The 100,206-nt window shown below is 43.6% G+C and carries 85 protein-coding genes, 1 tRNA gene and 1 riboswitch (1 of these 87 only partly in view); of the genes, 38 read left to right on the top strand and 48 right to left on the bottom strand.

All coding sequences use genetic code 11. The features are described from left to right. Positions 1–397: 397 nt before the first annotated feature. The 4 genes from modB to ABDW33_RS03650 all read left to right on the top strand — a co-directional run bounded on the left by modB (position 398) and on the right by ABDW33_RS03650 (position 4,280). A complete protein-coding gene (gene modB, locus ABDW33_RS03665; RefSeq protein ID WP_343688711.1) occupies positions 398–1,060 on the top strand; it encodes a molybdate ABC transporter permease subunit in 663 nt (220 codons plus the stop codon). A gap of 99 nt (positions 1,061–1,159) precedes the next feature. Then, a complete protein-coding gene (locus ABDW33_RS03660) occupies positions 1,160–1,945 on the top strand; it encodes an ABC transporter ATP-binding protein (protein WP_343688710.1) in 786 nt (261 codons plus the stop codon). 1,015 nt (positions 1,946–2,960) lie between these two features. After that, positions 2,961–3,746, top strand: a complete 786-nt coding sequence (locus tag ABDW33_RS03655) for a nucleotidyltransferase domain-containing protein (RefSeq protein WP_343688709.1) — start codon at positions 2,961–2,963, stop codon at positions 3,744–3,746. A 461-nt stretch (positions 3,747–4,207) separates the two neighbouring features. Then, a tRNA-Asp gene (locus ABDW33_RS03650) sits at positions 4,208–4,280 on the top strand. Between the two features lie 120 nt (positions 4,281–4,400). Here the strand turns inward: ABDW33_RS03650 and ABDW33_RS03645 are convergent. After that, the gene (locus tag ABDW33_RS03645; protein ID WP_343688708.1) at positions 4,401–5,180 is read right to left on the bottom strand and encodes a hypothetical protein; all 780 of its coding nucleotides are present in this window, start codon (positions 5,178–5,180) and stop codon (positions 4,401–4,403) included. Between the two features lie 29 nt (positions 5,181–5,209). Next, positions 5,210–5,812, bottom strand: coding sequence for a hypothetical protein (locus ABDW33_RS03640; RefSeq protein WP_343688707.1), 603 nt, complete (start codon positions 5,810–5,812; stop codon positions 5,210–5,212). A 257-nt stretch (positions 5,813–6,069) separates the two neighbouring features. Between ABDW33_RS03640 and ABDW33_RS03635 the strand changes: the two genes are divergently transcribed. Both ABDW33_RS03635 and ABDW33_RS03630 read left to right on the top strand, forming a co-directional pair. Continuing rightward, positions 6,070–6,561 carry a hypothetical protein gene (locus ABDW33_RS03635; protein WP_343688706.1) on the top strand — a complete coding sequence of 164 codons (492 nt, stop codon included), beginning with the start codon at positions 6,070–6,072 and terminating at the stop codon, positions 6,559–6,561. Beyond that, positions 6,548–7,147 (top strand): hypothetical protein, encoded by a 600-nt coding sequence (locus ABDW33_RS03630; RefSeq protein WP_343688705.1) that lies wholly within the window; start codon positions 6,548–6,550, stop codon positions 7,145–7,147. The genes ABDW33_RS03635 and ABDW33_RS03630 overlap by 14 nt, the downstream gene beginning before the upstream one ends. A 266-nt stretch (positions 7,148–7,413) precedes the next feature. Here the strand turns inward: ABDW33_RS03630 and ABDW33_RS03625 are convergent, their stop codons facing one another. Together ABDW33_RS03625 and ABDW33_RS03620 are read right to left on the bottom strand one after the other, a co-directional pair. Continuing rightward, entirely contained in the window at positions 7,414–8,148 is a 735-nt protein-coding gene (locus tag ABDW33_RS03625) for a DUF3307 domain-containing protein (protein ID WP_343688704.1), read from the bottom strand. A 1-nt stretch (position 8,149) separates the two neighbouring features. Beyond that, positions 8,150–8,770: a hypothetical protein gene (locus ABDW33_RS03620; RefSeq protein WP_343688703.1), complete on the bottom strand. Its 621-nt coding sequence runs from the start codon at positions 8,768–8,770 to the stop codon at positions 8,150–8,152. Positions 8,771–9,312: 542 nt separating this feature from the next. Between ABDW33_RS03620 and ABDW33_RS03615 the strand changes: the two genes are divergently transcribed. Beyond that, the gene (locus ABDW33_RS03615) at positions 9,313–11,616 is read left to right on the top strand and encodes a TonB-dependent receptor (protein ID WP_343688702.1); all 2,304 of its coding nucleotides are present in this window, start codon (positions 9,313–9,315) and stop codon (positions 11,614–11,616) included. Positions 11,617–11,877: 261 nt separating this feature from the next. Here ABDW33_RS03615 and ABDW33_RS03610 read toward each other — a convergent pair whose 3' ends face one another. After that, positions 11,878–12,240, bottom strand: a complete 363-nt coding sequence (locus ABDW33_RS03610; RefSeq protein WP_343688701.1) for a DoxX family protein — start codon at positions 12,238–12,240, stop codon at positions 11,878–11,880. A 131-nt stretch (positions 12,241–12,371) separates the two neighbouring features. Between ABDW33_RS03610 and ABDW33_RS03605 the strand changes: the two genes are divergently transcribed. From ABDW33_RS03605 to ABDW33_RS03575, 7 genes are all read left to right on the top strand, one after another. Continuing rightward, the gene (locus ABDW33_RS03605) at positions 12,372–12,737 is read left to right on the top strand and encodes a helix-turn-helix domain-containing protein (protein WP_343688700.1); all 366 of its coding nucleotides are present in this window, start codon (positions 12,372–12,374) and stop codon (positions 12,735–12,737) included. 613 nt (positions 12,738–13,350) lie between these two features. Further along, entirely contained in the window at positions 13,351–13,905 is a 555-nt protein-coding gene (locus ABDW33_RS03600) for a sigma-70 family RNA polymerase sigma factor (protein WP_343688699.1), read from the top strand. 68 nt (positions 13,906–13,973) lie between these two features. Further along, positions 13,974–15,023 carry a FecR domain-containing protein gene (locus ABDW33_RS03595; RefSeq protein WP_343688698.1) on the top strand — a complete coding sequence of 350 codons (1,050 nt, stop codon included), beginning with the start codon at positions 13,974–13,976 and terminating at the stop codon, positions 15,021–15,023. Positions 15,024–15,111: 88 nt separating this feature from the next. Then, a complete protein-coding gene (locus tag ABDW33_RS03590) occupies positions 15,112–18,270 on the top strand; it encodes a TonB-dependent receptor (RefSeq protein WP_343688697.1) in 3,159 nt (1,052 codons plus the stop codon). Between the two features lie 17 nt (positions 18,271–18,287). Next, complete coding sequence (locus ABDW33_RS03585) at positions 18,288–19,889, top strand: RagB/SusD family nutrient uptake outer membrane protein (RefSeq protein WP_343688696.1); 1,602 nt, start codon at positions 18,288–18,290, stop codon at positions 19,887–19,889. Positions 19,890–20,087: 198 nt separating this feature from the next. Then, positions 20,088–25,535 carry an Ig-like domain-containing protein gene (locus ABDW33_RS03580; protein ID WP_343688695.1) on the top strand — a complete coding sequence of 1,816 codons (5,448 nt, stop codon included), beginning with the start codon at positions 20,088–20,090 and terminating at the stop codon, positions 25,533–25,535. Positions 25,536–25,890: 355 nt separating this feature from the next. After that, a complete protein-coding gene (locus ABDW33_RS03575) occupies positions 25,891–26,577 on the top strand; it encodes a DUF6304 family protein (RefSeq protein ID WP_343688694.1) in 687 nt (228 codons plus the stop codon). 138 nt (positions 26,578–26,715) lie between these two features. Here ABDW33_RS03575 and ABDW33_RS03570 read toward each other — a convergent pair whose 3' ends face one another. Continuing rightward, entirely contained in the window at positions 26,716–27,183 is a 468-nt protein-coding gene (locus ABDW33_RS03570; protein WP_343688693.1) for a hypothetical protein, read from the bottom strand. 427 nt (positions 27,184–27,610) lie between these two features. Between ABDW33_RS03570 and ABDW33_RS03565 the strand changes: the two genes are divergently transcribed. After that, a complete protein-coding gene (locus ABDW33_RS03565; protein ID WP_343688692.1) occupies positions 27,611–28,987 on the top strand; it encodes a jacalin-like lectin in 1,377 nt (458 codons plus the stop codon). A 495-nt stretch (positions 28,988–29,482) separates the two neighbouring features. Here the strand turns inward: ABDW33_RS03565 and uvrA are convergent, their stop codons facing one another. Next, on the bottom strand, positions 29,483–32,002 hold the full coding sequence (gene uvrA / locus ABDW33_RS03560) for an excinuclease ABC subunit UvrA (RefSeq protein ID WP_343688691.1): 2,520 nt from the start codon (positions 32,000–32,002) through the stop codon (positions 29,483–29,485). 600 nt (positions 32,003–32,602) lie between these two features. On the opposite strand from uvrA, the gene ABDW33_RS03555 reads away from it, so the two are divergent. Further along, positions 32,603–32,956, top strand: a complete 354-nt coding sequence (locus ABDW33_RS03555) for a hypothetical protein (protein WP_343688690.1) — start codon at positions 32,603–32,605, stop codon at positions 32,954–32,956. Between the two features lie 201 nt (positions 32,957–33,157). Here the strand turns inward: ABDW33_RS03555 and ABDW33_RS03550 are convergent, their stop codons facing one another. After that, on the bottom strand, positions 33,158–33,580 hold the full coding sequence (locus ABDW33_RS03550) for a helix-turn-helix domain-containing protein (RefSeq protein WP_343688689.1): 423 nt from the start codon (positions 33,578–33,580) through the stop codon (positions 33,158–33,160). A gap of 132 nt (positions 33,581–33,712) precedes the next feature. On the opposite strand from ABDW33_RS03550, the gene ABDW33_RS03545 reads away from it, so the two are divergent. Then, entirely contained in the window at positions 33,713–34,837 is a 1,125-nt protein-coding gene (locus ABDW33_RS03545) for an alkene reductase (protein ID WP_343688688.1), read from the top strand. 604 nt (positions 34,838–35,441) lie between these two features. Continuing rightward, a complete protein-coding gene (locus ABDW33_RS03540; RefSeq protein WP_343688687.1) occupies positions 35,442–38,051 on the top strand; it encodes an alpha-L-rhamnosidase C-terminal domain-containing protein in 2,610 nt (869 codons plus the stop codon). Between the two features lie 461 nt (positions 38,052–38,512). Here the strand turns inward: ABDW33_RS03540 and ABDW33_RS03535 are convergent, their stop codons facing one another. Further along, positions 38,513–38,824, bottom strand: coding sequence for a hypothetical protein (locus ABDW33_RS03535; RefSeq protein WP_343688686.1), 312 nt, complete (start codon positions 38,822–38,824; stop codon positions 38,513–38,515). Positions 38,825–38,943: 119 nt separating this feature from the next. Then, positions 38,944–39,399 carry a hypothetical protein gene (locus tag ABDW33_RS03530; protein WP_343688685.1) on the bottom strand — a complete coding sequence of 152 codons (456 nt, stop codon included), beginning with the start codon at positions 39,397–39,399 and terminating at the stop codon, positions 38,944–38,946. 324 nt (positions 39,400–39,723) lie between these two features. Between ABDW33_RS03530 and ABDW33_RS03525 the strand changes: the two genes are divergently transcribed. Continuing rightward, a complete protein-coding gene (locus ABDW33_RS03525) occupies positions 39,724–41,004 on the top strand; it encodes a TCR/Tet family MFS transporter (protein ID WP_343688684.1) in 1,281 nt (426 codons plus the stop codon). Between the two features lie 193 nt (positions 41,005–41,197). On the opposite strand, the gene ABDW33_RS03520 is transcribed toward ABDW33_RS03525, so the two are convergent. From ABDW33_RS03520 to ABDW33_RS03495, 6 genes are all read right to left on the bottom strand, one after another. Continuing rightward, entirely contained in the window at positions 41,198–41,743 is a 546-nt protein-coding gene (locus tag ABDW33_RS03520) for a hypothetical protein (RefSeq protein WP_343688683.1), read from the bottom strand. Positions 41,744–42,035: 292 nt separating this feature from the next. Then, positions 42,036–44,498: a DUF4965 domain-containing protein gene (locus tag ABDW33_RS03515; RefSeq protein WP_343688682.1), complete on the bottom strand. Its 2,463-nt coding sequence runs from the start codon at positions 44,496–44,498 to the stop codon at positions 42,036–42,038. 313 nt (positions 44,499–44,811) lie between these two features. Next, a complete protein-coding gene (locus ABDW33_RS03510; RefSeq protein WP_343688681.1) occupies positions 44,812–45,918 on the bottom strand; it encodes a hypothetical protein in 1,107 nt (368 codons plus the stop codon). Between the two features lie 337 nt (positions 45,919–46,255). Next, positions 46,256–48,673 carry an ABC transporter permease gene (locus ABDW33_RS03505; protein WP_343688680.1) on the bottom strand — a complete coding sequence of 806 codons (2,418 nt, stop codon included), beginning with the start codon at positions 48,671–48,673 and terminating at the stop codon, positions 46,256–46,258. 213 nt (positions 48,674–48,886) lie between these two features. Continuing rightward, positions 48,887–49,573, bottom strand: coding sequence for a 2OG-Fe(II) oxygenase (locus ABDW33_RS03500; RefSeq protein WP_343688679.1), 687 nt, complete (start codon positions 49,571–49,573; stop codon positions 48,887–48,889). Between the two features lie 67 nt (positions 49,574–49,640). Then, positions 49,641–49,991 (bottom strand): helix-turn-helix domain-containing protein, encoded by a 351-nt coding sequence (locus tag ABDW33_RS03495; RefSeq protein ID WP_343688678.1) that lies wholly within the window; start codon positions 49,989–49,991, stop codon positions 49,641–49,643. A gap of 96 nt (positions 49,992–50,087) precedes the next feature. On the opposite strand from ABDW33_RS03495, the gene ABDW33_RS03490 reads away from it, so the two are divergent. Then, positions 50,088–50,840: a glucose 1-dehydrogenase gene (locus ABDW33_RS03490; protein WP_343688677.1), complete on the top strand. Its 753-nt coding sequence runs from the start codon at positions 50,088–50,090 to the stop codon at positions 50,838–50,840. Between the two features lie 38 nt (positions 50,841–50,878). On the opposite strand, the gene ABDW33_RS03485 is transcribed toward ABDW33_RS03490, so the two are convergent. The 3 genes from ABDW33_RS03485 to ABDW33_RS03475 all read right to left on the bottom strand — a co-directional run bounded on the left by ABDW33_RS03485 (position 50,879) and on the right by ABDW33_RS03475 (position 54,055). After that, positions 50,879–51,913, bottom strand: coding sequence for a DUF6340 family protein (locus tag ABDW33_RS03485; protein WP_343688676.1), 1,035 nt, complete (start codon positions 51,911–51,913; stop codon positions 50,879–50,881). 111 nt (positions 51,914–52,024) lie between these two features. Next, entirely contained in the window at positions 52,025–53,125 is a 1,101-nt protein-coding gene (locus tag ABDW33_RS03480; protein WP_343688675.1) for an FAD-dependent monooxygenase, read from the bottom strand. Positions 53,126–53,191: 66 nt separating this feature from the next. Beyond that, positions 53,192–54,055, bottom strand: coding sequence for a helix-turn-helix transcriptional regulator (locus ABDW33_RS03475; protein ID WP_343688674.1), 864 nt, complete (start codon positions 54,053–54,055; stop codon positions 53,192–53,194). 138 nt (positions 54,056–54,193) lie between these two features. On the opposite strand from ABDW33_RS03475, the gene ABDW33_RS03470 reads away from it, so the two are divergent. Together ABDW33_RS03470 and ABDW33_RS03465 are read left to right on the top strand one after the other, a co-directional pair. Continuing rightward, positions 54,194–55,168 carry an amidohydrolase family protein gene (locus ABDW33_RS03470; protein ID WP_343688673.1) on the top strand — a complete coding sequence of 325 codons (975 nt, stop codon included), beginning with the start codon at positions 54,194–54,196 and terminating at the stop codon, positions 55,166–55,168. A gap of 23 nt (positions 55,169–55,191) precedes the next feature. Then, entirely contained in the window at positions 55,192–56,043 is an 852-nt protein-coding gene (locus ABDW33_RS03465) for a helix-turn-helix transcriptional regulator (RefSeq protein ID WP_343688672.1), read from the top strand. Positions 56,044–56,069: 26 nt separating this feature from the next. Here the strand turns inward: ABDW33_RS03465 and ABDW33_RS03460 are convergent, their stop codons facing one another. After that, a complete protein-coding gene (locus ABDW33_RS03460; protein WP_343688671.1) occupies positions 56,070–56,444 on the bottom strand; it encodes a helix-turn-helix domain-containing protein in 375 nt (124 codons plus the stop codon). 86 nt (positions 56,445–56,530) lie between these two features. Between ABDW33_RS03460 and ABDW33_RS03455 the strand changes: the two genes are divergently transcribed. After that, positions 56,531–57,475 (top strand): NmrA/HSCARG family protein, encoded by a 945-nt coding sequence (locus tag ABDW33_RS03455; RefSeq protein WP_343688670.1) that lies wholly within the window; start codon positions 56,531–56,533, stop codon positions 57,473–57,475. Positions 57,476–57,584: 109 nt separating this feature from the next. Here ABDW33_RS03455 and ABDW33_RS03450 read toward each other — a convergent pair whose 3' ends face one another. After that, a complete protein-coding gene (locus ABDW33_RS03450; RefSeq protein ID WP_343688669.1) occupies positions 57,585–58,403 on the bottom strand; it encodes an enoyl-CoA hydratase/isomerase family protein in 819 nt (272 codons plus the stop codon). A gap of 63 nt (positions 58,404–58,466) precedes the next feature. Here ABDW33_RS03450 and ABDW33_RS03445 point away from each other — a divergent pair, with 63 nt between their 5' ends. The 4 genes from ABDW33_RS03445 to ABDW33_RS03430 all read left to right on the top strand — a co-directional run bounded on the left by ABDW33_RS03445 (position 58,467) and on the right by ABDW33_RS03430 (position 62,165). After that, positions 58,467–58,868, top strand: coding sequence for a helix-turn-helix domain-containing protein (locus tag ABDW33_RS03445; RefSeq protein WP_343688668.1), 402 nt, complete (start codon positions 58,467–58,469; stop codon positions 58,866–58,868). Positions 58,869–59,171: 303 nt separating this feature from the next. After that, positions 59,172–60,227: a hypothetical protein gene (locus ABDW33_RS03440; protein ID WP_343688667.1), complete on the top strand. Its 1,056-nt coding sequence runs from the start codon at positions 59,172–59,174 to the stop codon at positions 60,225–60,227. Then, positions 60,166–60,951, top strand: a complete 786-nt coding sequence (locus tag ABDW33_RS03435; RefSeq protein WP_343688666.1) for a zf-HC2 domain-containing protein — start codon at positions 60,166–60,168, stop codon at positions 60,949–60,951. The genes ABDW33_RS03440 and ABDW33_RS03435 overlap by 62 nt, the downstream gene beginning before the upstream one ends. A 221-nt stretch (positions 60,952–61,172) precedes the next feature. Continuing rightward, a complete protein-coding gene (locus ABDW33_RS03430) occupies positions 61,173–62,165 on the top strand; it encodes a hypothetical protein (RefSeq protein WP_343688665.1) in 993 nt (330 codons plus the stop codon). Positions 62,166–62,256: 91 nt separating this feature from the next. Here ABDW33_RS03430 and ABDW33_RS03425 read toward each other — a convergent pair whose 3' ends face one another. Both ABDW33_RS03425 and ABDW33_RS03420 read right to left on the bottom strand, forming a co-directional pair. Further along, positions 62,257–63,369 (bottom strand): PepSY-associated TM helix domain-containing protein, encoded by a 1,113-nt coding sequence (locus ABDW33_RS03425; RefSeq protein WP_343688664.1) that lies wholly within the window; start codon positions 63,367–63,369, stop codon positions 62,257–62,259. Further along, positions 63,369–65,840, bottom strand: a complete 2,472-nt coding sequence (locus tag ABDW33_RS03420) for a TonB-dependent siderophore receptor (RefSeq protein WP_343688663.1) — start codon at positions 65,838–65,840, stop codon at positions 63,369–63,371. The genes ABDW33_RS03425 and ABDW33_RS03420 overlap by 1 nt, the downstream gene beginning before the upstream one ends. Positions 65,841–66,043: 203 nt before the next feature. On the opposite strand from ABDW33_RS03420, the gene ABDW33_RS03415 reads away from it, so the two are divergent. The 3 genes from ABDW33_RS03415 to ABDW33_RS03405 all read left to right on the top strand — a co-directional run bounded on the left by ABDW33_RS03415 (position 66,044) and on the right by ABDW33_RS03405 (position 70,314). Further along, positions 66,044–67,066: an alpha/beta hydrolase gene (locus tag ABDW33_RS03415; protein ID WP_343688662.1), complete on the top strand. Its 1,023-nt coding sequence runs from the start codon at positions 66,044–66,046 to the stop codon at positions 67,064–67,066. 174 nt (positions 67,067–67,240) lie between these two features. After that, positions 67,241–69,403, top strand: a complete 2,163-nt coding sequence (locus tag ABDW33_RS03410; RefSeq protein ID WP_343688661.1) for a cellulase family glycosylhydrolase — start codon at positions 67,241–67,243, stop codon at positions 69,401–69,403. Between the two features lie 320 nt (positions 69,404–69,723). Further along, complete coding sequence (locus tag ABDW33_RS03405) at positions 69,724–70,314, top strand: phosphatase PAP2 family protein (protein WP_343688660.1); 591 nt, start codon at positions 69,724–69,726, stop codon at positions 70,312–70,314. On the opposite strand, the gene ABDW33_RS03400 is transcribed toward ABDW33_RS03405, so the two are convergent. Both ABDW33_RS03400 and ABDW33_RS03395 read right to left on the bottom strand, forming a co-directional pair. Further along, the gene (locus ABDW33_RS03400) at positions 70,311–70,697 is read right to left on the bottom strand and encodes a hypothetical protein (protein ID WP_343688659.1); all 387 of its coding nucleotides are present in this window, start codon (positions 70,695–70,697) and stop codon (positions 70,311–70,313) included. The genes ABDW33_RS03405 and ABDW33_RS03400 overlap by 4 nt on opposite strands. Before the next feature lie 313 nt (positions 70,698–71,010). After that, complete coding sequence (locus ABDW33_RS03395; protein WP_343688658.1) at positions 71,011–71,829, bottom strand: hypothetical protein; 819 nt, start codon at positions 71,827–71,829, stop codon at positions 71,011–71,013. Positions 71,830–71,907: 78 nt separating this feature from the next. Here ABDW33_RS03395 and ABDW33_RS03390 point away from each other — a divergent pair, with 78 nt between their 5' ends. After that, the gene (locus tag ABDW33_RS03390; protein WP_343688657.1) at positions 71,908–72,051 is read left to right on the top strand and encodes a hypothetical protein; all 144 of its coding nucleotides are present in this window, start codon (positions 71,908–71,910) and stop codon (positions 72,049–72,051) included. Here the strand turns inward: ABDW33_RS03390 and ABDW33_RS03385 are convergent. From ABDW33_RS03385 to thiM, 15 genes are all read right to left on the bottom strand, one after another. Then, positions 72,041–72,610 (bottom strand): hypothetical protein, encoded by a 570-nt coding sequence (locus tag ABDW33_RS03385; protein WP_343688656.1) that lies wholly within the window; start codon positions 72,608–72,610, stop codon positions 72,041–72,043. The genes ABDW33_RS03390 and ABDW33_RS03385 overlap by 11 nt on opposite strands. Further along, positions 72,601–73,491 carry a helix-turn-helix transcriptional regulator gene (locus ABDW33_RS03380; RefSeq protein ID WP_343688655.1) on the bottom strand — a complete coding sequence of 297 codons (891 nt, stop codon included), beginning with the start codon at positions 73,489–73,491 and terminating at the stop codon, positions 72,601–72,603. The genes ABDW33_RS03385 and ABDW33_RS03380 overlap by 10 nt, the downstream gene beginning before the upstream one ends. Then, complete coding sequence (locus ABDW33_RS03375) at positions 73,472–74,371, bottom strand: NAD-dependent epimerase/dehydratase family protein (protein ID WP_343688654.1); 900 nt, start codon at positions 74,369–74,371, stop codon at positions 73,472–73,474. The genes ABDW33_RS03380 and ABDW33_RS03375 overlap by 20 nt, the downstream gene beginning before the upstream one ends. Before the next feature lie 142 nt (positions 74,372–74,513). Beyond that, positions 74,514–75,401 carry a metallophosphoesterase gene (locus tag ABDW33_RS03370; RefSeq protein WP_343688653.1) on the bottom strand — a complete coding sequence of 296 codons (888 nt, stop codon included), beginning with the start codon at positions 75,399–75,401 and terminating at the stop codon, positions 74,514–74,516. Positions 75,402–75,442: 41 nt separating this feature from the next. After that, complete coding sequence (locus ABDW33_RS03365; protein WP_343688652.1) at positions 75,443–76,546, bottom strand: multiheme c-type cytochrome; 1,104 nt, start codon at positions 76,544–76,546, stop codon at positions 75,443–75,445. Positions 76,547–76,562: 16 nt separating this feature from the next. Then, positions 76,563–77,738: an NRAMP family divalent metal transporter gene (locus ABDW33_RS03360; RefSeq protein WP_343688651.1), complete on the bottom strand. Its 1,176-nt coding sequence runs from the start codon at positions 77,736–77,738 to the stop codon at positions 76,563–76,565. Beyond that, positions 77,735–78,472, bottom strand: coding sequence for a 5-oxoprolinase subunit PxpA (locus tag ABDW33_RS03355; protein ID WP_343688650.1), 738 nt, complete (start codon positions 78,470–78,472; stop codon positions 77,735–77,737). Before ABDW33_RS03355 ends, ABDW33_RS03360 begins: the two co-directional genes overlap by 4 nt. Before the next feature lie 2 nt (positions 78,473–78,474). Then, a complete protein-coding gene (locus ABDW33_RS03350; RefSeq protein ID WP_343688649.1) occupies positions 78,475–79,491 on the bottom strand; it encodes a biotin-dependent carboxyltransferase family protein in 1,017 nt (338 codons plus the stop codon). Further along, positions 79,492–80,193, bottom strand: a complete 702-nt coding sequence (gene pxpB / locus ABDW33_RS03345) for a 5-oxoprolinase subunit PxpB (RefSeq protein WP_343688648.1) — start codon at positions 80,191–80,193, stop codon at positions 79,492–79,494. It abuts the gene before it with no gap. A gap of 167 nt (positions 80,194–80,360) precedes the next feature. After that, the gene (locus ABDW33_RS03340; RefSeq protein WP_343688647.1) at positions 80,361–81,110 is read right to left on the bottom strand and encodes a patatin-like phospholipase family protein; all 750 of its coding nucleotides are present in this window, start codon (positions 81,108–81,110) and stop codon (positions 80,361–80,363) included. A 10-nt stretch (positions 81,111–81,120) separates the two neighbouring features. Next, positions 81,121–81,981, bottom strand: a complete 861-nt coding sequence (locus ABDW33_RS03335) for a CPBP family intramembrane glutamic endopeptidase (RefSeq protein WP_343688646.1) — start codon at positions 81,979–81,981, stop codon at positions 81,121–81,123. Between the two features lie 39 nt (positions 81,982–82,020). After that, the gene (locus ABDW33_RS03330; protein WP_343688645.1) at positions 82,021–82,665 is read right to left on the bottom strand and encodes a TenA family protein; all 645 of its coding nucleotides are present in this window, start codon (positions 82,663–82,665) and stop codon (positions 82,021–82,023) included. Next, positions 82,652–83,485, bottom strand: a complete 834-nt coding sequence (gene thiD, locus ABDW33_RS03325; RefSeq protein WP_343688644.1) for a bifunctional hydroxymethylpyrimidine kinase/phosphomethylpyrimidine kinase — start codon at positions 83,483–83,485, stop codon at positions 82,652–82,654. Before thiD ends, ABDW33_RS03330 begins: the two co-directional genes overlap by 14 nt. After that, entirely contained in the window at positions 83,482–84,108 is a 627-nt protein-coding gene (thiE, locus tag ABDW33_RS03320; RefSeq protein ID WP_343688643.1) for a thiamine phosphate synthase, read from the bottom strand. The genes thiD and thiE overlap by 4 nt, the downstream gene beginning before the upstream one ends. Beyond that, a complete protein-coding gene (gene thiM / locus ABDW33_RS03315; RefSeq protein WP_343688642.1) occupies positions 84,101–84,907 on the bottom strand; it encodes a hydroxyethylthiazole kinase in 807 nt (268 codons plus the stop codon). The genes thiE and thiM overlap by 8 nt, the downstream gene beginning before the upstream one ends. A 44-nt stretch (positions 84,908–84,951) precedes the next feature. Beyond that, positions 84,952–85,046, bottom strand: a riboswitch (TPP riboswitch). Positions 85,047–85,101: 55 nt separating this feature from the next. Here thiM and ABDW33_RS03310 point away from each other — a divergent pair. From ABDW33_RS03310 to ABDW33_RS03295, 4 genes are all read left to right on the top strand, one after another. Further along, the gene (locus ABDW33_RS03310) at positions 85,102–87,231 is read left to right on the top strand and encodes a GH92 family glycosyl hydrolase (RefSeq protein WP_343688641.1); all 2,130 of its coding nucleotides are present in this window, start codon (positions 85,102–85,104) and stop codon (positions 87,229–87,231) included. A gap of 124 nt (positions 87,232–87,355) precedes the next feature. Then, positions 87,356–87,934 (top strand): hypothetical protein, encoded by a 579-nt coding sequence (locus ABDW33_RS03305; RefSeq protein ID WP_343688640.1) that lies wholly within the window; start codon positions 87,356–87,358, stop codon positions 87,932–87,934. Positions 87,935–87,972: 38 nt separating this feature from the next. Then, entirely contained in the window at positions 87,973–88,833 is an 861-nt protein-coding gene (locus tag ABDW33_RS03300; RefSeq protein ID WP_343688639.1) for a hypothetical protein, read from the top strand. Positions 88,834–89,026: 193 nt separating this feature from the next. Continuing rightward, positions 89,027–89,986, top strand: a complete 960-nt coding sequence (locus ABDW33_RS03295) for a zinc metalloprotease (RefSeq protein ID WP_343688638.1) — start codon at positions 89,027–89,029, stop codon at positions 89,984–89,986. Positions 89,987–90,010: 24 nt separating this feature from the next. Here ABDW33_RS03295 and ABDW33_RS03290 read toward each other — a convergent pair whose 3' ends face one another. Both ABDW33_RS03290 and ABDW33_RS03285 read right to left on the bottom strand, forming a co-directional pair. Then, positions 90,011–90,709: a LytTR family DNA-binding domain-containing protein gene (locus ABDW33_RS03290; protein ID WP_343688637.1), complete on the bottom strand. Its 699-nt coding sequence runs from the start codon at positions 90,707–90,709 to the stop codon at positions 90,011–90,013. Next, positions 90,675–91,709, bottom strand: a complete 1,035-nt coding sequence (locus ABDW33_RS03285; protein ID WP_343688636.1) for a histidine kinase — start codon at positions 91,707–91,709, stop codon at positions 90,675–90,677. The genes ABDW33_RS03290 and ABDW33_RS03285 overlap by 35 nt, the downstream gene beginning before the upstream one ends. A gap of 186 nt (positions 91,710–91,895) precedes the next feature. Here ABDW33_RS03285 and ABDW33_RS03280 point away from each other — a divergent pair, with 186 nt between their 5' ends. Together ABDW33_RS03280 and ABDW33_RS03275 are read left to right on the top strand one after the other, a co-directional pair. After that, positions 91,896–94,004: an outer membrane beta-barrel family protein gene (locus ABDW33_RS03280; RefSeq protein ID WP_343688635.1), complete on the top strand. Its 2,109-nt coding sequence runs from the start codon at positions 91,896–91,898 to the stop codon at positions 94,002–94,004. Positions 94,005–94,024: 20 nt separating this feature from the next. Continuing rightward, positions 94,025–94,696, top strand: a complete 672-nt coding sequence (locus ABDW33_RS03275; RefSeq protein ID WP_343688634.1) for a hypothetical protein — start codon at positions 94,025–94,027, stop codon at positions 94,694–94,696. 119 nt (positions 94,697–94,815) lie between these two features. Here ABDW33_RS03275 and ABDW33_RS03270 read toward each other — a convergent pair whose 3' ends face one another. The 4 genes from ABDW33_RS03270 to ABDW33_RS03255 form a co-directional block, all read right to left on the bottom strand. Then, positions 94,816–95,358 (bottom strand): YbhB/YbcL family Raf kinase inhibitor-like protein, encoded by a 543-nt coding sequence (locus ABDW33_RS03270; protein ID WP_343688633.1) that lies wholly within the window; start codon positions 95,356–95,358, stop codon positions 94,816–94,818. Positions 95,359–95,433: 75 nt separating this feature from the next. Continuing rightward, positions 95,434–96,300: an AraC family transcriptional regulator gene (locus tag ABDW33_RS03265; protein ID WP_343688632.1), complete on the bottom strand. Its 867-nt coding sequence runs from the start codon at positions 96,298–96,300 to the stop codon at positions 95,434–95,436. A gap of 17 nt (positions 96,301–96,317) precedes the next feature. Beyond that, positions 96,318–96,995: a TIGR02117 family protein gene (locus ABDW33_RS03260; RefSeq protein ID WP_343688631.1), complete on the bottom strand. Its 678-nt coding sequence runs from the start codon at positions 96,993–96,995 to the stop codon at positions 96,318–96,320. A gap of 27 nt (positions 96,996–97,022) precedes the next feature. Continuing rightward, positions 97,023–97,865 (bottom strand): rhomboid family intramembrane serine protease, encoded by an 843-nt coding sequence (locus ABDW33_RS03255; RefSeq protein ID WP_343688630.1) that lies wholly within the window; start codon positions 97,863–97,865, stop codon positions 97,023–97,025. Between the two features lie 83 nt (positions 97,866–97,948). On the opposite strand from ABDW33_RS03255, the gene ABDW33_RS03250 reads away from it, so the two are divergent. After that, positions 97,949–98,464, top strand: coding sequence for a DinB family protein (locus ABDW33_RS03250; RefSeq protein WP_343688629.1), 516 nt, complete (start codon positions 97,949–97,951; stop codon positions 98,462–98,464). 96 nt (positions 98,465–98,560) lie between these two features. Here the strand turns inward: ABDW33_RS03250 and ABDW33_RS03245 are convergent, their stop codons facing one another. Continuing rightward, positions 98,561–99,613 (bottom strand): DUF5009 domain-containing protein, encoded by a 1,053-nt coding sequence (locus ABDW33_RS03245; RefSeq protein ID WP_343688628.1) that lies wholly within the window; start codon positions 99,611–99,613, stop codon positions 98,561–98,563. 1 nt (position 99,614) lies between these two features. Continuing rightward, positions 99,615–100,206: the 3' portion of a DUF4832 domain-containing protein gene (locus ABDW33_RS03240; protein WP_343688627.1), read on the bottom strand. The gene runs 926 nt beyond the window's last position; only the last 592 of its 1,518 coding nucleotides appear in the window; the start codon falls outside the window, past its right edge; it ends in the stop codon at positions 99,615–99,617.

Raw genomic sequence — 100,206 nt, 5'->3', positions numbered from 1 at the left:
TATTAACGGAAATGATTTTGCTTTATTGAGTGGGTAGCTTTTTGATGTATTGGGGTGTTCGTTATAATAACGGAAATGGTTTTGCTTTATTGAGTGGGTAGCTTTTTGATGTGTTGGGGAGTTCGTTATAATAACGGAAATGATTTTGCTTTATTGAGTGGGTAGCTTTTTGATGTGTTGGGGAGTTCGTTATAATAATGGAAATGATTTTGCTTTATTGAGTGGGTGTCTTTTATGGTTGATCAGGAGAGTTTTTTGCGATCTTTTACTTTATTCACCGGCAGATTTTGTAGTTGACCAGTCTATTTTTACGTTATAATACAGTGCCTCTTTTTGTTTTATTGACAGAGGAGCTTTTATGTTTTATTAGCAGATAATATTTACGTTTTATTGCACAATGATTGAGACTGCACCCATATTACTGACGTTACAGTTAGCCGTTTTGACCACGGTTATTCTATTTTTCATTGCTATTCCGGTCGCATGGTGGCTTTCGCAAAAACCTTCTGTCTTTAAAACGATCATGGAGGTATTGGTAAGTATGCCGTTGGTATTGCCCCCTTCTGTAATTGGGTTTTATTTATTGATGGCTTTCCGGCCGGAGGCTTTCTTAGCAAAATATATGCATCTCCGGCTGGCGTTTACATTTGAGGGATTGTTAATTGGCTCTTTGCTATATAGTTTGCCGTTTATGGTGCATCCATTGCAGTCGGGGTTAGCATCATTACCGGAGAGTCTGAAGGAGGCGTCTTATTCATTGGGGAAGTCTAAGTGGGTGACGTTGACAAAGGTGTTATTACCTAATATCAAGCCTTCATTGCTGACAGGCATTATCCTGACTTTTGCACATACGGTAGGAGAATTTGGAATTGTCCTGATGGTAGGTGGGAATATTCCCGGGAAGACGAGAACGGCAGCGATAGCTATTTATGATGAGAATGATTTATTTCATTATGATACGGCGAATAAATATGCGTTGGTATTGATTGGGATTTCTTTTATAGTGTTGTTTTCGATGTATTTTATTAACAGGAGGATCAGGCAGTCGAATTACTTCTAACTGAGCTGCCTATTATTTATCGGTTGGCAGATACGTCTTTCGCATGATTGACAGTTAGGGTAAGATGTAATCTATTTCAGTATTAGCATGAATTCTGGTATGGTCAGATTATCATTACAAAAACATTTACATACAGCGGATGGAGAGAGGATGCTTCATTTGGACCTGGCTTTGGAGAAAGGCGGATTTGTAAGTTTATATGGCGCTTCGGGTGCTGGTAAAACAAGTATCCTGCGAATGCTGGCGGGCTTTATGCAACCAGACAGCGGGGTTATCAACGTGAACGGGGTAACCTGGTTTGATAGTAGCCGGAAGATCAATGTAAGTCCGCAGCGAAGAAATGCAGGCATCGTATTCCAGGATTATGCGTTGTTTCCGAATATGAATGTAAGAGAGAATATTGCATTTGCACTGAAGAAGCAGGCATCTGAGGATATTGTAGATGAATTACTGGAAGTCACAGCGCTGAAGAAGCTGGCAGAGAGGAAACCGCAGGGCCTGTCTGGCGGGCAAAAGCAAAGGGTGGCATTGGCGAGGGCCATTGCACAGCAACCGGCGCTATTATTGCTGGATGAACCATTGTCAGCGATTGACAAGGAGTTACGCAGATCCCTGCAGGAGACTTTGCAGGAGGTGCATCAGCGGTATCATCTGACGACTTTGATGGTGAGTCATGATGTGGAGGAGATTGTAAAGTTGTCGGATAAGGTTGTGCATATTGAGAATGGAAAAGGGGTTGAATATGCAGATCCTGCATTATTTTTTGAGTTGCAGCATGGAGATGTGGTGGATGTAAAGGAATTGAATGGGAAGACATATGTGACGGTGGTAGTAGAGAATAATGGATTGACTGTGGGTGATAGAGTAAGGGTCGAAAGAAAGTAATATGTAATAGTTATCTTTTTGTTTGCTGTGTTAATCATATAATCCTTCCCGTTCAGGCGCATCGGTTCATGCAGTTTTAACCCAGTGGTTTCTTGGCTTTCTTCGTTGGTAAAGTCTTTTCCTATTCGCGGCATGAAATAGTATCTAACACGAGAATAGGTGTTCATAAGTCCTCTCCTTTCGCGGTATGAAATAGTATCTAACACGAGAGTAGCTATTCATAAGTCCTCCCCTATTCACGGTATGAAATATTATCTAACACGGGAATAGCTGTTCATAAGTCCTCTCCTATTCGCGGCATGAATAGTATCTAACACAAGAATAGCTGTTCATAAGACCTCTCCTATTCGCGGCATGAAATAGTATCTAACACGAGAATAGCTGTTCATAAGACCTCTCCTATTCGCGGCATGAATAGTATCTAACACGAGAGTAGCTATTCATAAGTCCTCCCTTATTCACGGTATGAAATATTATCTAACACGGGAATAGCTGTTCATAAGTGCTCTCCTATTCGCGGCATGAATAGTATCTGACACTAGAATAGCTGTTCATAAGACCTCTCCTTTCGCGGCATGAAATAGTATCTAACACGAGAGTAGCTATTCATAAGTCCTCCCCTATTCACGGTATGAAATAGTATCTAACACAAGAATAGCTGTTCATAAGTCCTCCCTTATTCGCGGTATGAAATAGTATCTAAAATGAGAATAGCTGTTCATAAGTCCTCCCTTATTCGCGGTATGAAATAGTATCTAACATGAGAATAGCTGTTCATAAGTCCTCCCTTATTCGCTGCATGAAATAGTATCTAACATGAGAATAGCTGTTCATGATGGTAGCGGGTACTTTCAACTTAGGCGGTTTGTTTATCAACAACTGGTGGGTGGTTATCTCTTACATTTACGGGTAGCTGATGCTGTATATAAGCGCAATCAGAACACAACTCGTTATTCCCTATTGTATATTAATGTATAGTGAATAGCGGTTGAATATATGTTTGTATCTTTCTATTATGGAAAAACAAACAATATTTCAACAATTTGCTGACCGGGTAACAGGCATACTATCGGAGGATGATTTTGTGGTGGGATTAGCTGCCGGTGGCTCCTGGATCGGGGGGAAGCTGGATGAGTATTCAGATATTGATTTTGTATTGGTAACGAAGGAGGTGATTGGAAAGAATAAAGAGAAGATGATGGGATATGCCAGGCAATTTGGGCGATTGCTCAATGCGTTTACGGGTGAGCATGTGGGTGAGCCGCGGTTATTGATTTGTTTGTATGATGATCCATTGTTGCATGTGGATATTAAGTTTGTAACAGTGGAGGAGTTTCGGCAACGGGTGGAGGATCCTGTTTTGTTATTAGATAAAGGTGGTGTATTGCAGGAGGTGATTGCAAGTACGACGGCACATTTTCCACAACCGGAATACCAGTGGATAGAGGACCGGTTTTGGATCTGGGTACATTATACCTTGCTGAAGGTAGGGCGGGGAGAATATTTTGAGGTGTTAGAATCATTGGGATATATGCGAAATGTGGTGTTGGGACCATTATTACATATCAGGAACGGGAATGAGCCAAGGAGGATGCGGAAAGTGGAGATGTTGTGTAAAGCGGAGGAGGTAGAGATGTTGAAAGGGACATTGGCGGGGTATGATAAAGATGAATTGTTGGCGGGGTTAAGGCAGGTGGTGAGGATGTACCGGGAGTTGCGGGCGTCGTTGTATCCGGAGGAGGTAGAATTGCATAGGGAGAGTGAGGAGCGGGTAATGAAATATTTTGATTCGATCTCTTAGAAATTGATAATTAAGAACTTCAGAACTTTTTCTGAAGTTTTTTTTGTGCGTGTTTTTACTGCGTAGAAAGACTGCGCAGCACGGTAGTAATTTTGTTATATCAACGGGAGAGGAAGTAAAAGATGGAATCTTCTGGTGATTTAACCCTGAAATCTTAAGTCATCTATTGTTTGTGACCTTAGTTTTGAAGGTTGTAGCGAAGCACTTGTAGCAAAAGGCGCAAGTGGCTGCGACCGGATAGTGTTAGCCCTGAGAGTGTCCATTGTTGATTGGTTAGCCCCAAATGTATTCATTCATTGTGTTAGTTGGCCTTAGAACATCCATTGTTAAATGATTAGCACCCAAAACATCCATTGACATGTTTGTTGACCTTGAAGTGTTCATTGTTAGGCAGTACCCCCAAAACTGCCCATTGTTTTGTTAATTTTCCTCCGGGGAGGTACCGGATAGTATCTCTCAACGGATCGGTAGTTCAGTTGGGAGAACAGTGGATTGTCTATCCATCGGTCACGGGTTCGAGTCCCGTCTGGTCCGCAAGGAAAGTAAGAAGCTCACGCGAGGCGTGGGCTTCTTTAATTTAGTCGAGGAGGTAGTCGAGTTCCGATATATTTGTTAACGTCAAACTATTTTACCTGGTTGACAACATTTTTGAAATTATTCCATTAGAAATATTTTTCTGAGTTTTGTCCAATATCTTTCCCCTGATAATGGATGATTCTCATCTTTCATTTTTTCTCTTTTTTGAGGTCTGTTAAGATGAGAATAATTAAATGGGTGAGCTTCTGCAAGTTCTCTTAATTTAAGAAACAAAAGTCCTGCTGAAAGAACTGAATATTTGCATCCATCATCATGAATATTTAGTGTTTCTATAGCAGGTGCCAAATCAAATTTACACAGTAGTAAATCGTAAAAGTTAGTAAAATCTCTTAATAGATCACTATTATAAATATTTTGCTTTGGTCCGACTATTATTCCAAAAGGTGCCGGTTTGGTGAAATCTGCTGCATTGTAAAAATTAATCCCATTACATGCAGCAAGTGTAATTACTAGAGTATTGTGTAGATGGATATTTATAGGCCTACAATATCTTCCCAATTCTTCCCATGTAACCAATTCTCCACTAGCCAATACCAAGCCATTACCATTTTCACTACCATGCATTTCCAAATGAATTATCCAGTAGTGCTTTTTATTTAAAATAGCATCAATTATTTGATTCAAAACGTCCTTAAATTCTTCCTTGCTATATGGGTTTCTAAAGAAAGAGTTATATCCTAATCTTTCACAATGACGGTCAATTATATCATCGTATAACTCTTTTCCAGTTTGAGTTTCGTAGGAAGGAAGAGACTGAACAACCATAATTCCAGTAAAAGGAATATTGTATTCTATTATATATCCTTCCTCTTCTTCCTTTATTTTATTCAATAACATATACAATAATTTGTCACACTAAGAATCCATTACTCAATAAGATGTTCATTTGGATAAAAACTATCTAACCTACCCGAAGGCTCTATTCGTAAGGAGTAATAATTTCCATTGAAATATAGCGCTTTTTCCCCATAAACTCTAAAGTCCAATCCTTGGGACAACTTTTCTTGGATACGAGGATCAAGTTGCTTTATAGCAATTAATAATAATTTCCTGATGTCCTTTTTATTATAAGAAAACGGTGTTTTCCCTTCAAAGGTGTTACCTAACTGCAATTCAACACAATGTCTCAAATAAATGTGCAAGAAAGTTCTAAAATCCCAGTATACAGGTATACGTGTTTTTACATCATAACTCAATACCTCATCCTCAAATAACAAAACCTGGCTATAAATTTCTCCGAATATATTAGGATAATCTTTTTTGAACTTATCAATGGAATTAATTCCTGTTTTTTTAATCTCTGACTCTACTATTTCAAACCGCCTAATCCTCCTTTCTTTTATTAATTCTCTAAATTCTAAAATTTCATCTTCATCAAGTTGTTCATTTTTTTTGCTTAGCAACCATTTGATAAAATCGGATTTCAGGTCTAATTGTACCATCATCAAAGAAAATTCTTTTCTTAGCAAATGGGTCTCCAATGATTTCAGGAGAGTAATAAAGACTATAGCCGAAATATTCATTCCATTCACTCAATATTAAAGTTCCCCCCTGTCTAATCCTCATATTAAAAGTATAAATAGCCAACTTACATGGATCAACCTGTTCAATATCTAAGCTTAAATTTATAGTACCGGGTATATCCTTTCTACCCTTTTTGGTATATGCATTAGTTAGCTCTGAGGGTAAAAGAATAACTTCGTAAATATCTCCACTTTGAAATCCCGTGTCTAATAACTTTTTTACCTATTCAGAAGCAAGATCGTTTTTTTCATCTACGTCAAATTTAACCAAGTCAGCTCATGAATTATTACATGCTTTTCAATTTGACAAACAACAGCTTTCAATAACACTTGGAACTGGATACGGAAGATTAATTGATATCCAGGACGAAACAGCTGGATATAATAGAGAACGTGCTATCAGACGAATTCGTTCTTATTTTGAAACACCAAATATGTTAGACGAAAAATTTCATCTACCATTGCAAATGAATGATGATGATACTAGAAATTTAGGTGCACAAAAGACTCCTCAATTATATCAAAATCTGCCAGTCGGTCCATTGGATCTAAATTCTCCCGAGGGTAAGCAATTGAGAAATGAAACTATAGAAGCTGGAAAAAATAAAGTACCGGTTAAAGAAATATACCGTGGATGGGAAAAGGACTATGAATCTGGGCAAAAAAAAATAAATACAAATTATGACTATTCTTAAGTTAACATTTGGATGTATTTTATTTTCGTTAAGGCTATATTCTCAGGAACTCAAGTCTACTTACGAATATCGTACATCATATTATCACGAGACACTTAATTTATTTCATGATGGATCTTTTAGATACTTTGTAACTCAAGAGTTATCGCATGAAGAGATTCAAGGTAACTGGCAAATTAGAAATGACAGCATTTTAGTTTTGGATAGTAGCCCACAAAAAAATAAGATGCTGGCTTTTGAAAATCAAAAAAAAGGAGATGAAATAACATTTCGTGTTCAGAACATGAGTAAACAAGATATTCATTTCAATTTGTATTTAATTACAGAAAGTAATGACACCTTATTATTTAGAGACCAATATAAAAAAACTATAACAAACAAAAGATTCTCTTCTTTTTACATTGTTGATGTGAACAGTAATAAATCTCCCACCTATAAAAGAGAAGGTTTACGTTCCAATATTTTTGATATAATGCTAACAACGGAAAGAGTTTTTGATAATGAACATTGGAAATATTGTAACGATTACATTATCCCAATAGGAATAAATGGTGAATACTCTAATTATAAATTGATTAAGCAATAAAGAATAATCAATTAGATTAAAAACAGCTTGAGTTCAGTCTTTGATTGGACTCAAGCTGTTCACATGAGACTGTAAAATATGAACTTACATTTATGTGATTAAACCATAACTCTGCAAAAACTTGGTTGGTCCATAAGAATTGTTTCATAAGTTTCAGCATCGATACAAATCTGGATTCCTGCTTACTATAACCATTTTATTATCCATGTGCAGCATTCTGCAATTTTGACAGGCCTTATTAAATCAATCCTGTTTGTAGGTTTCACTTAAAACAGGGCTAATAATCGGCTGGTTATAATTCCTGTTATAATAGCAATAAAAAAGCTAAGGAATGTTCCGATTACGACATATTCAGTGAGTTTTGTTTCCTTAGGCTCTTTTAAATCACCAAACCTGAATACAGATTTGGCCGCTAGCAAAAAGCCAACTCCTTCCCATTTTCCTAATAGGATGAAAATCAGAATTAATAGTCTTTCAAGAAACCCAATCCATTCGCCAGCATTTTTCAAAGATTCTATTACTTCTGCGGCGGCTGCACTGGAATTGGTACTTGTATCTGGTGTCCATTTAGAGATTACAAATTTGGTGATCAGGGACGCTGGTTTTAATACAAATAAAATGGCGGTGCTAATAATAAGTGTCCTGGGAGTAGCTATAGCAATATAGCTCCACGATACTTTTTCATTATAAGACCATATGCAAAACAAAACGACTAAATGGGCAATTTGATCAATAAAAAACCATGCTCTCTGGGTGGAAGGCTTTTGATATTGCAGCTTTATTACATCGATAAACAAGTGGAACATGCTAATCACTAATGCCACTCTCCACAAACTCAGGTTCCATGTTACTAATATGATCAGTATAAAATGTATAAATACGTGAATATACAAATATGGAGACCGCCATTTCTTTAACTCTTTGTTGGCAATCCATTTGCTATTCTGTAAAAAAAAGTCACCAAGAATATGAGCTAAAAAGAATTGAAGTAACAGGATCATATTAACTGATTTTTTCCATGATACATTGTTCATAAAACGAAACTAAATCCATTATTTCGTCATAATGTGCTCGTTTCTGTGCCTCACTAATTGTAGATTGTGTTCGTTCCATTATATCACCAAGTTCTTTTTGTGATAGTGAACGGTTAGCAATTGCAACAGCTACTATTTGTGCAGTAGCTGGACTCCATTTATCAAGTGCTATTAAAGCCAGGCGAAACATTAAATTTAGTTCTGTATCCAACTGTGGCCAGGGGCTTCTGATTGCAAGGCTTTGTTTTAATTTTTTAAGGTCTTCAAATATTTCCCCCGAATTAATAAATGCTTCTCCATTTGCTTCGGTTATCTTTTGAGCATCATAGCTCTTTTGCCCTATTCCTATTCCCATTCTCACATCCAGTTTTTCTATAGACTTAATACAAGCCTTGATGCGAATGGCGGCTAAAAGACCATATTGCGGTTGCTTTATTTCCAACTGAAAGCTATCTCCTCTATATATCTCCCATGTTTGTGGCGTTTCTCCCCATTCCTTCATAAGAGCTTTTAAAGGGTTTAACCAAATAGTTGGATCAACTTTACGCGAATTGATAATATCTCCTGAAATTATACAAGTCATATTCAAATATCGTCTATTTTGCCGATAATTATAAATATCGGTAATTTAACCGATAATATAATGATTACTATAATATTATCGGTAGTAAAAGTGATAATTGAAATTATCGCCTTTATTACCGATAGATAATCATCTATAGAAATAAGGACTCAAAATAGTTATCCAGTTATCAAACCATTTACTTGAAGTTAAAATCAAAAACAATATTATAACCTGGGTTTTAATAAATTTTGCTAATAAAAGCATGGATTTTAGATAAATCTTCCGTTAACTGGTTCGAACTTCGTCCCCGGTAGCCCGCAAGTATTTTTAAAACCTCGCGCTTAGCGCGGGGTTTTGTTCTTTAGTGGAGGAGGTAGTCGCGAAAAAAAGACAAAGAATGCATATGTGAAAAAAATTTCCGATCCGATCAAATAGTTTCCCAATCCGATTATAATATTTCCTGGGACAGATGCATTTTTGCGGCCTAATTTAAATCTGTAATGGGAAGGCTTCTGAGAAATTCATATTTGGGACTTGCGCTAATTTTATCAATTTTCTTCTTAAATGTGTCTGACATCTATGCCAATGATATAGATGACAAGCCAACAGGGATCTCTGGTATCGTCGTTACCAATAATGGAGAACCTGCTCCAGGAGTAACAGTTATCATCCAGGAATTATCAAAAGGAGCGATCACCAATGAAAAAGGTGCATTTAATTTCAAAAATATTCCTCTGGGTACCTATCACCTGAAAGCATCCTTAATAGGATTGGAACCAGTGGTGGTGGAGGTGAAAGCAGAAGAAGGCAAGGAAAACTATATAAAGATCGTATTGGGTACTTCTTCTCAAAAGCTGGAAGAAGTAGTGGTAAACAGTGGTGGTAACCGTTTTGGAAGGAAGGAAAGCATGGATGTATCCAAAATGCCATTGGCGAACATGGAAAACCCACAGGTATATACTGTAGTTAGCAAGGAGCTGATGAAAGAACAGGTGATCACGGACTATAACAGTGCCTTTAAGAATGTACCAGGTGCTGGTATCGCAGAAATAAGGAACCAGGGAAGGACTACCTTTATTTCAAGGGGCTTTGCCACCCCTCAGCTCGTACGTAATGGTATCAGCAGTTTTACCTATACCACTATTGACCCGGTAAACCTGGAACGTATAGAGGTAATCAAAGGACCATCTGCCACATTGTTTGGTAGTACGGTTTCTTCTTTTGGTGGACTGTTTAACAGGGTTACCAAGAAACCATTTGAAAGTACTATGGGGGAAGTTTCTTACTCGGGTGCCAGCTGGAACCTGAACCGGCTGACGATGGATATCAACACCCCACTCAATAAGGACAAAACCGCTTTATTAAGGGTGAATACCGCTTTACATAGTGAGAATAGTTTCCAGGATGCAGGATTTACCAGAAGCTTCCTGGTAGCGCCCAGCTTCTCATATGCTGTGAGCGACAGGCTGACACTTTCCCTGGATATTGAGTTAGGTTTAAATAAGGCTGTCTCCCCTACCCGTCTGGCACCTTATACCAGCGGAAAGGCGACAGGCATTCTGGACTACCATATTCCTTACAAACTTTCTTTCGCGAACAATACGATCAATTATAACAGCCAACAGTATAACATCTTCGCACAAGCAAAATATATACTTTCAAAAAGCTGGACATCTCAGACAATCGTTTCACGCACGCGCTCTTCTTCTACAGGCTATGTGGTGCAGCTGACAATGACATCAGATACCACCTTGCGCCAGTCAGTAACTAACCAGGATTATCCTTATTATGGAACTGATATCCAGCAAAATTTCATCGGCGATTTTAAGATTGGTGGGTTAAGAAATAGGATCGTCGCTGGCCTGGATTTTTACCGCCTCACCTCAAATCGCAATGATGCGACGGTAAACATGGCTGCAATTAATGTCAGAAAGCCTGGTACTGCTTATAACAACTTTACACTTGAAAAGGTAAAACCTCTCTTTGCCAATGCTACCTATACTAATTATGTAGCTGGTAGAGAAGCAACCTACAGCGCATACGCATCAGATGTACTGAACATTACTGATAGATTATTGGTGATGGCCAGTCTGCGTGTGGACAGGTATGTGAACAAGGGTACTTATTACCCTGCGCAGGATTCTACAGCAGGGAATTATAACCAGACAGCTTTGTCTCCGAAATTCGGTGCTGTATACCAGGTTGTAAAAGATAAAGTGTCCCTCTTTGCTAACTATATGAACGGATTCAACAATGTGTCGGGTTCTGATTTTGAAGGCAAAACCTTTAAGCCAACAGAGGCAAATCAATGGGAAGGTGGTGTGAAATTAGACCTCAACAAGGTAAGTGCTACCTTGAGCTACTACAATATCTCTGTTACAAATGTTACCCGTGATGATCCGGATCATGCCACCTTCTCTATCCAGGATGGTACACAGTTAAGTAAAGGATATGAAATGGAAGTGATCGCAAACCCGATAAAGGGTCTGAATATCATCGCAGGCTATACTTACAATGATAGTAAATATACCAAGGCCAATGCTTCTGTACAGGGACTGCGTCCTACCACTGCCGGCCCTCCTAAAGTAGGGAACCTGTGGATCAGCTATCGCCTGGCAGATGGAGCGGCAAAAGGACTTGGCTTCGGTTTTGGAGGTATTTATGCCAGTGAATATTATCAGACCAATACAACCACTTTTAAATTTAGCATTCCTTCTTATACCGTGTTAGATGCGGCTGTTTTCTACGATAAACCAGCTTATAGAATCGGAGTAAAGGTGGATAACCTTACGAATGAAAAATACTGGTCCTATCGTCTGGCAGCACAAAATCCTACGCGTGTGACTGGTAGTTTGACGATCAAGTTTTAAAAGCAGATATATTAAGCGCTGACCATCATGGTCAGCTTTTTTTTCCACTATTTAAAAGGATAATCATTACCCGGTGTACCGGTCACACCAGAAGCTACCCGAAGCATACCGGGGTTGTCCTTCTTCCATTCCGCATAAGCAGTTTGCAATACTTTGAGCATTTCAATACCTGGCTGAGCACCAGCGATAGTATACTTGCGATCAGGATCTCGCGCTCACCGAATAGATTAGCAAAACAAGGCTGCGATTACTGCAAGCGCTTTATTTGGCATAGTTTATTTTTCTGAAATAATAATAGGATACACATAGTATTGCAAACGGAATCAGCGGAGCCACACCTTTTACAGCACCGTCAGCGAGCCAATGTGCGAGGCTTGCGGAAAGCAATAATATACCGAAAGCGACATAGGCCCATTCTTTAACCATACCGGGTATAGCCGGGATGAGGATGATTACCGCACCAACGATCTTACAGATGTCTAATTCAAGATTGAAATAAGCAGGAAAGCTAAGTCTGTGCATGGTTTCAATCAAGTATGCCCGCGGGGCAAAATAGGATGGAAGCACAATCAAAGCCATTCCAATAACAGTAACTATCCAATAAATTCTTTTTTCTTTCTGCATGATTCAAATATTTACTGCACAAAATTATTTTGTTATAACTTTATAATTGTTATCTATTACCTTTCAGAAACCGGTTTCCTCTATGAAATCAAGTGACCATTACGAAAGCGATTAAAATAATTTTGATTAATATGAATGCAAAAAAAACAGCCTCGCAAGCACCTGATTGTAGAGAGCAATTAATTGCGATAAAGGATACCATGATCTTGCTATCAGGGAAATGGAAAATTCAGATTATTGGATGGCTGCTGCTATATGGTAAGGTGCGTTTTATGGATATGCTGCGTGGGATAGACGGTATTGCTGCTAAAATGCTCTCTAAAGAGTTACAGGAACTCGAACAAAATGAAATAGTGGTCCGAACTGTGATGCCTACCAAGCCGATAACTGTGGAATACGAACTAACGGAACATGGTAAGACTTTAAGCGTAGTAATTGACGCTATTTCTACCTGGGGAGTTACGCATCGAAAATTCCTGTTTAAAAAAGAAAGCTGATTCGTGTAATACGGCAATTCAAGAAGATATTGAGCAACATGTATACCAGCAGCATCAAGTTCTAAAAGTTCAACCAATTCATCATTTTTATCAGCATAAAGAATTAATCCAATGGAGAAAATTCATGGGACTGTTGTTCATATCTTGCCAGCCACCGAAGATATAACTCCATTTGATTTCTATGGCTATGCCCGAACTTGCCTATTTGGATGTATTTAAAGACCAGACGCCTTGGTTTACGATGATAAAATAAAAGATCTATATAATAATCTGTATCCTCAACGGCAACAGCAACTGTTCAATTGCTTCTTCAGCGTTCGAAATGCACTGAGTACATTTTTCCAATACTTTTATATATTTTGGATGACCCAACATAATTTCATGCCTGACCGCTAAAATTGCGGCACCACGCACCTGGAAAGATTAGTTGATATTCCTGCGCCTCTTGGTGGGAGACATTGCTTTATTATAATCTTTAATGCAAAAAAAGATCTTCTCCTCTCCGGCACCGGGCACAGCATAAGTTATTATCAACCCGACTGTTGAACTGTAGACTGACCGCTAGGAATTTCCACATTTATTTATTTAATTGCTTTAGTAAAATCTCCACGTTTTGAATACTATCGCTGCTTTGAAACAAGGTAATCTTTTGGTGTTTAATGAAGTATATTATTCATGGCATAAAAGGATCTACTACTTTGTGCTCCAAAAGACCAGGTCTTCTTTCATTGCAGAGGAGGTAACGCAGCTTACATTTATCAAATGCTGGAATTACCGGGAAAATCTCGCAGATGATCTCAACATAGAGTTACAATTGTTCCGCATTGCCCGCACCACCCTGATCGATCTTCTCCGTAAGGAAACAGTTTACAAAGAAAAGGTCATCCATGTAATAGACAAGTATACGCTGCCTGTAGATGACCTGTGGGGGAAAATAGAGGAGAAAGAATTACAGGTAAAGTTGGCAAATGCCTTGAAAAAAATGCCTCCGATGCGTCGCAAGGTATTCGAAATGAGTCGTTTTAAGGGCATGAGTTATCAACAGATTGCACAAGAACTTTCCTTATCATCCAGAACGGTAGAAACACATATTTTCCAGGCTATCAAACAGATAAGACATTACCTTGGGCCCATGCTCTCTCTCCTGGCCTGGCTTAGCAGGTTTTAAAATATTTTAAATTACACTACGTAGTTGGCGTTTCACAAACGTATTACTATCTAGCAGCTGTATACAATATGATAAATGATGAATTATTAAAACGGTTCTTCAGCAATCAATGCACACCGAAAGAAGCCCGCATGGTGGCGCATTACCTGCAGGAACATCCTGATATACAGGAGACATACCTGCCGGAAGAGGAATTCCTGCAATTACAGGAGGACCGGCACTTCCCGGAAATCGTTTCCCGGCAGTGGCTGAAAAATATTCATCAACAGACTGTATCTGCTCATCACCGGAAGAAATGGGCTCAACGACTGGCCATTGCTGCATTAACAGTGGGCGTATTAGTAGGTGGCTCCTTGTTAATGCTCCGCCGTGACCATCAAAAAGCGGCTACTGTTACTACCGGAATGACAGTAAAAATACCATCCGGACAACAGCAACTGACCACCAACACCAGCCGTAAAACCATGTTCATCCCATTACCGGATGGTTCTGTAGTAGGACTGTTGCCGGCAGCAACCATAATATATAATAAGGAATTCAAGGAAAACAGGAACATTTACCTGACAGGAGAAGCCGATTTTACTGTAGCACCTGATAAATCACATCCCTTCGTAGTGTACAGCGATGAACTATATACAACTGCACTGGGCACCTTTTTTCACGTAAAAGCTATCCCGGGGGAAGACATGATCGCCATAAGACTCAACAGCGGGAAAGTGCTGGTGCAAGGAGCTATCAATAATAAAAAAGTCATCAACGATGTCGTACTTACTCCTGGAAAAGAACTCAATTACTACCGCAAAACAGGAAAAGCTTTTGTGTTTGACTTCAAAACCAGGAATGCGGATATATTAGTAAGAGCTGGCAGCGATAGCACAACTTATACGAAACCGGACTGGTATAAATTTAATAATCAACCCATGTCGCAGGTATTGGATCAACTGAGCAATTACTATGGAATAGCTATCTACTATTACCCTTCAGATGTAATGGATATTTACTTTGATGGTAAATTTGAACGGACAGACTCGCTCGGGACGATCCTTACTGATTTGACGCTTCCCAATAATCTGAAACTGATCAGGAATGATAGCGGATTTATAATTAAGAGAAAATAATTCACCAACATAATGCTATTCCACAAATGGACGCTTTTGGCGCCCCAGGCTTAGTATGCCATACACTTAAAAAAAACTCGTTCCAGTTATGAAGATTTTCTATCGACCAAAATGGCGTTTGTCGCTGCTATCAATGATTTTGATAGCAGGCGTTTCAATGAACGTCTGCTCACAAAATCGCGTGCAGGTGACAGGCACTGTGCGTACAGATCAGGGAGACCTTCTTCCCAATGCCTCCGTAGTCACGCTCAATGAAACTACAAAGTATACCGCCGGTGTCGTAACTGACAGCAATGGCGTATTTCATTTTTCCGGATTACCTCTTGAAGGAAAATACTCTTTCACCGTTTCTTACATGGGTTTTGAAACCCATCGGCTGAATAACGTACTCCTGAAACCAGGCGCCACGCTCACTTTCTCAATACGTTTAGTCAAAACCATATCGGCGCTCAATGACATTGTCGTTATCGGTTATGGTAATGCTAAAAAGAAAGATGTGGTGGGCGCCATCAACGTTGTAACTGTGAAAGAAGCCGGTGCGGTAAATGCCACCAATCCATCGCAATTAATCATCGGTAAAGCCGCCGGCGTACAGGTCGTGCAAAGCAACGGTGGTGCCGGCGCAGATGCCCAGATTATTATCAGGGGTACCGGTAGCTTCACCGATATCAACCCTCTTTATGTGGTGGATGGTATACAGGGCACCAAAAACCTTTTTAATACACTCAATGCCCAGGATATTGAAAGTATCACCATCCTCAAAGATGCATCTTCTACGGCTATTTATGGCTCCGCAGCCGCCAATGGCGTAGTCATTATCACCACTAAAAAAGGAAAGGCCGGCCCTCCACGTATCAGCTTTACCTCGCAATGGGGTATTGCCAGGGCCTGGAAAAAATTGGACCTGCTCAATACTGCCCAATATGTGGACGCGCTGAAAGATCTCGCTGCTACCAAGAATACTGTGTTGCCCGCGAAATTTAACACAGGAACAGCTTTACAGGACAGTACCGACTGGCAGGACGCCATTTTCCGTAATGCCCTGGTATCAGAAAATGACCTGAACATACGCGGTGGTGGCGAAAAGGTAAACTATAGCGTATCTGCCACCTATATCAATCAGCAGGCAATATTAACGAATGCTACCAATAAGAGATTCCAGGCCCGTGTGGCACTCGAAGAAACGCTTGGCAGGTTCCGGTTTACGCAGAATATTATCGTCCGGCAATATACCGGCCAGGGCAACTACGCCAATATCGTTAATGCCATACAATATGCTCCTTATAAACCTATCCTGGACCCATCTGTCCAGGGTGGATATTCTATTCTCTCTAATATTGATGACTTCAGCAATGCCACTAACCCATTGCAGGAGATTGCCATGAAAAGCCAGAACAGCAAATCACTGGCCTTCTTTCCACAACTATCAGCAGAAATACGTATCATCAATGGATTAAAATTCCGTTCACAGTTTGCAGCAGAAGTGAACTCCAGCCGGAGTAACAGCTATCAGAAACAGTACCAGGCTTCAAATTTCCTGAACCAGGCCCGCCAATCAATGCTGACTTTTACGGAAAACTCCTACTACATGATTGAAAACTACCTGTCGTACGACAAACAATCCGGCAGGCACCAGTTATCTCTGATCGCGGGGCAAAGCTATATTGATCCGGGAATTACGAATGGCTCTTCCATCAGAGGTACCGGGCAACCAAATGACAATATCACCAATGTGGGCGTGGCTTCTTCCCAATCCGTTACCAATAGTTATTCAAACTACTCACGCCCTTCTCTGATATCCTACTACGGCAGGTTGAACTATACTTATAATGATAAGTATATACTGAACACCAGTTATAGAAGGGATGGTGCATCTAACTTTGGACCTAACAACCGTTACGGCAATTTTGCTGCCGTTGGTTTATCGTGGCGCTTTTCAGAAGAACCATTTATTAAAAATGTATTCCCGGTATTGTCAGAGGGAAAGCTGCGCACAAGTTGGGGACAAACCGGCAACAACAATATTCCCAATTTCCTGAATACCGCAAAAACCTACCAGGGCACTCCCGGCGGCGCATTGGTATACTCCCTGGGCAGTACCGAAACATTCGTATCCGGTACTACCCTGACAACGGTAAGCAACCCGGATTTAAAATGGGAACAAACTAATCAAACCGATATAGGCATCGACCTGGCCTTTTTACAAAACCGCCTCACCGTTGAAGCTGACTGGTACGACCGCAAAAGTACCGGACTGCTGGTAACAACTTTCCTGCCAGCCAGTATAGGTATAAGTCTCACCGGTACCCAGCCCCGTAAAACAGTCAATGCAGCAGACGCCCGAAATAAAGGTTTTGAGTTGACCGTCGGGTATAGAGATAAGATCAATAACAACTTCAGTTTCAATGTGAGTGTAAACGGTGCTATTAACCACAACGAAGTGTTATCGCTGGGTGATCAGTTTTCGGCCCCTATCCAGGCTGGCGCCTTTACTCCGGTACCCGCCACCACTTATACAGCAGCAGGCAATGCAATCGGCTCCTTCTATGGTTACCGGCATGATCATGTGGCCAGGGATGCTGACGAAATAGCTATGCTAAATAATGCGGCCGCTAAAAAAACAGGCAAACCGGAAGCAAAGTACCAGGATGGTTTATTGCCGGGTGATTTTATTTATAAAGATATTGACGGCGATGGCGTAGTGACTGCAAAGGACCAGGAAATACTAGGCAATGCTATGCCCAAATATATTTACGGGATCAATGCCGGTATCACTTTTAGAAACTTTGACCTGAACCTGGTATTGTCAGGCATTACGGGACTAAAACTTCTCAATGGCTTAAAACTTAATACCAGCTTTATGTCTACAGGGCATAACGCCGGCACTGACATCCTGGACAGGTGGCGTAAGCCCGGCGATGTAGCTGCTTTGCCAAGGATAGGTCAGAATGTAACAGGCAACGGTAATCTGCGTCCATCCGACTGGTGGCTGGAAGATGGCAGCTACCTGCGTTTACGGAACATTACTATCGGATACAATGCTCCTTTACCGATGTTAAATAATCTCACCAAAGGCACCGTTAATTCGCTCCGCATTTACTTAGCAGCACAAAACCTGTTTACCATCACCAGGTACACCGGATACGATCCGGAAATAGCAGGTGACTACCTGTTTGCACGCGGTATTGACCAGGGGCAGGTGCCACAACCAAGAACTTTCCTGGCAGGTATTCAATTAGGGTTTTAATTTCTAAAAGTGATTTTATGAAGAAATATATACATCAATTACTGCTGATAGTGGGGCTGATAATGACTTTTTCCGGATGTAAAAAATCGCGTCTCGACCTCGTAGACCAGAGTGCTTATGCATATGAGACCTATTTCACCAACATCGGAGCGCTGAACCAGGCTACTATTGCCAGTTACGCCACCCTCCTACATCCCGGATTATGGGCCAGGGAGTATTACTACATTTTTGACCTGATGGGGAATGAAGCAAAGCGTGCCAGCTTTCTGCTGGGTGCAGAGCAGGAACTGGGCGATTATAGTTTTGGTACCAACAACGCAGATCTGAGTGCATTATGGAGTTCACTCTACCGGATGATATTCCGCACTAACCTGGTGATAGACCGGGCAGCGGCGTGGAATCCTACAGCCAACGCAGATCGGGCCAAACTGAATCAATACCTGGCAGAGGTAAAGTTCCTCAGGGCGTATGCGTATTTCCATTTAGTAACCTTGTGGGGAGATGTACCACTGTATATCGACTATCAAACGACGCTTCAAAACAACTATTTATCCCGTAGTCCAGCTGCTGACGTATGGAAGCAGATAGAAAAAGATCTGACAGAAGCAGAGGCAACTACAGAATTACCCATTGTATATCCTGCCGGAGAATTAGGCAGGGCAACCAAGGGCGCTGTGATAGCGCTGCTCGGCAAGGTTTATCTTTACCAGAAGAAATGGGGGCTTGCACAATCTTCCTTCGAAAAACTGATGACTGCACCGTACACTTACAAACTCGATCCCTCATTTGATAATGTTTTCAGCACGGTGAATCAGAACACACCGGAAAATATCTTTCAGATCATGAATCAGCAGTGGACCGACTGGGCCATTGGATCCCCCTACTATATGTTTGGAAATGGTGCGGAACAAGTAGGTAAACAAACGCATAGTGGTCGCGCTATGGAATATGGCTGGAATGACTGGAAGAACGTATACATCAGCAATTCAGCTGTGAAAGCATTCACCTATCCCGATCCGGTAACAGGCAATCCATATACTGATCCACGTGCCAGATCTACCTTCTATGGCACTGCTGCTTCAGGAGGAGATATCATGTACTGCCAGCAATGTGCTACCGGTGCAAAAAATTTTCCTTTTGACGCGACTGATCCACAGGGTGACTATCGCTGGAAGAAATACGAATATTACAATCTCGTGGAAAAATATGGTGATCCTAAAAGTCCTATCAACGGGCAGGTGATCCGCCTGGCTGATGTGATGCTGATGCTGGCCGAAGCTTATATACAACAAGGTAATTCCGGTGATGCTCCACTTGCGCTGATCGACAGTGTACGCGCCCGTTCTCATGCCGTTTTGTATGCAAACCTGGGAGATCAGGCCAATGCCATGAAAATATTGATGCGCGAACGCCAACTTGAATTATGTGGAGAGCAATGCCGGTATTTCGACCTGCTGAGATGGGGAATTATCAAGCAAACTATCAACGCGGAAAAAGCTGTTGAACCCGGAAGCGGCACACAACCTTTCCTTGATAAACACCTGCTGTTCCCTATCCCCGATGTAGAGAAAAATTACAATCCTAATGTGGCCAAAGACATTAAAAATGGCTGGAACTAATACCCTTTAAAGGTTAACCAAGGCAAGGAAACATAGTATAAAAGAAAATGAAGACCATGTTGTGCGCTTAAACACCCGACATGATCTATTGGTAACTTATGTCTGTTCACTACAAACATTTGTAAACGTTGCTATGAAATGATGTACCAGATGAAATATATGAAGACCATCTAATCAATCCTTAATAATTCCACTCTTATGAAGACAAAAAAAGTCTACTACACATTGCTGTTAACAATTTTTTGCCTGGCTGCTTTGCACGGTGTACACGGGCAATTGTACACCTGGAACCAGGTGCGGATAGGCGGTTCCGGATCGATACCTTCTTTTGTAGCGCATCCTAAGGTACCCGACCTTTATTTTATTACTACTGATGTAGGTACTCCTTACCGATGGAATAAGAACCTGCAGAAATGGGAGCATTTAATGTTATTTAAAAAAATACCGGACAACTACTGGAACTGGGAATTCAACCAGCGTTGCGGCAGCCTTGCAGTAGATCCAAACGATGCTACCGGTAATATCCTGTATGCTACTGTGGAGAACAGCGCCGGCCCGGCCCCTGGCAAGGGTTCAAGTGCTGTAGGTACTATCCTGAAGAGTACTGACAGGGGCGACTCCTGGACGGATCTCCATGTTCCGGTTGTAGTACACCCGAATAGTACGCAACAATACGTAAACCGTATACAGGTCGATCCTTCCAATAGTAACATCGTATGGGTTGTTACAGATCAGAATGGCGCCTGGAAATCGGAAAATGCCGGCACAAGCTGGTTGCAGGTAAACGCTGTCAGTACGTCGGGCGCCTGTGCGTTTATCCTTTTCGACCCAAGTGCCGGGACTGTTGTAGTGAATGGTCAGCAGGTGACGAAACGGATTTACATTGGCCGGTATACCGGTGTATGGGTTTCTGAAGATGGCGGGGCCTCTTTTACACTAATGAGTAACAGCCCGCAGGCTGCCGGCCAGGCGACGATTCATGCAGATGGAACCCTGTATGTATCTGCCGGCTCCCCCAGTGTGAAAAAGGGGGTGTTCAAATACAAGGGTGGCAGCTGGCAGGACGTGTCTCCTGTAATTTTAGATAATGTCAACCAATACTTCTCAAAAGTGGCGGTGAATCCCGCTAATTCAGATGATATTGTTGTAAGTACCCGGGGACTCTGGCAAAAGAATCCTTATTATATTTCAAGGCGTGGCGGAGCCCCAGGCTATTACTCACAGGGAAAGATCACCCGCGATAATTCTGAAGCACCACATTCAGCGAATGACGGCTTATACTACAATTCACCTGCGCATAACGCAGCTGCATTTACCTGGGATCCGTTTTACCCGAACAGGGTATGGATCAACGATATGCTGGACGTACTGAGCACAGATAATATCTTTGACCCTGTTTCCAACTGGAAGATCCGCGTGGTAGGCCTTGAAGAGATCATGGTAACCGGCCCGATGGTAGCACCGCCAGGTGGTAAGAACCTCCTGCTCACCGCTACCGCTGATGTTGGCGGCGGCCACCACCGTTCTCTTACTGAGCCATTGAACCAGGGTGCTCTATCCAATACCGCCTTACACAATGGTATCAATACGGCGTTTAATATGCAGACGGTCGCTTTCCAGTATACCGACCCTAATTTTATTGTCCGTGTAGGTTGCGACGGCGCGGAAACTTATGACGTCAATCTATCACATGCAGGTTACTCCACCGATGGTGGTGATACCTATACTGTATTTCCAAAATCACCTGGTCTGCGCGGGCGTTTGGCAGTATCAGCCAATCGCAGGAATATCGTCTGGCTTACGCAGATAGATGCTAATGGTCCCGGTAATGTTTACTGGTCAGAAGATCTTGGCACTACCTGGACAAAAGCCACCGGTGTTTCTTCGGGCATCTTACCCTCTGGGGTGCAGTGGACCCTTTATCCAGGGGAAAACCATCTTGTAGCGGATAAGGTGAACGGCGATTATTTCTATATCTGGGACCGCGGTTCGTTTTATGTCAGCAACAATGGTGGAAAATCATTCCAAAAAACAACTGCTACCGGCCTTACTGCAAACGCCGGCAGTAATCCCAATGGCTCTTCTTATGCCACCACCTCCAATATTGATGTAACGCCGGGGAAAACAGGTGATGTCTGGATAGCATTTTACGATGATTCCCATCCTGAATACAGCGCCCTTTATCATACCTCAGACACTGGTAAAACCTTTAGTAAGGTAGGTGGAGATTCATTTAAACCCAAGTGGATAGCTGCCACCATGTCTGATACAACTGCTGGTGCGCATGTGGCTTTATATGCTACAAGCCAGCTGCTTCCCATTAACGGCATTACACACGGAGCCTTCCGCTCTGACGATACCGGTCGTACCTGGACGACCATCTCAGACCGGGTACCAGGTATCGTGCAGAATATTACGGCAGACAATAAAGGAAGAATGTTTGCAGCCATCAGTGGAAATGGTATCTATTTTGGCTCCCCGGTGGCCGGTCCTGTGCAGTCTGTAGAAATAGTCAATTCCGGATCAGATACCCTTACAAAAGGATTCTCTGTCAAGCTGAACGTAAAGCTCACGCCCGCCTATCCCACCAACCCGTCCGTCACCTGGAGCTCGTCTGATACCTCAATAGCTAAAGTGGACGCTTATGGGAACGTAAACGGTGTAAACGCAGGTACCGTCACTATTACTGTCACATCGGTTGATGGGGGGAAAATAAGCACCCGACAGATCGTCGTCATTCCACCGGTTATATCCACCGGTATTACGATAGACAGTATACTGTATGGTACTATGAATACACCCAAACAGATGGTGGCCACCGTTACCCCCGCCAACACGACTAATAAAACCCTGTACTGGTCGGTGGCGGATAGTACGATCGCAAAAGTGGATGCCAACGGTGTGGTGACCGGCTTAAAACTGGGCACTACTACCCTCACCGTCTCGACGGCAGACGGAGGCTCGTCCAGCACCTCACAACTGATTGTGAACACCATTGTGACTGCCATCAACGCAGGTACTACAGCCCCGGCGGGAGGTCAGCCAACACCCTATCAGAATATAACAATTGGCCAGTATATGCCCGAAGGGCCTACCGGCACCGATAAACTCTGGCACGCAGGGTACACCTGGATCGTCCGTAATGCGGCCACGATGGACCTTAGCCAGGTAACATCACCTGCTCCCAGACAGGTATATGAATATATGCGCATTGGCAAAATTAATACGACCCAGCTGCGCTATTATTTCCGCAACCTGATTCCTAATGCTAACTATGCGGTGCGCCTGCACTTTGTTGAGCCCAGCGACGCAGACAAAGCCACCCGGATCTTTAACGTGCGGACCAGCGGCGACAGCCTTATGAATTTCAACATCTACCAGGCCGCAGGCAATAAGCTGAATACCGTAATTACACGTACCCTTCAGGCAAAAGCTGACAACGCCGGTGTAATCACTGTACAATTCATTCCCAAAGCTGGCACCAATGATCCTTATAGCGCTTCTATAGCTGCGCTTGAAGCCGCGATCATTCCATTACAGGGAATCAGTGTCTATTCAGACAGCAGCAATCTCTATGTAGGCTATCAGGACACGCTGAAGCTGACCACCACACCAGCCAATGCCACCAACCGGAACCTGGTATATAAGTCTTCCAATGAAGCCATCGCTACTGTAGACCTGAATGGGGTGGTAACAGGAAAAGCTGCCGGCACAGTTACTATCACCGCTACATCTGTTGAAAGTAATTTTGCGGCTACCAAAACCTATACGGTTATCTATATCCCTGTTACGTCACTAACCCTGGATAGCACTTCCGTAAATGTATTTGTAGGATCAACCTTCCAGTTGAATGCCATCTTCAACCCGGCAAAAGCCAGCAACAAAGGAGTGTTATGGACATCTTCAGATACAACCATAGCCAAAGTGAGCAATAGCGGTACTGTCAGTGGTATCAAACAAGGAGACGTAATCGTAACAGCCGCCGCAGCAGACAACCCGGCTATTGTTGCACAAGCCAATATTCATGTAGCCAATGTACTGGCCACTAACCTTACATTACAACCATCCAACGCCATTATCGGGGCAATGGATACCCTGCGGGTAAAAGTCTCCTTCCTGCCGGCCAATACCTCGATTAAAAGAGTAACCTGGAGTAGTTCAGATGCATCGTTAGCAACGGTTGACAGTACAGGGCTTGTCACTGCCCTCCAGCCAGGCACCCTGACGATTAGTGTCAACACCCTGGATAACTCTGGCGTTTCAGCCACCTTATCGGTAACGGTGGTACCTTTTGATTCATGTGGAGGAATTCCGAATGATGGTTTTGAAAGCGGTCTTATTAACTGGATTTCCTATAAAGAATCCGTTGCTACTGTGGGCGCTGCATATGCCGTTAGCGGGAAAGGACATTCCGGTGATAAAGCCGTGACACTCGGTTCTACAACAGCAAGCACCGCTTTGAACATAAAAGGTTCCATCCCGGTAAGAGGTGGCAGCGTCATCGTATTTACCCAGTGGGTGAAAGTAGAAAAAGACGCCACCGGCTACCCATGGTGGGCTGGATATGGTATTGGATTTGTAAATAACCAGGACAGCGCTACCGGTACCGTATATTCAAAACAAATCGACAATGTGATTGCATACCGGGAAAACTGGGCGCAGATAAGAGATACAATCAATGTACCTGACAGTGCAACAGGGCTTACTTATTGGATATCCAAGGTAGGATTCGGCACTGTATGGGTAGATGATTATTGCATAGAAGTTTTAAGGACAAATAAATCGGCAGTGTATGGTATCAATGCAGGCACCACAGTAACACCTGCCGGTCCTTATGCTAATACCACTTTTGCGCAATATGTTCCTGAAGGCCCTACCGGTCCTAATAATCTATGGCATGCAGGTTATACCTGGGTACAAAGAGTGACTGCACAGGTAGATCTATCATATGTAACCGATCCCGCTCCTCCGCAGGTATATGAATATATACGCATCTTCAAAGACAATACCACCCAGATGCGTTATTACCTGCGTGGCCTCACTCCTAACACCACGTATGCCATCCGGTTACACTTCGTGGAACCACATGATACGGAAAAGAATAATAGAACTTTCAGTGTAAAAGCCACCAATGGCATTGATAGCCTGACTGACTTTAACATCTACCAGGCCGCGGGTAACCGGTTGAATACCGCTGTTATCAAGACTATAAGGGCAACAGCAGACAACGCCGGTTTAATACAGGTAACTTTTTATCCTAAAAAAGGTTTGTATGATCCTTACAGCGGTTCAATAGCAGCTATTGAGGTGCGGACCTTACAACCAGGAGATACGGTGCAAAGTGTAACTGCCACTCAAAACACGATTGCAGTGGTCAGCAACAAATTAAACACCCCTGTCAAACTGGATTTTGTAACAGAAGTATATCCAAATCCTTCCAACAGCGTGTTCAGGATAAAACTGACATCTTCCTCAAAAGCACCGGCGCTTCTCATTATTGTTAATAACAGTGGTAGCCCGGTTTATTCTACAAGGATAAATGCCGGCGTTAATTACGAACTTGGCCAGGATCTGAAACCAGGTATTTATTATATAAATATCAGGCAAGGTACTCAAAGCAAGACGATGAAAGTTGTGAAATACTAAGCAATATTCAACTAAAAAAAAGCTGCCTCATTTATTTATGAGGCAGCTTTTTTTTGCTGCATGTCTATAGAACCCTATTTGTAAGGTAACGGTTCAACAAATAATTTCTCTCTACAAAAGCCAATAATCTGTTACTGTCATTGGCGCCATATTTTTTAGAAAGCTTCGGGACTACACACTTGTGGGAGAATATAAATATAAAAAACGGCCGCAACTGAAAAATAATCGTACTTATGGCCCGTTATAGTTCAATGAATTCTATTAAGCTAACTGTCTGTGAATTTTTGAGATAATCATTGATTGATAAAAACATGAAACAATAAATTGATATTTTAGCGATTGTAATTTGATAATAATGCAGACCTATAAAGGAACCTATACAGACGATTTTGGAACGATTGATATTATTGTTGAAAACGATTTCAGTACATTGTCCTGTGTAATTGACGGTGTACGATTTTCCGGCGGGCAGCTTTCAGATTTTGAAGCAAGTAATAAATATACAGCGGAAGAGCTGGCAAGATTTACTTTTTATGAAATCCGGATATATAATTCAGAGCGCACTGTTCAAATGCTTTGTAACTGTATATTTTCGATTATTATCCCACAGATCATTATTGACAAATCATCGAATACAACGTTTGATGTTGATTTGAAACTTGAATATTCACTAGGCAAACCAAGGCTTCTTCCCGGGCAAGGAATTGAACATGAACATATAAAAGCAGGTTTCATTATAAATGGACAAAACTTTGAGGGTACAGGAGAGGATGTGGAAACTGTTTTTGATCAGATCAGTAAGCAGTTTAACGACAGGTATCAGTTTAAGAATTGCTATGGCTGCATGTTTGGCGACTACAGTGTGTATGGACAAAGTAGTTTTGGCGGCATGCTTTGCTATGTGTTGCAAAAAGAGGAATATTTAAAAGTAAAAACAAAAAATGATTATACTTTATTATCGGAAGAGGTAAGCCTGGTGCAGGAGACATATATCTGTGAAAAATATGAACCCCGCAAACCGGGAACAGGTTACAGGGGTTGATTAAAAATAAGAATAGCGCTTAATAGCGCCTCGATATTCATCAATAACATGTTAGGAAATGATTTTCTACTTATAAGCACACGCAAAATAAAAAGAAGCTGTCTCAGTTACTTTTGAGACAGCTTCAAATAATTATATTCAGATTTGATTGCCGATTACATATCCGCTGAGGCTATTTACATTCCGTATTGTAGACCGGTTAAAGTGATAAAAGAGAAGTGTTTCCAGGGTATAGATGTGCCTGATCAATCGTCCTTCCCTAAAAAAAACCTTCTGTGTAGAGACTTCTCTTATCAACTCACAATCAGCTTCCAGATATTCCCCTAGTGGAGAAATAATGTGTGTTATATTACCTGGTGGTATATATATGCCGGAAAAAAGGTTATTCAATGTTTCTATGTTCCTGACCCATCGCCATTGGCCCTCGAATCTCCACATAATAGCCATATTGTAACGGATAAATGTGCCTTCCAGGCCCTCTGTGGGCGCTTTATCGGTACAGGGGATTGTCATGGCAAGGGCGGTGTAATCGGGGAATGAATTTGCATTTGCAAGGGTCGGTACGGTAAATAGGCTAACGAAAAGAAATAACAGACGGTTTGTCATGTTTGGGTTTTTAATGATGAAAATTTAATGTGAATATGGGAGTAAAGATCCGATTATTCACTGCAGTGTGATTGCGTCCAGACCGTTAAAAGCTGTCAAATTCGACAAATCAAGGGGCATTTACGACAACTTGCATAAGCTACATTACCTGCCTGTTTTATTGAGATCGCCCAACAGTATTGATGTGTAGCGTTTTCTTCTAAATGCCACATTGATCCGAACAACAATGCCGTTGATTAACTAATTGTTAAGCACTAGGGTATTTTCTGATTGAAACGAATTATTATTAGATGTAAGTTAAGAATGCCGGCTCTTTACTTGTGATTTCCTGATGAAAGTAAATGTTTAATTTTTTTAAGTATAACCCGTGCTCGTTCGCCACGCATCGAGCAAAGGTATTCTGTGCAATTATTTAAATAAAAAAACCATGAAAAGAATTAATGTTTTTTTCCAGTTGCTTGTTTTTGCTGTATCCGTAGTTACGACCAGTTGTAACAAACAATCCATACAAACGGAGCCTGCACTGCCAACCGGCAATGATGTCAGCAAAGCCATGCACACTGAAACTGCTACCGGGGGTACCTTTAATGTTCTTACCTACAATATTGCCGGCCTGCCCCAGATATTGTCGAGTGCTACTACTCCACGAGACTCCAGTACTTCATTGATTGGCAGATTGATTAATGTCTATGATATTGTTCACGTGCAGGAAGACTTTAATTATCATGCTTACCTTTACGACAAAGGCAATGTTCATCCTTATCGTTCTGCTACCAGTGGTGGGGCTGGCATTGGAGATGGCTTAAACTCACTGTCTTATTTCCCGATGACAGATTTTACCCGCGTTACCTGGAATAAACGCATTAACGAAAATGCATTGACGCCTAAAGGATTTACTTATTGCCGTTACCGCGTAGCAGAAGGTGTATATATTGATGTGTATAACCTGCATACCAATGCAGAATCTGATGCTGCTTCTATTGCTGCCCGTGCCGATAACCTGTTACAGTTAAGTAATTACATTGCTGCTAATTCTGCAGGAAATGCCGTAATTGTTATGGGTGATACCAATGGTCGTTATACACGCGATAATAACCTGCGTTTGTTGCTCACTTCCAATGGTACCAAAGATGCCTGGATTGAACTGATCCGTGGTGGCAATATTCCTGCTTTGGGTGCAGATCCTATCGTATGTGATTTCCCGAATGTTACCAATACCTGCGAAATAGTCGATAAAATCTATTATCGCGGCAGCAAGTTTGTTCAATTAACTGCCGCTGGCTACAATGTAGTTAACACTTTTGTGAATGCAAATGGCCAGCAGTTGAGCGATCACTCACCGCTTACCTGCAATTTCACTTACCAACTGAACAGCTCTTTCCGTATGAGTGATTTATTTGGTGGTCCACACGGTACACCGTTTAACGATATGGCTACTCTTACTGAAAGCAGTAATGCGGTGTCTTTCACTATCAGAGGTGCCAACCGTATTGATGCGGTGGGGGCTACTTATGCTGACGGTACGACATTGACACATGGCGGTACAGGTGGAACTGCCCAAACGCTGACTTTGCAGAGTGGTGAAACCGTTAGTTCTATTATGCTTTGTGAAGGCAAGTATAACAATACTACCCGGATCTTCTACCTGAAGCTTACCACCAGCACCGGCCGTACGTTGGAGGTAGGTACAAAAAATTCAGATACTGTTACTTATTCCGCACCAGCTGGCTATAAAATCACTGGCTTCTTTGGTAATTCCGGAGATGAAGTAGATAAACTGGGTGTGATTTATACATTGAAATAACAGCTTCATATAAGATCATTTTTATGCGATACATTCATTAAATAAATTATTCTACTGGCTGCTGTTTTTCACATTCATTCCACTAAAGAAGCCAATATTAATTAAATCTTCTTCAAACGGATTCTAAACTTGTTGTTTCCAGTCAGTAGAAAAAGCAGGAAGATGACTCATAAGTAAAAATAGGCGCTGAGAATCACTTAAACGGATACCCGACTCCACCAGGGATACGAAGAAAAAGAGGCTGTATCGTACTTATGATACAGCCTCTTGCCATTTAAATCTATCTGGATGAATTTCCAGATGTTTGTTCTCAACTTTATAAGCCTTCGAAATCAAATGTGTTAAATCATCCTGCGCTTAGCTTTCCGGTTAATTCAGGTCAATACATTGTTTTCTTTAATTCCTGATTTTTCCTGTTTTAACACTATTGCAGCCATGTCAGTTACCCGGTAAATAAACACTCCTGATCAGTTGTCATTTAGTTTGTGAACCGGTTCATACATACCGGGATAAATAAGCAGCTGTTTTACTCCTTTTATTTTTCGCAACCGCCGCTGGTATCCCTTCCGCAACGATCCTTCCGCCTTGTTCGCCGGCACCCGGCCCAATGTCGATCACCCAATCGCTTTGCGCAATAACGTGCATATCGTGCTCAACTACAATCACCGTGTTGCCCACATCTACCAGCGAATTTAACTGCACCATGAGTTTCTCTACATCTGAAGGGTGTAATCCTGTCGTGGGTTCATCCAGCACATAAAGCGTATGGCCCCGTTGCGAACGTTGTAGTTCCGTTGCCAGTTTGATGCGTTGTGCTTCACCGCCTGATAGCTCTGTAGCAGGCTGACCTAACCTTAAATAACCTAACCCAACCTGTCGCACAACATCAAGGCTACGCCGCAGGATTTCCTCTTCTTTAAAAAATTCCCATGCAGCATCTACTGTCATCGAGAGTACTTCGGCGATATTCTTATCCTTATACTTTATTTCGAGCGTTTTGTCGTTGTACCGTGTGCCGTGGCAGGTAGGACAGGGTGAATATACACTTGGCAGGAACAACAGTTCCACCATTACAAAGCCTTCCCCCGTGCAATGTGGACAACGACCCTTGGCTACATTAAACGAAAAACGGCCTGCATCGTAACGACGGGCTTTCGCCATTTTCGTTCCTGCAAAAAGTTTACGCACATGGTCAAACAAGCCGGTGTAGGTAGCAAGGTTTGACCTGGGTGTACGACCGATCGGTTTTTGATCCACCCGCACCATGCGTTTCACTTGTTCCATCCCTTCCGTTATCCGCCCAGAAGAAAGAACTGTCTCTTCCTCCAGTAAATCCTGTTGATCTTCTGTTGGCGGATCTATTTCCTGGCCCAGTTGCGCGGCAACAAGTTCTATCAGTGCCTGGCTGACAAGACTGCTTTTACCTGAGCCGGAAACACCCGTCACACTCGTTAAAACGCCTAACGGAAAAGAAACATCCAGGTTGCTGAGATTATTGCGGGAGATTCCTTCCAACCGCAGCCAGCTTGCCGCAGTTCGTGCAGTTCTTTTAGGCAGGATCGCCTGCGTTATATATCGCCGGGTTACAGAGGCCTCTATTTCCTGCAACCCGCTTAAAGGCCCGCTATATAGAATTTCACCGCCGTTAACACCGGCGGCAGGACCGACATCTACCACCCAGTCAGCATGCCGGATGATATCTACTTCATGCTCGACAACAAAAAGCGAATTGCCGGCATCATTCAGCTTATCCAGCGCGCGCAGCAAAGCCTCCGTATCCGCCGGATGAAGGCCAGCAGAAGGTTCATCGAGAACATACACCACGCCGAATAAATTTGAACGCACCTGTGTTGCGAGCCGTAGTCTTTGTAACTCACCCGGCGATAGCGTGGGCGTGCTGCGTTCCGGTGTAAGGTAGCCAAGACCGAGATCAAGCATGATAGACAGCCTTGCCACAAGATCTTCAGCAATACGTTGCGCCACGATTGCTTTTTCAGGGTGCAGTTCATTTATTTTATCAAACGATTCGTGCCTGGCATAAGGACTAAAAATTTTATTCAGCTCATACAATTGAAGGCGCGATATTTCTGTAATATCATAGCCGGCAAATTTTACAGACAGAGATTCTTTTCTTAATCTTTTGCCATTGCATACCGGGCAATCTGCGCCTGACATAAACTGCATTACCCGCTTTTTCATTAGCTGGCTTTGCGTATTAGCAAAGGTCTGCATGACATACCGCCTGGCACCTGTGAATGTGCCCATGTAGCTCGGCTCCAATTTTTGGTTCAGTGCCTTCTTCACTTCTTTTGCAGAAAAGCCTGAATACACAGGAACGGTTGGCTGTTCGTCTGTAAATAATATCCAGTCACGGTCTTTCTTCGGTAGATCACGCCACGGCTTATCTACATCATAGCCGAGCGTCATCAGTATCTCGCGCAGGTTTTGCCCCTGCCAGGCAGTAGGCCACGCAGCAATGGCGCGTTCACGGATCGTGAGACTATCATCTGGTACCATCGATTTTTCGGTCACATCATAGATACGACCGAGTCCGTGACAGTTGGGACAAGCCCCTTCTGGTGTATTGGGTGAAAAGCCTTCGGCATAGATGATCGATTGTCCTTTGGGATAGTCGCCTGCCCTGGAAAACAACATGCGGAGCAGGTTGGATAGCGTTGTTACACTACCCACAGAAGAACGTGTGGTGACTGCGCCGCGTTGTTGTTGTAAGGCAACAGCAGGCGGCAGGCCTTCGATCTCATCTACTTCAGGAATGGACATTTGGTTAAATAACCGTCTTGCATAAGGTGAGACTGATTCCAGGTAACGGCGTTGCGCTTCTGCATACAAAGTGCCAAATGCCAGCGAAGATTTACCTGAGCCCGATACACCTGTAAAAACAACCAGCGCGTTACGCGGTATGTCAACATTGATATTTTTAAGATTGTGTTCCCTTGCACCCCGCACGCGCACAAAATCGCCAGTCGATGTTTTTTTTGATTGCCCTTCCTTCATAAATGAATATTATAAACGTTTTGATACTACTACAATTTAAGCTGTAGTACTTATAACAAATACCATACTATCAAGATACGGCGGCCTGGGGTACAGGAAAACTCTTTCTTTTTGCAATGCGGCAAGTCCGACTCATCAGAACCGAACGCGGGACCATGCGATTTCGGACATTATCAGTTAGGCAAAACAACTTAAAAATTGAATATTAACACGTTACAAAGCTGGAACAATGATACCGAAATCTGTTTTAGAAGAAAAAAGACTACTGCATATTCAATAATAGTCAAGATCTTCTTTGGTAAATGCTCCTGCTTTTTTATGCACATAAAGATATTTCCCGCTATATGCTTTGTAGAAATTGACTGCTCCCCCTCAGATTACATTCTATACATGAACTAACTGAAACCATGTTTGATAGACAGCTTGCAGCCAGATTATCACAAACAAGCATGATTTAAATCATTCAGCTGATTAAAAGAGGTATTACTATGCAGTACTGGGTTGGAAATTCACGGAACGAATCAAAATGGTATTTACACCCTTTTCTTAAGGTAACAATTAGTTAATCCTTAAAACTTAATTTTGCAAAAAACCACTCAGATGAAATCACTATTAGCCCTTGCTTTTCTCTTTTCAATAACAATTGAAACATTCGCTCAAGCTCCCGCGCCAACCAGACATATGACGATTACCATCATTGACCAACATGTCGCCTTGTCTATCGGCAAAAAAACAGACAACTTTTTTGTTACGCGGGATGATACTGCACAATTGCAAAAGTTTGTAGATCTTAACACGCATGTAAAGGCGAAAGAAGAACCGGCAGCTTATGAACAAATGATGATGAACCTGCTCAAGCCTTATTACGATCAGCAGTGGCAACTGGTCACATCAAACGTGGAATTTATTCCTAATACTAATACGGAGGTTTTTCGGTACTATTTTGTTAAATAAAATCATATTTAAAAAAGGATAATCCCAACTCAGGGATGTATCATCCTATCTTTATAAGGGTCTGGATATACATTTATCTGACCGGTATCTGCGTGTGTCAATTCGCCAGTCTTTAAATCAGGCAGGACATGATATTTTAAATCCGATAATAAAAACCAGGTCTATTCGATAATGTGTATTAAACAAATCCTATAGCCAATCTTATCCGATCTCATGCGCCATTTTCATACGTTTATAAATCAGGCAGGTCGATTTTGACGTTTCGTTAATCTTTGGCGTTTGCTTGATAACAGTCTCTAAAAAGCTGCGATTAGCATCACCCCATTGGTTCATGGCCTCGATAATAGGCATCAACGAATAGCCGATCTCTGTAAGCGAATATTCCACTTTAGGCGGCATTTGCGGATAGGTTTTCTTCGTTACCATGCCATGCCCTTCCAATTCTTTGAGTTGTACATTCAGCACCCTGCGGGTAGCACCAGGAAATAAACGTAGTATCTCGCTTGGGCGCTTTACATCCATCGAAATAGCGCGAAGGATGGCTGGCTTCCATTTGCCATTCAGCACTTCCTTAGTCAGGTGCAGTCCGCAATCTATTGTGAGGGGAGTTTTTCTTTCGTACATATGTTGCTCACTTTATTCAAAATTAGGCATTGTATTTTAATTTCCATATGGGATAAAATTATCCCTATGCCATTAGTTTTTCCCATATTGTAACAATGAGGCAGATGCCCGAAGTTCGCCTTAAAAAAGCAAATGGAAAATGCAGTACAACCTCTGTTAGAGGAATATCAGATAGGTGATTTAAGATTGAAAAACCGTGTAGTCATGGCTTCCCTTACACGTGGGCGTGCCACCAATGCGGGTCTGGTTCCTACACCATTGATGGCCAGGTATTATGCACAACGCGCGTCCGCAGGCTTAATTCTGAGTGAAGGCACCTGGGTGAATTCGAAGTCTATTGGTTTTATCAATGTGCCAGGCATTTATACGCAGGAGCAGGTGGAAGGATGGAAACTGGTCACCCAGGCAGTACACAACAAAGGAGGATTGATCTTCTCCCAGTTAGGGCATATCGGGGCAGCCTCTCATCCGGATTTTTTTGATGGTGAATTGCCCGCAGGCCCTTCCGCCATTAATCCGCAAACCCATTCTTATACCCCCCAGGGTTTTAAAGATACACTAACGCCCCGCGAGTTCACCCTTACTGAAATTAAACAAACTATACAGGATTACAGGCAGGCTGCTAAGAATGCGAAGGAAGCAGGATTTGATGGCGTTGAAGTACATGCACAGGCTGGTATGCTAATACCCCAGTTTCTAAGCCTGGCCACTAATCATCGTACCGATGAGTATGGCGGCAGTATCGAAAACCGAGCACGTATTATATTTGATATCCTGGATGTCATCCTGGAAGTATGGGAAAGCACAAGGGTGGCCATCAAGTTTGCGCCGGTCGCATATAGCCATGTAGGCATCGTGACGCCGGATGAAGAAACTATCCCGCTATTCCAGTATATCCTTAAAAAACTGAATGATTACAATCTCGCTTTCCTGCACATTGCCGGACCTGCAGAGCCTTTAACAGGTACACCGGTAGAAGCATTGCAGGATAATTATTTCAGCCATTTCCGCTATCACTACAGCGGCAGGTTAATGGCTAATCTGGGCTTTACGCAGGAAAGCGGGAATACCATCCTGAAAGAAGGCATCGCTGACCTGGTATCCTTTGGCACACTATTCATTGCTAACCCGGATTTGCCAGTCCGCTTTAGATATAATTTGCCATTGTCAGCATTCGACCGGGAAACGTTGTATAGTGGGGATGAAAATGGATATACCAGTTATCCCGAGGTGGAGTTTAATATACCGCGACATTGAAGTAAACACGTCTTGTATTAGTATAATTAGTATCTGCTTCTAAATTCTTCAAATGAAGACAACCAGTCCTTGCAAAAAAGGTTATCCTTTCCGGAAGATCTTTACCAGGGAATGCCTGTTTTCAGGATAATCATCCTGTGAACTGGTTCAAACTTCTTCCATCATCGCACACATGCATTTAAGCCTTCAAATCGAAAGATCTGAAGGCTTTTTTGTGTTCGAAAAGTAAAATACCACCCTTATATTATATTTTACAATCACTTCTTTGAGGTAATTTACCTGGTTGCCAACCCTGCAGTTAAAAATAATATCGGCAATAGTATGGCAGTTGGGGTACATCCACGGACTTAGAAACGAGCCCGCCAAAAACGTTTGCTGCCAGCAGTAGTATGGGACTTTCACTTCCTTTAATGAATGGCATGGTGCTTAAAAAGTTTATCCTTAAATATTCGTGTTGCGATGCCTGCACGCTAAAATCATAGACAGCTTAGGACAGTTAACCGGGATTCTATTTTTATTTTTCAAGGCTTAATTCATTTTCCGTTATGAAATCATGTAACCGATAGTTCACGTTTTCAAAATAGATTCTCAAAATCAACAACCTATGAAGCAAAAAATAATGCTGTTGTTATTGCTGGTGAGTACCTTAGCCACCCATGCCCAGGTGGTACTTTACAGTGACATCAATTATGGCGGCACCGCTATCTCATTCCCCGTTGGAAATTACAGGCTGGCAGATATGAATGCAGCCGGGTTCCCTGATGATGGCCTCTCCTCCTTTTCCATTCCTGCAGGGTATCAGATTACCTTTTTTGCAGATGATAACTTTACAGGAAAAAGCTTTAGTACTACTGCATCTTCTACATGGATTGGTACTGAATGGAATGACCAGGTCACCTCTTTTATTGTCAGCAGGATTCTTCCTTCACAGGGAACGGCCAACTGGATTTGGTCTCCCAATGCCGGCCCGGCAAACACATGGATAGCTTTCCGAAAAAAACTAAACCTTGCAGCCAAACCCGCTTCAGTACCCACTAAAATTGCCGCCGAAAATAAGTACTGGCTGTATATAAATAATCAGCTGGTAGTAAAAGATGGTGGACTCTCTATTCGTCCTGATCTTGTGAATACCTACTATGATGAAGTAGATATAGCCCCCTATCTGCAGACCGGTGAGAATACCATTGCCATACTGGTATGGTATAAAGGTGGGCAGAATGGTTATTCAGAACGAGCTGTCGGCAATGGCGGTTTATTATTTGATGCGGGTTCTGTAGTCGTGTCAGATGATACATGGAAGTACAGTGTACACCCATCTTTTGGAGCTACCACTCAATTAAAGCTGAACGGACAGGATTACAAATGGATCGCATTCCCTGTTTCCTACAATGCCCAATATGAACCTACCGGCTGGACAAGTGCAGGTTTTAACGATGCTTCATGGGGCACAGCCGTAAAGAAAGGTATCCCTCCTGTTGCACCCTGGAATTCACTTGTACCCCGCGGTATTCCATTCTGGCGGGAAGGTGAATTAAGCAATTATGAGAATTCAATTCCAGCTACTATTACAGCTAATACGACTATCACCGGCACTGTTGGTACCAATATACAGTTACGTCCCTATTTGCACGTAAATGCACCTGCAGGTGTGAAAATAAAAATCACTGTCAACAGGCATTACTGGCAGGAATATATTACCAAAGCAGGTGACCAGGAATTTGAATGTTTTGCATGGCAGAACTCAAGCAATCATACTGTTACCTACGAGTTTTCAAACGTAACAGCGCCTGTAAATATATTGGGTCTGAAATACAGAGCGTCCAGCTATAATGTAGATATAACCGGTCAGTTTAATTCTTCTGATACGTTGTTGAACACTTTGTGGACAAAGGCTAAAAACACGTCCAAAGTATGTATGCGCGACCAGTACTATGACTGTCCTGACCGTGAACGCGGGCAATGGTGGGGAGATGTATCTGAACAAATCCTCTACTCATTCTACCTGTACGATACCAGTGTAAATAAACTGACACGCAAAGCGTTCCGCGAATTGATGAATACACAGAAAGGAAATGGTTCCCTCTACACTACAGCACCAGGTACATCCTTTCATTTACCTGATCAGAACCTGGCCGCAGTTGCCATGATCTGGAAGTACTACATGTATAGTGGAGACAGAGATCTGTTACAGGAAATCTATCCGCAATTAAAAAAATACATCCAGTTTTGTGTAGCCAGTTCTAATGCTGACGGTATGCTGCTGTTGCAAAATGATGCATGGAACTGGATTGACTGGGGCACTAACATTGATCCCGTACCTGTAGGCAGTGCCAATACAGTGTTCAACGCTCTTTATATCTCTGTGCTGGAAACCGCTATCAATACCGCCAATCTGTTGGGTCAAACTACCGATGCGACTTATTATCAGGGACTGCAGACGAAGGTGAAGAGCAACTTTAATAATTATTTCTGGAATAGTACATCACATGCCTATATGTCCAGCAATGTATCATCCCGGCTGATTGATGACAGAAGTAATGCCTGGGCTTTATCTACCGGACTGGCCGATGATCAGCAGAAAGCCGGTGCACTGAGTGTGCTGAAAAGCAGAAATGATGCAGGGCCCTACCAGGAAATGTATGTTGAAGAAAACCTGTTTAAGCTGGATCCCACTGCTGCTGTTACACGCATGAAGAATCGTTTTACACCGATGATCAACAGCTGGTCATCTACCCTGTGGGAAGACTTTACAGAAAGTAACAGCAATGCAGGATATTCCAGTAATAATCATGCGTGGTCTGCCGGTCCCTTATATGTAATGAGTGCCTACCTTCTGGGTATCCGCCCTACACAACCTGCTTATGCTGAATTTACATTTGCTCCACAGCCGGGAGGCGTTACACAATTTGCTGGCGTAGTACCTGGTGTGAAAGGCAATATTATCGCCAGTTTCTCGCTTGGAAACAATGGCTTTACACAAAGCCTCACCTCTCCTCCGGGCACCACTGCGATTGTAAGTATTCCAAAAGATGTATTGCCCAGTCTTATTTCTGAGATTAAGGTAGGAGGTATTACTATATGGAAAAATGGTACATTCTTAGGTGGGGTGAGTGGTGTTACGTTCTTTCAGGAGAATAATGTAGCTGTACAGTTTAAAGTGAGTCCGGGAAACTGGGAGTTTACCACTTTGCCGTTCAGTAGTACGAACCGGTGATCGCTTATGTAGATTGCAATTACAGCAGAACTGCTGTCAGCCTGCCTGTAGGTAACTATACACTGGCGCAGGTGAATACAAAAGGTACCTGATGATGCGATCTCTTCATTGGTGGTAGCTGTTGTGAGTGAGAAGGGGGTAAAGTACTGATTGCAGGAGAGTGTATCAAAAATAAACGAACATCCTGAGCAATGCTTATATAACTAACTGACTCCATCAGGTACTGAAAAACAAGCGGGTGTATCAGAAATCTGGTACACCCGCTTGTTTTTTTCATCTCAGCTCAAGGCGGCGGTTGAATAACGGTAACTCTATGCTGAATTACTTGTTCTAATAATGCATGATCAATTCGTGGGTTATCCATTATGCTTTTATCCCCTCATTTCAATCAAAACCAACATAAATATTATTCGATATACCAATTATGTTGATCTGTCTGCAATTAAACCTATCGTTCCATTTTAATAATCTTCAATTTGAAAATTTATATGTTCCCAATTGTTCCCTGAAACATCAATAATGTTAAAACCTGTCACCTGATGTAATCCATCACCTTTAAAATTTAATTGAAGATTGCTTACACCCTGAAAATTTATTGAAACTTCATAAAAGCATCCACTGAGATCAGGTAAAGAAATTTCCTTTCCTCTTTCTCTGCAAAGCCCTACCATAGTTAGCACATCACCAGACCAGTTCAATGATTTAATTAAACTGATTTCATTCGCTTTCCAGTCAGGAAAAACTGCATATAACAATTCCAGGTTCCCTATCATGTATTAAATTTTTCATCCTCCAAAGTGAATACAGAGTAATTCTTTACCTGTTGGGCATTGAGATATACAATAGTCAGCAGGGTAATGATTCGTAAAAATCGACCCTATGCTGTCAGGTATCACTCCCTTCCGCTCACTGCCTCATTCTCCCACTGGTCCTGTATCTTATATAGCAAACACCAAAATGGAATACTACACAAAGCGACAATAACAGCAGCATACCCCATTCTCCCCGTAAACAACGCTATAAAAAGCAATAAACCGTACACCCCTCCACAGATCCAGTTGCACCGAATCGCCCATTTCTGCTCAAACCATAATGATGCGGTCATTAAAATAATAATACAGGATGACAACACAGAAACAATCGTCTGCATCACCCACTGTGTATTCTCCAATGTGGAAGGGTATTTTATCAGCAGTGAGGTGCCTTTCACCAATGTGGCCATCAGTACAAGGCTATAAAAGATTAACCCCACCCATATATAAATTTTCAGGATTATTGATAACAATGCTCTTCTACGTACAGGTAATGAATCTCCGAACGATTCATCGAAAATAGTTGGTTGTTCCATCTTTCTTTTAACTTATCTTGTTTTAGCTTCTAAAAGAATATTCAAATTTAACCAGTTTCAGTATCTTCTCCGGCAATGCTTCATCGACTTCCTGCAATTTCACATAAATCTTCTTAAACGGATTGGAAATTTGTTCCGATGCCCTATTGGATTCAAAACACCTCCAGGCCGAAAGAGAGTGTTTCACTATCTGTGTTAAATGCCACCGCCCTGACTCGACTCCGCTAAAGTCCGAAGATTGACGCAATCACCCCTTTAAACTGGCCAGATTACCGCCCTGTTTTTTGAATCTTTAAGCATAATATTGTGTACCAATTAAATGTTATGCAAACAACTACTAAGTCGGCCATTGGCTTCATCTTTATTACATTATTGATAGATATTATGGGATGGGGCCTCATCATCCCCGTCATGGCAGACCTGATTGCACAGCTAAAACATATACCGGTTAACCAGGCCAGTACTTATGGTGCACTGTTACTATCAGTTTTTGCAATAACACAGTTCCTGTTTGCCCCGGTGGTAGGTAACCTCAGTGACAAGTATGGCCGCAGACCTGTACTATTGCTCTCCCTGTTAGGCTTTGGGATAGACTACATCATCCTGGCGGTAGCACCAAGCTATGGCTGGCTGTTCGTAGGCCGTGTCATTGCCGGTCTTACAGGTGCCAGTTTTACTACTGCAACTGCATATATCGCAGATGTGAGTCCGGACGAGACAACCAGGGCCAAGAACTTCGGTATGATTGGTGCTGCCTTCGGACTTGGCTTTGTGCTTGGCCCGGCATTAGGCGCATTCCTGGCTACATGGGGAATCAGAGCACCGTTTTATGCAGCGGCTGCACTTTGCCTGTTGAACTGCCTCTATGGTTACTTCCTGCTGCCTGAATCGCTCAGCAAGGAGAATCGCCGGCCTTTTGATGCTAAACGCGCGAATCCATTCGGTGCCCTCAGGTTCCTGACCAATCACCCTGAGATCGGCGGCCTGGCTATCAGCTTCTTTCTTATTTATCTTGGTGCCCAGTCGGTACAAGGTAACTGGAACTTCTTTACAATTTACCGGTTTAACTGGAGCGAGAAGATGGTGGGTATCTCCCTGGCGGTAGTAGGTGTGCTTGTGGGTGGCGTGCAGGCCGGACTTACCCGCGTTATCAATCCTAAGATTGGCAATGAAAGAAGTATCTACCTGGGACTCTCCTTATACGCAGTAGGATTGATACTCTTTGCTTTTGCTACCGAAGGCTGGATGATGTTCGCATTTCTCATTCCCTATTGTCTGGGGGGCATCTGTGGTCCGTCTCTCCAATCTGTTATTTCAGGACATGTACCATCTAATCAGCAGGGGGAACTGCAGGGAGCACTGACAAGTCTGATGAGCCTTACTACCATTATTGGTCCGTTGGTAATGAACAGTACATTCACATATTTTACTACAGATAAAGCCCCGTTCTATTTCCCGGGTATCCACTTCCTGATCGGCGCCGTATGTATGCTGCTGAGTGTAATGATCACCTACAAGGTACTAAGCCGGGAGAAGAAAGAACATCCGGAACTGAGGGATATCATCTCCGGAGGGGGCGAACTAAAAGGGACATCATTACACTAAAGGCAACAGGTCGTTAATTTCCACATGTCGGGATTTGCTTTACGCCGCTGTTCCCTATAAACAGCATTGAATATTATCGTAATACCGGGTGGATAGGTTGCCACCGTGTCTATGAGCATGCATATTTTACACTGCCCGACCTGTTGATGCATATAATCAACAGCGATAGTGGATTGGCTGTAAATATGCATGCTCATTCATCTTCGAGCTCTTTTTTGATCATCTGCTGTGCCCTCTTTCTATCTGCTCTATAAGCATTAGATCTGACCTTCGCAGCAACGCCCCGTTTATCGCCTTTAAAGTACATGTCACTTTCCGCGATAAAGGAACCCTGCCGGATCATCATTCCATTAAAACGACAGGTATCATAACCACAATCATGCTTTGAATACACACCAAAGTTCCTGTGCTTAATTCTTTTTGCGGTTAACACCTTTTGCTGGTACCCACGGATCTCATCCCAAATTCGTTCTCTATCCGCTTTGGTCATTTCCTGTCCCAGATATGCCACTTCGATGAACGTATAAGGATCTTTTAGCTGGAGAAAATCAAATGACTTCCTGAAGAATCGATGCGCGTAGTCCCGAACGGTTATTTTATCGTCAGGCAACAGCTTCTCATTCTCTATAATGGAACGATATAATCCAAGGGTATTGAAATCTGTGTATTTCTTGTGATTATCAATATAGAAAATATACTGCTGTAGGGTCAGGGTGTTAAACTTCTTTCCTATTTTCATATTGTATACGAATGTAGTTCATTTTTTTATGCGTCCCGTATGCCCGGGATAAGGGAACTGGTAAAGATTGTACAACCGATGCGCATTACGAACAGCCATTTCCAGGCAACCACTGTACCGTCTCATACCAGCCAGGGAGGATTGTTATTCATTCAATAGACCCGTAAAATAAATGAGGCGTCTCAAAAGTAAATGCTACCCGGGTTCCCGGCGGAACATAGTTTCGTACAAACGAATGCTGGTTCCTTCAGATTACTTTTGAGACACCTCAGAGGCCTTCTAGTTAAATTAATTAATTAGTATGCAATTTGTCAGCTAATACTTTCATATAGAAGCCGCCTACAACACTTCTTGCCTTAAAGTTCTCACGAATACCGGTTTCTGAATCGTAGAAATCATTAAGCGGAACACGGGAGGGTGTCTCTACTGCATGGATGTAAAGCGGTTTGATCAACGCATCAAACTGTTCCTTTTGCGGCGCAAAAGATGCTGTCCACACAATCCAGTCGTTCTTAGTGTAGGATTTACGGCTATCCAGTGGTATACCGAATTTATTGATCTTCGTGAGATAGTATTTCGTTTCTGTATCATATACCTTTTGCGGGAACAGATGCAGGTCTAAGACCTTATCCCAGACAAGGTTATATTTCTGGCTCCAGGTATTTTTATTGTCGAATGTCAGTGCATAATGATCGCCTGCTTCCGCCAATTCCATCCATTTTGGCACCATGCTTTCAGCGATAGCACGATACTTTTTCGCTGTTTCATGGTCACCTGATTGTTCCGCCATTTGTGCATAACAGCCAATTGCCACAATTGCTTTCACAGATAAATTAGCATTACGGGCCAGGTGTCCGGCAAAGTCATCTGTGCATAATTGTGTGGCAGGATCAAGACCTTCTTTGGTGAGATAATCTACCCAGGTAGTCAGCGTTTGCCAATGCTTTTTAGCATAATCCGTATTCCCCTGCGCTTTGGTGATTGCAGCACATAAAATGATCATATTTCCTGATTCCTCTACAGGCATTGGTTCGCCGTAAGTCTGCCCGTTTGCTTTCGGATATGTTCCCAGGTCATGTGCAGCCCATGGATGAGGATATTTACCACTTTCACTGAAATAGAAGATACCGTTTAACATACCTTGTAATAACACAGGATTGTACAGCAGATACAACGGCGCTGAAGGATACGTTACATCAACCGTGTTAATGAAACCTCCACTGTTATTTTCTTTTGACAGCCATAAGATCTCACCTTCCGGACTCTTAACCAGGGTATGTGCAGCGATGCTTTGACGATAAGCTAATACGCAAAGGCGTGCATACTCCTCACTCCCTGATTTCAAAGCCGTCGTATATATTTCGTTATCCAGGTCATTACACCTTTGTATGACAGTTTTATAGTCATTAGCAGCACTGGTCAATTCGCCATCTATAGATGCTTTACCGTCACTATTCCACCAGGGTCTTAAGTTATTGTTGAAGTACTGGATCGCGTAAATTTCGTCGTATCCAAGTTCAACGAAACGTTCCACCTTATTTGTGCCGACAGTGCCAAATGGGATAACTGTATTCAATGATAATGACTTTCCTTTGGAAACAGATGATGCGGTTATCCCTTTTTTAAATGCATCTGCTGCATCAGCTCCTTTTGTAATGTATTGGATAGCACCCGTGTTCCTGGGGGCCGCTACGTAAAAATATCCCCAATCTATACGCATGTCATCAGCACCCTTCTGTAATACGGGTTGTTCTACGGTGCCCACCTTTAATACGGTGAGGTTGCCTTTATCATAATGTTGTGCAGTAACGGGTTGAGATGGCTGGTAAACTGCAATATCAGAAGAAGCTCCCAGGAGCACTTTGACAGTATGTTGTTTTCCATCATTTGCACGAACAGTATACGTCACGTAGGATACCGGACGGGATAGCAGCGTCAGGTCATTGAGCAAAAGTGGAGACGTGAATGCAAGTTGCAGGTCGATACCGCCAGCTGTGAACGAGTAGGTTGTCTGAGTGGCAGTAATGTCTACTTTTGTTTGCTTTGCAATCCCATCTTCGGCAGTCGCATCTTTCCGTTTGTCTACCAAACCAAAGTCGAGGTAACGGCCACCGGCAGTATTAGCGAGATGAATGGCGATTGTATTTTCGCCGGCTTTCAGCAGACTTTTATCGACGGGCAGGTACTTGAAATTGTTTGTCCAACCAGTTGTTTCATAGATCTTGTTACCGTTCAAAAATACTTCGACGTTGTCATCATGATGCAACTTGAGCAAGAGGTCGTTGATGCTGGCGGTATTCTTAATAGTAAAATTTCTTCTTATCCAGATGTTGTCAGACTTCCAGAGGGTTTTGACATTCTTCTCATCTCCGAATGGTGCCTGACCGGATTGCCAGGTGGTCGTTTTGAAATTTGGAGTCGCCCAGCTGGCATCGGGCTTTGTTTCTGTATAACTTACATTGTAAGGAGATTCATCAGCCGCAGCTAATATGGTGGTATACCTGGTTGCCTCTTTACCCAGAAAACGATAGACCTTACCATCTACACTCATCAGTCCCAGCAGGGAATGATCGGCGCCTGTCCAATGCATGGTGGTTGAGTTGGTTAACTCATCCGTATCAGACCAGATGCTAAAGTTGGTGTTGTGCGTGATGAGTGGATATGCAGGGGCCAACCTGTTCTGCGCCTGCAGTTGTAAAGTGGTAAAAAAACATGCTAGTACACTGAGACCTTTTAATCTGTTGAATTTAATCATTTTAGATTTTTGTAATGAATGTTTGGAATTTTAGCGGGTTCAATTTAGATAACCGGAATTTCTTAGTTCATGATTTCCTGCCCAAGATTGAAATAATTTGGATTTTTCACAAGAAAGGGTGTGTTAATGGTTTTATTTTAGTGATATTGACGAGGGATTGGAAGAATTTCGTTTTGATAATATTATTAAGAAGCGGATGTTGCAATTGAATGATGTAACTGAAAATAAGTTTTTATGATAGTGGGTAGAAGGTTGTAATTCGCATGATGAAGGGTTAGCTTATAGGGGTATTGCAGGCATTACTGATGGACGATTACTTGTTGCATAGCGTCATATAACCTAGTATGTCAAACTTGTCCAAGGATTCATTATGCCTTAATCTTACAGCTACATCGTGATAATCAGAGATGATAGTTAGTACATAGTCGGCTTTATTGTCACCGTAAGGATAATCGAGATCACCTCGTGTTATCTGGAAATCATAGGAGGTGGCATGGTTATGTATGTCTGTCATTTTTTGGAAGAGACCATTGCCCACTCTGACTACATGGGGTATAAACCGGGATACAGGGGTTAAAGTATCAAGCTGGGTGAGCATTTTTCCAATTTCCATTAACCGGTTGCTGTCTGACAAAGCTGGCTTTTCTGGCTTCTTAAAGTCTTTCACATAGTCAAAACCGAATTTCCCTTTCAACATACAAAGTTCTATTTCTCCACCTTCTTCAAAAAGATCATATCGTGTCTTATCAACTGAAAATCTTTCTTTACGGTTATTGTTGAATTTGATGAATAAAAAGTATTCAGTGTGCCGACCTGTACTTATACTTTTCCTCGCTATAACATACTTCTTACAAAAAGTGGTAGGGATAGCAAAGTGATGATTAATAAAGCCCGTCAAAGCTGATGTTGTGAGAAATAGTCCGATAAAGAGTCCATAATATACCGTATATCTGCTACCACTTTCATCGTAAATACCTGGCCGCAATAATTTAAGAAGTATTGTCAAAATAATCGCCAAAACAATTCCGACCGAACCTCCCATCCAAAAAAGTCTGGTACCATATATTGTATTGTCAAAAATTTCTATTTCAAATATCAGGAAAATTAAACCAACAAAGAAAAGTATCGTAGTAATACCAGGAATAACCTTATCAAGTAACCTGATTGTCTTTTCTGAAGATGCTTTGAGAGGAAAAAAGTCGTCTGTAATATCTCTTGAAGATACAACAATTACTATCAGTTGATACATTCCAATTACCAGGAATGGTAATAGCAAAAATCTAAATGATCCTTTCCTGTCAATGAATAATACAATTGGGATGATGCATAATCCAATGTAAAAAATTCTTTTATAAAAGTCCTTGCGTATCTCAGCATTCGGCTTGTTTTCCCCCTGGCTATTTAAATTATCTTTATACATTTCTTAGGTAGAGTTTTGACCCAAATGGTTCGAAGCAATATATTGGAGATCAATTATACAGTACTTTTAAGAAAAAACCATTTTTTGCGATACAATTCTTAACTATTTCGCAATAGTGGCTCGAGGCTGGTTGTTCACTACAGTCAACATGAGTCATAAAGGTTGAGGACTTTTAAAATTCTGAAGGGCTGTAGAAGACCTGTTCTTTTTAAAAAACAGCTACCTCTTTCATAAATTTGTTTTGACTCCTCCATCATCCAATAAACAGCAAATTCAAAAAAGGCCTTCAGATAAATAACCTGAAGACCTTTCCAAATAACCTGACTACCTACTATAATTACTCTGCTCTCAGGGCTTTCACCGGGTTCATCAAGGCTGCACGGAACGACAATACACTTACTGTGAGCAATGCCGCTACAACAGCCAATAACCCGGCAGGTAATACCATCCACCATTGAATGGATACGCGATAAGCATACCCGGCCAACCACTGCTGCATTGCCCACCATACTGCCGGAGTTGCTATTAAGATAGCAATTCCCACGAGTTTGACTAAGTCAGACGATAGCAGGATAACAATGCTGAAAGCAGAAGCGCCCAATGTTTTGCGGATACCAATCTCTTTCACCCTTTGTTCTGTTGAAAAAGTTGCAAGGCCCAATAGTCCCAGGCAGGCAATAAAAATGGTAAGTATAGCAAAAGCAGCAAAGAGTTCTCCAAAACGACCATCCTGTTTGTATTGTTCGTTAAACGATTCATCCAGGAAAGAATAAAGAAACGGGCGGCCTGGTACCAGTGTCTTCCAGGTCTGTTCCAGTTGATGAATCGTTTGGGTCATATCTGCAGTTTTAATCCTGAGCGAAAGTTTGTTCAGACTACTCACCGGCGCCATTCTCATCACCAACGGCTCCACTTTTTTATGTAAGGAGATGTAATTGAAATCTTTTACTACGCCTACGACTACGCCTTTGTTTCCCCAAAGATCAAAGCGTTTTCCGATAATTTTATTGGGATCAGCATAACCAAATTGCCTGGCAGCAGCTTCGTTTATTATCAAGGCCTGGGTGGTATCTACAGGAAATGCTTTGGAATAAGCCCTACCGGCGACCATTTTCATTTCATAGGTTGGAATAAAATCAAAATCGATTTCATATAGCGCTGGTGTCTCCATCTTCATATCACCGCTTTGTGATTCGATAAACGTAGTGGCATTCGGGAAGAAATCTCCCGGTACAGCCCTGGAGGCAGATATACCTGTAACTGCACTATTCCGGGCCAATGATGCTTTGATGGATTCGACTGACATGTTTATATTGTAGTCCCCACCATAATCAATGACCAGCATCTGGTCTTGCCGGTATCCCAATGAATGTTGCCGGAGATGTTGCAACTGGGAGTAGACAATAATAGTTCCTGCTATCAGCCCAATAGAGAGGCTGAATTGTACGATGACAAGTAGCCTTCTTAAGAAGATTCCTTTGCCGGTAGAGCGGAACTGACCCTTCAATACATCTACAGGTTTGAAACCAGACAACACCCATGCCGGGTAGATACCTGCCAATATACCAAGTATAAATGGCAGCAGAACAAGTACCGGTAACAATGGTGGAGACAACAATATGGAATAAGTAAAATGTTTACCGGAAATTTCGCGCATAAATGGTAGCAGCAGCATTGTAAGCAACACGCCAATTATCACTGCGATCAGGGCAATTATTATCGCTTCGGTGAGGAACTGGTAGATTAATCCCTGTTGATAAGCACCCACTGCCTTTCTTACGCCTACTTCCCTGGCACGCTCCATAGAACGGGCCGTTGAAAGATTGACGAAATTGATACAGGCAATCAGCAATATGAACACGCCAACAATAGAAAAAATATAAATGTCAGACAAATTACCGGTAACACCGGGCTGGCGTTGCGCCACCGAATAGAGGTAAGCAGATTTTAAAGGTTCAAATGCGATTGTGTAACCACCTTTATTGTCGTTCGGCACATATTTGTCTATGAAGTTGGGAATACGGGCTTCCAGGTGGTGAATATCAGTATGTTCCGGTAAGAGAAAATAGGTATAAAAGTCAATATATCCCCAGGCAGGAAATATTTCCGGACGCCATTTAACAAATGAACTCATGGAGATCAATACATTGAAATTGAGGTGCGTATTGGAAGGCAAGTCCTCCATCACACCAGTAATCAGCAATGATTCTGTATGATCAGCCAGTAAATACTGACCTAAAGGATCTTTATTGCCAAAATATTTCTTAGCAATACTTTGGGTGATCACAACACTATTAGGCGCAGCAAGTGCAGTATGGGGATTGCCGGAAAGCATTTTCCAGCTAAAGATGTCGAAGGTCGATGAGTCGGCAAATACAACTCCTTTTTCCTGGAAGCGGATGCCATGGTTATCCAGCAACACGGAGCCTGAGCTGGTAAAGCGGGTTATCTTTTTTATCTCCGGAAAGTATTCCTGCAAGGCGGGCGCTACCGGAGCATTTCCCCATACCTGGTATTCTTCCGGTGCAGGAGGCCTGGAGACATCTACCTCTTTGGGATTTCTGTAAGCATGTAATACCCGGTAAATTTCATTGTAATGTACATTATACCTGTCGTAAGACAGTTCGTCTGATACATACATGGCTATCATAATACAGCAGGTGATACCTACAGCCAGACCTATTATATTGATTGTTGAATAAATTTTCTTTCGCAGAAGATTCCTCCAGGCAATTTTAAGGTAGTTTCTAAGCATAGTCAAATGTAATAATAATGTGATGGCGGCGCAAAAAGACTGCCATATAAGGGAAGGTAGTACTATGGCCGATTCAGTAATTATTATCTGTTCATATGCGTACATTGGAGCGACCGGAAATGAACACCCGATCTTTTTTTAATAATAAGGGCAGGCCTGATTTTCTCTATAAATTAAGATCTCGCGGAATGGCGTGACATCTTTTAATGACGTCTATAAACCATCGTGAAAAATGATGCCCAGACTATGCCGGTTACCACTATGCACCGTACTTACCCCGTGTTTCACATTCACCCGGTAATAACCTTTGCTTCCTTTTGCAGGACGGAAGTTGGTGGTAAAAATAATCATATCCCCACGTCGGGGTTTTAATACATTCGCTTTAGATTGCGCGCGGGGAATTTGTTCTGTTATCACAAATTCACCACCCGTGTATTCTTCGTCAAGCATAAAAACCATTTGCATAGGGAAATAAATTTCTCCGTACAGGTCCTGATGCAGGGTATTAAAGCCTCCTGCTTCGTATTTCAGGATGAGAACAGTTGGCCTCTCCTGCCCGTGAGCCCTGCAAAGGTTGATCATTTCACCATGTGTGGATGGAAACTGTTTATCGATGTGTAGCTCATGCATCCATTGATTGGCGACCGGGGCTATTTCCGCATAGACAGTTTCTCTCAACGTGTTGATGACGCCGGGTAAGGGGTATTGAAAGTATTTGTACTCTCCCTTTCCAAAACGATAACGTTCCATGTTGATCGTCTTCCGATAGTGGTTGCTGGTATTGTAGGCAGCAATGAATGTATCGCATTCGTGGTTATCCAATACGTTTTTTACGATGACAAACCCGTTGTCGTGTAACTCTTTAGTAATTGCCTGCCAGTTTTGAGAAAGTAGATTCATGGCAGCGAATGTAGGGCGGAAATCTGCGGCAGAAAATCCGAATGTTGCGGTCTTTTAAAAAAGTGTTTTACTTACCGATAATAACTTTCCTGTGTCTGATGCCCCAATCTGTCAACTCATTGATAATGGTCTTTAATGACAGCCCATGTTTCGTCAATTCGTACTGTACGGTTATCGGTTGCGTATCCAATACCGTCCGTTTGACGAGTTTGTTCAACTCAAGTTCTTTCAGCTCTTTACTCAACATTTTATTAGAAATGCCTTCCACATCATTTAAGATATCGGAGAACCTTCTCTTATTATAAAAACAGATGGACGAGATGATAGCGATTTTCCATTTCCCGTTTAAAACATCCATTGAATCCTGCACCGCTCTCATCTTCGTCTTCTGATTGCTGTCTACTTTTTTGCACTCCATATGTTACTTTGTTACCTCCAGGTTACAGTTACTTTTAGTTACAAAATTACCAAAATAAACACCTCCTCCCTAATTTTGTAGCTCAAATCTGACAACATGAAACTCAAGAACAAAGTAGCAATAGTTACAGGCGCATCGAAAGGAATAGGAGCATCTATAGCCCGGTATTACGGGGCTGCCGGTGCAAAAGTGGTAGTGAATTATGCCACCAGCAAAGAAGGTGCAGACAAAGTTGTGAAGGCGATCACGGACAACGGGGGCACCGCCATAGCAGTACAGGGTGATGTATCAAAAGAGGCAGATATCAACAGGTTATTTGCAGCAACGCAAGAGGCATTTGGTGGTCTGGATATATTGGTAAATAATGCGGGTATTTATGAGTACCTGCCTATTGAGCAGGTATCAGCGGAATCCTTCCACCAGCAATTCAACATCAATGTACTGGGGCCTATTTTAGCGATACAGGCAGCATTAAAACTATTTGGAGACAAAGGGGGGAATATTATCAATATCAGTTCTGCGGCCAGTAAATTCGCTATGGCCACAGGATCTGTATACTCTGCGTCCAAAGCTGCCTTAGACACTATTACGGTTGCACTGTCCAAAGAGCTGGGTGTAAAAAATGTCCGTATCAATTCACTTTTACCGGGCTCTGTAGAGACGGAGGGTACACATACTACCGGTGTGATGGGTAGCGAATTTGAAAAGCAATTAATAGCCAATACACCGCTGGGGCGTATCGGACAACCGGAAGATATTGCGAAGGTGGCGGTATTCCTGGCTTCTGACGATTCGGCGTGGATGACAGGTGAGCTGATCACTGCCTCTGGCGGCATTTACGGTTTTTAAAAAAGAAAGCCTCCGGAACTATACCGGAGGCTTTTATTTTAGTTTTCCTGCTGATAGTTAAGCAGGTTATTACTTTCTTTTCTTCGTTTCAGGATATTGACATATTGCAGCGCGAGTTTATTATTATAGTTCTCGTAGGCCTTTTGTGCCCATTCGATCCCTTTATCCAATTGCCCGTTTATTTCACAGATAATCGCCATGTTGTAACAGGCACGCCCCGCTATCGTTCTGCTGGATGAAGTGGTTTCTTTCTCCCATAATACAGCCGCTCCATCCCAGTTACCGGTTTGTGCTTTACGTTTGGCAACACTAAAATTATCACTGCCTTTTACATAGTAATCTCTTGTCACTTTGATCCAGTAAGGTAATAGTCTGTATGCATAGTCCTGTCCTATTTTCCTGCTTACATCTTTCACAGCATCTTTCCTGTTAATGATCGCACCTGCTGCTGCTACAGGATTGATTCCCTTACCTGACAGCGTAATGTTGCGGGTGATCGGGTAATCGTCCAGAATCAGCCTTTGTACGGGATCGTAGATCCTCCATCCTGACTTTACAGTTGTAAACATACTCGCATGATGTTCTACTCCCGGTATATTACCTAATGGCGTTCTGATTGTGACAGGAACCGTTGTATAGCTGATCCTGGAATCCGTATCAAATACCTCCAGTGAAAACAATGCGTCTACATGTTTCTCCCTGCAAATCTGCTCTACTATCTCCCAGTCGAGCGGTCCCTGGTATTGTCCGGGGACATTGCTGCGCAGGTTGATATTGTTGAAGGCGGTAACGTTTGTAAAACGCTTATTGTTGATCAGTTCATCTGCCAGTCCGATAACGCTGGCCTGAGATGCCTGTGCGTCCAGGCTATCCCCTTCCAGGGTCATGACCTTATCAACGATATCCAGTACCTTATTTTTTTCCATTACCAGGCTTCTGTTGATAATACCGACTTCTTTCATACCCGGTGGCAATGTGACGGGGGATGGTTGTAATACGCTGATGTAGACGTGATTGGTGGCACTACAGGAATATAAGCCGACAGTAATCAGCAGAATATACAGTTTTTTCATAGATAGGCAGTTTAGCTACAATGCAAATTTGCTCCCTTTGCTATTATTTTTGAGCAAGATAGCAATTAAATTAATATCTAATATTTACAAAAGGAGAAATTTGCAGAAATACTAAAATCCTTCCCTGTTTCTTCTTTCAATGGCTTCTTCGGTTTGTAGTATCAGCCTTTCTCTTGCATTGAGCTCGGCTTCTGCCTGCACTTCTTCTATAAACGGACGTAAGTTGTTGTTGTAATCCCGGAACGCCAATGCATAATTCCCGTTGTGTTTGTGTAGTGCATCTGCCAGCGCTGCGGCCCCATCCAAAGCCAGTGATCCTCCCATTCCGGCAGCAGGTGAGGCACAATATGCCGCATCTCCCACCAGTGCTACCCTACCCTTTGTCCAGGATGGCATTTTGATCTGACAGAATTTATCGAAGTAAAAGTTTTCTGCATGGGCCACTTCTTCCAGTAGTTCCCGGGTCCGCCAATGCTGATCTTTGAACTGTTCCAGGATAATCTTTCTTTGTGCTGCTGTGTCCCGGTAATCGTAGGAAATCTCTTTTTCCGAAGAAAAGCAAAGGACGATATCGGTTAAATCTTTGTAGGCGTTTAACATATAAGCTTTGCCCGGTGTGTTATAAAACTGCATGGTGTTCGGGTTCACCAGCGATTTGTTTACAATAGAGATAGAAAAATAAGCACCCAGGAAATGTAAATATTCGGATTCCTGGCCAAACCAGATTTTTCGTACACCTGAATGTGTACCATCGCAGCCAAATACCAGGTCGTAGTCATGCTGTGTGCCGCTTTTAAAGGTAGCGGTGATGCTTTCACTATTTTCTTTTAATGCGGTAATACTGTTATTGAATACAAATTCAACTTCATCTTTCAGGGCTTCGTATAAAATACCGACTAATTGCGTGCGTTCTATTTCAATTTCCTCCCCGGCTTCATTTCGCGGCTGGATGATGCTCCCTGCTATTTCATCCTGTGCATTCCTGAACTCTATCAGTTGCAGGTTCAGCTGGTTTAATTTTATCTGCTCATAGATACCCATACGTTTGATCACGTCAATTGTTCCCAGCCGGAGATCAACTGCTGTACCACCTATGCGGGGCTTATCTGCAATTTCAATGACTGTTACTTTATAGCCTGCTTTGTTCATCCAATAAGCCGTTGCAAGACCGGCTATGCTTGCGCCGGAGACGAGTACCTTTTCCAGTTTCATTTTTTTTTGTACAAAGTAACTGCGGTAAGTTAAGCTGAATAAGGTCTATCCGCAGTAATACCTGTACTAATCGAGGTTTTTATTTCTGAAAGCGGCCGGATTCTTTCCTGCTACTTTTGTAAACAGGCGGGAAAAATAAGGATAATCATCATAACCTAATGTAGTCGCAATTTCCTTTATAGCCTTGTCAGAGTGTGCCAGTAAACGCTTGGCCTCTAAAATGACGCGTTGCTGTATGTGATGGGATACTGAAAAACCGGTTGCATGCCTGACACATTCATTCAGGTATGGGATAGAAATGTTCAGTTGCCGGGCATAAGCCGCAGGACGCTTTTCGATCGTGTAATTACGTTCCAGTAAATCCCTGAAAGACTTCGAAACTATTTCAAACCGGGATAATTTATGAGCTGGTTTAGCCTGTTCTAAATAAATGGAAGTGGCAAGTGCCACCAGTGTATTACAACTATCTTTCAGCATCGGATGGTAGAGTTTATCGTCCTTTCGCTCAAACAACTGCATGCCCAGGGTAACCAAATTGGAAATAAGCTCAACTGTTTCCTTCTTTAATAACAATGGTCTTACAGGTGTGAGATCTTCCAGTAATTTCAGGTATTCAGGACGAATATGCTCATTATTAATTGACCAGCAGCAAACGGTTACATTTTCAAATGCAGTGATACGATGCACCTGGTTCGGGTGAAGATAGATAATAGACGAGGGTTTGATGGTATACTGCTGAAAGTCGATTTCAAGGGTGACAGTTCCTTTTTCGAGGAGAAAGAATGAGTGCCCATCTTCACGATGGGGACGTGCGGCCTCTTCCTGTTCTTTATGTGCCATTTTCTTAATGACTACTTTCTCTATCGCAATACCAACACCGAATTGGTTTGCCATGGGATTGACGGGAATAGATGCGCGTTTACCAGACATGAGTCAAAGATACACTTTCCATACTTGTGGATGGAAGACCTGGGGACTTACCTCGAATTTTGATATAAATACCTCAATTCATTTATTGATGAACAGCTGTTAGTTTCATCTCTTTGCATAGATTTAAAACCATTGACAATGAGAATAGTAACGTTAGAGGAACATATATCATTCCCGGAAATGACCGCGTTCCTGCCAGCCAATATCCAGGATAAGAGGCGCTCTTTGGGGTTGATGCAGGATAAGCTGGCAGATATTACAGGAGAGCGTTTAAGTACCATTCAGGAGACGGGTATTGCTACACAGGTGCTATCCGTAGAGAATACAGATGTATACCTGTTACCGGATAGCCTGGCCCCGGATTTTGCGCGGAAGTACAACGATCTGCTGGCAGAGAAGATAAAAGATCACCCGTCCTCATTTACAGCATTTGCCCTCCTGCCTGTCACAACTCCGATAGCTGCGGCAGAAGAACTGGAACGTACTGTAAAGACTTACGGTTTCAAGGGGGCAATGATCAGGGGGCATATCAACGGAGAATTTCTGGATGCACCTAAGTTTGCACCTATTTTTGAAAAAGCGGAGCAGTTAGGTGTACCCATCTACCTCCATCCTGGCATACCACCGAACGAAGTGATAGATGCTTATTACAGCAATGTAGGTGAAATGACGGGCCCTAACGATGCTATTGCATGCTATGGATGGGGATGGCACTCAGAAACAGCCATACATGTATTACGTTTGCTGGTGGCGGGCGTATTTGACAGGTATCCCCGGTTAAAAATCATTATCGGGCACATGGGAGAAATGCTGCCTATGATGTGGTCAAGGTCTAACGGGGCATTCAAACCGGGAAATGGCGGCAGGAACAAGCGGACATTGATTGAGACATTCACAGAACAGCTGTTTATTACCACCAGCGGTATCTTTACACAACCACCCTTGCAGCTTGCTATTGATACAATTGGTATTAATAATATCATGTTTTCCATAGATTATCCATTTAGTAGTAACCAGGTGGGGGTTGACTTTTTAAACAACCTACAACTACCTGCTGATCAGATTGCCCAAATTGCCCACTTAAATGCAGATAGGATCCTGGGGCTTAAATAGATGGGAAACGCTATTTTTGCCACATGAAGCGTGTTCCAGTCAGAAAATTACAGGACAAGAGTCATCTGGCGTTCAAGTTGGTGCCATCGGAAAGAGAAGCAGCCACATATAAACAATCGAAAGAAATAGGCGCACATCGGGATGACCATTATATTTTTTTCATTACCCTGGAAGGCTCGGGCACAACGATCGTAGATTTTGAGGAAAAGGTGGTAGGCCCCAACACACTCTATTATATCCTGCCCGACCAGATACATTATCGCATTATTACTCATCAAGCCAGGGGATGGTACTTAGCAGTAGATCCTGCGTTGGCAGATCCTGCCTGCAGGGATATTATTGAAGGCTGGTCAGGTGTGCAGGAACCTATTATCTTAAGTGCAGCGGAGATCAGGGACTATGATCAGCTGCTGGGTATTTTATACCGTAAGGCTTATGAGCAGGAGAGCAGGATGTCGGTCTTGCATGCATTGTTACGGGCTTTCTTAGAAATGGCAGCGGTTACGATTCAACATTCTTCAAAGGTGGCCGCCCATAATTCAAGGCCGGCAATGTTAGCCATGCAGTTTAAAAAGCTATTGAATGAAAATATAAAAAGGTATAAGACGCCCGCCGATTACGCAAAGATGCTGCACATTTCAGCACCTTATCTGAATGAAGTGCTGAAAGAGGCAACTGGTTCTACTGTGTCTTTCTGGATAAAATTCAGAATGCTGATGGAGGCAAAGCGTTTACTATACTTCACGGATCTGACTGTGAAGCAGATCGCAGAGGAATTGGGGTTTGAGAATCACTCTTATTTTTCTCATATTTTTTATAAGGAGACAGGGATGACTGCGCTGGGGTTCAGGAAGCAGTTTAGAGAAAGAGAGTAGAGAGGTGTGGACAAGTACATGCCTCGCTACTCTCCTTTTACAAACTCTCCTCTTTGCTCCGCCACCATATTCCCCCATCCCAATATCGCATTTAACAAAGGTGTACACGATTTCCCAAATTCAGTCAAACTATACACTACCTTTAGTGGCGGCTTCTTCCCATATACTTTCTTCGAAATCAATTCATCTTCTTCCAGTTGTTTCAACTGCATACTCAGGGTCCTTTCAGTAACACCCGGCAATGCTTTTCGTAACTCATTATATCTCTTCTCTTCATCTCTCAGGTGATAAAGAATTACCGCTTTCCACTTCCCTCCTACCAGGTCCATCGCCACACTGACTGTACAGGGATATAATTTATTGTTGACCTTAATAAAATCACTTTGACATTCTATATCCATAACATCAATTTTAGAGGACTATCCTAATGGATAGTTATTGCAAATTTATTGAAGCCCCAATAGTTTTGCAACTATAAATTTTACATATGGAAGCAGATAAACCGCTTGTAACAATCGTTGGCATTCTGGGTAAACAAGGGCGTAGTGCGGCACGTACATTACTGGATAGTGGGCGTTTTCGTGTGCGTGGCATTACGCGTCGTGTTGATTCACCAGCCGCATTAGATTTAATTAAACGAGGTGCAGAACTAATAAATATACCGCTTGACCTGGGATATCATAAAGCATACGTAGCAGCATTTCGTGGTTCGGATAGTATATTTATGATGACACCAGGCATTGCACCGCCACAAACACATGAGTTTGAACTGGGCAAACAATTGGCAGACGCAGCGGTAGAAGCAGGAGTAAAGCACGTTATATTTAGCAGTCTGGAGAATGTAGATAAAATTACCGGCGGAAGAAAGTTCGCGCCACACTTTACAGACAAAGCCCATGTAGAGGAATATATTCGTACACTTCCTGTTACCAGTTCGTTCATCTACATGGCGTTCTTTTATACCAATTTACCGGAGTTTTATCCGCCTGTCATGAAGGGCGATACACTGGTATTCCCTATTTACTTACCGAAGGATTTTCGTGCACCGTTTGTAGATCCGCTTACAGCAACAGGTCCGGCTGTACTGGAAATTCTTCTGCATAAAGAGCAATATGCAGGTAAAGGTATGCCTGTGATTGGAGATATTATTTCACCACAGGAGATGGTGGATACCTTTGTGAAAGTAACAGGCAGGAAAGCAGTGTATGGCGCAGCCTATACCCGAAAGGAATTCTTGCAGCTGCTGCCAGCATATGGAACGAATGAACTGTTGGTAGACGAGATCATGGGAATGGCGGAGTATGCTGTTGAATATGGGTACTATACCAAAGATCGTGACCTGAACTGGAGCAGGAAGATTAATACAGACAGTCTGAATTGGGAACAATTCCTCCGTACTACAGGTTGGCAGGGAGAACAGGTTAGCTATTAAAAACAGAAAGGTTGTCTCTAATAGTACGAGCTGCCGGTTTTATTCGGTTATGAGCGGGAACCAATTCATCGTGAATTATTCTGTGTACTTATGAGACAACCTTCTATTATCATATACTTCTCAGCAGTTCTTCTATTTTAAGTTCACCTGCTACTGTTTGAGCGCCATTCTGCATGGCTTTCGTCATGATCTCAGCAGTCCTTGGCTGAAAGACCAATGATTGCCAGCCTTCATTTTCAGACTTGAAGCCTTCGATATTTCTTACAGGAGATAACACTTTTTTGGCCGCTGCTATTACTCCTGCCGGCAATGCAGCGATGTGCGCTGCCAGCCGATCAACGAATGTGTCTACTGCTGCTCCTGGGATTGCCCGATTAATCCAACCATAGTCAGCTGCTGTCGCTGCATCGAATAAGTCAGCCCCTAATATTACTTCTAATACACGGCCACGGGTCATTTTTTCAGAAAGATATTGGGTAGCGCCTCCACCGGGAATAATGCCCATCAATGCTTCGCATTGTGACAATTTTCCGCTTTCTAAAGCAGCGAAACTGAGATCCGCGGCAGCTACAAACTCAGCACCTCCACCACGTGCAATACCTTTCAATTTTACGATAGTGACCTGTGGTTGTGCCCTGATCATTTCACCTATTGCCTGGAATAAATTTAAACCTTCCGGTGCTGACTGTTGAAGTTCATCCAAGATCTCCTGTTCATCAAGGATATTGATATCTACATGGGCGATAAAAAAGTCCGGGTTAGCGCTATCGAATACAATTACCTGCACTTCCTTATTACCTGACAGTTCATGTAGCAGATGTTTTAAAGCCCGCATCAGTGAGCCACTCATCACATTCACCGGAGGATTATTAAAAGTAATTCTGGCGACGCCATCTGCTATGTTAAGTTGCAATAAATTTGCTGTCATTTGACAAAGTTTTAAATTTACTCTACAAAAGTAATTGCGATCATCACTGTTTTTAAAAATGCTATGGTAGACTATAGCACATCGTTTATGGAAGAAAATAAGATAAGGTCTTACATCTGTACGACATTAGATGAGAAAGAGATCAGATATGCACAGGATGCACTGTATGTATTAAGTGGTAAATGGCGGATGCCTGTTTTATTAGCCTTGCACAACGGATTGCGCAGATACAGGGAGATTGCCCAGAGTATACCAGGTATTACTTTTTCCATGTTGTCAAAAGAATTACAGATAATGGAGTTAAATAATCTCGTGCAAAGAAATGAAGACCCGGATTTTCCGAAACAGGTAGAATACACATTGACGCCGTATTGTGAGTCATTATATCCTATTGTTGAAAGTCTCGTGAATTGGGGAAGAGCACATCGAAAAGCGATTAGCACTACTTCCATACATGAAGTTTAAGGTTCCATTCCTCAAATTGTAACCGTTGTTTCCCCAATATGTGACAGGCTCGTATGCCGGCTTTAGTAAACTACAATGGTCTGATTTCTACTCAATTGGATCGTTGTGCATTTGAATAATGGCCGATCCGTACCGTAGAAATTCACATATAATTTATCCCTTATGCAACTGTTACCCCATCTTACCATTCAATTGAATATCAGTACACTATTCATTTTCAGCCCAGGTACGGCATACTTATTGGCTAAATCCTCAATGCGTTTTTTTCCCTTATATTTCTATTTATAAATATTAATTAGATCTATGCTACATCAACTTGCAAATTTGCCAGACAATGAGCTCATGGCCAGGGCAAGAAAATTAAAAGATGAGGAAGCAGCAGGAATTTTACTGGATAGATATAGCCATTTGCTCGCAGCGGTCTCCTTACCCTCTTTAAACAATTATGATAATACCCCGGAAGAATTTTTTCCATCTTTATTACAAAGGCTTTTCAAAAGTTTGCATACACAGACGATCCCCAGAATAGGAGAATGGATGCAGTTCTTTATTAAATCACAAAGTAGCCGGGAAGCCAGGAATACCTATTATTTTCCTACTTCCGCGTCCAGCGATATTACCAGACTTGAGAACAAAGCGGACAAAGCGAACAGTAATCTGCTGCAAAGAAAAGAGCTGACGGTTACAATGAAGGCAGCTTATGAGGAACTCGATATTTCTCACAAAGAAATTTTGAAAGAGTTCTATTTTGATCAGAAGACCTTTGCTGAAATAGCAGCAGAAAGAGAATATACAATGGATAAGATCAGGAAAATGATCAAAAGATCCAAACAGGAACTGGCCTCGCTGATTATAGATAAGTTAGAATATGCGAAAGTAAACAGGCTTGTAAAGCAGGATGAACCTTCCGAGAAGGAAGTAGAAGACGTGAAGCCGGACTATATAACTGTTGAGGAGACCGCTGCTGCACCAGCATCGGTAGTAAAAAAAGTCGCTGCAAGAAAACAAAAACAGGATCCTGTATTGGTAGCAGAGACGACGACGTCTAAAAAACGACAACAGGGCCCGGTGCTGATAGTAGAAAAAGCCACGTCTAAGAAACAGAAACAAGGACCGGGGTTGGTACCAGAAAACGCTATTCCTAAAAAGCAGAAACAAGGTCCGGCACTTGTATTGGTATCTGCCAAATCAGAAAATACCCAACCAACATCTGCAGCATCAACATTAGTACTGGTGCAATCAGAGGCATCTGTATCCCAATTTTCACACAAACAAGCACAAGATATAAACCAAGGATATGCAACATTTCGAAAACAAGGACAAGATATTAAAGATCTTCAGCAGGGTTCGTTGTTTTAGCAAAGATCAACTCCCCCGTTATGTTGATGGTCGTTTAACCCATGTTGAAAAACACCTCCTCGAACAGCATCTTGTGAATTGTGAGCTCTGCAGCAGTGCTGTAGAAATACTTCAAAAGCCCAAGTACCATTCGCAATACCAGTCAATGGGTGCAAAAGTTCAGGAATTCATTCGTACCAGCAACGCAATTGCACCGGTGTATGAAACTGAACGTTATCAGAAAAAGATTGAAACCCAGGAAAGATTTCTCACTTACTTCTGGAGCGTGGTAGCGGTGGCGCTTGTAACAGGTCTTGTTTTCCTGATCACCCAACAGGTTCGAACAGATAGCCGGCCCCCATCTTTTTTGCAGACTAATACTGTAGCAGAACCCGTAATGGCATCTATTGGTGCAGCGCATACTGATACAGTTGCGACTGACGACAGCACAGCAGCCGCACCTTCTGTTTTACCAGTCGACAGTGCCATTGCTGCAACAGGTCAGGCTATCTTCAAAACAGCCATGGCGCATTATTACAAAGGTAATCTTGATGCTGCGATGCCCCTGTTGACAAAATTAACATCAGACACTGCCAGCGATTATGGGGAACTGGCCCGCTATCAACTGGCCATGTGTTTTAAATATAAAAAGCAGAAAGTACAGGCGAGGAATATGTTTAAAGAATTGGTGAAGATGGATGGACGGATGAAAAAAAGAGCGCAGTTAGCATTGAACAATTTATAAGCACAAGGGCTAAGCACGCTGTAGTTCATCTTAACCGGCTTTGCACTACTATAATCGACCACCGACCTATAAAGTAGATCAATTCATAAACAACGCTCTGTACATTCGGGCAGCATGATATACCTTTTCAAAAAGGGCCTTTTTTGCATCACCCTGGCACAGATCGATCAAATAAGTACAGAAGCCCGTGAAGTTCGCGGGCTTTTGCTATTTTTGACAGTATGTCACAGGAACTAGATAAGCGCCCAGGGGAATTGAGTATCAAAAAACCAGGTCTCAGCAAAGAGCAGAAGACTTTTAACAAACTGATACAGCAAATCGCCCATCTCCGCCGGCAACTGGCTGAAGTAACGGCTGTGTTGGACAGGCAGCGGCAACACTACATCAAACATATCTATCCATTCGTACAACAGCTTACTGAACTGCGGGGCCAATTGGTGATACTTATGAACGGGTTCATGACTATTTCCAAGGGGCTTTCCGACCACGAAAAGGAAGCCCTGCGCCTCCTGATCCTGCACATGCTGCAGGACATTTTCAGGTATCAGCAGGGTGATCCGGAGGGCGAATTGCTGGACATCTTCAATGCCCTCTCGGACATGACCTATCATGATATCAACGAGCAATACCTGGCCAAACTACGCGCGGCGGCTGCCAGCGAGGAAACTTTGCCTGCGCCGGTTACAACTAATAAACGTGAACGCTATAAGGAAGAAAAGGAAAGATTGTTAGAGGCGCTGCGCAGAAAGAATATTCAACAACTCTACCGGCAACTGGCCAAGTTTTTTCATCCTGACCTGGAGCAGGATCCATCAAGGATTCAACTGAAAGAAGACCTGATGAAACAGCTGGTGATAGCCAAAGAAAATGAAGACCTCCTCACCATGTTGCAGCTCGAGCTGCAATGGATTGAACAGGAAGACAGGCATCCTGATCAGCTGACGAATGATAAACTCAACCTTTACAACACGACACTGAAAGAACAGGTTAAAGAATTACAGGAGCAGATCAATTCACTTTTCAATCACCCTAAATATGAATTTCTGCAAGGGTTTGCGAAGACGCCGCAAAGTGCCGGATTTATAGATTGGAAAAGCGAGAAGAACAACCTGGATAACCTGTTATATGGATTCAGAGACATTATAGCAGGTCTGTCGCAGGATACCAAAAGTGCGCTGAAGATCCTGAAAAGTGTGCTTAAACATAATACCTGATGAAGTACCTGACATGTAAAAACTGTAAGAGCATAACTTCCAGCGCGATTGGCACCTCTTCAATAAAGACGTTGAATAGGGCGTATGTTAGCTACGCCATCGCCCATTTCTTTTGAACAACCGGCTTCTTTTTCTTCCGTCCCAAATATATCAACACTCCTGTAACAGGCAGTGAAGCAGCCACTAATGAGCTAATCAAAGCAATAACCCTGGTTGGCCAGCCATAAATACTTCCTGTGTGAATAGGATATACTAACCTCCTGGCTTTCATACCCGCGCTTTCATCTTTGTGCAGGCGTGTTTTCAACAGCTTGCCCGTACCTGCTTCGAAGTAGAGAAAATCATATGTATTGGCGGTAGCCGCTGCCAGGTCGTTTTTAAAAGCAGCTATCGCTAAAGTATCATTCCCATAGCTGATCGTCACCGGCCCGCTGTAGGGTAGTGTTTCATTGGTCTTACGGTAGATCTTTTCAAAATAACCGCTCCCCTCCTGCGCCACGCTGGGAGGTGGCGTTACCTTCTCCGCCTTGAAAGTTCCGTTGAAAGTGTAGAATAATAATCCATTCACCCATTGATAACTCCATACCAACCCCGTCAAAGAGATGACAAGTAATACCAGGTGAACGTAAAAACCAAACACTGCATGTAAATCCCAGTTCAACCTTTTGAACGAGGCATTCCATTTCACACGGAAACGCTGCTTCCGGTTATTTCTTTTCGGCCACCATAGTATGAGTCCACTGAGGGTAAGCAAGACGAATATGGAGCAGGAAACACCCGTTATGACCTTACCTGTTGCCCCCATACAGAGGTAACGATGCAGTTGGAGCACGATTGTAAAGAATCTTTTGCTGGCCGGAGTCGCAGCTATAATATGTCCGGAATATGGATTGACGGATACGTACAGCTGATCAGTCTTCGTTTTCAGCAGCTGGAAGATGACAGTGCGGTTGTGCGCCGGCTCTATTTTCATGTTACCGGTTTTATACCCGGGATATTGCTGCTGCACAGTCATCACCAGCTGATCCAGTGGTAACCTTACTGCATGTGCTGGTGGTGCTACATAAAAAAACGAAGAGTGGAACGTATGTTCCAACTCTTCTTCAAATACCAGCAGGCTTCCTGTCAGCGCTACTATCAGTACAACTATCCCTGAAGTAATGCCCAGCCATAAATGTAACCAGCCTAATATTTTCTTCATCATTAAAATGTATATGAAATGGTTGCCTGCCAGCTTCTCGGTGCACCCGGGAAGAGACGCAGGTAATCGTAACCACCTACCCAATAAATTTTGTTCGTCAGGTTATTGAAGTTCACCTGCAACTGTACTTTATTCACTTTGTAATACACAGCTGCATTCAGCAGGGCATAACCTGGTAACGTCTCCGTTGAATTAAGAGATACATTGCGGGTCGTTACAAAGTTCGCACCTATGCCGAGGCCCAGGCCTTTTACTTTACCGGTTGGAATGGTGTACTTCGTCCAGATATTTCCCTGGTGCTTGGGTGCATTGGGCTTTTGACGGTCGATATTTACACTGTCAGCTCCCTTGGCATTTGTAATAGCTGCATCATTATATGAATAGTTCGCCATGATATTCCAGTCTTTCGTGATCTGGCCGGTGATGTCCAGTTCCACGCCCTGTGCTCTTTCTTTACCTACCTGGGTATACAAATCGGGTTGTTCCGGTACGCCGGCAAGGTACAATGTGTTCTTCTGGATAATGTGGTATACCGACAGGTTGCCCGTCAGTTTACCTTCCAGCCACTCCGTTTTCAGACCGCCTTCTATCAACTCACTTTCAATCGGATCAAATGGGCCGCCTGATGCCGGGTTACTCTGAATAGCTGCATCCTGTGGATTGTATCCTCTTGTATACACACCATATACGTTGATATTTTTTGTTGCACTGTATACAAGACCAAGACGAGGCAGGAACGCATGTTGGTTCACCTTTTTCTCGTTCGCTTTCTTATAATTAGGTCTGTCTGTATAAGTTTCGTAACGCATACCTACTAACAGTTGTAATGCCCCAAATTTAATCTGGTCCTGCAGGTACATACCTCCTAAGCTATTGAAAGCAGGTTGTACTGCACTGTTTTGTGCAACGTACACATACCTGTTCATGTCTTCCAATACATTGTTGGGGTTGAGCAGATCGAAAGAAGGTACGTTAGGCTTTGGAATGCTGATCACCTGGCCACTTGCTGTTGTATAGTTATACATCACGTAAGCTGCAGCATTTGAAGCCTTATAAGGGGCTACGCCGCCGGCTTTCAGCTGATAGTTAGTCGCCGTCATCTGTGATGCACCCGGGGATAGTGTAGACTGTGAATAGTCATATCCTCCCATCAGTTTGTGCGCCACATTGCCTGTATTGGCATCGTATGTTAAGTAGGCACTGGCATTAGCGCTGGCCGGGTTCTTTTTACGCACGAATACCTGGCGGGCAATTAAACTGGAGATGAAATTACCATCCGCATCCACAGCGTTGGTATTTGCACTTCTGTGTTCCAGCAGGTCTTCTGTATAACCTGTACGCAGATAAGCCAGATTGAAAGCCAGCCGGCTGTTGAACTGATGATTCAATGAAACCATCACGGTATAGGTCTCTTCATTCAGGTAGTCGTTAGTCGCGTTGAGTGACTGGGAGATAGGCGTTGAATACAGGTCTTGTCCTTTATAGATGGATTGACCGCGATCCAGTCGGCTATTGGATTTATTATATACCGCATCGAAGTTGATACGAGTCTTTTCATTAGGCAGGAAGGATACAGATGGCGCAATTACGAGGTTTTTGTCGAACTGTAATACACGGAATGACTCTGCATTTTCATAGCCCAGGTTCAGGCGATATAAGATAGTCTTATCCTCGTTCAGCGGACCGGTGAAATCTAACAGCGCACGGGTAGTATTAAAACTCCCCATTGTGAAGCTGAGTGACTTACGGTCTTCATCCAATGGCTTCTTGGTCACACGGTTAATAACACCACCGGGAGATGAGTTGCCAAACAATGCAGACGCAGGCCCTTTGATCACCTCCACCCGCTCCAGGTAATTTACCATGGGTTGTTTCCAGAAGCCGGTAAAAGTACGCATACCATTGATGAGCTGTGTGGTGCTACCTCCATTGATACGAAAACCACGAATGGTCAGGTCATCATAGAAGGTAAACTGGTTTACGCCGCTCATATTCTTTACAACATCACCGATTCTCACAGCTGCCTGGTCCTGAATCAGTTCTTTTGTAACATAAGAGATAGATTGCGGTACATCTTTCAACGGGGTAGCCGTTTTAGTACCAATGAAAGTATTGGTGTTTTTATACCCTATTTCTTTACGCCCTGTGATCTCTACCGTTTGCAACTGTTCCAGAGATGGCAACAATACTACACTCACAGGCATAGCAGTATCTGTATTAAATACAACATCCTGCCCCTGAAAACCAGTATGGGAGAAGTGGATGGTATATTTGCCAGCTGGCAGGTCCTCTATATGAAATGCACCATTTCCATCAGAGGAAGTGCTGTGCTTATGGCCTTTTAATGAAATACTAACTTTCTGAAGTGGTTGGTTATTAATGTCTTTAATTGTACCATTGATGCTATGCTGCGCGTAAGCACAAAAAGATGCAAACAGCAGGACTGTGGCCAAAATACTAGTAATCCGAAGCATGTACAGAATATAATTTAAAGGTGCAAAGGAAACAACTTAACCGGCTGACGGTTATGCGAATGCGGAATTTCATTTACGCAAAAGGAAAAAATTAGCTGACCGGGGGGAATATCAGCTTCACCAAACAAATAAGCGATTTGAGCCCGATTAGTAAAATTCTCTCTGGAATTTTTATTTTCTTTACCGTATAATTATCTACTACCATGAGAATGTTCCTAATCGCCCTAATGCTGATCTGCAGTAGCTGCAGAAAATCAGACACTTCCCCTGTGACTAATACCGACGACGACCTGCAAGGTCCTGTTTCTAGACCTGCCAGCGGATATGGAGCAGATGGCACTTACACTGTAGCAAGTGTGAGTTTTGACAGTCCTACTTATAGTGGCAAGAAAGTCACTTTATTTTACCCTAAAGAAGCAACCGGACCTGTACCTGTGATCTTTTACTCACATCCATATGGCGGAGAAGATGTCTCCTATAATATTGGATTGTATAACTTTATCGCCAGGAAAGGTTATGCAGTGGTGTTTGCTCCCTATCCTACTACAGGGGTCACGGTTGATTCCCGGTACAATACCTTGTGGCAGAGCTTTCTGAAGGCGGTGACTAACTATCCGACTATTATTGATACCAAAAAGGTAGGATTCATGGGACATTCATTCGGGGGAGGAGCTTCTTATGCGCTCGCATATAAAGGGTTTGTAGAGAATGGATGGGGCGAGAACGGGCGGTTTATATTTACGATGGCGCAGTGGTATTCTTACAATATTACAGCCACACAGCTACAAAGTTTTCCGTCCAATACCAAGCTTATTTCAGAGGTTTATAATGATGATGTGACGAATGATCACAGAATGTCGATAGACATGTTTAAACATATCAATATTGCAGATGCGGAAAAAGATTATATCCTGGTGAAGCAAAGCGTAGTAGATGGATATACTTATACGGCTGCCCATGATCTGCCGAATACAAGAACAGCCTATGATGCGTACGACTATTATGTAGTATATAGATTACTGGATGCGATGATCGATTACAGTTTTAATGGAAATGCGACGGCAAAGAACACAGCGCTGGGCAATGGTTCAGCCGCACAGGTGAGTCTGCCACAGGGAATGACGCCACTGGCAGTCACTGACAACCCCACACCTGCCTTTGCACAGAGCAAATACCTCTTTCCCTGTGGGTCGACTGATAACCCAAGGATAGCGAATTGCGAATAAGTAATTGATTATGCATAAAAAAAAGCTTCTGATTATAGCAGAAGCTTTTTTTATTTCCTTAAATTTAAATACTGTTTGTTCACTGTCGAATTCCACTTTCTTATTATATAGCCGAAACTTTTCCATTTCCTTAAATTGAAATATTGTTTGTTCACTTTTAAATTCCACTTTCTTATGAGATTCCAACATCTACTATTCGGATTCCTATTACTTTGTATTACCGGTCATGCGCAGGTACCGTGGCTACATGTTGACGGTAATCGCATTAAAGATTCCAGCGGGAATAATGTTACACTGAGAGGAGTATCCATCCTGGCCCCGGAGCATAACAATGAATGCACCACCTGTGCCACCAAACCTATCAGTGAAATGCTGCAGTGGCAGTCGGATGCAGGCAAAGGATGGCATTCACGCGTTGTACGATTGCAGGTGACCTGTGCAAAAGTGAGTGATCCGGCACAGAGTTTTACGGACATTATCGACCCTTACGTACAGCAGGCAATCGCTAAAGGATTGTATATCATTGTTGACCTGCATTTTGTTTCCAATTATGGTCCAGGTGGTATACCGCAGGTGTTTGTCATGAACTTCTGGAAATACGTTGCCCCAAAGTATGCCAATACACCCAATGTTCTCTTTGAAGTATATAACGAGCCGATCAATCCGGATGTATGGACTACCTGGAAAAGCTATATACAGCCGGTCATTGATACGATCAGAGCGGTGGCACCCCGGAATATTATCCTGGTGGGTGGTCCACAATGGAGTACGAGGGTCAACAGCGCGGCAGCGAATCCCATGACGGGGGCCAACCTGGTGTATGTGTATCATATCTATCCTAATCAGGGGGCCGCAACAGCAACCAATCTGAATACGAAATTTGGCACATCGGCACAGACGATTCCCGTGATGCTGACAGAGTTTGGCTGGAATGATAACAGCAACTACTCTGACGGGGTAACACATGGAACCACTACTGCCTGGGGAACACCATTCAGGACTTACATGGATGCACATCCGGAAATTGGATTCACCGGGTATATTTTTGATAATTACTGGAAACCGCAGTATTTCGATTGGAGCTGGAACCTGATGAATGGTGAAAACCAGGGACAGTTTATGCAACAGTGGTTTGCAGATAAACAGTATTCAGATCAGCCACAGGCCAATCACCTGAGTGCCTATGGGATTTCAGCGACAGCTATCAACTTGTCATGGCCGGCAGATGTAGCAGTAGCTACTTACGAAATAAAACGAAGTACGGTGAGCGGAGGACCTTATAGTATCATTGATACGGTAAGTTCGACTAACTATTCAGATACCGGGCTTACCGCCAATACCACTTACTACTATCTGGTGAATAATGGTACGGAAGTACATGCAACTACCAATAGTGCAGGCTATGCGCCAGATCTGCCCATGTTCCTCACAAGTGAAGCAGGTAACCAGGTAGTGCAGTTAAACTGGTGGAAAAGCGCTGTGGGTGCAACCAGTTATAATGTATATCGGGCGACTGCTGAAGCAGGCCCCTATACATTGATTGCTTCGGGACTAACAGGTACAACATATTCAGATGCAGCGGTGACGAATGGGGTCAATTATTATTATAGGATATCCGCTGTAGGAAGTGCAGAAAGTGCAATGGCACATGTGATTGAAGACATGCCTTCTGCTGACATCGTTTATGTAGATAATACAGCAGCGGTGGCTACCGGTACGTGGGGTGGCAGTACCTCGGTTCCAGGGTATTATGGCACGAATTATACAACAGATGGGAATACAGGAGCAACAGGCGGAAAGAGCATGCGATATACACCTGATCTTCCGGTAGCGGGAGCCTATGATGTGTTCATGCGATGGGCTTCTGGTACTAACAGGGCTTCAAATACTCCTGTAGATGTGAATTATGATGGAGGCACAGATAGTTACCGGATTAATCAGCAAATAGATAATGGCGTATGGAAGTATTTAGGTACGTATAATTTTGCAGCGGGAACGACGGGGAATGTGGTGATACGGAATGATTCAGCGAATGGATATGTGATAGCTGATGCCGTAAAATTTGTATTACATCCGGCGGCAATCGCCAATACGTTCATGAAGAAAAATGTTGGTAGCGCATTTAAGATCTTTCCTAATCCTGCCAAAACTACAATCCGGTTTTCAGGGATAGATGTAACAGGTAAGTATATTACTATTTACGACCTTTCTGGTGTGAGGAAAAAGGTAGTCGTAGGCCAACAGCAGACATTGGATGTTTCAGGGTTGCAACCGGGCATGTACTTTGTGGTGATCGGCGGCGTGAAGCAGGTGGCAGCGAGCTTTATCAAAGAGTAGCAGACAGCTCTTATCCCTTCTTTACCATACGATCATTTACCAATTCATTCATAATTTAAAAAATAACTTCACATCCGCAATGGCAATTGACCCTTTCGTCAATTGCCATTGCCATACCTGAATGAGTTATTTAAAACCGGATTGAATACATTTGTTCCCATGGCAACTGCCCCCTTTCGTCAATTGCCATTGCTATACCTGAATGAGTTATTTAAAACCGGATTGAGTACATTTGCTCCCATGGCAACTGCCCCCTTCGTCAATTGCCATTGCTATACCTGAATGAGTTATTTAAAACCGGATTGAGTACATTTGCTCCCATGAAATGGTATATTATTCCGGCATTGTTAATCTTCCTGCACCCTGGTACGTTTGCCCAATCCAGATTGCAACAATTTGATGATCGTGTGTTAGAAGATCTCGCAGCTCACCGCACACCGGGGCAAACCAACATGTGGCGCACTATTTCCAATATGAATGATTATGTGGATGTGGGGATTCCAGTGGTTGTACTGACAGCGGGGTTAATCAAAAATGATCCCGATATGAAACAGAATGCTTTGTACATAGCCAGTAGTACAGCTACTACCTTCCTGTTGAACAGCCTGATTAAAGTAATTGTAAAACGTCCCAGGCCTTTTGTGAGTAATGTAAGACTGAAAGCAGTGTACGAACCTACGTCCTATTCATTTCCTTCGGGCCATACATCTTCTGCTTTCAGTGCTACAACAGCGTTGGCCAGGGCGTATCCCAAATGGTATATCATAGCACCTTCCATGATATGGGCTTCGGCGATCGGATATTCCCGGATGTACCTGGGAGTACATTATCCTACAGATGTGGCAACGGGTGCCTTACTAGGTGTTGGAACTTCATTTGCCTTAGGATTTATACGCCCGGACAAACATTAAAAATCTGCTGCTTTTGTAAAGTTCTTATCAGCGTAAAACTTTACGCTTATTTCGTATTGAAGTATTATGTTCACGGCAGCCATGGCCTCCCGGGAAGGATCATCAGAAAGATTATCCCTGGAATACCAGACAATACCGTTCTTTTCTTTTAATTGTTTTAATTGATTATCCAGTTTATCGATGGTGACCTGAGTGCCATTGGCGAAGATGGTGCCGTTTTTCTCGACATACACTTTCAGCACATCTGCATCATCGGTTTGCTTTGCAATGGGAGGTGCCGATTCGAGAGAGAAGCTACTGTCACTATTGGCAGTATCTATGGCTTGCTGTCTGCAACTCGTCACTAGCATAAATGCTGATGCGAAAAGGATGGTATATTTCATAGTCTCAGAATTCACGTTCAGATTAGGCCTTTCGATATGCTAAAATTAAAGAGTCAAATATAGTATATAAAATTAGAATGTGAAATTTTGGAATAAATGATTGAAATTATTTTTAAGTGATCTTTTTTTTTAGAATTTCCTCTTTAAATTAAATCCATTCTCCTTTCGTATAAACCAATTATAAAGGCGCCCTGGTAAGGCAGACGGACGATATAAACAACGGTGCTCCCGCGTTTTAAAAGAACAAAAAAATCGCTTTTACCTTCGGCAAAAGCGATTTTCCTCTCTGAACCGGTAACCCGGCTATTGGTAACTATTTTTCTTTTATCAAAGTATACATCTTTTCCCCATAAGTCTCAAACGTACACGCCTTCGTTCTTCCATTCTGCTGCAAACACTTCGTCTGAAAAATTGTCAGCGTATCCATCATAAATTTATATCCATATTTCACCTTCTTATTCTCACTCGTTTCGAACTCTATATAATCCACATCGTTCTCAATATCAGTATACCAATTATCATCGATAACAGGTGTGTAATGCGTAAACTGATCCAATCCCATAATCGTATCATTCTCCGCAAATATGACCCTCTTTCCATCTTCCAGATGATATGTTCCTTTAAACAATAACTCTTCCAGTATACCCCAGTCAGGTTTCTTCACATCTCCCTTCACTAACTTATAAAGATAGGTATCACACACTTTAATCCTTGTCGGAGAAAGGATCTGAATTGTATCAGCATAATCTTTACCAAGGTCTGGTCTTGTAAACAGATACTGATCCCCACTCTTCACCACGACTATGTCCTGGGAACCTTCATGAAAATCACTGATATATCTGGTGACCATTAACGTGCGTGCAGGGATCTCAATACAACTGATACTATCCGCCCTGCAAAGTCGCGGTGACTGGGTAATATGCAGGTCATTGACGTATCCTTCATTGACCCAGATACCGGCAAAACTCAGGGTTGTATCCAACGCATCGTAAGTGCCGACAGAATCCTGTTCTACAACAGGAGGCGCTGCTTCTGTGGCGGTTTCAATATCAGATTCAGGTTTACCGGCAACTGAGTTTTTACAAGCAATAAACCCCAAGGTAATTCCAAGGATAAATAATGTATATCTCATAGCGACTCACAAGATAATATATTTTTATAATATAAAAATATATTAATATCAGCACTGATAGAGGGGCAGCAAATTCCTTTGGCAACCTTTGCAGGTGCCGGTACCTGCCCTTACCCGGAAGGTACCGGCGCATACGGGTACGCCCGCCGCTATCAGCAGCAGTATCGCCGTTCCGGAAAAACTGTAAGATTTCCTGTTGAGAAGATGCCTATTATCTGGTAAAAGGGCTGATTTCGCCTTCTTCCATGCTCACATGGACATGGCGAACATTCGCTGCAATCCACTTTTTAAGGTTGAAATTCGCCTCCGGCGCCCGGTGATGACCTCTGCTTCTAAAATTCAAAATAAGTGCACGCAATGTGAAGAAAAACCCGTGAAATGACCACCAGCCAAATTTCAGTGTTGTCAACATTGCCTGATCAATTTTCTTGTCCAGGCAATCCGGACAAGCTACTGCCAGCTGCTTCTCTGTCTGGGTCACGACAATGATGCTATGTACGACATATGTCATCGTTCCGTTCAGGTGCTGTACTACACTTCCACACTCCGGGCAGGGAAGGGATTGGATATACCGGCAATGCGCTTCCTCATAACCAGCGTAATCCATATTCTGCAATGCCACTGTATGTATTATCCCGGGATTCAAACCCCGGCGGGACACCTCTTCCTTCACTATTTCCAACGCCTCTTCCGTTAATCCGGCAGCGTTGTATCGTAGCAATTGCAGCAGCTCCGCATCTGTCATACGGGCATAAGTATCTCTTACTAATGCTAAATCCATGGGTATTTTTGGGATATTCTGTATTGTCCGGGAGTAAGATCTGTATATTTCCTGAAAAAACGAATAAAATAAGATTGATCTGCGAAATTTAACCTGTAGCAGATTTCAGCGATTGTGAGTTGCGTATGGATCAGTAATTGTGCGGCTTCCCTGATAATTCGTTCATGTAAATGTGTACCGGGTGTTTTACCTGTCACCGCCTTCACTGTATCATTCAGATGATTTTGTGTAACATTTAGTAAACGCGCGTAAGTTGATAATTTCTGCCCAAAATCCTTATCAATTAACGCCATAAATGCTGCTGTCAGCCGGATAGCTGCATTACTGCCTCCAACCGGTTCAGTCACGCTGTATAAGTGCTGTGTTTTTATTAAAACAACAGTCAGCAATGCTTTTACCAGTTCCATTTTGCGCGGGCGATCTGACTGGTATTCTTTTTCTATTTCCCCGAAATAATGCTGGTAATATTGTTGTTGTTCTTCATCCAGTGTAATGACCGGGCAACCGTCTACCTGGAAGAACGGGAACGTATGCAGGTTAGGTAAGATCTGCTCATCGAATGTCATAATATACCCCTGATGCTCGTCTACTATCGACTCCCAGTTAGTCACCATACCCGGAGCAATGAAACACAGCATACCCTTGCGGATGTAATATTCCTTGGTACCAAAGGTCTTAATGCCCTCCCCGCCTGTTACCAGCACCACCATATAGAAATCAAGCCTGTTAGCAGTAATGAGCGGTTGGCAACGATACGCTTCGTCTTCCCTGCGGTGAATGTCGAACAGCCCCTGATACCCGCCTGTTTCCGCAGGATAAAAATATTTATCCCGGAAATTTCTGCCCGTAATGACAGGTATTTTATGCTTCGCTGATCTCATTTTTTATATGATCAAAGATACTATTTATTGACGGTTGCCAGTCTAACATCTGACGGGCTTTGTCAGAAGAAGCTCTGCTGTTGGATGCAAGACCATAATGGGCCATATCTGCGCCAAAAATACGGATCGCTTCATCCATAGAAAGTGAGATGGTTTCCTGCACCCCCAGCTTTGTACTCATCGCCGCTGCAATTTCCCTAAAGCTGGCTTCGCCATTCTCTGCATAATATGCACTGCCCGCAGGCGCTTTTTCTAAAGCTTTCAGATACAGCTTAGCAAGGTCAGCAACATGTACATTCGACCAGATGCTTTCTCCTTTCTCCACATAGATACCTTTACCTTTCGCCAGGGCATTTTTCCATAATAGCGGTAGCTGGATACTCTCTTTATGCAGACCTGTCCCAATGCCATAGACCATGGTGGGTATGATAACAATCGTACGGATACCAGTGATTGCTGCCTGTAATACGTGGTGATTGATCGCTGTCCAGGCAACCCTTTCCACACGCGGTGCAATCGGATAATCTTCGGTGTAGATAAAGCGGGAAGCAATACCGTATTCCTTTCTTCCCAGGATGCTGGAGCCTGACGTATGGATAAATGTCTTACCTGTATCTTTCAATGTTTCCAGCAGGATATCAATACTGTAAGGATCTACATGAGAAGCCGTGTGAATAACTGCATCTGCATTTGCAGCAGCTTGCTGCAATAATGGGCCATTATCTATGGTACCGGCAATTGCTTCTATGCCCATTTTCGCCAGCGGCGCGATCAGTTCCCGGCGGCGAACCAGACCGGCCACGTCATATCCTTTGCTTATTAACAAATTGGCAATTGTACCACCGATATATCCGTTGACGCCTGTGATAAATACTTTCATGTTGGATGATTTTATGCATCAAAGGTCGGCGTCATGATAACGAAGGAATGGAGTTATTTTCGGTATTTATGGTACTTCATACAGGTTACTGAGGTGGTTAACCCCACAAACAAAAAAGGTTGCCAAAATCGGCAACCCTTTTCTAATAATTTACATATTCTTCTACAAACGTTCCATCTGCATACAAATCTACCAACCCATACCCCGGTGCCGTCTCCCGCCTGTTCCCCTCCCACCAGGCTCCACTCACCGCACCATTACAGATATAAGTCACATTGTTATACACCACCTTATCTCTTAAATGAATATGTCCGCTCAAACACAACTTCACATTCGGATGTTTATAAAACAAACCGATAATAGCCGCTGTATCCGTATGCATATCACCGCCTAACATCGTCCATTTGTTAACAATGTTATCTTCGATCATTAACGTTGCTGTAAGTATTGGGATATGAGACAAAACACATACCGGCATTGTCTTATCCGTATTATTCAATTCATTTTCCAACCAATGAAACTGCTCTTCTCCCAGCTTTCCAATATACCAGGTGTTGTCGATATCCAGGTGCACACTATCCAGGCAAATGAACTTCCATCCTCCCTTTACAAAGCTGTAATAAGGTTTTGCCATTTCCAGCTGATGCAATGCATATTCCTTTTCATTCTTCTCTTTCCACCAGATATCATGATTGCCCAACACTGAATACATCGGCAAATCAGACGCTGATTTGAATACTCCCTTCACTAACTTCCACTGTGCTTCATTCGTAGCCTGATCTTCTTTATTCATATCAAAAACCAGGTCTCCCCCGTTGAGTATAAAATCTACCTTCGGCTTCTGCGATTGTACATGGTGTAAACAATCCCGCAAACGACGGGGCGCATCAAACTTGTCTTTTAAATGAATATCTGTCAGGTGTGCTATGCGCAGGGCAGGCTTCGATCCACCGGCAGCCATACTACCCAGTGGCAAAGCAGGCGCCAGTAAAAGGCCGCCCATTCTTTTGAATAAGGTTCTTCTTAACATCCCGGCAAAGTTAAAAATCCGGCAGCATGACCTGTGTTAAGTTATTGTTTATAAATCCCGATCAAATGGGTACGCAGGTAATATGTACCCGACAACACTATCTTTGAAGAAGGTAACTTAGGCATATGACAATCTACACAATTCAATACCGCCATTTTATCAAACTTACAACCTGGAGAAGGTTGCTGCTGATGGCATTGCATACACTTCTTTGAAAAAGCCACTGTATTATTTCCCTCATTCTCATGCGGATCATGACAGGTCACGCAACTCATTTGCCGGCTGCTTTTAAAACAACGGCTGGCGGTGAATAACTGATACTGCGTGCCGTGAATATCCAGTTGCTCCGGCCTGGAAGGCCCCCCAATATCCGGGAAGAAATAATCCCCGTAAGCATCACCCGGCTTATATCCAAAGAGCGCCTTCTGTGGTGTTTTTAACCCTGAATGACACATGGCACACATGTCCAGCTGTTGCTGGTTACTCAGACTACGCACTGCCGTCATATACATTGGTTTCTTTTCCCCCGGATGTGCGGTATGATACGCCACATGTTCCGCCGCAGGACCATGACAACGTTCGCAATCTATTCCATATATCATCTTCCCTTTCTCAAACGTTTCATTCAACCCACGTCCCAGCATCGTTACCTGTTTGATGCCTACAGCTGAACTGTGACAACCGAAACAGGTACTGGGTATCTGCCGGTCAAACTTAGGATGCGATGTCGGGAATCCCGGGCTGTTTGCCCAATGCCCCGCACTCACATAGTAAGAGACCGGCAACTGGTAATAATTCTCATTATTCCAGTATAAATATGTTTGCGCATGACGCCCCGAACCTACCGATAAATGAAACAAATGCCCGCCCTGTACCTTTCCGCTATCTGTCACTGCCATTGCCACAGTCGTACCATCATCATACGTAAATGAAGCAGGGAAAGTTCCTAATATTTCTTTACCCGTGGTCTTAAAATGCGTGGTCTGTAAATAATGATGATAGATGTCCTGGTGACAGGATATACAGGTACCGGCACCGGCATATGCCGGCCCCCGCAGGTCCTGAGCCGGCTGTGTGATACATTGGGATAATAATACAATCAGGCAGATAATGCCTGCTGCTACCAACAGCATTCGTTTATTCATAACGCAGAAAAATATCTTATACCAACCATTTCTTCAGCGTGAGGATACTCAGCCATCCCATGATCAGCACTACTATCCAGCCCACTAATGACAATAACAGCGGATGACTGTACCCCTGTACCAACCGTTTATTGTAAGCTGCCAGCAACATCACTGCCAGTGCTACCGGTAATATAAGGCCATTGAGTGCACCTGCGATGATGAGCAGCTGCACCGGATTGCCTATTGCCGCAAAGATCACGGTACTGAATACAATGAAAAAGGTTATAAACCATTTTTCATTTTTAGCTATAAAAGGATGAAATGTTTTTAAAAATGAAACGGACGTATACGCAGCCCCTACCACCGAAGTAATTGCGGCACTCCACATCACCATACCAAAGAACCGGTACCCGATTTCACCGGCCGCACTTCTGAATACAGCTGCTGCAGGGTTTCCACTATCCAGCTGTACCCCCTTCGTCACCACACCCAATGCTGCCAGGAACAAGAGTATCCGCATTACACCCGTGATCAGAATACCCCTTGTTGCGCTAAAGTTCACCTGCGGAATAGCTTCCCGCCCTCCTATGCCTGCATCCAGTAAGCGATGTGCCCCTGCAAAACTGATATATCCGCCTACTGTACCACCTACCAATGTGATGATAGATTTTGTATCTATATTATCAGGCCATACCATTTGCTTCATGGCATCAATTACCGGTGGATGAGAACTGACCGCTACATATAGGGTGAGCAGCACCATCAATATTCCCAGGTAACGCGTAAACTGGTCCATGGCATTGCCTGCCTCTTTCATCCAGAAAATAAAAAGCGAGATCCCCCCACTCAGCAACGCTCCATACAAAGTATTCAATCCGAAAAGTGTATGCAATCCCATTCCACAACCTCCAATATTCGCAATGTTAAATACCAGGCCACCCAATACGACCAGCAATGCCAGGAAATATCCCAGCCCCGGTAATAACGCATTTGCCAGATCCTGTGCACGGGAGCGGCTCACGGTCAGTATCCGCCAGATATTTACCTGTGCCCCGATATCCAATAGAATGGATACAAGTATAGCAAAGCTGAAAGCAGCGGCATGCTGTTGTGTAAATACGGTCGTCTGGGTCAGGAAACCCGGACCAATGGCAGATGTAGCCATCAGGAAGGCAGCACCTATCAGGATGGAAGAGCGTTGTTTGTTCAAGTGTGTTGTATGGTTAGGTGGTGTTCTCGTAAAGTTTGATGCACTGCTCTCGCAAATGCAACCGCATGCGCACCATCTCCATGCAGGCAGATCGTTTCTGCGCGGAGCGGCACTATTTTCCCATTCAGTGTTGTCACTTCCTGCTTTGTTACCATTTGTAATACCTGTGCTAAAGCATCCGCCTCGTTTTCTATCAGGGCATTGGGTTGACTGCGCGGTGTGAGCAGGCCGTTTTCCTGGTAGGTTCTGTCGGCAAATACCTCACTGGCCGTTTTAAGGCCCATTTCAGCCGCTGCTTTGATGAGCCAGCTGTTACTCAGGCCATACAAACAGAGGGCCGGATTGGTATCTCTGATAGCTTGTGCTATGATGGTTGATAAGTGTTGATCTCTGGCCGCCATATTATACAGGGCACCATGTGGCTTCACATGTCGCAGTGAGGCACCCAGTGAGCGGCATACTTCCTGTAAAAGATGGATTTGTATAGTGATAAGGTCGTAGATCTGGCTGTCTGGCAGTTGTTGTTCTGTTCTGCCGAAATTCTCTTTGTCATCGAACCCGGGGTGTGCACCTATCGCTACCTGGTGCTGCAAGGCCAGTGTGACCGTTTGCTCCATGGTCTGCTTATCTCCGGCATGGTAACCACAGGCAATATTGGCACTGCTGATGTAAGGCATTATTTCGGCATCGGTAGGCATCCCTTCGCCCATGTCACAGTTAAGGTCGATGTACATATTTACTTATGGTTGGTTTGCAGCCATTCCTGCCATCGTAAGTTACAGGCATTTTGCAGAAAATGCAAGTGTTGTTCTGCGGCGATAAGCAGTTCTTCTGCTTCATCATGCGGAATGATCTGGAAGGAAATTCTGCTGTGTGGCAGCAACTGTGCTAAAGTGGGAAGGTCAGCGCTGACCACGTGTGCGATGCGTGGATAACCACCTGTTGTCTGATGATCGGCCATGAGAATGATCAGATGGCCATCGGGTAATAACTGTATGGTGCCCCTGGTAATGCCGGCCGAGAGCCGTTCTTCTTCCTTTACCATATGTAACGCCGGCCCTTTGAGCCGATATCCCATCCTGTCACACTGTTCTGACAAGGTAAAGTAATGAGAGGTGAACAATGATTGCGATGCCGGGGTGAGTTCAGGATACTCCAGGCTGGTGACTACCCGGATCATACTTCCATCCGAGTACAAATCCCGGACATCTGCCCTCCAGGGCAGGGGTGTACCGAGCTGCGTAACATGCAGGTATTTCTGCCGCAATGCTTTATCGATGTCCTCATCTACCGGATTAACAGGAATCCGGTCGTTTTTTTCGAGTTTTCTACCTTCAAAGCCGCCGGCACCTGCTTTGAGATGTGTACTGTGGCTGCCTAACCAGGGAGTATTGTTCAGGCCTCCCCTTACCGCAATATAACAACGGGCTCCAGCCACCGGCTTTGTAAATCGCAATATAGATAACTGGGAGATCCAGATAGGTTGATTAATATCCAATGGCTGTTCATTGACCATCGCCCCAAAATCGCCCCCGGAAAGAGCGATCAGTGTGTCTTCTTCAAATAGTAAGACGGCTGCCGGAAAATGTAACTCTATTACAGCGGCTTCAGGATTGTTGCCCACGAGAATGTTGGCCACATACATGGCCGCTCTGTCCATTGCACCACCCGGGTTGATGCCCAGATGCTGGTAGCCATATCTGCCCCCATCCTGTATTGTATCCAGTAAGCCCTGTTGTATGACCTGTATCATTTATATCATTTTATGGAATTCATCCAGCGAGATAGGCACGAACTTTACCTCGTCGCCGGGATGACAATAGCAGGGGGAATCCAATGCAGGGTCAAACATTTTAACAGGTGTCTGGCCGATGATGTTCCAACCCCCTGGAGAAGCTAATGGGTAGATGCCGGTTTGCCCGCCGGCAATGCCGACACTGCCCGCCGGAATGTGTAAGCGGGGCTTTTTTTGCCTTGGCATCGCTATGCGATCGTCTACTTTGCCCATATAGGGAAAGCCAGGGAGAAATCCCAGCATGTAAACAGTATATATCTTTGAAGTGTGCAGGTTGATGATCTCCGCTTCACTCATCCCCTTCTGCGCAGCCATCATTGCCAGATCCAGCCCAAAAGACGGGTCATAGCAAACAGGAATTTCCAACAACCGGCTACTCTTCTCCATGTGTACAACAGGTGCCGTCAATGCCGGAGCTATTAATGACTGAATGGTTGTAAAAGCATTGTTGTTTTGCTCGCGGCGTACTAACAGGATGTCGTATACGATAGTGAGAGAAGCGTACGCAGGAATGATGTCAAGAATGTATGGCAACTGCATCGTGAGCAGGTGATTATACACGTTCATGACCTTGTCGTGAACGACAGAAGAGATCTCCTGTGACCATTCTATAATCAGGGAATGATCGCCGAGCGGATTGATTGTATAATCGCTATTCATAATTCCGCAATAAGGTACGTGATATTGCCGAAAAACTGCTTAATTATTTTTAGGACGTACCAGCAATGAAAGGGCCGAAAATCCTGTTTTATCACTTGCACTTACCTAAAACTATAAAAATCATTACGGTCAGATCTGTGACAAACCGAAACCCGGTTCCTGGTATATTATGGCTGTAATAGCTGGCGGGTATACTCCAAACCTATCTTATAAATATCTTCAAAATGCTTAAAATCAAACATGCCGAACTTCCCCAGGCCATCTGGTTCTATGAACTCCTTACAACGCGCTTTATTTTTTAATACAGGTTCCCGGATAGCCAGGTGTAACGTACGGTCAATATTTGCGAGGTAACCGTTTTCAGGATGATAGGCTGTCAGCGGATTTACATGTACACCAATTATATCCTCATATTTTCCGAGCAACGGTTCGGCAGGCAGATTGCCCGTAAGGCCCCCGTCTACATAAGGGATTCCATCTATCACGATTGGCTGGAATAATAAAGGAATGGAAGATGCGGCCAGGACAGCCGGGATAATCGGCCCCTTATCAAAGATCATCTGTGTGCCTTTATTGAAGTCGGTAGCCGCAATATACAGTGGTGTTTCCAGGTCTTCGAAGTTCCTGTGGCGCAAGGTTTGGGTCAAAACCTTTTCTACTGTTTTCAGGGAGAGCAGCCCTGTCCGCCAATTCCGCCACTCCATCGACAGGCCGATCTTATTCGTCTGGAAAATCTCCCTCACTTCGTCAGTCGTATACCCATCACAGATAAAGGCAGCAGCAATAGAACCAGCACTCGTAGCTGCAATGGCAGATGGCCTGATCTGCTGTTCGGCAAAAGCTTTCAGTACCCCAAGGTGGGCATATCCCCTGGCTCCCCCTCCCGATAATACAAAGGGACGCATAGATGCATTCATGTAGCTGTTCTTATTTTGGTGCCGGCAGCTCTCCCCTCCGTGTCCAGAGATAAATTGCTACCAACAGGCTCAAGATAGGAATTACTATCCCAAATTCATCATAGAAGTATTTAGTTTTCTCTGAAGTGAGGGTAAGGGGTGTGAAAATCGCCTGAATGAAAAGGTTATGACTGGCATGCAGAACCACCGCTGTCCACAGACTACCTGACTTCAGTCTGAACCAGGTAAATATAAAACTGCCGCTGATCACTAATATAGAAAAACAGGAAAACCCATACCAGGCAGGGGTACCACTGTTATAATCTGCAAAAAGCAGGATGGGCAAATGCCAGAGTGCCCAGATACAACCTGATATGAAAGCCGTTTTGGTATAACCCATCATCCTATACATCTCGGGAGCGAGCAATCCACGCCAGCCAATCTCCTCCCCCAATGCACTGGACATACTTCTTACCATCCCGATAGTCCCCGTTAGTAATACATACAGGGCAATCACCCATCCCCTGGGTAACTTTTCCAATCCAAATGATTCAGCTGCCTCGCCCACGAACTGGGGATCGTAAAACCTACCCCATCCAACCGTCCAGATGATCAGGTACGCGGCGAAACTATAGCACAGGGGTACCAGGTAACTCCATAACTGGTAGCGGCCTTCTCCCCATTTCCAGGCCAGGGCACTGATGGGCCTTTTGATAATTAATGAGGTTAAAAAAGCACCCAATGCCGGACTCCACATCATGCCAGTGACAAAAGCACCTCTGCCACCCATGATTTTTCCTGTATGAATAATAAATGTATAAAAGATGGCACTGATAGCGAAGGTGATCAGCAGGAAGATGACTATTGTCTTGCGTGGATTTTGTTGCATCATACGCCCAATATAGCAAAAATATTAGGACTACCAACTACTTTACACCGGCCATTTTTCCAGCTTGTAAGCACTGTCCCAAAACATAAATTCCAGTTTACACGCTTTCTCATACGCTGCATGCATCGCCTCTTCCTGCGCAGGAGTGGCTACTGCATCACAAAATGAAACGGCTTTCTTCACCAGCTCTCCAAAAGCCTCACCGGCATAGGTATCGATCCAGTTTCTATATGGATGATCTGCGGCAGTTTGCTGTGCATAAATGTAATCTCCTACTCTCTTATAAATCCAGAAGCAAGGCAGTACTGCTGCCATGGCTACTTCCACGGAAGCCAGTGCGCAGGTACCCAATAAAAAGCCCGTATAATGATGGCAGGAAGGAGAGATGGTCGTTTTTTCTGTTATATCATATTGTTTAAAATAGGCAGCATGCAATGCATTTTCTACCACAATTGCACCTTCTGCAAAACGGGTGTATTGCAATACCTGCTCTACCGTATAGGCCCTGGCGGCTATGAGCGATAAGGCACGTCCAAACTGTTCGAGATACAAGGCATCCTGGGCGATGTAAAATTTGAATTTTTCTACCGGCAATGTACCGTCTATCAGTTCTTTGATAAATGGCATGTTGATGATCTCATCATAAATGTGCGCTGTACGCTGCCACGCTCTTTCACTCCAGCTCATGGGTAATTAGTTTTTCCGGTGCAAAAAAATGGTTCAGTGGGCCGTGCCCCTTTCCTGTTTGTACATACTGCCCTGCGGCAATGGCCGTATGGATATACTGACTGGCTTTGTCTATTGCTGTTACCAGTTTTTCTCCTCTCGCCAGATAGGCGGCGATGGCAGAAGACAATGTACAGCCTGTGCCATGGGTATTCGCTGTGTCAATATGCTGGCTGGAAATAATATGCGCATGCTGCTGCTGATCTTTGTACACATCAAACAATTCCCTGCCTGCAAGATGCCCTCCTTTTACCAACACCGCATTACACCCTGTTTGCAATATGCTATCAGCTGCCTTCTGCATATCTGCCAGGTCATGCAATGGCATGTCTGCAAGGATCGCTGCTTCATCCAGGTTAGGTGTGACCAGCGATACCAGCGGGAACAGCTGTTCTTTTAAAATTGAGATAGTAGATGATTCTATCAACCTGTCTCCACTCGTAGCCACCATCACAGGATCCAGCACCACCGGAACATCCGGGTATTGCCGTAATGTTTCCGCGATAGCCAGCGCCAGTTCAGGCGTATGGATCATTCCGATCTTAATGGCCGCAGGTTGTATATCATCCATTACGGCACGTATCTGACCCGTTACAATGTCCGGGGGAATACTATGAATGCCCGTTACGCCCAGTGTATTCTGTACAGTAATTGCAGTAATAGCTGATGTACCAAAGCAACCTAATGCGGAAAATGTTTTAAGGTCAGCCTGTATGCCGGCTCCTCCCCCACTGTCAGAACCAGCGATGGTCAACACAGGTACATATTTATATTTTGTCATAGTGCTTTTTCTATTTGAAGACGAATGGCAGCTGCGGCCCTTTCGGGATCTGGTGCTGCACAAATGGCGGATACAACCGCCAGGCAATCAGCGCCCGCTTTGATCACATCTGCTGCATTCCCTTCATGGATGGCTCCGATCGCAACCAGTATCTTATTTGTCAATGAACGGATATGCCGGACGCCTTCCAGTTTCCATTCTGTAACCGTATCTGTCTTGGTGGGTGTGGCAAAAACCGGACTCAGTGCGAGGTAGTCTGCAGCTGCCGCCTCAGGCGTATACAACTGTTTTTCATATTCGATAGAATATCCCAAAATACCGCAGGATGGCCATTTGGCCCTGATAGCCAACGGCTGTATATCACTATTTCCTACATGTATACCCGTTGCCCCACATGCCTGTGCGACCCATAAATTATCGTTGATGACGAGCGGTACACCGTGTGGTACCAATGCTTCTTTCAGCCGGAGTGCACTTGCTAAAAAAGCAGGGTTATCAAGTTGCTTCTCACGTAACTGGATCACATCTACACCGCCTTTGATAGCGGCTGTTGCCACTGCTACCAGGTCTCTGCCTTTACAGGCTTCCCCGCTGATCACCAGGTACAGTCTGCGATTAAACATGCGACTCTTCGAGTTTTATAAGTGATGCCACTGCTTCATCTGTCAGCTGGTATAACTGATCCAGGATATTCACCTGCATACTACCCGGACCGCTGGAAAGCTTTGCCGCTTTTTCACCGGCTATCCCTAACAGCGCCATTGCTGACACCGTTGCACAAAAAGGATCTTTAGGATTCACCGCTGCAAAGGCTCCTATGAGAGCGGTAGCTGTACAACCCATGCCTGTTACCCTGGACATTAACGGGTCTCCGTTGGACAATAAAATGGTGGTGTCCCTGCCCACTATGATATCTACCGCACCGGATATACATACCACACTCCCATACTGTCTTTGCAGGAAACGGGCAGCTTCTACCGCTGCTGTACTCTCCTCTGTACTATCCACACCTTTGGTCGTGCCTGCATTTTTGCGGGCCAGCGCCATTATCTCGGAAGCATTGCCCCTGATGATGGTCGGTTTCAAATCCAGTAATTGCCTTAGTATTTCATCTCTGTAAGGGGTCGCACCCGCACCTACAGGGTCCAGTATCCAGGGTTTTCCCAAAGTATTTGCCTGACCGATCGCCAGTTCCATGCTCTTCACCCAATATTCATCGAGGGTCCCGATATTGATCACCAATGCGCCTACGATCTTGACCATGTCCGCCATTTCTGAATGAGCATGTGCCATGATAGGAGATGCACCTACTGCCAGCAAAGCATTGGCAGTGTTATTCATCACTACGTAATTCGTGATACTGTGAACCAGTGGGGATTGTTGCCGAACAGTCAGGATCTGTTCCCTGATAAACTCCTTCATAATGCCATTTCGATTTTAAGATATAATGGCCAGGAGTACGCATGCGTTAAGCTGCTGCTTTTCCCTACGCCGGTTCTAACCGGATCAGGTGCGAAGAGTATTTCTCAGTTCCCCTAAAGGAACACCCCTAAAGCCGCTTCAAATTTAGCAAACAACGCGAGAAAATGACATAATTATTTTTTATACTTGTGTCCATGCGATTATTTGTATCAATGGCAGCTGTTGCCTGCCTTCTCCATGGGAGTGTAAATGCACAAACAGCTGACCTTCTGCGTTATGTTCAGCCTCTTTCCGGCACAGCAGCCAGCACAACAGCCTCCTCCCGGAAACATGGCAGTGGCACTGAATCTTATGCCAATACGATTCCCGCCGTAGGATTACCTTTTGGTATGACACAATGGACACCTGAAACGAATACGACTGAAAACAAATGTTTTCCTCCTTATACCTACAGAGACAGCCTGTTGACGGGATTCAGAGGCACCCACTGGCTAAGTGGCTCGTGTACACAGGATTATGGTAGTTTTACAATTATGCCTGTCACCGGGCATTTTACCACCGACTACGCCACTCCTTTTTCTCATGACAACGAAATCAGTACCCCCGCTTATTACAAACTGACATTACCAAATGTCACGACTGAAATCACCGCTACCGCCAGGTGTAGTATGCTCCAGTTCACCATGCAGCAGACTGATAGCCTCTACCTGTTACTCACACCCAATAGTGACCGGAAAGAAGGAGTGGTCAATATTCATACATACAGACGGGAAATCACGGGTTATAATCCCGTACACCGCATCTACCAGGGATGGGGCGAGCCGGCAGGTTTTTGCGGCTACTTCGTGATGCAGATAGAAACAATGGCAACGATCGCTAAACCCGGATATGCTGCCTATTATCTGCAAAAAGGGGAACAGGTGAGGGTACGTATCGGTACGTCCTTCACAAGTATTGACAATGCCCGTAAAAACCTCGAAGCTGAAATTCCTGACTGGGATTTTGCTGCATTGAAAGCAAAAAACGAAGCTGTATGGAACAAAGCACTGAGCCAGATACAGGTGCAAACCAAAGTAGAAAAAGACAAACGAATTTTCTATACTGCCTTCTACCATGCCATGCAACATCCCCGTTTATTCAATGATGTGGATGGCAGTTACCCCCGCTTTGCCGGAGATTATGAGATGGAACGTATGAAACAGGGGGATTACTATGACGATTACTCCATGTGGGATATTTACAGGGCCCAGCTACCGCTGTTTGAAATATTACAACCCAAATTGGTAAATGACTTCGCTGCATCTTTAATTCTGAAAGGACAACAAGGTGGATGGTTACCCATATTCCCCTGCTGGAATAGTTACACCGCTGCCATGGTCGGCGATCATGCAACTGCATTTATTGCCTCTGCATTTAATAAAGGTATCAGAGATTATGATGTACAGGCGGCGTATGCGCTCATGCGAAAGAATGCATTTGACATGTCTGCCGGTGCCGATTATAAAAACGGAAAAGGTCGCAGAGCATTGGACAGTTACCTGAAGTACGGTTACATTCCAATGGAAGACAGTGTACCAATGGCATTTCATAAAAAGGAACAGGTAAGCCGTACGCTGGAATATGCCTATGATGATTATGCATTATCTACCGTGGCCCGGGCGTTGGGGAAAACGGAGGATTACAATATACTGGCTAAGCGCGCGCAGAACTATCGTCATGTCATTGACCCGGCGGTAGGGATGGCGAGAGGCAAGTATGCAGATGGTAACTGGTATACCCCATTTAATGCCGATAAGAAAGAGCCATATATTACCGAAGGCACGCCAAGACAGTACACTTTCTATGTACCACAGGACGTAACTGGACTAGCTAAAATAATCAACCTGCAGGCGGCACTGGACAGCCTGTTTGCAAAAGATGAATACTGGCATGGAAACGAGCCGGGACACCAGATTCCTTTCATGTACAATTTTACAGCTACACCAGCAAAAACGACCCAGGTAGTACATAAAATCCTGGCGGAAGAATACAGCGACGGACCAGGAGGTTTAAGCGGGAATGATGATGCAGGACAGATGTCCGCATGGTACCTGTTTGCTGCGATGGGTTTCTATCCTGTAGATCCCGTGAGTAATAACTATGAACTGTCTGTTCCAATCTTTGATAGTGTCACTATTCTATTGCCAAACAACAAAAAATTCCAGTTGAAAGCAGTTCATAAGGGTAACAGGAGGAGTGTGCTGTATAACGGGAAAGCGCTGAAAGGACATGCAATTACCTATGAACAAATCATGCAGGGTGGCGAGTTGGTATTCTTTTTTTAGAAATTAAAACCAATGAGTTAGGTGATTACGTAAGCTTATTGTACCAGGCGTTTATGAGTCTGGCATAATTATGGATTTTCTACCATTGCATAATTATTTTTGAATCACCTAAAACCATATCAACATGAATGCACGTTTCAAATTCCTGCTGACAGCAGGTGCTATGTTCATTAGCTACGCAGGTTTTTCTCAGGTAAATTTGGGTGTTACTTCCGCTACCAGCAGTTCGGTAGCCGCAAGAACAAATGCAGCTGTGGTGAATAAAACCACCAGCAAAGTTGCGAATGCCACCCAGTCTACCGTAAGTAAGACCACCGCAGCTACCAGCAATAAAGTGACAAATACGACTGCTGCTGTACAACGCGCAAAAGGTAACACCGGCATATCTGCCAGTTCCCACACAACTACAGCTGCATCAGGCACTGACATTGCTACATCTTCTGCTACTACCGCAAATGCAAATGTAGATACCAAAGCAGCTACCGGCGAAGTAAAAAGCACTGCACACAAAGCAGCTGCGACAACTAAGACTGCGGCAACTAACACGGCGAATGATGTGAAGGCGACTGCAACGAGTGCTAAGACCGCCACTACAAACACTGTGAATGATGTAAAAGCCAACACCAGCACCACAGTGAAATCTACAGCGGCGACCACTTCTGCCAACGCCAACGCATCCGGTCATGTGAATGCCGGCAACTAATTCCTCTCCTTTTCAGTAACCATTTTATTTTATAAGTCATGATTGCCCGCATACAATTCCTTTTGCTGGCTGGCATTGCCATGCCCTTACTACTGCGCGCGCAGGATACGGCACAGGTTACATCGCAGGATACTGTGCAGACAACAAAGCCTGATATACGCCGCAATGTGTTTACCGCTAACCTGGACTTCCAGTCAAGGATCTCCTATTTCGGTCGCACAGACAGCCTGAAAAGCAGTCTGCTTAATCCCAGCATCGGCTACCAACTCAAAATGGGATTGTATGCGCAGGCAAGCATGATCTTTATCAACAATCCGGTCAACACACTGGATTATACCGCTACTATTTTCGAAGGTGGCTACCGTTTCGGACAAAATAAAAAAGTATCCGGTAACCTCTTTTACAATCAATACCTGTACGAGAAAAATACAAGGCTGATTCAATCTGTCGTAAAATCTCAGACCGGTTTCAATGTCGCTTTCGAAACAAAAGTGATCACCTTCAACGTGAATGGGAACCTGAAATTCAGCAATAAAACAGACGTAGGCGCCGCAGCAGGATTAGACCATCTCTTCCTGATACGCTGTCCTAAACAACATGCTGCTATCGGGATCAATCCTTCTGCCTATGCTTACTTCGGCACGCAGAATTTCACCAATACTTATTACGAACAAAAGAAGATCTTCAACCTCATTCCTACTACACCCGAAGCTGTCACAAAAAACAGTTCTGCATTCAATGTGCTCTCTTACGAATTCTCACTACCGGTTGTGTTTGTCTACAAGAAATTTAACTGTACCCTATCGGGCACTTACGTCATGCCCCAACACCTGATCAGCGGTGTTGAGTCAGGTAGTAATATGTTCTATTGTGCTGCCGGCATAGGCGTGCGCATATAGGCAATCTATTACCCGGCATTGTCGCAGGTTTCAGGTAGGGAAAAAACGGGAATTATCAAATGCTGTGCTTAGCGCAGCATTTTGCATTATATTTATCTTGTAAACCCAATCTACCATGTCTATCTACCTCTCTCCCGGTATTGATTCAACCACGTGATAGCATATGTATGAGTTTCACCAAAATCTGTAACACATGAAAACAACGACAGCATTATTACTATGCGGAGCACTATTCTTTTTAGCCTGTAGTAAAAAGGAAAACCCTGTAGAAACCGCATCAGCTAAAGAGCGCAGCTGTGCGACAATGGAAGTCTTGAATGCAAAAATGAAGGAAGACCCGACCCTGGCCGGAAGAATGGCCGCTATTGAACAAAATACCGCACGTGTACTGCAGGACCAATCCCTGAGTCGCCTGCTGCCTGATGGGTCTGTTCTGATACCTGTAGTGGTGAATGTATTGTATAGAACTGCTGCTGAAAACGTATCTGATGCCCAAATCCAGTCACAAATCGACATCCTGAATAAAGATTACAACGGTACCAACAGTGAATATTCAACTGTTCCCACACTGTTTTCCGGTGTGAAAGCGTCCGTTGGTGTACACTTTGTTTTAAAGAGTGTGGTACGTAAATCTACCACCAAAACATCCTGGTCTACCAACGATGCGATGAAAAAGAGCGCACAGGGTGGCATTAATCCAACTACGCCTGACTCCGTACTAAATATCTGGGTAGTAGGTGCCCTTAGTGGAGGTGTGATCGGTTATGCACAATTTCCCGGCGGAGCCAGCGCGACCGATGGTGTGGTGATCGCGTATGATTGCTTTGGTAATACCGGCACTGCTACTGCTCCGTTCAACCTGGGCAGAACCGCTACCCACGAAGTAGGTCACTACCTGAACCTGCGTCATATATGGGGAGATGCCACCTGTGGTACTGACTATGTAGATGATACTCCTTCCCACAACACAGCTAACTATGGATGTCCGTCTTATCCGCATTACAGCACCTGCTCCGGCACGCCTGTTGAAATGACGATGAACTTTATGGACTATACCGACGATGCCTGTATGTATATGTTCACTGCCGGACAGAAAAGCAGGATGCTCGCTACCTTCGTGAGTGGAGGTGGCCGGTACGGCTTTGCCCACTAAGGAAAACTCCGGGAGAGAGTTTTTTTACAAGCCCAGCTGCTTCAGAAAATTATCCTTGTAATTACTTCCGATAGGAATCTCTGTCGTATTAATAAATGCCCTGTTCCCCTCTATATGTGTGATACTGGCTTTATTGATAATAAACGAACGATGCACCCTGATAAATAACCCGGCCGGCAACAGCTCTTCAAAACCAGTAAATGTGATAGTCGGTAAGATCGTTCGCTGCTTTGTCACCACTTTCGTATAGTTGCCATTGGCCTCTGCGTAATAAATATCTTCGTACAATATTTTATAGATCTTTCCATCTGCCTTGATAAAGACGAAATGTTCCTTTTTACTGGCCGTAAAATCAGGTTCTGTCAGTTTCTCCAATGCTTTATCCACCGCTACTATGAACCGCTCCAATGAAAAAGGTTTTAACAGGTAATCGGTTGCATTCAGATCGAAAGCCTCCACGGCATATTCCTTGTAAGCCGTGGTAAAGATCACCTGTGGCTGGTACTTGAGTGTCTTTAAAAATGCCAGGCCATTCAAGACCGGCATATTGATATCCAGAAAGATCAATTCAATATCTTCCTGCTGTGCAATAGCTTTGGCTTCCAGCGCATTCCCACAGGAGGCTATAATGTTCAGCATCGGAAAGTGACTGCAATACGTTTGTATGATCTGCCGCGCAATAGGCTCATCATCTACTATCAGACAATTGATCTTTCTCATCATTCTTTATTTTTAACTGCAACTGTACCGTGAAATACTTTTCTTCATCCGTTATGTTCAGGCTATATTGGTGGGGGTACAGCAAAGATAAGCGCTTCCTCACATTCCCGAGGCCCAATCCCCCGCTATGTTCATGTGCTCCCTCTCCCTTCGAGTTCTTCACCGAGAAAAGAATAGTATCACTCCAGCGCCTGATCATTATCTCTATAAAGATCTTGTCGCTGGTCGTATTCTTGGAATGCTTAAATGCATTCTCTATAAATACAATCAGCAACATCGGCGCTATCATATCCCTTACATCATCAAAAGGTTCTATCATCGTATTCAGGTGCAGGCGCTCCCCGATCCTGATCTTTTCAAACTCCATATAGTTGTTGATGTAAGTCAGCTCCTCCTTTAAAGGTACAAACAATTCCTTCGCATCATATACAGAGTACCGCAACAAGTCGGATAATTGCAGCAATAATGCCGGCACCTTATCAGGAGAGGTGATTGACAACCCGTACATGTTATTGAGGGTATTAAACAGGAAGTGCGGACTTAACTGGGACTGCAGATTCTGTAACTCACTCTGGCTATGAGCAGCCAGGATCTGGGCTTCCACCAGGTGGGCAAAGATCCGGGTACGGAATAGTTTGATCAGCATACCCAGTGTCAGACTCATGGCCAGGAATGCCATCGGGAACAGGAAATCGTGGAAAAAGTCCTGTCGCTGGATCGCTTTACCTACAAAGAGAAAGGTAAAGCCACTGGACAGTAAAAAGATCATCGACAGCACCACCAGCGTTACTGCTGATACATGCTTTTTCCCATCAATAAATAACAGCGACAGGAACCGCCCCGTGTACACCGCCCCCAGGAAACCAAGGGTGAGCGCAAAGGCAATCTCCTCATCGTCCGACGTAGTAAAACTATGTACATACTGTCTGATCAGGATGAACAACACGACCGCGGTGATCCCACCGGCTATAAGATGTATTTTCAGGTTTCCCACCGTTTTCATATCGAATGTGTTTCTATGGTACAAATATGAGCAACTACGCTCAATCTGCCACCTGATAATGACGAACCCCAAAAAATGACTGACGAACCTTGAAAATAAGGTTTTCGTCACGGATCTGCCCAGTTACGTCACTAAAATTTCTTCTACCTCCGCTACCAGAGCATCTTTGCTAAAAATCACACAGTCATGAAACCCATATTGACCATCTTTATCAGCCTTTTCTTCTTCGCCTCCGTTTACGGGCAGGACACCACCAAGGTGAAGCAGGTTCAACTTAAAAGTATTGAAATAGCCGGTAAAAAGCCCCTGCTGGAGCAGAGTATTGACAGAACCGTAGTCAATGTAGATGCCATGATCAGTGCTGCCAGCAGTAATACCCTGGAAGTATTAAATAAAACCCCGGGCGTGATCGTAGACCAGAATGGTAATATCACCCTGAATGGAAAAGGAGTCATGGTATTAATAAATGGCAGAACGACCTATATGTCTGGTCAGGATCTGGCTAACTACCTGAAAGGACTGCCTGGTAGCACACTGGATAAAATAGAACTGATGGATGCGCCGCCGGCTAAATATGATGCAGCAGGTGGTGGTGTGATCAATTTAAGACTGAAGAAAAGTACCATTCTCGGCCTGACCGGCAATATATCACTGAGTGCCAACCAGGGTATTTATGCCAGGACAAATGACGCCCTCAATATTAACTATAACTATAAAAAGACGAACTGGTTTGCGGGCCTCAGTTATAACCGGGATGCATCTTACGATGATGATAAAACCAACCGGGATTACTTTGCCGATAGCCTGCATGTATTCCTTCATACGAGGGTCAGTGGCAAATCAAATACCAAAGGTATCCGGCTGGGAATGGATTATAATGCCAATGCCAACACAGTCATCGGGTTTGAAGTGAACGCGCAGCAAAGACCTTCCATTTATACAAGAAACAATACCAGTGAATCCAGTAACGATAGCACCAGCAAAGGATTTACGTATAGCAATGCCGATTGGAAAAATTTCAGTGGTAACGTTAACTTCCTGCATAGATTCAATAACAAAGGACATGAAATTTCTGCTGACGCCAGTTATATTACCTACAACAACAAAGATGCACAGGACCTGGTTAATGACAATGACTTCTTCTACTACAAGCTGCTGTCTGACATGCAGATCTTTGCTATCAAATCGGATTATGTACATCCCATAGGTATCGAAGCAGGTGTAAAATCCAGCTTTGTTAAGAATGATTATGATTCAAGATATTTTAATGAGAAGTGGATACAGGTAGATAGTAATTCTAATCATTTTATTTATGATGAGAATATCAACGCAGGATATGTCAATTTCAAAAAGAAATGGCAGCGCTGGGGGGCACAGGTTGGTGTGAGAGTAGAACATACCAACATTACGGGCAGACAACCGGGGAATACCGCTATCGCACCTTCTATATACACGCGTAGTTATACACAGGCTTTTCCGACGATATTCCTGAGTTATAGAATGGATAGCGCCGGCAATCATACCCTGAGCTGGAACCTGGGCAGAAGAATCAACAGGCCGAATTACCAACAGTTAAATCCTTTTATTGCATACGAGAATAATTATACATACAGTACCGGCAACCCTAACCTGCGCCCGCAGACAAATTACAGGACTGAACTGAAATACCAGTACAAACAATGGCTGGGACTGGGTCTGCAATACAACTGGTTCAAGGATATTATCTTTACCCTGAGCGATGTGGAAAACAACATTTACATTTCAAAACCGGAGAACGTGGCAAAAGGATACATTGCCATGATACTGGTCAATTTAGATCTGCACCCTGCCAAATGGTGGGACCTGAATGCGAATATCATGGCCGGAGGTATGAAACTGAACGGACAGGCATTCGCAACCAAAATGACTGCAGGAACCTTGTCTTCCAGGGTACGGCTGTATAACCAGTTTAATCTCTCTCACGGCTGGAGTGCAGAAGCAATCATGGACTATTCAGGCAGGAATATCAACGGGCAGGATATCATCAATGCAAGGACCATTTTTTATGCGGGTATTCAAAAGAAATTGTGGAATAACAAGGCCAGCCTGAAACTGAATGCGGAAGACATCTTTCATACAGCTGGCCAGAATAACCATTCCGATGGCGTAAAAGACAGCTACTATACCCACAGGGGAATGTTTGACTCGCAAAGAATCGGGTTAGCTTTTAGCTATCGCTTTGGTAAAGAAACATTTGCACGGAAACGCAACCATAGCGACAACACGGCTGATCAGGAACAGGAAAGGGCGAAGTGATTCCGTTGTATCTTTAGGGCATGAAGCGAATAATTATAACATTGTTTGCCCTGATGGCAGGTATCAACGGGCATAGCCAGGCAAAAGTTTTACTCAGACCGGCAGTGGATAAATTGTTTACCGGGGCTGTACAGCAACAACTGGGATTAAAATATCCGATACGGCTGGTATATAGTTTCTCAGATAACAACGGGAATTATTATCTGCCCCTTTGTGAGAGTGAGGAAGGTTTGGTAGATGGGGATAGTTTGCATTACAGGATTCAGGCCGTGAATCTGAAATATGAAAACGGCCAGTTTGTGAAACAGTGGGAGTTGAATGATTTTGTACTGAATGAACAGGATGAAGGGAGTATCTGGTTTTATACAAAGTATGTGAAGATTGATGATATAGATGGCGATGGATTGGCAGACCCGATGATCATCTATGGAAGTACCGGCATGAATGGCAGGAGTGATGGCAGGTTAAAGATCCTGCTGTATTATAAAGGGAAAAAGGTCGCCATCAGGCATCAGAATTCAGAATTTGATGGTGCGAGGGTGACCGCCGTGGATAAAGATTTCTATGAATTGCCGGAAAAGGTGCAGCGCTTTGTGAAAGGGGTGATGAAGCGAATGGCAGACGACGGGCAGGCAATTTACGCAAGTGGCTGGGTGATGAAAATGAGTAAGAAAATGACAACCTTACAATAGCAGAAAAAAGCCTTTCGTCAGAAGCGAAAGGCTTTTTTACACGGCTTTGGCCTGCTGCCATCCGGAAAGCGTGGCTACTTCTATCCAGGGAGTAACTTCCCTCGCGGGAAATGCATTCGTTACGGATGCTGTGCATAAGCAATGACAGATGCCTTACCCAGCATGGTCATATTCAGGTTAAATCCTACATACGCCGCTGTCGCTCCTTTATCCAATGTCAATGGACTCTTCAATGCATATACAGTGATCAGGTACATATGTGGCAAACCCGGTGTAGGTGCAGGACCACCATAACCCGGCTGACCAAAATCTGTCACGCCCTGTACCGCACCTGCCGGTAATAACTGTTTCGCGGGATTACCTGCACCAGCCTTCAACTCCTTTACATCTGCGGGAATATTGTACACCACCCAATGCCAGAACCCACTCCCGGTAGGTGCATCAAAGTCATACATGGTCACGGCAAAAGCCCTGGTACCTGCCGGTGCATTTTCCCACGACAGTGCCGGGGACTGATTTTCACCGGTATACCCCATCATATTGTTATACTGCTTTGGTGAGAACTGTCCTCCCAGATCACTGCTCTTCAGGGTAAAGGTCTGTGCATGTGCATGGATAGCAAAGCATGCTATCATAAAAAATAAGGTGCTTAATTGCTTCATAGATCCTCGTATTTTGTTTGTAATACAAAGTTACGGGGAGCCATAGGGGCGGGTGTATAGCTAACAGGTCAGAACTTATTGCAAAACGGTCATTTTCTGTTGCTGGTATTCACTGGGGGTTACGCCGAATACCTGCTTGAAAGATTGCGTAAAACTGGAATGGTTCTCATATCCCACCTTATGATATACATCACTCGGTTTCTCGCCGTTGTTGAGTAATAAGGTGGCCGCTATCTCCATCCTTTTCTGCAAATACCACTTACTGGGCGCCACACCATACACCTTTGCAAAACGACGCTTGAAAGTTGAGGTGCTCATATTACAGAGAAAAGCCAGTTCATCTACCGTGATATTGTTCTCTATATGTGCTTCCACTGCCTGGCGGAAGTCATTTTCTGCTGCATGGGCTGTACGGAGACTCAATACCTGCTGCGGGTATTGATCCATGAGGTGCAGCATCAATTCTTCAAACTTCAACACCTTCATTTCCCGGGAAACGGGTCGGCCTGTGCCCAGCATCAGCTCCAGGGAGCGCAGGAAATTTTGCAGGAACGGGTCCAGCTGAAAGGTGATAAAGGCTTGCTGGGTAACCGCGGGAGTATGACCTACATGCACCTGGGATGGCCCCGGATATTTGATAAAAAAGTCAGCCAGGACTTTATTGTCGAAGAAAAACAGGATACTGCGATAAATGCCATTTTCAGGGGCATTTTTCTCGCTCATCAGGCAATTGCCACAGGAGAGCATGATGAACTGAGAAGGGTCAATCTGCGCGCTCTTTTCTGCGTAAAACGTCGTTTTTACTCCTTCCAGCAGAAAACTGAATAAATTGGTGTGCATAGTGATCTTGTTCTTCACCACATTTGATGAAGACCGGTAACTGAGTATATGCAAATTGTCAGTCTCTTGCACCAGGTCCATTGGCAGATTGAAGGTATCCATGGTACGAAGATACAATGCTATTTCCTGTATTGGTAAAATATGCCCTTATCAAAAGGTGTCCAGAGGCAGGCCCGCTGCCCACTGGCTTTCAGGCCGCTGTTTGCCCAGGTATTGCAGGTATGGAAGAGGCTGTAACTGCCTTTGGCTTCGTAGAAGGCATCGGTGCGCCCATAGTTGGCATTTGTTACGATATGCATGATCTGCCCGTGTTCATCCCGCTTGAAACTTTGCTGTATGTAGGCAATAAGTCTCGCATATTTAGCACTGTCAATGCTGGTACGGATGCAGTCATTTCCTTCCCGGAGGCTGCGGTAATAAGTTGCATGGATGGCGGCTGTACTCAGCCCGGTGGCTGCTTTAAAAGCCGTACTGAACTTCAGGTCTGCCCAGGTCGGCGTTTCGAGATAAAATCCCTTGTCGCCCCAGCCAAAGGCAATCCATTGTGCGGTGGTATCCCTGCCAATTGTATTTTCAAATAAGACGCTTTTGCTCCAGTCTATCTGCGCCGTTCTTACCGGCATCACCAGGTCTGTATGTACCCCGTTGGTAAGAATATACATGGGAATATTGCGATTGCCCGACGGCTCGGCAGCTACTGTGACCCGGGACAGGCCAAAGGCGAAAAGCAGGTAAAGACCAACTAATGCAACAGGCGTAAGAATGGTATATAAGGCTATCTTCAGTACTTTCTTCATGATCACGCAGGCTTGTCCTCCCGGACTTTATAACTTTGAATTGTCTTCCAGTGTTTTCCGCTCCTGTTTTGTAAGACTACGGAGCCCGTTCTTATGAATCTTTTCCAGCAGACCATCTATTTCATGTTCCCGCACCACACGGGCGGAATTATACTTATCATCTATGGTCAGGTCACCACGATGGTGCTTCCTGAAGTATAAGTTATCGACCAGCAGGATATGCGGATGCCTGATGACCATGTAGATAAAGAAGATCCCGGGCACCAGTATCAGCAGGATAGTGGTGTAATTGTACAACAGCGCCAGCGGTTGAAAAAGCAGTGCAGTCATCATGCCGACCATGGCCCCGCCAAGGTGGGCATCATGCCCGATATTATCACTTTTAGACCGGATACCATAAATTGAGTACAGCACATAGCCTATCCCAAACAACCACCCGGGCACCCGGAAGGGCAGGAATAATAATCCTATGCGAATACCCGGTTCCAGCGCTATGGCCGCGAAGATGATGCCACTCACCGCACCGGAGGCACCGATAGCGGTATAATCACCCTCATGACGATGCAGTAAAAGACTTAGCAGGTTGCCACCGACCAAACTGGCAAAGAAAACTGTGAGGTAAGCTTCTTTAGTAAGTACATAGTCTAAACTGCTGCTGAAGAAAAATAAAGCCAGCATGTTCAGAAACAGGTGCATTTTGTTAGCATGCAGAAAACCTGCACTGATCAAACGATCATACTGCTTATAAAGACGGACACCATCTACGTCGAATGCGTACCGGCTAAAGAAGGTCGCATCCCTGAATCCTTTGAACGAGACGATGATATTCACTACTATAATTAACAAACAGGTAAGGCCGATTGTCCCCATTTTTTCCGGTATTGAGATATTATATATAAAAATATAAAAAAAAATTTGAAGCCCTACCCTATATTGTTGTTAAAATTACCGCTATGATCACCACCAGACCTCAACCAGGAGAATACGTTGACTACCAGTTAAATTATATCAAACAGGTGGGAGATGCCCCTGTACAGCAGGTATTACTCGAATTGATCTATAAAGGATATAGCTTTTACACCAGCATCCCCGAAGAAAAGGGAGACTATGCTTATGCACCGGGCAAGTGGACTGTCAGGGAAGTGTTAGGGCATATTATCGATACAGAAAGGATCTTTGCTTATCGCCTGCTGGCTTTTATCAGGGGGGAACAACAGGGACTACCCGGGTTTAATCAGGATGATTATGTAAAACAATCTGATGCAACTGCAAGAAGTATTCAAGACCTTGCTGAAGAACTGAAAGCAGTGAGAACAGCCAATTATTACCTGGTGCGCAACCTGACTGAAGAGCAAGGCGCCATTAAAGGTACTTCTTCCGGCAACCCGATTGCGGTGAGAACTATTCTCTATATCATGGCAGGACATGAATTACACCATATGCAAATACTGAAAGAAAGATATCTCTAAAAAAACAGATGGTCTCCCCAGGTAAACAATAGCAATTCCTCCCTGCGGTCGTAGAATAAAATTGCTGCTATTCATATGGGGGGACCATCTCTTATTTTACAACTTGAAGAAAATACTCCGCTTGTACAACCAGTAACATAATCCCCATTCCAATCCCCACGTCACAAAGGCTGCCAGTACCTTAACCGGTACAAAGATCGCCACCACCCCATTCACCCACTGTGCACCAACCGTTTCAAAGAACAGGTAAATAAAGATCGCATTCATACCCACCACAACTGCCACCCACGTATACCTGGTATGCGCTTTAATATCTATCCACCAATACAGGAATGCCAGTATCAACAATACCCAGCCCACAGCTGCCAATACAAATCCCGCGGTCGCAATTCTCTTTATAATCGGAGACAGCCCCAGCCAATCTGCTGCAAAACCCAATATCAGGGCGATCAAGCCTGCCACCAGCAGCGTCAGCGTCTTTTGCACACCCGTACGGGAAGTCGTCAGCAGCTTACCTGCTGCCACGCCCCACAGGGTGTGTGCTGCCGTAGGAATGATATTGATGGCGACCCAGCCATCCGTATTGATCTTACCCATCAGCACCGTATCCATATAAGCGCCGAAATTGTGTGCTTCTACAAAAGGCTGATCAAAACCCGGCATCAGGATCGTTCTGTACAATACATCGTTGAGGATGATTAATAAGCACCCCACGATGATCTGCACTGTAAATGACTGGCGGATAAACAGGTAAGCGATAATGCTCGTAAACGCCAGCTGTGTCAATACATTCCATAACTCCCACACCGGCTTACCGGCATAGATACAATGCAACCCCACCCCGCAGATAAAGAGCTTCAGACTCCTGATCAGTATATGCCTGAAATTCTGCGCCCAGCTCACCCCTTTCCGCAACTTGCTCTCATATGAAATATACATCGCCGTTCCCGCCATAAACATAAATGCCGGCTGCACCAGGTCCCAGAAATGCAACCCATGCCAGGGATGATGAAAAAACTGTTCTATGAAGGCATTCGGCCACACTTCATGCAGACTATCATACACCCGGCAGCTCTCTCCTGCCAATAGTATCATGATGATACCCCGCATTACATCCAGTGATAATAAACGTCCGGAAGATTTTATCATATTATTGGATTGTGATCTTATGATTCAGGTTATTGTAGCCTGTAGTTGACTCCCATACATTGTTATTGGCCAAACGAATACTATACGCCGGCATATTTCTCAAGGTACTATATCCATCCGGTAAGTTCAGCAACACCTCATAGCTACCTGCCACCATGCCAGCAGGCAGTTTGAAAGATTGTCTTAAGGTAATATCCCCTGTGAGCCATTTACGTACCTCGGTGGTGAATACCAGCGTGTCAATTTTCTTACTCTCCGTATGTCGCAACAGTAATTGCACCGGACGCGGATTGTAAGGTGCCGCATACCCCACATTCTGTAAATGAATAGTGGCCGTCAGCGAATCGGTCTTTGCCAGTTTAGCGGGAAAGGTCGCATCTTTCAGTACCAGTCTATATCCCAGCTTACGCTTGATGTTATCCAGGCATCCACCTGTCTGCCAGTCGTTGTTAACGTCTGCATTGTAATCCGCATTCAAAAAACTATAATGCATATCGCTGAACTCTTTTTCTGCATGCCCGGATGGTTCACAATCGTTCTGCGGACTATATTCATCACTACAGGTCTCGCCTCCTACTACTACGTACTTACTA

The sequence above is a fragment of the Chitinophaga sp. genome, assembly GCF_039596155.1.
GTDB lineage: Bacteria > Bacteroidota > Bacteroidia > Chitinophagales > Chitinophagaceae > Chitinophaga.
The sequence above is the reverse complement of the archived record's forward strand: the minus strand, read 5'-3'. Positions and strand labels throughout refer to the sequence as shown.

Bases quoted from the DNA above. Each gene is read 5' to 3' on its own strand.
- ABDW33_RS03450 (WP_343688669.1), bottom strand. From the start codon at position 58,403: ATGACAGCAAATTTATTGCAACTTAACATAGCAGATGGCGTCGCCAGA.
- uvrA (WP_343688691.1), bottom strand. From the start codon at position 32,002: ATGAAGGAAGGGCAATCAAAAAAAACATCGACTGGCGATTTTGTGCGC.
- ABDW33_RS03630 (WP_343688705.1), top strand. From the start codon at position 6,548: ATGACTATTCTTAAGTTAACATTTGGATGTATTTTATTTTCGTTAAGG.
- ABDW33_RS03250 (WP_343688629.1), top strand. From the start codon at position 97,949: ATGATCACCACCAGACCTCAACCAGGAGAATACGTTGACTACCAGTTA.
- ABDW33_RS03550 (WP_343688689.1), bottom strand. From the start codon at position 33,580: ATGTACGAAAGAAAAACTCCCCTCACAATAGATTGCGGACTGCACCTG.
- ABDW33_RS03480 (WP_343688675.1), bottom strand. From the start codon at position 53,125: ATGAAACTGGAAAAGGTACTCGTCTCCGGCGCAAGCATAGCCGGTCTT.
- ABDW33_RS03425 (WP_343688664.1), bottom strand. From the start codon at position 63,369: ATGATGAAGAAAATATTAGGCTGGTTACATTTATGGCTGGGCATTACT.
- ABDW33_RS03270 (WP_343688633.1), bottom strand. From the start codon at position 95,358: ATGAAGCAATTAAGCACCTTATTTTTTATGATAGCATGCTTTGCTATC.
- ABDW33_RS03340 (WP_343688647.1), bottom strand. From the start codon at position 81,110: ATGAATGCATCTATGCGTCCCTTTGTATTATCGGGAGGGGGAGCCAGG.
- ABDW33_RS03575 (WP_343688694.1), top strand. From the start codon at position 25,891: ATGCAGACCTATAAAGGAACCTATACAGACGATTTTGGAACGATTGAT.
- ABDW33_RS03570 (WP_343688693.1), bottom strand. From the start codon at position 27,183: ATGACAAACCGTCTGTTATTTCTTTTCGTTAGCCTATTTACCGTACCG.
- ABDW33_RS03430 (WP_343688665.1), top strand. From the start codon at position 61,173: ATGTCACAGGAACTAGATAAGCGCCCAGGGGAATTGAGTATCAAAAAA.
- modB (WP_343688711.1), top strand. From the start codon at position 398: ATGATTGAGACTGCACCCATATTACTGACGTTACAGTTAGCCGTTTTG.
- ABDW33_RS03245 (WP_343688628.1), bottom strand. From the start codon at position 99,613: ATGATAAAATCTTCCGGACGTTTATTATCACTGGATGTAATGCGGGGT.
- ABDW33_RS03545 (WP_343688688.1), top strand. From the start codon at position 33,713: ATGGAAAATGCAGTACAACCTCTGTTAGAGGAATATCAGATAGGTGAT.
- ABDW33_RS03265 (WP_343688632.1), bottom strand. From the start codon at position 96,300: ATGGATACCTTCAATCTGCCAATGGACCTGGTGCAAGAGACTGACAAT.
- ABDW33_RS03275 (WP_343688634.1), top strand. From the start codon at position 94,025: ATGAAGCGAATAATTATAACATTGTTTGCCCTGATGGCAGGTATCAAC.
- ABDW33_RS03445 (WP_343688668.1), top strand. From the start codon at position 58,467: ATGGTAGACTATAGCACATCGTTTATGGAAGAAAATAAGATAAGGTCT.
- ABDW33_RS03590 (WP_343688697.1), top strand. From the start codon at position 15,112: ATGAAGATTTTCTATCGACCAAAATGGCGTTTGTCGCTGCTATCAATG.
- ABDW33_RS03370 (WP_343688653.1), bottom strand. From the start codon at position 75,401: ATGTTAAGAAGAACCTTATTCAAAAGAATGGGCGGCCTTTTACTGGCG.
- thiM (WP_343688642.1), bottom strand. From the start codon at position 84,907: ATGAAGGAGTTTATCAGGGAACAGATCCTGACTGTTCGGCAACAATCC.
- ABDW33_RS03355 (WP_343688650.1), bottom strand. From the start codon at position 78,472: ATGTACATCGACCTTAACTGTGACATGGGCGAAGGGATGCCTACCGAT.
- ABDW33_RS03285 (WP_343688636.1), bottom strand. From the start codon at position 91,709: ATGAAAACGGTGGGAAACCTGAAAATACATCTTATAGCCGGTGGGATC.
- ABDW33_RS03385 (WP_343688656.1), bottom strand. From the start codon at position 72,610: ATGGATTTAGCATTAGTAAGAGATACTTATGCCCGTATGACAGATGCG.
- ABDW33_RS03485 (WP_343688676.1), bottom strand. From the start codon at position 51,913: ATGAAAAAACTGTATATTCTGCTGATTACTGTCGGCTTATATTCCTGT.
- ABDW33_RS03420 (WP_343688663.1), bottom strand. From the start codon at position 65,840: ATGCTTCGGATTACTAGTATTTTGGCCACAGTCCTGCTGTTTGCATCT.
- ABDW33_RS03400 (WP_343688659.1), bottom strand. From the start codon at position 70,697: ATGAAATATACCATCCTTTTCGCATCAGCATTTATGCTAGTGACGAGT.
- ABDW33_RS03535 (WP_343688686.1), bottom strand. From the start codon at position 38,824: ATGATAGGGAACCTGGAATTGTTATATGCAGTTTTTCCTGACTGGAAA.
- ABDW33_RS03655 (WP_343688709.1), top strand. From the start codon at position 2,961: ATGGAAAAACAAACAATATTTCAACAATTTGCTGACCGGGTAACAGGC.
- ABDW33_RS03260 (WP_343688631.1), bottom strand. From the start codon at position 96,995: ATGAAGAAAGTACTGAAGATAGCCTTATATACCATTCTTACGCCTGTT.
- ABDW33_RS03435 (WP_343688666.1), top strand. From the start codon at position 60,166: ATGCAACATTTCGAAAACAAGGACAAGATATTAAAGATCTTCAGCAGG.
- ABDW33_RS03455 (WP_343688670.1), top strand. From the start codon at position 56,531: ATGGAAGCAGATAAACCGCTTGTAACAATCGTTGGCATTCTGGGTAAA.
- thiE (WP_343688643.1), bottom strand. From the start codon at position 84,108: ATGTTTAATCGCAGACTGTACCTGGTGATCAGCGGGGAAGCCTGTAAA.
- ABDW33_RS03610 (WP_343688701.1), bottom strand. From the start codon at position 12,240: ATGCAGAAAGAAAAAAGAATTTATTGGATAGTTACTGTTATTGGAATG.
- ABDW33_RS03625 (WP_343688704.1), bottom strand. From the start codon at position 8,148: ATGATCCTGTTACTTCAATTCTTTTTAGCTCATATTCTTGGTGACTTT.
- ABDW33_RS03405 (WP_343688660.1), top strand. From the start codon at position 69,724: ATGAAATGGTATATTATTCCGGCATTGTTAATCTTCCTGCACCCTGGT.
- ABDW33_RS03365 (WP_343688652.1), bottom strand. From the start codon at position 76,546: ATGAATAAACGAATGCTGTTGGTAGCAGCAGGCATTATCTGCCTGATT.
- ABDW33_RS03300 (WP_343688639.1), top strand. From the start codon at position 87,973: ATGATTGCCCGCATACAATTCCTTTTGCTGGCTGGCATTGCCATGCCC.
- ABDW33_RS03395 (WP_343688658.1), bottom strand. From the start codon at position 71,829: ATGAGATATACATTATTTATCCTTGGAATTACCTTGGGGTTTATTGCT.
- ABDW33_RS03510 (WP_343688681.1), bottom strand. From the start codon at position 45,918: ATGTATAAAGATAATTTAAATAGCCAGGGGGAAAACAAGCCGAATGCT.
- thiD (WP_343688644.1), bottom strand. From the start codon at position 83,485: ATGACAAAATATAAATATGTACCTGTGTTGACCATCGCTGGTTCTGAC.
- ABDW33_RS03500 (WP_343688679.1), bottom strand. From the start codon at position 49,573: ATGAATCTACTTTCTCAAAACTGGCAGGCAATTACTAAAGAGTTACAC.
- ABDW33_RS03565 (WP_343688692.1), top strand. From the start codon at position 27,611: ATGAAAAGAATTAATGTTTTTTTCCAGTTGCTTGTTTTTGCTGTATCC.
- ABDW33_RS03645 (WP_343688708.1), bottom strand. From the start codon at position 5,180: ATGTTATTGAATAAAATAAAGGAAGAAGAGGAAGGATATATAATAGAA.
- ABDW33_RS03460 (WP_343688671.1), bottom strand. From the start codon at position 56,444: ATGGATATAGAATGTCAAAGTGATTTTATTAAGGTCAACAATAAATTA.
- ABDW33_RS03585 (WP_343688696.1), top strand. From the start codon at position 18,288: ATGAAGAAATATATACATCAATTACTGCTGATAGTGGGGCTGATAATG.
- pxpB (WP_343688648.1), bottom strand. From the start codon at position 80,193: ATGAATAGCGATTATACAATCAATCCGCTCGGCGATCATTCCCTGATT.
- ABDW33_RS03255 (WP_343688630.1), bottom strand. From the start codon at position 97,865: ATGGGGACAATCGGCCTTACCTGTTTGTTAATTATAGTAGTGAATATC.
- ABDW33_RS03580 (WP_343688695.1), top strand. From the start codon at position 20,088: ATGAAGACAAAAAAAGTCTACTACACATTGCTGTTAACAATTTTTTGC.
- ABDW33_RS03410 (WP_343688661.1), top strand. From the start codon at position 67,241: ATGAGATTCCAACATCTACTATTCGGATTCCTATTACTTTGTATTACC.
- ABDW33_RS03505 (WP_343688680.1), bottom strand. From the start codon at position 48,673: ATGCTTAGAAACTACCTTAAAATTGCCTGGAGGAATCTTCTGCGAAAG.
- ABDW33_RS03280 (WP_343688635.1), top strand. From the start codon at position 91,896: ATGAAACCCATATTGACCATCTTTATCAGCCTTTTCTTCTTCGCCTCC.
- ABDW33_RS03555 (WP_343688690.1), top strand. From the start codon at position 32,603: ATGAAATCACTATTAGCCCTTGCTTTTCTCTTTTCAATAACAATTGAA.
- ABDW33_RS03525 (WP_343688684.1), top strand. From the start codon at position 39,724: ATGCAAACAACTACTAAGTCGGCCATTGGCTTCATCTTTATTACATTA.
- ABDW33_RS03530 (WP_343688685.1), bottom strand. From the start codon at position 39,399: ATGGAACAACCAACTATTTTCGATGAATCGTTCGGAGATTCATTACCT.
- ABDW33_RS03595 (WP_343688698.1), top strand. From the start codon at position 13,974: ATGATAAATGATGAATTATTAAAACGGTTCTTCAGCAATCAATGCACA.
- ABDW33_RS03470 (WP_343688673.1), top strand. From the start codon at position 54,194: ATGAGAATAGTAACGTTAGAGGAACATATATCATTCCCGGAAATGACC.
- ABDW33_RS03350 (WP_343688649.1), bottom strand. From the start codon at position 79,491: ATGATACAGGTCATACAACAGGGCTTACTGGATACAATACAGGATGGG.
- ABDW33_RS03305 (WP_343688640.1), top strand. From the start codon at position 87,356: ATGAATGCACGTTTCAAATTCCTGCTGACAGCAGGTGCTATGTTCATT.
- ABDW33_RS03415 (WP_343688662.1), top strand. From the start codon at position 66,044: ATGAGAATGTTCCTAATCGCCCTAATGCTGATCTGCAGTAGCTGCAGA.
- ABDW33_RS03375 (WP_343688654.1), bottom strand. From the start codon at position 74,371: ATGAAAGTATTTATCACAGGCGTCAACGGATATATCGGTGGTACAATT.
- ABDW33_RS03330 (WP_343688645.1), bottom strand. From the start codon at position 82,665: ATGAGCTGGAGTGAAAGAGCGTGGCAGCGTACAGCGCACATTTATGAT.
- ABDW33_RS03515 (WP_343688682.1), bottom strand. From the start codon at position 44,498: ATGATTAAATTCAACAGATTAAAAGGTCTCAGTGTACTAGCATGTTTT.
- ABDW33_RS03605 (WP_343688700.1), top strand. From the start codon at position 12,372: ATGAATGCAAAAAAAACAGCCTCGCAAGCACCTGATTGTAGAGAGCAA.
- ABDW33_RS03465 (WP_343688672.1), top strand. From the start codon at position 55,192: ATGAAGCGTGTTCCAGTCAGAAAATTACAGGACAAGAGTCATCTGGCG.
- ABDW33_RS03660 (WP_343688710.1), top strand. From the start codon at position 1,160: ATGGTCAGATTATCATTACAAAAACATTTACATACAGCGGATGGAGAG.
- ABDW33_RS03490 (WP_343688677.1), top strand. From the start codon at position 50,088: ATGAAACTCAAGAACAAAGTAGCAATAGTTACAGGCGCATCGAAAGGA.
- ABDW33_RS03335 (WP_343688646.1), bottom strand. From the start codon at position 81,981: ATGATGCAACAAAATCCACGCAAGACAATAGTCATCTTCCTGCTGATC.
- ABDW33_RS03295 (WP_343688638.1), top strand. From the start codon at position 89,027: ATGAAAACAACGACAGCATTATTACTATGCGGAGCACTATTCTTTTTA.
- ABDW33_RS03495 (WP_343688678.1), bottom strand. From the start codon at position 49,991: ATGGAGTGCAAAAAAGTAGACAGCAATCAGAAGACGAAGATGAGAGCG.
- ABDW33_RS03310 (WP_343688641.1), top strand. From the start codon at position 85,102: ATGCGATTATTTGTATCAATGGCAGCTGTTGCCTGCCTTCTCCATGGG.
- ABDW33_RS03290 (WP_343688637.1), bottom strand. From the start codon at position 90,709: ATGATGAGAAAGATCAATTGTCTGATAGTAGATGATGAGCCTATTGCG.
- ABDW33_RS03475 (WP_343688674.1), bottom strand. From the start codon at position 54,055: ATGTCTGGTAAACGCGCATCTATTCCCGTCAATCCCATGGCAAACCAA.
- ABDW33_RS03380 (WP_343688655.1), bottom strand. From the start codon at position 73,491: ATGAGATCAGCGAAGCATAAAATACCTGTCATTACGGGCAGAAATTTC.
- ABDW33_RS03520 (WP_343688683.1), bottom strand. From the start codon at position 41,743: ATGAAAATAGGAAAGAAGTTTAACACCCTGACCCTACAGCAGTATATT.
- ABDW33_RS03540 (WP_343688687.1), top strand. From the start codon at position 35,442: ATGAAGCAAAAAATAATGCTGTTGTTATTGCTGGTGAGTACCTTAGCC.
- ABDW33_RS03440 (WP_343688667.1), top strand. From the start codon at position 59,172: ATGCTACATCAACTTGCAAATTTGCCAGACAATGAGCTCATGGCCAGG.